Here is a 115343-nt window from a genome sequence, read left to right on the forward strand (position 1 = left end):
CAGCGCACATTAGATTTATCAATCCCCATACCGAAGGCAATGGTGGCGCACATGATCTGCACGTTGTCCTGCAAAAAGCGCTCCTGCACCCGGTCCCGGTCCTTAGCCGACAAACCCGCATGGTAATAGTCAGCGTTATAGCCTTTTTCTTTCAGTTTGGTGGCCAGGGTCTCAGTGGCCTTCCGGCTTAAGCAGTAAATTATACCGGGCTGGAAGGGCCGTTCCTCAATAAAGTCAAGGATGGCTTCCATGCGCTTCTGGCCCGGCTGCACCTGCAGGTAAATATTGGGCCGGTCAAAGGACGAGCTGAATACTTTGGGGTTCTGGAGATACAGCTGGGTAAGAATGTCCCGCTGGGTAAGTTTATCTGCCGTGGCGGTAAGGGCAATGACCGGAACCTCCGGGAACTGCAGTTTCAGATTTTTGAGTTGCAGGTATTCTGGCCGGAAATCATGGCCCCAGGCTGAGATACAGTGCGCTTCATCAATGGCGAACAGGTTTATTTGCAGCCGCTTGAGAAAGGAGAAGAACCCCGCAGAGAGTAATTTCTCCGGGGACACGTAGAGCATTTTCAGCCTTCCGTCAAAACATTGCTGCTCTATCAGTTGCTGTTCTTTGGTGGATTGGGAGCTATTAAGGTACCCGGCATTTACGCCGTTCCCCAGTAGGGCTTCCACCTGGTCTTTCATTAAGGCTATAAGGGGAGATACCACCACGCTTAAGCCGGGCATCACCAGACCGGGCACCTGGTAGCAGATAGATTTTCCGCCCCCGGTAGGCATGAGTACCACCGTATCTTTTTTGGCTAAAACGTTGGCGATGATATCTTCCTGTCCCGGTCTGAACTGATCATATCCAAAATATAGTTTCAGAACCTCCCGCGCTTCCCTTACTTCCATTTCTAAGCTGTTTTTACAAAAATACGCCAAAAACGCATCTTATCCTTCTTCTCCTGTAGGGCTATAAACAAGAATGGCCCGGAAAAAGCTTCCGGGCCTTTCTATTAATTTAAAAGAATAGGTCTACCCTACCACACTGTCAATAATAGAGGTGACAATGGATAGCACCAGACTGAAAAGGATGGCGGTGATTAAGCCAGTGATTTCAAATCCATCCAGTAAAAAGTCGGCTAGGTACAGGATAAGGGCGTTGATCACCAACAGAAACAGACCCAGCGTCAAGAACGTGATGGGAATGGTGAGCATAACCAAAATAGGCCGTACCACAGCATTTAATAAAGCCAGTACCAGGGCCAGAATAATGGCGCTGCCAATGCCATCAATGCTTACCCCAGGAAAGAACTGGGCCAGGAAAAAGGCGACTATGCCCGTGATAATGATTTTAAGGATGAATCCCATAGTTTTTGGTAGTGTAGGTTATAAAGAAGCTTCTAATCTTTTCTGTGATACGGCCATCCAGTTACATAGTTTGTACAGCAACCGGGCCCCTACGTTTCCATTCCATTCACTCTCCCCGGGTGCCACCTCGCACAAATCAAAACCAATGATTTCCCTGCCAGATTTCACCAAGGCTTTGATAAGATAAACGGCTTCTTCAAACTCAAATCCGCCGGGCACGGGCGTACCGGTAGCCGGGCACAGTTTAGGGTCCAGCCCGTCAATGTCAAAGCTGATGTACACTTTCTGAGGCAATTGCGCGATGATCTTCTTACACTGCTTTTTCCAGGAGGTGCCTTCATACATCTTGGTTTTGATCCTGCTATCATAAAAGGTGGTGATTCTGCCGTTGGACTGGTCCACCAATTCGGCCTCGGCCTGGCAAAGGTCCCTAATGCCTACCTGCACCAATTTCTTTACCTGCGGAATTTTCAAGGCGTTGAACATGATGGAGGCGTGCGAATAGGTGAAGCCTTCATAGGCATCACGAAGGTCTGCGTGCGCGTCTACCTGCAGAATGCCGTACTCCTCGTGCTTTTCCGCCAGGGCATGCATGAAGCCCAGTGGGGTGCTGTGGTCACCGCCCAAAACGCCCACCAGCTTGCCTTCCTCTAAATATTTCAGGGTTTCTTTTTTAGACCATTGAAGCAGCTCTTCCCCCTTTTTATTCACCTCTTTTAAAGTAGAAGCAAATTTATCCGTTGGGCCCTGGCTGCCTTGCTCTAACCACCCAATGTATTCCTCGGTTTGGGCACGCAGGCGCTGGCTTTCCTGCGTCCATTCCTCAGAGATAGTGGGCATGTGAATACCCAAATGCCACGCATCAGGCAACTCCGGGTCAAACAAGTCTAATTGCGGGGAGGCATCCCGCACGGCTGCAGGGCCTTCGGCGGTGCCGGCATTATAGGAAACCGTCACTTCCCAGGGAATTGGAAAGATAACAATCTCAGATTCTTTCTCTGTGAAAGGAAGCCCAAACAAACCGCTGCCTAGTTCCCCTACCCCGTTCTGGTCAAATGCGGTAATCTTGGCATGTTTAGAGTCACACATGGTGGGCATGTTCATATTCATAGTCTTAGGCTTTAGGAGAAAGCATTTCTTTTACAAAGTTGGGCAAGGCGAAAGCGGCCACGTGCATGTCTTCATTGTAATACCGCAAGCGCTGCTCCCGTGAGAATGCGGCCGCCGCTTCTTGGTTGTATTTTTTAGGATGCACGTTTCCTTTGGAACTGAAGGAGAAACTCCAGGTTCCGGTAGGGTACGTAGGAATGGCCGCTAGGTAGCAATGCACTTTTTCCTGCCCAAAAATGGATTTATACGTTTCGTAAATCTCTGTGAACACCTTGGCGTTGAAACGCGGCGACTCGCTCTGGGTGATCATCACGCCTTCGGCCGTAAGGCAGCGGTACACCTCTGAATAAAACTCGGCGGTGAAAAGCCCCTCTCCCGGACCAACCGGGTCAGCGGAATCTACAATGATGATGTCAAAGGCTTCGTCTGGGCACTCCTGAATGTATTTGATGCCGTCTTCCACGAGCAGCTTCAGTTTGGGGTGTCCAAAGGCGCTGGCGGTTTCAGGCAGGTGCAGCTTGCTGGCTTCTATGACCAGATCGTCTATCTCTACCAGCACCACTTCCTTAATGCTCTCATGGCGCAATAATTCCCGAACGGTACCGCCGTCTCCTCCACCAATCACCAGGGCCCGCTTCACGTTGCCATGGCTGAACACCGGTACGTGCGTGATCATCTCATGGTACACGTACTCATCTTTCTGGGTGCACATGACCATGCCGTCCAGGGTAAGCATGTTGCCGTAGGCCAAGGTCTCAAACACCTCTACCTTCTGGTAAGGCGACTGCTTTTTGTACAGCTGGTTGCCGGTGTGTTTCAGGGAAAGGGCAATGTTTTCGTCGCGTTCCGTGAACCAGACATCACGGGTGATGGTTGGCAACGGCGTAACCGCCTGGCCGGTGTCGCGGGCCTCCACGGTAAAATCTGTCCGTTTGAGCAGGCTCTGCTGTCCCCGGCGGCACTCCATGGAAGAGCCATGGCTGGCTTTGAAGGCTTCCTGCAGATAGTTGTAAGACACCCAGGGGTTCACCGAATCTCCGCAGGTAAACAAATCCACCGCGGCATAGCCGTATTCTGGCCAGGTGTGAATCGCCAGGTGGCTTTCCTGGATCACCACTACCCCAGAAACGCCATAAGGCGAAAAGTGATGGAAGGTGCTATTGATCACCGTGGCCCCGGCGGTTTCGGCGGCAGCCACCATGCTGTTCTCAATGTGTACCACATCATTCATCAACTCTGGGGAGCAGTTGTAAAACTCCACCAGAATATGCCTTCCTAAAGCGTCCATAGGTAATTGGTTAGTTGTATTATTTGTTTCAGACGCGCAAAACAACAAAAAAGATACTGTAATGAAAAGATTGCCCAGGTTTGCGTTTTAGGGCTGTTTTCAGAAAAACGGGCTTAAAACGGGCTATGCTGCTTTTCTACACGCAAAAGAGCCGCTTCTGGCGGCTCTTTTGCGTGTAGAAAAATGTCTTTTAAGTTTCCCTTACTTGGTCAGGAAATTATAGGACCTGATAATCTCCAGTATCTTAATGAAAGTGTTAGTGTCAAAGAATAGCAGCAAGGGTAGTTCCACCATCTGGTTGTAATTGTTGGTGAATTGGGTAATTACGGTGAACACCAAGGGCTGGAAAAGCGGGTGCTCTGTAAAAATGCCTTTCAGTGATTCTCCAATATCATGTTTGGGCGCAATGGGCGGCGAACCGTAGATGTTGGCTTTCAGGATGTTGGCCAATTGGGTCACAAGGGCTCCGGTAATGATGTTACTTACCTCCAGCAGCAAAGATTCCTGCATTTCTGAGAGGGGCTCATTGCCTTCTACCTTCATACCCAGGCAGACATCTGAAAGTTGCTGCACGTGTTTTTCAGAGAAAAGCATAAGGGTAGAGCCGTTCAACTCCCCTTTGATGTCTGACTGAATGATGGTATGCGAATTCTCATACGCCCGTACAATCTTCAGGAGTTCTTCGGCTTCCATCAATTGCAGGTCTGGCACTTTTAACAGCACACGGTCTTTGGCTATGGCTGCAAACGAGTCTGCCGCGCGGGCTAAACCTATGTTGAGGATTTCCTTGATGATATCCCGCTCTAGTTCATTTACTTGAAGCTCCATGAATCAGGCATTAAAAATTAAATTTCCCATCTGCACTTACCTTCTGGCTATAAAATAACGCGTAATGGCGGCCACATCCAGCACCAGGCAGACTTTGCCCGAGCCCAATAGGGTTACCCCCGCATAAATCTCAATCGTGTTCACCGGCTTGCTTAACGCTTTGATCACTATATCCTGCTGCCGTAACAGCTTGTCTACAATGAGCCCCAGTTTCCGGTTGTTGTAGGTCACTATGATAATGTTCTGCTGGTCACCTTCCAGCTTTGATTTGTTGCCGTTGTATTCACTGATATCTGAGTTGAACAACTCTTTCAGGTACACAACGGTAATGGTCTCCCCATTGATATCTGCTACCAGCAAATCTCCCACTTCATGCAGCTCGGTAGACGGCAGCGCTATCACAGAGTCTGTGTGCATGAGCGGGATGGCGTAGAAATTCTCCTCCACCTGACACAACAAGGCACCCTTTACCGCAATGGAGGTAGGCAGGAACAAGGTGAATGTAGTGCCCTCTCCTTTTTTGGAGTCTACCTTTATCCTGCCGCCAATGGAATCAATGGCATTTTTCACCACGTCTAGTCCCACGCCACGGCCAGAAACTTCGGTCACTTCTTTGGCCAGGGAAAAACCCGGTTCAAAAAGGTACGACAATACTTCGGTATCCCGCAGGTCTTCTACGGCATCTGCCGATAAAAAGCCTTTCTGAACAATGGCTTTTCTTACCTCCTGCTGGTCAATTCCCTTTCCATCGTCGGTTAATTTAAGAATCACCGTGTCCCGGTCGTTCTGCGCCGACAAAATGATGTTTCCCTGCGGAGACTTTTTATTTTTCTTGCGAACGTCTGCCTTCTCAATGCCATGTGAAATGGCGTTCCGCATGAGGTGCAGCAAAGAGTCGGTGATAATCTGGAGGATGTTCCGGTCAATCTGAATGTCCTGCCCCGAAATATCCAAGTTGATTTCCTTCTTCTCAGCTACGGCGATGTCCCGCACAATACGCGGAAATTTGTTGTACAAGGAACCCACGTTTACCAGGCGGGCATCCATGACGCTGTACTGCAACTCCTCGGTAATGCGGTAGAGGTGCGCGCTTACGTTCTTCAGGTCATCATGGTCTAGCTCCTTACTAATGGAGAAGATGCGGTCACGGTCAATGATCAACTCTCCTACCAGGTTCAGCAAATGATCCAGCTTCTTGATCTGAATATAGATCAGGTCTGAAAGCGACAGGTTCTTTGACGTATAATACTTCTGTACTTTAGAAAGCTCAGAGGTATTATCAGCCAGGGAGTTGATGATGATGTCAAGGTTACGTAGCAAGGCCGGGCTGGGCTCCACTTCTTTGGTACCGTCAATGTTGGTGATCATCTCCCCCAACATATCTATCCCGTCAAAAAGAACCGTCACTACCTCGTCACTGAAGACAAGCTCCTTATTCCGGATCATGCCAAAGGCAGTCTCCAGTTTATGGGACACGTCAGCAATGGTCTCGTAGCCTATAGCCTTGGCATTGGCTTTCAGGTTATGCAACAGCCTGAAAATCTCGGCCAATACCTGCTCGTCTTCAGGGCTCTTCTCTAAATCACTGATGTGCCGGCTAAGCGCATCATAATATTCCAGTGCCTCTGCGATGAAGATCTCTTTGTACTCCTGTTCTCTTCCCTTCATCCTATGGCTATCCGTTGGAGCATATGGCTTCTTTTTCGGTCCGCCACAAACCGGTTAATAATGGAATTGATCTGGCCCAGGGCAAATTCCCCGTTTACCACCCCGTTTTCTACGGCGGCCTTGGCCATGCCGTAAATAGAGGAAGTAGCCTCATCTTGCGCTATCACAATACCGCCTTTTCTAATGATCTCTTTGGCGCCAATGCTGCCGTCCTGGCCCATGCCGGTCATGATTACCCCTAATACCTGCTCCCGCGCGCAGTGGGCAGCAGAGGTCATGAGTTCATTCACAGACGGGGAATCCAGGGCTTGCGAAGGTGCCAGTTCAAGAGAAAGCAAGTTAGGCCAAAAGGGGTGATGGGTTACCCGCATATTATTTCCGCCCGGGGCGATGATAATGGTTTGCGGGGCAAGTACCATCCCTTGCGTTCCTTCCTCCACCCGCCATTTGGTTAACTTCTGTAACCGCTGGGCAAGGCGCTTGGTGAACTTTTCAGGCATATGCACCGCCACCAATACCACGGCGGGTTGTTTTAGGTGTAAGTCTTTAATAAGATATTCAATAGCGGTAGAGCCACCGGTAGAAGCCCCTAACACAATTACGCTTAGGGGTACTTCCAGTATTGGGGCCTGAGGGACATCTTGGGAATAGCTAAGTCTTGACAACCTCACCTCCTGACTTTCCTTCTTCGTAACCAATTCATTGGCTTGCCATGAATAAGAACCTACCCACTCCCGTAGCATGGTCATTAAGCCCGCTTTGCAACCTTCTTTAGCATTAAAGGCGTCATTTGCATTTGGGAATACCTGTTTGGCAAATGATTTAAGGGGGCCAGGTTGCGAAAAACGGGAGTTAGCCAATTTTTGCGACACCATTAAAAGCAGCGATGACCCTTCTCCATACAAGGGAGTGAAAGACGGAAGCCTTCCGCTTAAAGTTAAACCAGCATCAGTAACAATAAAATCTGGGCGCGAAGACACCGCCTTGAAGAGGAGTTCTTCTTTTGTTTGGGCAGTATCCACCACCTCCAGAAAGGGCTCCGCGTCAATCATGCCGGAAAGCACCAACCTGGAGCGCACGGAAGTGTTGCCCACTAAAACCCTGATTTTATTTTGCTGCGTTTGCTGCACTTGTAAAGGAAGTCCGGTAATACTAGGTTAGTCTTCTTTGAAAGCCTGTTGCAACGCCTCCAATACTTTGTCCTCAGAGAAAGGCTTAATGATGTACTGCAAGGCGCCGTATTCAGCGGCCTCATTCATGATCACTTCCTGACCAACTGCACTAACAATCACTACTTTAATATCTGGGTTATCCTGCTTAATTCCTTTCAGTACATCCAGACCGGTGTTATCAGGCAGAATTACATCCAGGGTAACCAGGTCCGGAATTTTGTCTTTGGCCATTTGGATAGCGGTTTTGCCGTCTGGGGCTTCACCTACTACATCATAGCCCGCATCTAGCAGCATGTTTTTCAACATAGTGCGCATGTAGAAAGAATCATCTACAATTAGTATTCTTTTTTTATCAGTGATTTCCATAAGGTATGTTTATGCAATGAGCACTATGATTTTAATTCAAGTACTTCTTCTGAAGTAAGGATTTTATAGATGTCCAGCACAATGATCAGGCGGTCTTCATATTTACCGATGCCCTCAATGAAATTCTCATTGATATTGACATCCTGTATAAAAGAAGGCGCCTTGTCTATACTTGACACCGGAAGAGAGAGCGATTGTGGCACTTCCCTTACAATAAAGCCCATGGTATAATCTCTGGCCTCCATGACCAGGGTGTAGGTATGCGCTTTGGCCGGACCTTGGGCGGGCGTTATTCTAAAGCGCTCCTCCAGGTCCATAATGGCTATAATATCTCCCCTGATATTAGAAACACCTTTTATAAAGGAAGGAGTCTTGGGCATGCGGGTGATTTCAGGGGTAATGGTTACCTCTTTCACCTGATCAATGCGCACCCCGTACTCTTCATTGCCTAGTTTAAAAACAATGAGGTGTACTTTAACCTCTATGGCCGTCTCTTTTTTATCACGTATATTCTGTGATTCCATTACTCCTGGCCTCTGTTTTTAGCATTCTTTTTCACGGTCCCCTTTTTGGTCAGGTCCTCCTCTGGGAAATCTTCACCGGTAAAGGCGCGTCTTCTGTTTTGGGGCACCGCCGTTAATTTGCGGGCGTTCCGGTTAGGGAATACCAGGTTACCGTTCACAAGTTTGAAGGCAGAGATACTTACCTGCAGGTCATCAGCAATGTCATTCAGGCGCTGGCTGGAAGAGGTAAGTTCTTGCATGGAAGCCGACAGTTGTTTGGCGGTTCCTGCTACCTGCTGCGTACCAGAGGCCGTTTGCTCTGCAATGGCTACCACTTCTTCTACGTACTTCACAACGTCACCGATAGAGGTTTTCTGTACCTCGGTAGAAACCAAGATGTCCTGGGCACTGCGGAGCGTTTCACCGCTGGAAGTAGCAATGTTCTTGAAGGCACCGGATGCTTCAAAGGTGGCATTCTTTCCTTTCAATACCCGGCCTTCCATGGTCGCGATCGCCGCGGCAGCAGAAGAGGTATCTTTCTTCACGTCGTCTACCAGCGTGGCAATCTCACTCGCTGACTTGCGTGAACCTTCGGCCAGTTTCCGAATCTCTTCGGCTACTACCGCGAACCCGCGTCCTGCCTCACCTGCTCTGGCCGCCTCAATGGCCGCGTTCAGGGCCAGTAAGTTGGTTTGAGCGGCAATGTCTGTGATTACGCCCAGTGACTTGGAGATTTCCTGGCTGCGGGTGCTTAGTACTTCAATGGTTTTGGCAGTAAGCGCGGCAGAAGAAGAAATCTCCTCCATGTTGCGCACCACCTCGGCCACTGTTTTAAGACCCAGCTGGGAAGTTTCCTCACCCATTACCGCGGAACGGTTCACCACATCAGCCTTGTTGGCTGTTTCTTTGGTGGCCTTCATGATCTCTTCAATCAGTTTGAAGGCCTGGTCTGTTTTCAAGGCTTGGTTTTGCGCGCCTTCTGCCATTTGTTGCATGGCTAAAGCTACGTCTACCGTTACCCGGTTCATTTCCAAACCTTTGGCGGCCATCTCTTCAGAAGAGCTACCTACAATGAGGGATGAATCGTTGATCTCACCCAATAGGGCATTCAAGTTGTCAACCGCCAGGTTCAAGGCATTAGACATGGCCAGAATATCCCCAGCGGTATGAATCTCTACCTTCTGGGTTAAATCACCCTCAGAGATAGAACGTACCACTCTGGATACTTCCAGTACCGGCGTTACAATAGACTCTAAGAGATCATTTAAGGTATCTACCAGTTCTTTCCAGCTTCCGCTCACACCATGCACGGTGGCACGCTCAGTGAGTTTGCCTTCTACCCCTGCAACTCTGGCCACCCGGCTAACCTCACCCGCTAAGCGGTTCAAGTCTTCCACCATGCTGTTAATGGTGTCTGCCAGATCTGCCAATTCGCCTTTGGCTTGTAAGGTAAGTTTCTGCGTTAAGTCACCTTTAGATACCGCGGTTACTACTTTCACAATACCCCGTACCTGTGTGGTAAGGTTAGATGCCATCACGTTCACATTGTCTGTGAGGTCTTTCCAAACCCCAGCCACGTTCGGTACCTTGGCTTGTCCGCCTAGTCTACCCTCCGTACCCACTTCCAAGGCCACCCGGGTTACTTCACCGGCGAAGATGTTGAGCGAATCCACCATTTGGTTCAGGTTGTCCTTCAACTCTGCAAGCTCACCGCGAACGTTCACCGTGATCTTTTGGGTCAGGTCACCCTTCGCCACCGCAGTCGCCACGTTGGCAATGTCCCTAACCTGCAGCGTCAAGTTAGACGCCATGGTATTTACATTATCTGTTAAGGCTTTCCAAACTCCGCCCACATTAGGTACAGTAGCTTGTCCACCTAACTTACCTTCGGTACCCACTTCAAGGGCCACCCGGGTTACCTCACCGGCGAAGATGTTAAGCGAGTCCACCATTTGGTTCAGGATGTCCTTCAGTTGAAGAATCTCTCCTTTCACGTTCACGGTCATTTTCTGGCTCAAATCACCTTTCGCTACGGCCGTTGCTACGTTGGCAATATCCCGTACCTGAGAGGTAAGGTTAGAGGCCATGGAATTTACGTTGTCTGTCAACGCTTTCCAGGTACCGGCTACGTTTGGCACGGAAGCCTGGCCACCTAGTTTTCCTTCGGTTCCTACCTCTAACGCCACACGGGTTACCTCGCCGGCGAAGATGTTCAGCGAATCCACCATCTGGTTTAAGATGTTCTTCAGCTCAAGGAGTTCACCTTTTACATCAACCGTGATTTTCTGGGTCAAATCCCCTTTCGCCACCGCGGTCGCTACGTTAGCAATATCCCGCACCTGCAGCGTCAGATTAGACGCCATGGAGTTTACATTATCGGTCAGTTCTTTCCAGGTACCGCGTACTTTTGGTACGGAAGCTTGTCCGCCCAATTTCCCTTCGGTTCCTACTTCCCTGGCCACCCGGGTTACCTCATCTGCAAAGATGTTAAGGGAGTCCACCATCTGGTTCAGGTTATTCTTCAGTTCGGCAAGTTCGCCTTTTACATCTACCGTGATCTTCTGGCTCAGGTCACCTCTCGCCACTGCGGTTGCTACGTTGGCAATATCCCGCACCTGAGAAGTCAGGTTACCAGCCATGTAGTTTACGTTCTCAGTAAGGTCTTTCCAAACCCCACCCACGTTAGGTACATTAGCTTGGCCACCCAAGATACCCTCAGTACCCACTTCACGGGCCACCCGGGTTACCTCACCGGCAAAGATGTTTAGTGAATCCACCATCTGGTTGATGTTCTCTTTTAACTGGAGCATTTCACCCCGAACATCTACTGTGATTTTCTGGCTCAAATCTCCACGGGCAACTGCCGTGGCTACGTTGGCTATATCTCGTACCTGGCTGGTCAAGTTGCCGGCCATGTAGTTTACATTATCTGTTAAGGCTTTCCAGGTACCGGCTACGTTTGGCACAGATGCCTGGCCACCTAGTTTTCCTTCAGTACCTACCTCTAGAGCAACCCGGGTCACCTCACTGGCAAACGAGCTCAGCTGGTCTACCATGGTGTTGATCACGTCCTTGATCTGCAGGATCTCGCCCCGCACGTCCACGGTGATCTTCTGGGTCAGGTCGCCGTTGGCGATCGCGGTCGCCACCTTGGACACGTCGCGCAGCTGTACCGTCAGGTTGCCCGCCATCGCGTTCACGTTGTCGGTCAGGTCCTTCCAGGTGCCGGCCACGCCTTTCACCTCGGCCTGGCCGCCCAGTTTACCCTCGGTTCCCACTTCACGGGCCACTCTGGTCACCTCGCTGGCAAACGAGCTCAGCTGGTCTACCATGGTGTTGATCACGTCCTTGATCTGCAGGATCTCGCCCCGCACGTCCACGGTGATCTTCTGGGTCAGGTCGCCGTTGGCGATCGCGGTCGCCACCTTGGACACGTCGCGCAGCTGTACCGTCAGGTTGCCCGCCATCGCGTTCACGTTGTCGGTCAGGTCCTTCCAGGTGCCGGCCACGCCTTTCACCTCGGCCTGGCCGCCCAGTTTACCCTCGGTTCCTACTTCCAAGGCTACCCTTGTAACCTCACCAGCAAATACGTTCAGGGAGTCCACCATCTGGTTGAGGTTGTCCTTCAACTCAGCAAGCTCACCTTTTACATTTACCGTGATTTTCTGGCTCAGGTCACCCAAGGCCACCGCGGTCGCCACATTGGCAATATCCCGTACCTGAAGTGTCAGGTTAGAAGCCATGTAGTTCACGTTGTCTGTCAGGTCTTTCCAAACGCCACCTACATTAGGTACAGACGCCTGGCCACCCAATTTACCTTCGGTACCAACCTCTCTTGCCACGCGGGTTACCTCGCCGGCGAAGATGTTGAGAGAGTCCACCATCTGGTTCAGGTTTTCCTTTAATTGAAGGAGTTCCCCATTTACATTTACTGTTATTTTCTGGCTCAAGTCACCACGTGCAACCGCAGTCGCTACGTTGGCAATATCACGTACCTGGCTGGTCAAGTTACCGGCCATGTAGTTCACATTGTCTGTCAGGTCTTTCCAAACCCCGCCCACATTCGGCACGGAAGCCTGGCCACCTAGTTTTCCTTCGGTACCTACCTCCAACGCCACGCGGGTTACCTCACCGGCGAAGATGTTGAGGGAGTCCACCATTTGGTTCAAGTTGTCCTTCAGCTGAAGGAGCTCGCCATTCACGTTCACCGTGATCTTCTGGCTAAGGTCTCCTCTCGCTACGGCAGTTGCTACGTTGGCAATGTCCCGCACCTGAAGCGTCAGATTAGACGCCATGGAGTTTACGTTGTCGGTTAGTTCTTTCCAGATACCGGCTACTTTCGGCACGTTGGCCTGGCCTCCTAGTAATCCTTCGGTTCCTACCTCACGTGCTACCCGGGTTACCTCATCCGCGAAGATGTTCAAAGAGTCCACCATCTGGTTGAGGTTGTCCTTCAGCTCGGCTAACTCTCCTTTTACATTAACGGTGATCTTCTGAGTCAAATCGCCTTTTGCTACCGCGGTCGCCACGTTGGCGATGTCACGGAGCTGGGAGGTCAAGTTGGAGGCCATGGTGTTCACGTTGTCAGTGAGGTCTTTCCAAACCCCGCCTACGTTTGGCACTTTCGCTTGACCACCTAGTTTCCCCTCGGTACCCACTTCACGGGCTACCCGGGTTACCTCATCCCCGAAGATGTTCAAAGAGTCCACCATCTGGTTGATGTTCTCCTTCATCTGGAGCATCTCCCCTTTCAGGTCCACGGTTACTTTCTGGTCCAGGTTACCCTGGGCCACCGCCGTGGTTACTTTTGCAATGTCACGCACCTGAGAAGTCAGGTTGGAGGCCATCGCGTTCACGTTATCGGTTAGTTCTTTCCAGATACCTGCCACGTTTGGCACAGAGGCCTGGCCGCCCAATTTCCCTTCGGTACCCACTTCAAGGGCCACCCGGGTTACCTCACCGGCAAAAAGGTTCAGGTTGTCAATAGTACGGTTAATGGTTTCGGCCATGACCTTGAAGTCACCGGAAACGGGAATCTGGAACGTCTCATCCAGGTTACCCCGGGAGATGTTCTTCAGTACCTTGCCTACCTCCAATACCGGAACGGCGATGGAGTCCACCAAACCGTTGATATTGTTGATCATGTCTTTCCAGAAACCGGAGGCGTTCTCTGCTGAGGCACGGGCTTTCAGGTTACCCTCTACCCCGGCTACTTTAGAAATACGCGACACCTCACCACCTACCCCGCCAATCATCTCCACCATGGAGTTGTAGGCTTCGGCTATTTCTGAGAAGATATCATTATTCTGTTTTGTCAAACGCACCGAGACGTCACCCTTCTTAAAGGCGTCTAAGGCGTAAAGCACCCGGTTTAGCTGCTCATTGATATAGTCAGAGCCCTGAATCAGGATGTTTTCCCGGGGGGTATTGCTTTTGCGGGCCTGGTCATTGGCACCAACGACTAAAGTCTTATCCCCGTCAGCCGCTAAACTCTCCATATCTTTTGCTATTGCCCTGGTTTTAGGTCCTGTGGTCTTCACCGCTACCTCTTTCCCATTTTCCATCGCCTCACCCTCAGGAGCCACCTCAACAGATTTCCGGACAGCATCTGCGACAGAAGCAGGTGCGGGCTGTTCCTCTGGCATCACTTCCGTGGCAGGAGTAATGGTGCCTTGTGGTTGTTCAGCAGGCGTTTCAGCCTCTGTTTTCCCAATCAGCTTATCCTTGTTGAGTTTTAAGTTTTTACCTAAAGCCATCTTATTCTTTGATTGAAGAGCGTTATTATGATTGAAGGCCTAAACCCAGCCTAAATTGATTATTTAAGGGGTTTGCAAATCAAACCACCATGCAATTTACAAAAAAATACCCTAAACATTTCAGCTTATATGCTAACCTAATGAGATAAATTCCTTAGCAAGGGCCAGGTAGTCTTTGGCTCCGTGGGAAGAGGCATCATAATCCAGTACACTTTGCCCAAATGAAGGCGCCTCGGCCAGTTTCACATTCAACCTTATGCGCTGCTGGAAGATATATTCTTCCAGGTTCTCCTTTAGATAATCCTCAATCTCGGTGCTCAATTTCCGGCGTTTGTCATACATCACCACCACAATGCCCTTTACCTTAAGGTCTGCGTTAAACGTGGTTTTGATCTGCTGGACCGTATTTAAAATTTGCCCCAAGCCCTGCAGGGTGAGAACCTCCATCTGCAAGGGAATCAGCACCTCCTGTGAGGCCACCAGGGCATTGACCGTTAATAAAGACAAGGAAGGCGGGCAGTCAATTAAGATATAGTCATACGCAGGCAGCTCTTCCAACAGCCGTTGCAGAAACTGCTCCCGTTCGGGTTGGTTCACCAGGGAGATCTCAATGTCTACCAGTTCATTGGAGCCAGGGGCCACAAACAGGCCGTCCCGCTCCTGAATGCAGTCTACCAGTTTCTGGTGCCCGGTAAAGACATCGGCCAGGGTGGTTTCAGGTTCGGTGATACCTAAAGAATAAGAAAGATTGGCTTGGGGATCTAAATCGAGTAACAACACACGTTTGCCCAATTTACGGAGGGCGCTTCCTAAGTTAATAGTGGTGGTGGTTTTACCCGTACCCCCTTTTTGGTTGATCACCGATACGATGGTTGCTGCCATAGGTTACTTAAATGGAGAATTATTTCTGCAAGGTTCCTGCGCTGCTAAACTACACAATTTTTACCCGTGGGTTTAGCTGTTTTGGGCCTGTTTTCAGGAAAATAAGCCAAAACGGCTAGGCTACCCTTCAAAGGCAAGATGGAACCTGCAGGTACCAGAACGTAGCCCAGACCAGGAGAAACCTGGAAACTGGAGCCACATGATGTTTCCCTGGTTAAAAGACAAACGGTCATGGGTTAGCTGTGACGCCAGCGCACTGATGCTGGGGTTGTGGGCAATGACCAGCAGGGTATCCACCTCCTCTTCTGTGTGTTGTATAAGATGCTTGAGGTCTTCTTCGGAGTCTTCATAAATAGAGCGCTCCAGTTGCACCTGCATAGGTTGGCCTATATTACTTAATAAGGAGTGCGCGGTCATTTGCGTTCTGACCGCCGTACTGCAAAGCACCAGCTCTGGAACTAGTTGATGGCTTTTGAGCCAAAGCCCGGCTTCCCCGGCCTGCCGCTCCCCAAACAAGGTAAGCTCCCGGTCATGGTCTGCCTGGCCCGGCAATTTGTCTGCCGTAGAGGCATGCCGCATCAAGAGTAAATTCTTCATTGGCTAATACTACAAAAAAACCTTTTTATTCCCCTAAGGTATATCCATTTATGTCAATTGAGCAACCGTGTTTGCAGACACCGGTTGCATTGTCTCAAAAATTTATTTCATCTTTGAAAAATTTTCGGGCGCAGCCCTCCCACTTTCCAGTATGATAAAAAACTTAGTAATTGTGGAGTCACCGGCCAAGGCCAAGACCATTGAAGGGTACCTGGGCAAGGATTTTATCGTTAAATCCAGCTTCGGGCACGTGCGTGACCTCCCCAAAGACAACAATGCCATAGATATCCAGAATGGGTTCAAACCCACCTACGTGGTGAACGCCGACAAGCGGGAGGTAGTGTCTCAGTTGAAAAAACTGGCCAAGGAAGCGGAAGTGGTATGGCTGGCATCAGATGAGGACCGTGAGGGAGAGGCAATTTCCTGGCACCTGTCTGAGGCCCTAAACCTTAATGAGTCAAAAACGCGCCGAATAGTTTTCCGGGAGATTACCAAGAACGCCATTTTAAATGCCATTGAGCACCCCCGCGCCATAGACGTGAACCTGGTGAACGCCCAACAGGCTCGCCGCGTACTTGATAGGCTGGTAGGGTTTGAGTTGTCTCCGGTGCTCTGGAAAAAAATAAAGACCGGCCTTTCCGCCGGAAGGGTACAGTCTGTGGCGGTACGCCTGGTGGTGGAACGGGAACGGGAGATTGAGCGCCATAAAGCGGTGGCCACCTTTAAAATAGTGGCCCAGTTTGATGCCGGCGGAAAGCGCATGGAAGCCGAACTGAACACCCGCTTCAAAACGCAGGCCGAAGCGGAGGATTTCCTGCAGCGCTGCATTGGTGCCGCTTATGCCATTGAAAGCTTGGAGAAAAAGCCCACTAAACGCAGCCCCGCGCCGCCTTTTACCACCTCTACCCTGCAGCAGGAAGCCAGCCGTAAGCTCTCTTTCTCTGTAGCGCAAACCATGCAGGTGGCTCAGCGGTTGTATGAGGCCGGTAAGATCTCCTACATGCGTACCGACTCGGTGAACCTGTCACAGGAAGCCCAGACCGCCGCCGCCGTAGAGATTGCCCGCATCTTTGGAGAAAACTACGTTAAGACCCGCCAATATAAAACCAAGTCCAAGCAAGCCCAGGAAGCCCACGAATCCATCAGACCCACGGACTTTGCTGCCGTGCAGGCAAGCACTGACCGTAACGAGCAGCGTCTTTATGATTTGATCCGGAAACGCGCCATTGCCTCGCAGATGGCCGATGCCGAGATTGAGAAAACCACTGCCACCATCACTATCTCTGGCCAGCCGGAGAAACTGATCGCCACCGGCGAAGTGATCCGGTTTGAGGGTTTCCTGAAGGTGTACACTGAGTCTACCGACGATGAGGAATTGGCGGATGATGACGTGAAAGGCATGTTGCCTCCGTTACAGGAAGGCCAGGCTCTGAACCTGCAGCGCATGCAGGCCACCGAGCGTTACAGCCGCCCGGCCCCCCGTTACACAGAAGCCAGCCTGGTGAAGAAACTGGAAGAGATGGGCATTGGCCGTCCGTCTACCTTTGCCCCTACCATCTCCACTATCCAGAAACGCGGGTACGTAGAAAAAGACAATAGAGAAGGAAAGGAACGCGCCTATACCGTACTAACCCTGGAGAAAGACCAGATCTCGGCGCAAAAGAAAACCGAGATGGCCGGCGCCGAAAAAGCCAAGCTCTTCCCTACGGATATTGCCATGGTGGTAACCGACTTCCTGGTGTCCCATTTTGAAAGCGTGATTGACTATTCCTTCACCGCCAAAGTAGAGGAAGAGTTTGATGAAATTGCCTCGGGTAAAAAACAGTGGGACAAAATGTTAGAGAACTTCTACGGAAGCTTTCATAAAACCATTGAAGACAGCGCCTCGGTGGAACGGTCTACCGTAAGCGGGGCTCGCGAATTAGGGATTGACCCGGTGACAGGAAAGAAGGTCATCACCAAATTAGGTCGCTTTGGTCCTTATGTACAGTTAGGCGAGGAAGAGGAAGGATCTGAGGTTAAACCAGCATACGCCAGCCTACGGAAAGGGACCTTTATTGAGTCTATTACCCTGGAGCAGGCCTTGGAATTGTTCAAACTGCCCCGCGTGGTGGGTGAGTTTGAAGGCAAGGACATGAAAGCCGCAATTGGTCGGTTCGGCCCTTATATTCAGCACAACAGCAAGTTCTACTCTCTACCCAAGGACTTGGACCCACTGCTGGTAACGGAAGAAGAAGCGGTGGCCTTGATTGAAGCCAAGCGCAAATCCGATGCCGAGAAACTGATCAAGTCTTTCCCTGAAAATGAGGAGGTAACAGTGTTGAACGGACGCTTTGGGCCTTACATTGTGGTAGGCAAGAAGAACGTGAAAATCCCGAAAGGCCAGGAGCCCGCTGAGTTGACCCTGGAGCAATGCCTGGAACTGGCCGCCGCCACCCCAGATAAACCAGCCCGCGGAGGCTTCAAAAAGAAAGCCGCCGCTCCTTCCGCTGACGCGCCGGCAGCCAAAAAGGCCCCGGCCAAAAAAGCGCCCGCTAAAAAGACTGCGGCCAAAAAGGCCACCGGCACCGCTACTAAAAAGGCTACCACCGCCAAAAAGAAAGCAAGCTAGTGGAGTAGCTTTCAGTGGATGCTTAATCGCAATGAACCCCGTTTTGGGCCTGTTTTCTGTAAAACGGGCCCAAAACGGGGTTCATCATTTATAGAGTTACTTTCGTATTTCTATCTTATAGAGTTTAACTTCTTAAGGCTACATACTCATGGCAACCAAAAAACGGAAAGTAGTGGTGTTAACCGGCGCGGGTATTAGTGCTGAAAGCGGCCTGGCTACGTTTAGAGATGCCAATGGCCTTTGGGAAGGGCATGATGTGATGGCGGTTGCCTCTCCGGAAGGTTGGGAAAAGGACCCTGAACTGGTGCTGGAATTCTACAACCAACGCCGCAAAAGCGCGCAGGGCGTAGAGCCCAATGCCGCTCACAAGGCTTTGGTAGACCTGGAAGAGAAGTTTGAGGTAATCATTATTACCCAAAACGTAGATGATCTGCATGAACGGGCCGGCTCCAGTCAGATTCTGCACCTGCACGGCAAGCTCTTTGAAAGCCGAAGCACCAAGGACGAAAATTTGATCTACCCCATGGGGGGCTGGCAACTGAACCTGGGCGACCTCTGTGAGAAAGGCTCTCAGCTGCGCCCTAACATTGTGTGGTTTGGTGAGGCAGTGCCTCTTATTGAAAAGGCCGCAGAAGAAACCATGTCCGCAGATTACCTGCTGGTCATTGGTACGTCGCTGCAGGTTTACCCGGCGGCCGGCCTTCTCTCCTATGCCCCGCATGACACGCCGGTGTACCTGGTGGACCCTAATGTGCCCAGCATTTCGCACCGGCGCAACCTGAAGGTCATCCAGGAAAAAGCTACCATAGGCGTGCCCGCCCTGGTGAAACAACTGCTAGAGGAGTAACCTAGCTGTTTTAGGTTCGTTTTCCGGAAAACAGCCTTAAAACAGGCATTCACTATTCAGGCAATTTCCAACCGAGGGCCTGATTATACCAGAGTTCCTCTCCTTTAATTTCCAGCGGGGACTCTATATTATTATGGTACAGCTGCCCGGTGCCCAAACCTTGCGGCATGGGGTTATTAAATTCCTGGGAAAACTGCGTAATGGCATTCAGGCCTATGTTGGACTCCAGCGCCGAGGTCAGCCACCACTCTATCCCAAGCGACTCCGCCACCTGAATCCATTCCCGGCTCTCAAAGAAGCCGCCTAGCAAGGTGGGCTTTAGAATGATGTAGCGGGGCCGGAGGGTATCCAGCATTTTCCATTTCTCTTCTTTAGAGGCCACTCTTATTAACTCCTCGTCCAGGGCAATAGGAATGGGGGAATTTTGGCAGAGCGTACGCATCTCCTCCCATTGGTTCTGCTTAATAGGCTGTTCAATGGAATGGATGGTGAATTTAGCCAGCTGGTCTAGTTTGGCTTGCGCATCTTTGGGCAAAAATGCCCCGTTGGCGTCCAAACGCAGCTCTAGTTCCGAAGGGTTGGCCACGGCTCTGATCTCTTCCAGAATCCGTAGCTCCTGGTCAAAATCAAGCCCTCCTATTTTCATTTTAAGGCAGTTAAAGCCTTGGGCCAGTTTCTTTTGGATCTGCTCCCGCATAAAGGCTGGGTCGCCCATCCAGATAAGGCCGTTGATTTTGATTCCCTTATCGCCCCGGCTAAAGGCAGAGGGGTACAGTTCCCGTTTGCCGCCGCGCAGCAAATCTATCCAGGCGGTTTCCCAGGCAAATTTAAGCGAGGGCCAGGGCTGCAGGCTGGCCCAGAACTGCTCCCCTATTTCATCCTCGGCGGTAACCTGACGCAGGGCATTGAACCGTTCACAGACGCTGTCAACAGTTGTTTGAAAATCAGGGGAGAAATCAAGGCTCAGGCCGGGCAAGGGTGCAGCTTCTCCCCACCCTTGCACCAAAGGGTTGTCTGTGTGATGTAGCCGCAGGTAATGTGCCTGGTGGGTTTGGATAGCGCCCCTTGAAGTGCGGGCGTCAAACTTGAACTGTAGTTGCCTGGAAAAAGGAGTTAAGACAAAGGGCATAAAAACAAGGATGGCTGCACCATGAAGGTACAACCTTTCAGGAGGAAATTAGTTTAGAAGGTACAAATACGTGTATTCCTATGCCAGAGGCTACCATTACCGGCAAAGCAGATATTTTAACCCGTTTCAGGAGCGTGAGGGCCCAGACAGAGCAAATCTGCGCGACCCTTACCCCCGAAGATACCGTCATGCAACCCATGGTTGACGTGAGTCCGCCTAAGTGGCATCTGGGCCATACCACCTGGTTTTTTGAGACCTTCGTGCTGGTGCCCCACTGGCCCGGGTATAAAGCCTTTCACTCTCAATACGCCTTCCTGTTCAACTCTTACTACAACAGTATGGGCAGCCGCGTGGCCCGTTCAGACAGAGGCACCTTGTCTAGACCTCCGCTGGAAGATATCTATGCCTACCGCCGGCACGTGAACGAGCACATGGAAAAAGCTCTGGGCTCGCCGGAAATCACGGGAAATCCATCCCTGGCACCTATTCTGGAGCTAGGCTTGCAGCATGAGCAGCAACACCAGGAACTGCTGGTCTGTGATATCAAATATATTTTAAGCTGTAACCCCCTGTTGCCCGCCTATCAGGCCAAGCCAGCTCCTGTTTTGAGCACGTTTTCAGGAAAACAGCCTCAAAACGAGTGGTGCCAGGTGCCCGAAGGAATGTACACCATTGGTTACCAAGGCAAGGATTTCTGCTTTGACAACGAATACCAGCCGCACCAAGTGTTTATAGCCGGGTTTTCGGCCCGCCGGAAATTAGTGACCAACCAGGAGTTTCTGGAGTTCATGAAAGCGGGCGGCTACTTAGATTTCAGGTTCTGGCTGGACGAAGGCTGGCAACTGGCCCAGCAGCAAGACTGGCAAGCCCCTTTGTATTGGGTGAACCAGGACGGCGAATGGTGGCATTTCACCCTGCATGGGCTGGAGAAAATAGACCTGAACGCTCCGGTCACCCACATCAGCTTTTATGAGGCCCATGCTTACGCCAACTGGTCGGGTCACCGGCTGCTCACCGAATTTGAGTGGGAGGCCCTGGCCCAATGCTACGCCAACGTCCCTGCCAATGGGAATTTTCTGGAGAGCGGCCAGTACCAACCGGTGCCGGAAAATGCAGAAAACACGGAAATTATTCCGCAACTGCTTGGCAACACCTGGGAATGGACCTACAGCGGGTATTTCCCGTACCCAGGTTTTGTGACCGCGCCCGGGGCCATTGGCGAATACAACGGCAAGTTTATGATCAACCAGATGGTATTGCGCGGCGGTTCCTGCGCCACACCTCAAAGCCACATAAGGACCACTTACCGCAACTTTTTTCACCCAGACAAACGCTGGCAGTTCACGGGTATCCGGCTGGCCAAAAAATAACGAACCCTTCCTCTTTTTTATATGATTCATCACCCTACCACCAGCCAGGTCATTAACCTGCTTCCCGTTAAATTGTCAGATGAGGCCAGCCTTGCCCAGAACGTAGCCCAGGGCCTAAGCCAAATCCCCAAAACTTTGTCCTCCCGGTTTTTCTATGACGCCAAAGGCAGCCAGCTGTTCCAACAGATCATGGCCTTGCCCGAGTACTACCTCACCGAACTGGAATACCAGATCTTCAAGAAACAACGCAAGGAAATCCTGTACGCCTTCGGGACGCAGGCCCCTTTTCAATTGATTGACCTGGGCGCCGGTGATGCCTACAAGACTAAACTGCTGCTGCAGGAACTGGTAGACCAGGAGGCGCACTTCTCCTTTATTCCCCTGGACATTTCCCAGGAACCGCTTCACCAGCTGGTAGAGGAACTGGGGCACCTGTACCCCCACCTTCCCGTCACGGGTCTGGCCGCCGATTATTTCCAGGGTCTGCACTGGCTGAATGAGCATTCCAAAGACCGCAAGTTGGTTTTGTTCCTGGGCTCCAACATCGGTAACTTCAGTCCGGTAGAGGCCGAAGGGTTTCTGCTGAAACTGCGTAGCAGCCTGGCCCCCCAGGACCGCCTTCTCATTGGCATTGACCTACGGAAGGACCCCAGAAAGATAAGGTTAGCCTATGATGATTCCGCTGGCGTAACGGCCGCCTTTAACCTGAACCTGCTGGCCCGCATTAACCATGAGCTACAGGCAGATTTTGACCTGGACCAGTTTGAGCACTTTGCCGAGTACAATCCCATCTCTGGCACCATGCGGAGTTACCTTGTGAGCCGCCAGAACCAGGAAGTGCACGTGAAAGCCCTCAACAGAACCTTCCATTTTGAGGCCTGGGAAGCCATTCACACCGAGAACTCCCACAAATACTCGTTGCGTGAAATCCAGGAGATGGCCAAGCGCTGCCATCTGGCCATAGATGATGTTTTCACAGATGCCAGCCACGGCTTCGCCGATGTTCTGTTACGACCCGTGGGATAAAGGGGGGCGTTTTGGGCCTGATTTAAGAAAAACAGGCCCCAAACAGGATAGCCTTTGCCAATCAATTCGTACCTTAAGGTCAGTTGTGTCTGTCCCTACTAACCTACCTGAACCCATGGACCTGATTCCGTTACATCTGGGCGTTTCGCATTTTAATTCTCCAGTGGTGGCCGTTGACGCCCTGCAGGAGGCCATGAAACAAAACAATACCTTTTATGGCCCCAATGAAGGATTACCGGAACTGCGCAATGCCCTTTCGCAGCGCTACCTGGAAGACGAAGGCGTACCCGTGCCCCCGGAACAAATCCTTATTACCCACGGCGCCAAACACGCCATTCACCTGTACCTGAAAAGCCTCCTGCACCTAGATGATGAGGTAGTGGCCTTGGCGCCTTACTGGTTCGCGTTCCCGGAGTTGATCAGGCAAAGCGGCGGTAAACTCACGACTATTGCGGCCAACCCAGAGCAAGGCTACGCGCTGGACATTGAGGTGCTCCGCAAGAAAATCACCCCAGACACCAAGCTTCTCATCTTAACCAGCCCGGGCAACCCGACAGGGAAAGTGTATTCCTCATTGGAGCAGGAAGAAGTGGCGGCGCTGTTGGAAGAGTACCCCAACCTGCATTTACTTTCAGATGAAATCTACGACGGTTTGGTCTATACCGGCGACAACCCCAGCTTCTTACGCTTTGAGCTCCTGCGAGATAGGATAGCCGTGGTTAACGGTTTCTCTAAGTCCTTTGCCATGTCTGGTTGGCGCATTGGCTATCTGGTGGCCCCTTTTCCAATCCTGCACATCGCCACTGAGCTGCAGCTGAAATGGATCTCAGGGGTGTCGCCGTTCACCCAGATGGGCGCCATAGCGGCTATCCAGCATAGGCACAGCATCTGGGAGAAATTCAGGGCGGAGCTGGACCTAAAGCGGCAGCGGGTGATCAAGGAACTGGAGAAAATGCCCCGCCTGAAATTCTTCAATCCCGAAGCCGGGTATTACGTCACGCTCCAGATTGACGGCTGCCTGGCTCCCCAGGACCCCAAATCACCCTTCAGGCTTGTAGAAGAATGGGCCGCTGCCCTAAAGGACCAGGTAGGCCTGGAAGTGCTGCCCTCTACCAACATGGGAATGCCCGCCGCCGTGAGAATGTCCTTCGCCTTACCAGATGAAGCCCTGGACTACGCCATGCACCGTTTAAAGGCCTTTATCGCTTAAAATCCTGCTTTTTTGTTTCAGGCCTGTTTTCCGAAAAACAGCCCTGAAACGTCACTCACTCACTCACTCACTCACTCACTCACTCACTCACTCACTCACTCACTCACTCACTCACTCACTCACTCACTCCTTAAAAACACGCTTGGCTGGTTTAGGGAAAATAGCCGTAGCTTTGCGGGCTATTCTTTAATCGTACCCTGGTGATTTTCTCTGCGCAGTACCGTCAACATTATAAAAGCACGTTTTGGCTGGCCTATCCGGTGGTTTTAAGCCAATTGGGGCATATTTTGGTAAGCGTTGCAGACAGTGTGATGGCGGGCCGGCTGGGGACCTTGCAGTTGGCCGCCGCTTCTCTGGGAAACAGTATCTTCACGATAATCCTAGTATTTGGCTTAGGCATCTCCTTTAGCATTACGCCTTTAGTTGCCCGCGCCGACGGTCGGAAAAACCATACCCGCATTGCCCTTATCCTGCTCAACGGGCTGTTCCTGAACACGATCATGGGCGTGCTGCTGTTCCTGCTTTTCTATGCCATAGCCCCCTTCATCCAACACCTGAACCAACCCGTGGACGTGGTGAAACTGGCTTTGCCCTACGTAAAGATCCTTTTCCTTTCCATGGTCCCGCTTATGGTGTTTCAGGCGTTTAAGCAGTTCGCCGAAGGCCTTTCGCTCACCAAGCAGTCTATGTTTATCTCCATCTTCGCCAATGTGTTAAATGTGGGCTTAAACTACCTGCTTATCTATGGCAAGTTGGGGTTTCCGGCCCTTGGTTTGAACGGGGCTGCGTGGGCCACCCTTATCTCGCGCATAGTCATGGCGCTCATGATGGCGGCCTTTATCTTTTATTCGTCGCGTTTTGTGCGGTACCGGCATTTCCTGCACCGGCAGAGTTTGTCCTTAACGCACATGGTGAAGTTGTTTAAACTGGGGTTTCCTATTTCCCTGCAAATGCTTTTTGAGATGGGGGCCTTCGGGTTTTCAGCCATCATGATTGGTTGGCTAGGCGCCCGGGAACTGGCGGCGCACCAAATTGCCCTGAACATAGCCTCCGTGACGTACATGATGGCCAGCGGAATATCGGCAGCGGCCACCATACGGGTAGGCCGATTGAGAGGCTTAGGCGACCATCATGGGGTGCATGAGGCGGGATATAGTAGCCTGATCATGGGGGCTTTGTTCATGGCGGCGTCTGCCACCCTTATTATTTTGGCCAAGGACCTGATCCCGCTCTTTTACGTGCAGGACGTAGCCGTGCATAAACTGGCGGCGCAATTGCTCATTATAGCGGCTATCTTTCAGTTATCTGACGGGGTACAGGTGGTGGGCCTGGGTGCGCTACGCGGGCTGGAAGACGTCCGGGTACCCAGCATGATCTCGCTTTTCTCTTATTGGCTAATTGCCCTGCCTACCGGTTACGCCCTGGGTTTTTGGGCCGGGTTGGGCGCCATAGGGATTTGGTTGGGGCTCTTTACCGGGTTAACCATAGCGGCCCTGTTGCTGTTTTTCCGGTTTAAGAAATTCAGCCCGGCATAAATTTCACAAAATTCTTGTGTCAGGAAACTACCAAACAGACTGTAAGCGTTAGGGGAAAAGCTATGTCATTATCTTTCATCCCCCTCTGGATTTGTGCGCTGTTTTTTGCCTCTTTGCCAGATAACAGCCCTGCTCCTAGTACCCGCGCCACTGAGATTCCATGGTCCATGCAAAAACGCCTGTCCTGGAACGACTTCGCGGGCAACCCCTCTGAAGACAACCCGCACCACGCCCTCACCTCCACCAACATGGAAATGAAGGTGAAATGCGAGAACAACCAGCTGAAGTTTAAGGTGGAGGCCGTGTTCAATCCTAAGGAATCCTGGACCCGCAACAAAAGCTCTGAGCTGCTGCTGGCCCATGAGCAACTGCACTTTGACCTCACCGAACTCCATGCCCGCCAACTCAGGAAGCGTCTTTCACAACTAACCAACGGTTGTACCCGGGGCGCCGCTGATATGAACAAATACGCCAGCGAGGCCTTCGACAATTGGCACAAAGAGCAGGACCTATATGATATGGAAAGCCGCCATGGCCTTGACAAAGAGCAGCAATTGGAATGGATGGCCTATGTAGAGACACGGCTGAAAGAACTGGAGAACTTTAAGTAGAAAACACCAACTAAGACTTATCTAGTTTCTAATAATAAGTTACGGACTTACCACCCCTTCCATTTGACACAAAAAAACGGAGTTACATTATGAGCCTACTTTTTCAAAAGTAAGCCCAAAACGCAACTCCGTTTCTGGTTCTTGCCTGTTACAGTTTCTCCAGATCTGTAATGGCTGGCCCGGCAATCACTTTCCCGAATGGGTCAAACCGCGAGCCGTGGCAAGGGCAGTCCCAGGAATTCTCTACGTGGTTCCAGTTCACGATACAGCCCAGGTGGGTGCAGACCGCGGAGCATTCATGGCGCTTGCCTTCCTGGTCACAGTATACCGCTACTTTGCCCGCCCCTTTCTGCATCACTATGCCTGAGCCGGGCGCAACGGCGGTTTCTTCCTTATCTCCCGGTTTTACATAATCTACGTATTGGCCGGCCACGTTCAGGTTTTCCTTCAGGAATTCCTTGGCGGTATCTGCAGAGAGGGTCACGCGGCCCGGGTCATAGAGTTTCTCCCAGGGGTTGGTGCGGCCAAAGATAAGGTCGGTGATGAGCATGCCGGCAATGGTGCCGTGGGTCATGCCATGCCCGGAGTCGCCGGTGGCGATGTACACGTTCTTCTCGTCCATGGGGTTGCGGCCAATAAAGCCCATGTAGTCCACTGGCTCCATTACTTGGCCAGACCATTGGAAGACCACGTCCTGCACCATCGGGAATTTCTTGCGGGTCCATTCCTCCAGACAGGTAAACCGCTCAGATTCGTTGCCTTCGCTCTGTCCGGTTTTATGGTCCTCACCTCCCACCACCAGAATCTCCGTGTCCAGGTTTTCCTCGCCGGCCACTGAGGCCAGGCGAACGTAGTGGTACGGGTCTGAGTCATCCCAATACAAGGCGGTAGGAATACTTTCTTTAGGAATACGCATGCCCACTACATAGGTGCGGTAAGGCGCCTGTTTGGTGTGCATGACCACAAAGTCATTCACGGGCGTATTGGTGCAGACTACCAGATGGTTAGAGGTCACAGAGAAGTTGGCATCAGTTACCACCCGGTTAACAGCTCCGGTCTCAAATTTCTTTACGTGGCTGTTGGTATAGATCTCGCCTCCGTTGTCCAGGATATACCGGCTGAGCACCGCCAGGTATTTGGTGGGGTGGAATTGCGCCTGGTCCGGGAACATCAAACAGGGACGGTCGCTTACGGTAGGCACAGGCACCTGTTTCAGTTTTACTACCTGTTTAATGCCTAAGGAATGGCAGGCTTCCAGTTCTTCGTCCAGCTGGTCTTCAGAGTCTGTGGCGCCCAGGAAAAGGTAGCCCGGCAACCGTTTGAAATCACATTGAATATGTTCGTCTTTGATGATCTGCTCTATTTTATTGAGGGCATCGCGGTGGCTTTCATAGGCCAGCAGCGCCTGGGCTTTCCCGAAGACCTTTATCAGTTTGGAATAGCGGTCATCCAGGGCCCAGGAGATATGCGCGGTGGTACGGCTGGTCTCGCCGCCACAGATCTCGCCGGCATCCAGCACAATTACTTTTTTGCCTTCCTTGGTCAAAAGATAGGCCGTGGTAAGACCGGCAATGCCCGCGCCCACCACGCACACATCTGCCGTCACGTTACTGGTGAGGCTGGAAGTGGCGGGCATGTCAATGCCTGATTGCCAGACGGCTAAAGTTGTTCCTGTATTATTTTTCATATCGTAAGGTTTGATAGATGGTCAGCAGGGGAAGAATAATTTCTGCTTTTAGGGGTACGCGCGCCCGCGCAGGAGGTTTCTGGACCATGACTTTCGGTCTTGCCCCATGTGCGGCAAACCCTTACCTTAGAAACCAAAAAAAGAAATGGAGAACATCATCACCTGGGACCAGTTTACGGCGGTAGATCTAAGGGCAGGTACTATCCTGCAGGCGGAGCCTTTTCCAGAGGCCCGGAAACCCGCCTATAAACTGTGGGTGGACCTGGGGGAACTGGGCATTAAAAAATCAAGCGCACAAATTACCCAACGCTATACGTTAGAAGAATTGATAGGAAAGCAAGTGATCTGCGTGACCAACTTTGGGCCCAAGCAGATTGGACCTTGGCGCTCTGAGGTGCTGGTGACGGGTTTTGAGGACGAAGAAGGAAATATTGTGCTGGCGCAACCCCAGGCCCAAGTGCCCAACGGCAAAAGGCTTATTTAACCTTGGTGGTATCTGAAGGGTTAACCTTGATCTCGGTTGGGGAAACCGTGGTTTCTGTAGGTGCTGCCGTAGAATCCGGAACCGCTTTCTCAGTGAGCTTGGCTTCCCGCAGGCTAAGGCTGTCCAGCACGTTGTCATAGATCTTATCTAGCAGGGCCGGGTGCAACAGGTAATAGTCATAGCTGTGCTTGAAGGCGCTGTCTGACACGTGGTGACGTTTCAGGACCAGTTTATGGGCCTGTTTGTAGGCCACCCGGGAGGTATCAAAGTTTCTGATGGTGCGGCCAATGCTGGCTTCGGTGAGGTGCACGTCTATTAATATGCGCGTCATTTTGTCTGCCGGCACCAGGTCTGCTGGTTTATTTTCTTCTTCATCAGGGGTACAAGCCAGAAATGCCAGGGGCAGAAAAAAGAGGCACAAACGTTTTTTCACGTGGTTGTTCGTAAGTTTCGGTAATTTTAAACGCTGCACAAACCCTAGGAAGGCATGAGAGACTTGGTGAAGAAGCTACGAAAATACGAAATACAGATCAGAAAGGCAATTGACGGCCAGATGCAAGGCGATTTCAAATCTGTTTTCAAAAGCTCTGGCCTGGAGTTTGACGACGTGCGCGCCTACCAATACGGAGATGACGTGCGGTCCATTGACTGGAACGTGAGCGCCAAGGGCCACGGCACCTTTGTGAAAACCTACCGCGAGGAAAAGGAGCAGAATGTGTTTTTGCTGCTGGACGTGAGCGGATCGCAATGCCTGGGCCAACCGGGAGCGCAGAAAATGGATTTAGGCAAAGAGATTGGGGGCATTCTGGCCTTATCGGCGCTCAACCAGGGCAGCCAGTTAGGCATGATCTGTTTCTCAGACGGCAAGGAGCAGTACCTGAAACCGGGAAAGGGCAATGAGCACGCCTATTCGCTTATTAAAACCCTGGCCCGTCTGGAGCCGCAGTCTACCAAAACCAACATTGGCGCTGGCATTAAACTGGCCCTGAACGTGGTCAAGCGCAAAAGCATTATGATCCTGATCTCAGATTTCATAGACCTGAACTACGAGCGGGAACTTATCATGCTGGCCAAGAAGCATGACCTTATTGTGTTGCAACTCATGGACAAGCGCGAAACCGGTTTCCCCAAGCTGGGTATTATTCCCCTGCTAGACAAAGAGTCCGGCAAAACCATGTGGATCAATACCTCTTCCAAGGCATTTAGAGACCAATACCTTCTCCCCTACGCCCAGAACCAGGAAAAGCTGATCAAGATCTGCCGCCAATACCAAGCCGATTTTCTGCCTATTTACGTGGAGCAGGATTACGTGCCGCAACTGATGAACCTGTTCAGGGCCAGAAACAGGAGCATGAAAAGAAGTGCCTAGCAAAGTAATTTAAAGAGTTTCTGTTTTGGACCCGTTTTCTGGAAAATGGGCCCAAAACAGAAAAGGACACCATTTACCATTTCTGCCCTGGCGCAGCAAAAGAGAAAATAAGATAAACTGAATTTGATCAGGCTCATAAAAAAAGGAGGATGGCTTGCCCTGTGGCTTTTCCCGCTGGTCACCTGGGCGCAGCTGCCTTCTATTAAAATGGAAGGGTATTTTCTGCAGGACTCGGTGCAGTTAGGCCAGTCTGTGAAATATATTTTGCTTTCCAGGCAGGCCGTCCAGGCAGAGGTAGTCTTCCCGGACTCCACTTTTTCCTTTGCCCCCTTTGAGCTGGTCCGGAAAGAGTTCTTCCCTACCCGCACCGTGCGGGGCATTAGTACAGACAGCACCGTGTACACTTTGCGCACCTTCCATCTGAAGCCAGTGCAGCACCTGCAGCTGCATGCCCGTCTCTTTTTCCGGGAAGACACCCTGCAGTTGAATACCCTCCCAGACTCAGTGGTCTTGATCCAGAACGTGAAAGTGCCGCCAGATGACTTGCCGCTTATGACCAATACCCAGCTAGAGCACGTGGCGGACAAGTTCAATTATCTGTATTGGGGACTCGGCCTTCTGGCCGGCGCCATCTTTATTGGCGGTATCTGGGGCTTGTTTGGCAACGGCATTCTGCTACGGTATAATCTGTACGTGTTGCGCAAAGACCAGAGCCAGTTCCAATACCGGTTCCAGACGTCCAAAGATCGTTTCAGGCGCATGAAAACCCTGGATCATCTGGAGCGGGCCATTACCCTCTGGAAAAATTACCTCACAAAGCTGGAAGACGAGGAGATCAGCTCCTTTACCACCAAGGAGATCACCACTTATTATGAGGAAGATGAGCGCGTGGGCAACTCGCTTAAGATCTGTGACCGCGCCATCTACGGCAATATCATCTCAGATGATGAGACCGAGGTGGCCGACGCCCTTACCAAGCTGGCTGAGTTTGCGGCGTTGCGTTATGTTTTAATTAGAGACTCCCTGCGCCATGTGGCAAATTCCCGCTGATTTCTCGTGGCTCAACCTGAGCTGGTTCTCGTGGCACACCTGGCAATCTTTTGACTGGGCCAACCAGGGCTTCCTGTACGCGCTCCTTTCAGTGCCCCTGCTTTTTTTGCTGCGCTGGCTTTTACACCTAAGGTTCAGGAAAAAGTTTGATGTGGCCCTGTTTGAAGGCAACGCCACCTGGCACTGGTCCAGCATGCTGCGGTATTTGCCAGACGTGGTGTTCAGTCTTTTCTTCATGCTGGTGCTGGTGGCGCTGGCCCGGCCCCAAAAGACGGATGAAACCGTAGAACTTTCGGCTGAAGGAATTGACATTGTGTTGGTGATGGACGTCTCAGGGTCTATGGAGCTCACCGATTTTCAGCCTAACCGCCTTGAGGCCGCCAAAAAAGTGGCCCTGCAGTTTGTGAACGGCCGGGTGCAGGACCGAATTGGGGTGGTAGTCTTTGCCGCGCAGGCCTATTCCCTGGTACCCCTCACCACTGATTATGAGCTGGTGCGCGAAAGCATCAAAAGCATTTCCCTGAACATGGTGCCCGAAGACGGCACCGCCATAGGCAGCGCCCTGGCCGTCGCCATTAACCGACTACGGGAGTCCACCGCCAAATCTAAAGTGTGCATTCTTATCAGCGATGGCGAGAATACCGCCGGCAGCCTTGACCCGGAACTGGCGGCCCAACTGGCGCATGCGTTCCAACTGAAACTGTACACCATAGGCATAGGGAAAGAAGGGACTATTCAACTCCCGGCAGACTCCATGGGGCATCCAGTGACGGTACAGACCGGCCTGGAGGAAAAGACCCTGCGCGATCTGGCCTCTTTGGCCGAAGGACAGTTTTTCAGGGCCCAGGACGCCGGCGCCTTGTCCCAGATTTTCCAGAGGATAGACAAGCTGGAGAAAAGCGAGGTAAAAGAAACCCGCTACCGTGACACCAAGGATTATTACCAGGTATATTTGCGGTGGGCCATCTTGCTTTTCCTGCTGTGGCTTTTGCTTAAAAACACCTTTTTCACCAACGCGTTAGAAGACTAATGGTATCTATAGAAGAAAGTATCCAGGATTTCAGGCAACGGTTAAGCGGCACCAACTGCCAATTGATAGCCGTCTCTAAAACCCACCCCGTGGAACTGATCCAGGAAGCCTACGTCGCCGGGCAACGCGCATTTGGAGAAAACAAGGCGCAGGAAATAATGTCCAAGCAACCACTGCTCCCCCCTGATGTGGAATGGCACATGATTGGCCACCTGCAAACCAACAAGGTAAAATACATTGCCCCTTTCGTGCACCTCATCCAATCTGTAGACAGCCTGCGATTGCTCCAGGAAATTGACAAGCAGGGCCAAAAGAATAACCGGGTGATTGATTGCCTGCTGCAGTTTTATATTGCCGAAGAAAACACCAAATATGGCCTGGACCTGGAGGAGGCCCGACAACTCCTCCATTCCGAGATTTTCCAGCAACTAAAGAATGTGCGCCTTTGCGGGGTTATGGGCGTGGCTACCAATACCGAGGATGAGGAACACCTGCAAAAAGAATTCCGCCGCCTGAAAGGGTATTTTAATGCCCTGAAGGAAGAGTTTTTCCAGGACGCACCCTACTTCAAGGAAATTTCCATGGGCATGAGCTCAGACTATCAACTGGCCATTGCCGAGGGGAGTACCATGATCCGGGTGGGCAGCGCTATCTTCGGCCACCGGAATTATGCTCAATGAGGTTTAATATCTACATGCTAGCATCTATTTAAGGTTGGTTTTGGTTTAAAAGCCTTTTGTTTTTTTCAGATAGAAGGCTTCTTTAGGCTTCTACACCCATGCCTTTGTGAGACCTATTAATTTGATTTTAGAATTAGATAGCCCGTAGATCATCTTCAGCACCTAAGAATTTCAACTATTCAACCACCAGATTAATCTTCCATTAAATTTATAAAACCATAATATATCTTATCATCATTACATTCTAATTCGTATACTGGATTATAGTTTTCCTCCTCCCGCCCTTCCACGAATGCGCCCGCATTTACATCTTATCCTTTAGTTTTATTACCCTAGCCAACTCTTTGTCTAGCGATGAAAAAACTTCTACTTCTTTTCTATTGCTCTCTTTTGGGTGCCACTTTCCCGTCCTTTTCGCAAAAGCTGGGCCGGTTTACGGATTGCACCAAGGTTCCCGTCCCAAAAACTCAAACCTATAAACAGGCAACAAAAGCCTTGGCTGGTTATAAAGTAGCGGTGTACTATGTAGTTCCGAAGGATGCCTCGTATAGCCAGGCTGAATACGACGCCATCAGGAAAGCCTCCCGGGAAATACAGGCTTGGTACCAGATTAACTCCGGGGGCATGACCTACACCTTCTCAGAGCCAGACACAGTCCTTTTCTACCAGGGGCTGCAGAATACCAGCTATTACCAGGGCCTGGAGGACAACACCGACGCTAATGAAAGTTGGTGGGTTAAACTACTTTCTGAAATGGATGCGAACGGGGTCCCTATCTGGGAACCCGGAATTATAACTACTCTCTGGATAAAGACAGGCCAGACGTATGGGATTGGCTTAGGGGCCCAAGGGTGTGAGGGTGCCTGCGGAGTGGCCATGGCAGGCGTGGAGAATTTCCCTGAATTCAATAATACGGGCATTTGCCCCACCAACCCGGAAGATAACTACGGTTTTATGTACCCTTGCGTGCCCCATGGTACCATGGCACATGAAATGGGTCACGCATTTGGCCTGCCGCACCCAGAAACTGAACCATTCACACAGGAAGTAGCCTACCATAGCCTGATGCAAACCCACTGGAACTACCCCAATTTAGGCCCTCCTACCGTAAAACCATGGGGTTTGCTGACCGTAGAGCGAACCCATCTTTGGGAGAATCCCTTTTTTCAGGAAGGCATTTCCCTCCGGCAGATCTATGACGCCGATGTCGTGAACCTGCCCCCAACTGGAGAACCGCCTGACATTAAGGTCAATTACGCAGTGGCTGGTCAAACCCTTCACCTTAACAATCACACCAAAGGGGCAGGGCTTTATTATTGGACCTTCGGTGATGGAAGTGTGAGCAATGAGGTATCCCCCCGCCATTCCTATGCTATGCCTGGCAGGTATACGGTGGCGCTAAGAGCCTCCGCTGCCAATGGCATGACTTCCTTGTATGAGTTCGCGGTGGAAGTAAAAGATATAGGCAGGCCTTCCTGGAGCCTTTTGAAAATATTCCCTAACCCAAGCCATGACGGACATTTTACAATTTCTTTCCCACCAAACTCTGAACCATTTCAGTTAACCGTTACCAACAGGTTGGGCACAGTACTTTTCACTAAGACCGTGACCGATGCTTCGGTAAACCAGGAACTGGATTTGAGCGCCTATGGGAAAGGGGTTTACTTTCTACGGATTGAAACGCAAGACCGCACCAAAACCAGGGTCTTAGTGGTGTTGTAACCCACTGTTTCGCCTTCCGTTTTTCAGGAATCTATCCACTAGAAAGCCTGGCTTTGGCCGGGCTTTCCTGATTTTGAACTGTAACCGCAAACTACCGCCTTCCATCTGCACGGTTCAGGATTTTGGTTAGTTTTGCACTGTCTGCCTGAGGCAGAGAAAAGAGACGTCTTTACTTACTAAAATTAGAAGATGAGCATAAAAACGATTTTGATCCTAGGCGCCCTCTTCAGTGGCCTGGGCGTGATGATTGGGGCCTTTGGGGCGCACGGTTTGGCCAAGATGCTAACCGAGACTGGTCGCACCGATACCTTTGAAACCGCCGTGAAATACCAGATGTACCATGCCCTGGGCTTATTAATTCTGGGCGTACTTATGGCGCAGTACCCGGTAGCGACTGGTCTCAGCCTTTCCGGCATTTGCTTTTTGGTGGGAATTTTAATTTTCTCTGGATCACTGTATGTGCTTTGCCTAACCGGCGTAAAGTGGATGGGTGCCATCACTCCTATTGGCGGCGTCTTTATGATTGTAGGGTGGCTGAACCTGGTGTGGGTCATAGCCAGGAATCTTCGGTAAGTATTTGAAGTACCCTCACACCAAAAACGCCTTTCCTGCTGTAGCAAGAAAGGCGTTTTTGGTGTGTTTTAAGAAAAACAGGCGTGAAACGCTAGTTGGCCGCTACTATGTTCGTAGCAATAATTACCTGACTAGAGCCCTGAACGGCGTTTGACTCCACGGTGATGACCTTGTTTTGCTGACCCCGTTTGCCGGCGCTGTTAAAGCGGGCCGTAATAGAGGCTGTCTCCCCGGGCATAACCGGGGCCTTGGGAAAACTGGTGGCGGTGCAGCCGCAGGTGGTCTTCACGTTGGCTATGATGAGCGGCAAGGTGCCGTTATTGGTGAATTTAAAGGTATGCTCCACCACATCGCCGGGTTTAATATCCCCGAAATCAAATTTCTGCTCTTCAAACTGCAGCGACGGGCCTACCACGGGGGCTGGAGCCGCAATAGAATCAACTGGGACTGCGGGCGGCAGGGTAGCCGTAGTCTGGGCCAGGGCGGCTGTGCTGCCGAAGGCCAGGAAGAAAAAGCCTAAGATTACTTTTTTCATCTCTTTAAGGGGTAAAGCTGGGTGCAATATAAATTTAAATCCGTTAGTCTTCTACGCGTTCAGGGGCATTCTCCAGCAATTTCTCATTGAAGTTCACCAGAAACAGCTGCTCAGAGGCCCGGGTAGTGGCCGTGTATAACCAACGGGCAAATTCCTGGCTCACTAGGTCATCCTTCAGGAAACCATGGTCCACGAACACCGCCTGCCACTGGCCGCCCTGTGCTTTGTGGCAAGTGAGCGCGTAGGCGAACTTTACCTGCAAGGCGTTCAAGTATTTGTCCTGGCGCATTTCTTGGCTGCGGGCGCGTTTATTGGCTATGTGCTGGTAATCCTGGAGCACCTGCTGGTACAGATCCTTGTTTTTATCAGCTGGCAACGCCGGCGACTCTGAGTACAAGGTGTCCAGCATGATTTTGGTTTCCAGTTCCGGCTCATTGGGGTAATCTACGAACCTGATCTGTACATCCGCGAAGCGCATGTCATACAGTTCCTCATAGCGGATGATCTTGGTAATCTCCACAAAATCGCCGTTGGCCATAAACCCGATGCTGGAGTCTTTGGGAAGCCAGGTGTAGTTATTGCGCACGATCATGAGGTAATCGCCTACCCCAATCTCGTCTTCGGCAAAGAAAATCTGCCGCCTAATATGCTGGTTATAGAGGTTGGCCGTTTTGTTGGACCGACAGATCACCGTGGTGTTATCAACCCCAAACTTGTCATAGGCGTAACGCAGGCCGTCTTCCAGCTTATCGCCGCGCATGTGAAAGATATCCCGGAAGCCCTTAGTCCGGAACGCCAGTTCGGGTTGCTCTTTTACCAGCTCATTACGCAGGCGGGTGGCGTTCATCAGAATACCGGATTCTTCGGCTTGCCGCATGACCTGGCGCATCTCCATCTCATGCACGTGCAGCTTAAAGTAGCGTTGCAGGTAGCTGGCATCCAGTGAGGGGCTCAGGGCCTGGTTGACGGGCGGAAGCTGGGCGGTGTCCCCTATGAGCAGAAGCTTGTTGCTGGGGCTCTCAAACACGTAATTGACCAGATCCTGCAGCAGGCCGTTGTCCCCGAAGGCCTTATCATCTGAGATCATAGAAGCCTCATCTACAATGTAGACCACCCGCTCGTTTTTGTTGGGCTGCCGGGAGAAAGCCAATCCTTCTGAGTACGGGTTAGCCGTCTGTTTATAGATTTTCTTATGGATGGTGGAGGCCGGCTTGGCCGAGTAGGTGGACATCACCTTGGCGGCCCTGCCTGTAGGAGCAAGCAAGACATACTTATAGCCAAACTTATTCAGGATTTTCACCAGCGCGCTCACCACAGTGGTTTTACCGGTTCCGGCGAAACCCTTGAGCATGAACACCTCTTTCAAGCCGGTTTTGCGCAGAATGAATTGGTCAAGTTTCTGAAAAAGCTCAGCCTGGTCGGTGGTAGGTTCAAAAGGAAAATTCTGACGGATTGCTTCAGCAGGGGTCATAACAGGAATCAAGAATGGGTGGCGTCCGGCGCTAAAACCGCCATGGTCGCAGAGGCTTTGGCGATAAGTTTCTTATGGCCCAGCCCATCTATACTAAAGATTTCAGCCTCACAAAAGTTCAACTTCCGGCCTTGTTTTAAGACCCAGCCTTTGGCCAGAATGGCTTCCCCCACACCGGGCCGGAGGTAGGAGATTTTCAGGTCGGCGGTGACCACGTGCTGGTTGGCCGGCACCAGAGTTACCACCGCAAAGCCCATGACAATATCTGCCAGGGTAGCAATAACGCCGCCGTGGGCGAAGCCTTTGTGCTGTTTATGTTTCTCTTCCAGCACCAATTGGCCGGAAACTTGCCCTATTTCAACGGTTTCTAGGTCAAAACCCAGCAAATGCATGTAAAATTGCCGCTGAAGTTTCTCTTTGACCGTATCTTTAAAATTATCATTATACGTTTTGAGCATACTGTAAAAGTACGGCCTCAAAAGGTGGTCTACAACCTATGGAGAACATACATCCCCTTGCAGCCCCTTATTCTTCCAAAGCCAGGATCAGGGTCTGCGGATTACTCATACAAGATGGCAAGCTTCTGCTGGCCCGGCATACCGACCCGTTTGGCGAAGGCGTGTTCTGGATTCCGCCGGGCGGAGGTCTGGAATACGGAGAAAAAGTAAAGGATTGCCTGGTGCGCGAATTTGCCGAGGAAACAGGGCTGCACGTAGAAGTGGGCCGGTTTCTTAACCTGAACGAATTCCTGCGGCCGCCCCTACATGCCCTGGAGTTATTCTTTGAGGTGAAACTCCTGAAAGGCGAACTGGCCCTGGGCACCGATCCGGAACACTCCCACCAAGAACAGTTGCTGGAAGAGGTGAAGTTTATGGGCATCAGAGATATGTACCAGCTCAAGCGCGAAGAACTCCACCCTATTTTGCATGCCCTAGTAGACCTGGACGATCTGTTTATTCCCCGGCTTAACTTCCTGGGGTAAGCCTGGGAATCCTATTTTTGAAGAGTTCTAATTGGGATTAATTAAAAAGCGTTTCGGGCCTATTTTTGGAAAAACAGGCCCGAAACGCTTTTCTATTTCTACAGGACTTGTTACCTTATTTAGGTTTTATTTCAAAAGCTTTTATTAATTAGAAACGACTTTTCGTTTGTTAGTGAGAACACCAACATGGGCGGAAATCTAAAAATTCCTGGTACGATTTCACGGTATTTTGCAGAAACGACCTCTTTAATTCAGAAAGAATTGGATCAGGATGATTGATCCTGTTTTCAATTCATCCCTCCTATCCAAAAACTGTTCACAAAAAAAGCCTCTCCGGTTGGGAGAGGCTTTTTTTGTGAAATCATTATTGCGTTAATTATTATTAGATTTTTCAAGTGCCTTAGCTGCTTTTTTGGCTTGTTTGTCAGCATCTCTTCTATTCCTCTGTGCCTTGGCCTCCATTTTAGAAGCCTGCTTGGCTTGCTTAGCTGCGTATGATGCATCTTTATCTACTCTTTTGGCTTCTTTTGTTCTGGCCATCAACATTTTCTCTTCAGCCTTGGAGGCTTTTCTCAGATCGGTGGCGTCTTTTAAGCGTTTTTCATCATTTTCGGTATTTGCCTTTATAGAATCCTGCACCATCCGACCTGATTATTGCTTTGGTTAGATTGTGCAAAAACTAAGCTTGAAAAAGAGGACAATATTCCGGTAAATACAACTAAAATAAAAATCTTGGAATTCATAATAGTGGTAAAAAGTATTGAGCTTCAAAATAAGGCTCTAAACCGTATACGCTTGGTTAAGAAATACAACTGACTAATCTATATATATTAATTTCTATTTTCGTTTCTTTTTCATAGTGATTTAGTTCTTAGGGAAACACAGTAAAAGGGAATACCCGCTGCGGGTCTGTAAGGTTAACCAGGCAGCGGGTATTCTTGTATATTCTAGCAGTAAAGGGGCGGTTACGCTACCTTCAGGAAAAGCTTCTCAGAGGGCTTGCGCACTTTTTTGGCCTTGGCCAGGAAATCTTTTTCTTCATCGCGGTAGCCTAGCGCCAGGAGAGACACGCTGCGCAGGCCTTTTTCTTTGAGACCCAACAATTCATCCAGGGCCGCCGGCTGGAAGCCTTCCATAGGCGTAGAATCTACTTTTTCCATAGAGGCAGCCACCAGGGCGGTACCCAGGGCAATGTAAGACTGTTTGGCGGCCCACTGGAAATTCTCATCGGCAGTACGGCCTTTGATCATGCCTTTAATGCTATCCCCGAAGCCTTGCAGGGTTTCCTGCTTCACTCCTCTTTCTGAGGCAATGTGCTGGATATAGTCGTCTACCTGCGCATCCGTCAAGGGATCCCAGGCGGCAAAAACCAGTAAATGGGAGGCTTCCACAATCTGGGGCTGGTTAAAGGCCACGGCCTGAATCTGCTTACGCACCTCCTGGTCTTCAATCACGAACACGTTATATGGCTGGAAACCCATGGAAGAGGCCGATAAGCGGATAGACTCTAAAATGGTGTCTAGTTTCTCCTGAGGCACTTTCGCGCCGGTCATCCGCTTGGTGGCATAGCGCCAGTTCAAATCCTGAAGTAAGTTCATCTATTTAAAATCGAATTTATTTGTAAGTACTTTAGTTGTATAAACAAATTTACTTACTTTTGGTTTCAAATAGATACTGGTTTACGTTTATATACCGGTTTCTCACATGAAATGACCTTGATATGGAAGCAGTTATCAATCCCGACGTTGTTACCAAGCCTGCCCGCAACCTTTGCATCACGCACATTCTCCCAATCAGAGATGCACTGGACATTCTAAGCGGCAAGTGGAAAATCCCGATTATTGTGGCCCTATGCGTGCACAAACGGCGCTTTAAAGAACTGCACCGCGATGTGCAGGGTATTACGGCCAAAATGCTTTCCAAGGAACTGAAAGAGCTAGAGGTCAACAAACTGGTAAAGCGCACGGTGCATGACACTTCGCCGGTGACGGTAGAATACTCCATCACGGAATACGGCCATAGCCTCACCCCAGTCATCAATGAACTCCGCGACTGGGGCCTCAAGCACCGCGACAAGATTATCTACCACCCAGAGGAAGCGTAATTTCTGTTTCGGGCCTGTTTTCTGAAAAACAGGCCCGAAACAGAAATTAGCCTATAAGTTTTTTAGCTTGGTCCAGGTCTATCTCCTTTTCCCACTTAGACACGAAGATGGTGGCCACGGCATTGCCGATGAGGTTGGTGAGGGCGCGGGCCTCGCTCATGAAACGGTCTATGCCCAGAATGAGCGCCAGGCCGGCCACCGGTATTCCGCCCACGGCGGGCAAGGTGGCGGCCAGGGTTATGAAACCGCTTCCGGTTACGCCGGCAGCCCCCTTTGAGGTAAGCATCAGCACCAGCAGCAAGGTGATCTGCTGGCCAATATCCAATGGGGTATCGGTGGCCTGGGCCACAAACACGGCCGCCATGGTCAGGTAAATAGAGGTGCCGTCCAGGTTAAAGGAATAGCCGGTAGGCACCACCAGCCCCACCACCGATTTAGAGCAGCCCAAACGCTCCAGCTTCTCAATCAAGTTCGGCAAGGCCGCCTCTGACGACGAGGTTCCCAGCACGATCAACAGTTCCTCCCGTATGTAGCGCAGCAGTTTAAAAATGTTGAAACCCATTACCCGCATCACCAGCCCTAGCACCAGCACAATAAACAAGACGCAGGTGAGGTAGAAAGCGCCCATCAGCTGCCCTAAGGAACCCAAGGACTCCAGTCCGTATTTGCCAATGGTGTAGCCCATAGCCCCCAACGCCCCCAGCGGCGCCACCTTCATGATGATGTGGATGATGGCAAACAAGGCGTTAGAAAGGGACTGAATGAAGGAATACACCGGCTGACCCCGCTCCCCTATCTTAGACAAGCCAAACCCGAACAGCACCGAGAAAAACAGGATCTGCAGCAAATCACCTTTGGCCAGGGCATCAATGATGTTCTCCGGGATCAAGTGCATAAAAAAGGCCAACGCCCCGGTATGCTCAGGTGCTTTACCCGAGGTCAGGGCGGATAAGGCGTTGGTGTCCAGGCTGGCGGCATCTACGTGCATTCCGGCTCCGGGCTTCAGGACGTTCACTACCAACAAACCCAGGAGGAGCGCCACGGTGGTGAGCACCTCAAAGTACAGCAGCGCCTTCACGCCTACCCGCCCGATCTGCTTCATGTCCTGCATGCCGGCAATACCGGTCACAATAGTGCAGAACACCACTGGCCCGATCATCATTTTCACCAGTTTGATAAAGGCATCGCCCAAGGGTTTTAGCTGCACCGCTATTTCCGGGTAAAAATGGCCTAAGGCAATGCCTAATATAATAGCGGTAATTACCTGAAAATAAAGACTTTTGTAGATGGGTTTCTTCCGGATCATGTAGAAGTGGGGTGAAATCAAGCTTCAAGAATAGCCAGATTTACCGGAAGGAGCAAATTTGCCAGTCTCTGAGCCAGTAAGTGTAAAGAGGAAGCTAACAAAAATAAGTTTCTGCTGGGGTTAGGCTTAGAAATTCCTTTTAAATGAAGTTGTAAGCCCTTCCAAAAATAGAGGCTTAGAGGTAATTTCCCTAAGCCTCTATTTTTGGAAGAATACGTTATCCTAACCCTGTTTTAATTTTTTGCCTTTTTGGCCCGTGTTTCCTTTTTTACAGCCATTTCCTTATCATCCAACTCCTGACCGAAATGAGGCATGCCGTCTTTGGTCCACCTTAAGACCCGGGCACGGGTGTGGCGGTTTGGGTCATAAAGGGGTTCGCCTTTTATCTCTTTGTAGTCGCGGGCGTGGTAAATCATGATATCGGTCTTGCCGTCCTCGGCTACAATAAAGCTGTTATGCCCTGGTCCGAAGCGCTTCAATTTTTCATTGGTGGAGAATACCGGTTCGGGTAATTTGTGCCAGGATGAAGCATCCAGCAGGTCGGCTCCCTCTTCTGCCCACAATAAACCCAGGCAATAGTTCGCATCAGTGGCACTAGCCGAGAAGGTCACAAACACCTTGCCGTTCCGAATGATGACAGCTGGGGCCTCATTTACGCGGTGGCCTTTTATTTCCCAGGCATATTCTGGTTGCGAGATCACTACTTGTTTGTCGTCGAGGGTTGTGGGGCTGGTCATTTTGGCGATAAATAAGCCCGTGTTGGTCACCTTTTCTGAGGCCCGGTCTACCCAGATCATGAACCGCTGCCCCTTATGCTCAAAGGTAGTGGCATCCAGAGTGAACTGATTTGGTTTGCTGACTATCTCTCCCTCCTCTTTCCATTCCCCTTGGGTAGGATCTGCAGCCGAATTAGACAAAGCATATTTGCGTATTTTCCATTTGTCTTCTGCGGAGCCGGCGGCAAAATAGATGTACCACTTTCCGTTAATATGGTGTAGTTCAGGAGCCCAGATGTGGTTACCCATTGCGCCTTTCTGGTGCTTGCGCCATACAATAACCGGCTTTGCGTCTTTTATGCCATTGATGGTTTTAGATTTCCTTATTTCCAGGCGGTCGTACTCTGGCACGGTGGCCACAAAATAATAGGCTCCATCTGCTGCCTTCCAGACGTGCGGGTCAGCGCGTTGCAAGGCCAAAGGATTATTGAATTGGTTTTTCTCAAGTTTTTGCGCGTTAAGAGTTATCCCGTTGACCAAAAGAGCCGCGGCTAACAGTAACCTAAAGTGTTTGATGGTAATCATACGGGTGAAATGGGTAGTGGCTGTCTAAACAAAATTGCTTGCCGAATCTCCTATAAATTTAAGCGTATTCTTTACATTTATTGCCATTTATAAGGTACAATCTTCTACAGTTCCTACATAGGAAAGAATGCTTTATCCAAGTCACCTAAGTCCTCCTCCTTTTTACCTATATCTAAAAGCATTCCTCTAGTTTTGCCCTATTTTCATAAAAACAGGCTAAAAACATCTTCCTTCCTATTTCCCGCGTATGCCTCGGAAATAATTCACGAACTTTAGCCGTTCGCACAGTAAATAAGACACCCATGCCTAAGATTCTGATCATAGATGATGAACGTAGCATTCGCTACACGCTTAAAGAAATCCTGGAGTATGAAAGCTATACGGTAGATGAGGCCGAAGACGGGGAGCGCGGAATTGAGCTTTTACAAAAAAGCAAGTATGACGTGGTGCTCTGCGATATAAAAATGCCCAAGATGGATGGCATGGAGGTGCTGGAACGCGCCCAGGTCCTGGCCCCGGACACCCCCTTCATCATGATCTCCGCACACGGTACCATTGACACCGCCGTGGAAGCCACCAAAAAAGGCGCCTATGATTTCCTGGTAAAGCCCCCTGACCTGAACCGTTTGCTGGTTTCTGTGCGCAATGCCCTGGACAAAGCCACACTGGTCACCGAAACCAAGACCCTTAAAAAGAAGATATCCAAGACCTATGAGATGGTGGGCTCCTCCCCTGCCCTGAGCAAGGTGAAATCTGCCATTGCCAAGGTTGCTCCCACTGATGCCCGCGTCTTGATCACCGGCCCTAACGGAGCGGGGAAAGAACTGGTGGCCCGCTCCCTGCACGAACACAGTAGCCGCGCCCAAGGGCCGTTAGTAGAAGTGAACTGCGCTGCTATTCCCAGTGAGCTGATAGAAAGCGAATTGTTCGGGCATGAGAAAGGATCGTTCACCTCGGCGGTAAAGCAGCGCATTGGCAAGTTTGAGCAGGCCAACGGCGGCACCCTTTTCCTGGATGAAATTGGCGACATGAGCCTTTCGGCGCAAGCCAAGGTGTTGCGCGCCCTGCAGGAGCATAAAATTACCCGCGTGGGCGGCGACAAAGACATTACGGTTGATGTGCGCGTGATAGCGGCCACCAACAAAAACCTGCTGGAAGAGATTGAGTCCAAGCACTTTAGGGAGGATTTATACCACCGCCTGAGCGTGATCCTGATCCATGTACCACCTTTGAATGAACGCCGCGAAGATATCCCTGATCTGGTGGAGAAGTTCCTGGATGACGTGGCCCGGGACTATGGCAACAAACCTAAGAAGATCACTCCTGAGGCCCTGACTTATTTGCAAGGCTTGGACTGGCGCGGAAACGTGCGGGAACTGCGTAATGTGGTAGAACGCCTGGTGATCATGAGCGAGGAAACCATCACGGAGGAAGATGCGAAACTTTACGCCAAGTAAAATCTAATCTTTAAAAGGCAGAAACAGGACTTTCATAAGAGAAAGTCCTGTTTCTGTTTTAGGGCTGTTTTGGCTAAAACAGGCTCACAACGCTAGCCTACTAACAAGTTGCACCCTCTGATATCGGCGTTGTCAAAGCGGCCTAGGATTTCAAAGGAACCGTCTTCATACAGTTTGCCCAGATCTTTGGTCTCTATAAAGGCACAGGAATCTACGTTGGCCAAGTCTATTACATTCACCCCACCGGAACCTGCCTTGTCTGTGACATTGAAAGGATCATTTACCTCCCGGATCAACACCCGCAAGGTGCTGGAAGGGTAGAAAATCCCTTTTCCGGGGGAATAGGCCTGAGATAAGAGTTCCGTCATTCCGTATTCAGAGTGAATGGTTTCCACCCCAAACGCCTGGGTTAATAGTCCGTGCAGCTCTTCCCGCACCATTTCGCGGCGACGCCCTTTCATGCCGCCGGTCTCAAAAATGGTTACGCCCCCAAATTCAGGTGCTGCCAGTTCTTCTGCCAGGTCTAGCAGCGCATAGGTAACGCCAAAAAGAAAGGCATTTTTGCCTTCGCTTTTAGCCTGCCGCACGGCGGTGATGAGTTCTGCGTGGTTTCTGAGGTAAAACCCAGGCTGGGTCTGGCCGGTGGCTTTGATAAAATGGTCAATCATTAGGACCAACGAGGATTCACCTTGCTCCAGATAGGACGGCAGCAATGCCAAGACCACACTCCCCGCCAATGGACCATACTCCTTCTCAAATAACTGCTGCGCGTGCGTTTGGTAAAATTGGGCATCGGCTACCAAATGTTGGCTGCGCTGCTGCAATGTGGTTCCGCTGCTTTTAAAGATTACCTCGGGCGTAAACTCATAGGAAACCACGGTATGGGTTTTGAAAAACTCTATGGGCAGGAAAGGAATTTGGGTGACTTTATGAATATCTGAAATTGATTTACCCAGGTGGGAGATATAGCTACTATAAACCGTATTGTGCTGTGCCTGAAACCGGAACAAGGCCAAGTAAGCCGCTTCAAAGTCCTGCGGGGCCAGGCTTGGCAGCTTTTTTTTGAAGTCATTGGTAAATCCCATGTGGCTACGGCTAAATAATATAACAAAGTAAACAGGTACGCGTTAGAATTTGTACCTTAGGTGCAGTTAATTACACCATGAAAAGAAACAGACTTCTTCTAGGATTAGCCTTCCTGGCTGGATCATTGGGCTTGACGGCCTGTTACAACGAGCCTGATTTTGAATCTACCCCTAACCTGATTTTCAGGGGGCTGGAACAGCACACCCTCCGCACCCCTACCAATATAACCTATGATTCCCTCATTCTGGTGGTGCGGTTTCAGGATGGGGACGGGGACCTGGGATTGTCTGAAACGGAGTACCCAGAGGATATAAAAGGGCAATTTGCGCCTAATCAACCCTACTTCCACAACATTTTTGTGAATGTTTATAAAAAGGTAAACGGAAAGTTTCTGCAGCTACAGGTGAACGGCGTGCCCTATACCCTTCCGGGTAGGTTCCCCAGGGTGTCTATTGATGGCCGCCAGGAACCGCTGGAGGGCGACATCAGGTACAGCCTGGACCGTATCTATGAAGACCGCAACAGCCCCATTAAACGGGGTGACACCCTTCGGTTTGATGCCAAGATTGTAGACCGGGCCTTGCACGAAAGCCTCACCGTTACCTCTTCAGAAGTCATTGTGTTTTCCAAGCAGTAAGACCTTCGTCCAGAATCATATAAAAGGAATCGGCCCGTTCAGTTGAACGGGCCGATTCCTTTTATAGCAAGGCTTATCTTAAAAAAGCGAAGGGAAAGCCTCAGGGTTTGATTCCCGCATCATGGCATACACGGTTTCAAACACGTCATCTGCGTTTGGCTTGGAGAAATAGTCTCCGTCGGTAGAGTAAGATGGGCGGTGGTCGTGCGCTGATAAAGTAGCCGGCTTAGAATCCAGGAATCTCCAGGCCTCCTGCTCATCAATCACACGCTGCAACATAAACGCGGTGGCACCTCCAGAAACGTCCTCATCCGTGAAGAGCACCCGGTTGGTTTTCCGCAGAGAATCTGCAATGGAATGATTTAAGTCAAACGGCAAAAGCGTCTGCACATCAATCACTTCTGCAGAGATACCAACTGCTTGCAACTGCTCGGCGGCCTCTAATACTACCCGGCACATAGACCCGTAGGTCACAATGGTGATATCTGTTCCGGTTCTTAATATTTCTGGCTGGCCTAAAGGAACGGTGAACTCCCCAATATTGGCCGGCATACGCTCTTTCAAGCGGTAGCCGTTCAGACACTCCACCACCAGAGCAGGCTCATCAGATTTTAGCAGCAGGTTGTAGAACCCGGCCGCCTGGGTCATGTTACGGGGTACTAAGACATGCATACCTCTCAGGCTGTTCAGGATCATGCCCATAGGAGAGCCTGAATGCCATACGCCTTCCAGGCGGTGCCCGCGGGTACGTACGATCAAGGGGGCCTTCTGGCCGCCTTTGGTGCGGTACTGCAGGCTGGCCACGTCATCACTTAAGATCTGGATGGCATACAACAGATAGTCCAGGTACTGGATCTCTGCAATAGGCCGTAGACCGCGCAAAGAGGCTCCTATCCCCTGGCCGATAATAGTACACTCCCTGATCCCGGTGTCGGTTACCCGTAGCTCTCCGTATTTATCTTGCAAGCCGGCAAAGGCCTGGTTCACATCGCCAATCTTTCCAACGTCTTCGCCAATGGCGAATAACCGGGGCTCACGTGCAAGGGCTGCATCAAAGCAGGCCTGCAATACTTCACGACCGTCCACTACCGGGCTGTCTTCCTGGTAATCTGCCAGCACTTCCTCCGCTACTAAGGCAGATTCATCAGACTGGCTATAGAGGAAGGAGTTGTAGCGCTCAGCGTTTTCGCCTTGCACGGTTTCCAGCCATTTCACCAGGTCGCGTTTGGCCCCGCTCTTCTCGTTGCGGGCAACCCTTAACGCTTTTCTGGCAGCCTTGAGCGCGTCTGACCTTAAAGGGTTGATGGTTTTGGAAAGCTCTTCCTTGATGGTGATGATGGCCGATGCGTTTTGGTCCATGCTCTCAGACAGCTTTTCCAGCAGCACCAGGCATTGGTTATGGTCCTGCTCCATGCCTTCGGTGAAGGATTTCCAGGCGGCGGTACGGGCTTCCTTAACGGCTTCTTTTGCCTCAGCTTCAATTTGGTTCAGCTCGGCGTGCGTGGCGTACTCGTTTTCAATCAACCAGTTGCGCATCTGCTTAATGCAGTCATACTCTTCTTCCCAGGCCAGGCGCTCTTTTGACTTATAGCGCTCATGTGACCCGGAGGTGGAGTGGCCCTGGGGCTGAGTCATTTCTTCCACGTGGACCAGAACCGGTACATGCTGCTCGCGGCAGACTTGAGTAGCTACATTGTACACCTCGCACAGTGCGGCGTAATCCCAGCCTTTTACTTTAAAGATCTCATAGCCCTGTCCTCCGGGCTCATTGCGCTGGAAACCAGCCAGAATCTCAGAGATGCTGCTTTTGGTAGTCTGGTATTTGGCCGGCACCGAAATACCGTAGCCATCATCCCACACAGAAACCAGCATAGGCACCTGTAGCACGCCAGCGGCATTGATGGCCTCAAAGAAAACCCCTTCAGAAGTTGAAGCGTTGCCTATGGTGCCAAAGGCGATCTCGTTTCCGTTGATGGAGAAATCAGTGAAGGGGTGCAGGTCCGGGTTCTCTCTGTAAAGCTTAGAGGCATAGGCCAGGCCCACTAAGCGGGGCATCTGAGCGCCGGTAGGCGATATATCTGCGGTAGAGTTTTTGCTGGTGGTTTGCGGCTTCCATTTTCCTTCCTCATCCAGAAGGCGGGTTCCAAAGTGCCCCGTCATGCTGCGTCCGGCGGTAGAAGGCTCCTGCTCCACGTCTGTATGGGCATACAACTGGGCAAAGAACTGCTGCACGGTTAACTGGCCAATGGCCAGCATGAAGGTCTGGTCACGGTAATAGCCTGAACGGAAGTCTCCGGCCTTGAAAAACCTGGCCATGGCCAACTGTGCCACCTCTTTGCCGTCTCCAAAAATACCGAACTTGGCTTTACCCATGAACACCTCTTTGCGGCCGGCAAGGCTGGCCTGACGACTCTCGCAGGCAATGCGATAGTCCTGCAACATCTCTTCTTTGGTAAGGGAAAGCTGATTAATCCGCTCAACGGTTTGCATGCGTTATCTTATAAGTTCTGAAATGGCTTTTTAAAACCAAAACTAATCAAGTTTTAGCCCATTTTCAAATCTGCTTCTCTCGTATAGCAAGAATGGGTACTTATTCTATAGGCGAGAGAACTAATTTTCCTTAATTTTGTTTTTACCCTTAACGGGCCTTTAAACGACACAAAAACAGAAGACAAACCTTAAAAATTATGAAAAAGATCTATCTATTTCTGGCGCTGGCATTGGTGGTGCTGAGCCAAGGAGCCGTTTCGGCACAAGGAGTGCTGACCTTTGAAAAAGACACCCATGACTTTGGAAACATTGCAGAGGGCCCTGTGGCTTCTTACGAGTTCAAAGTAAAAAACACCGGAAACCAGCCGGTTATCATCTCTCATGTGCAGGCCTCCTGCGGATGTACCACTCCTGAATGGACCAAAGAAGCCATCTTACCCGGTAAAACCGGAATCGTGAAAGCCGGCTATAACAGTGCCGGTCGTCCTGGCGTTTTCACCAAATCGTTAACTGTTACCTCTAACGGTACGCCAGATACCCAAACCCTTTTCATTAAAGGAACCGTGGTAGACAAGGCCGCCACCCCTGCTGCCAGTGCCCAGGAAATTGCCAGCTCTCCAAAAATCCAATTGACCAGCTCTTCCTATGATTTCGGTAAATTGGAAAAAGGCCAGAAAGCCACCGCTAAATTCACCCTTAAAAACACCGGCAAAAGCGATCTTAAGATCACCGGAATCCAGACGGCCTGCAATTGCGTAGCTTACAAGGCCAGCCCTTCTGTGGTTAAGGCAGGACAATCTGCAAAGTTGGAACTTATTTACAGCCCTCAGGTGTTGCAGGATAGAATAGAGCAAGTAACCCTTCTCTCAAATGACATTACCGGCGCTTCTGCCACCCTTACCTTAAAGGCCAAAGTGGTAGAAAGTCTAGCCAAACAAAACACCGTAAAGCTTCAAAAGGCCAGCGTGCCCTTTAAATAGATTTTTCATAGTTTTATTTTGTACTAATGGCAGTAACTAAGTTGCTGCCTTTTTTTATGCCTTTCTGTTTTGGGCCTGTTTTGAGAAAAACGGCTTATAAATGGCAATTCCCAAACAAACGTTAATTTAATCAACCTGTTCATTGCTAAAATACTAGCAGGTTGATGTATATTTGAGCACTTTTTCACCACCTTATAAAAAGTACTACAATGATTATTGGTCTTCCTAAGGAGATAAAAAACAACGAGAACCGCGTAGCCCTTACCCCAGGTGGCGTAGCGGAATTTGTAAAAAACGGTCATACCGTCTATGTGCAGGCAACTGCCGGTGATGGAAGCGGTTTCCCGGATGCGGAATATGTGAGCGCTGGCGCTTCCATCCTACCCACCATTGAGGAAGTGTACGCCATTGCCGAAATGATTGTAAAAGTGAAGGAGCCCATTGAGCAGGAATACTCGCTCATCAAAGAAGGCCAGTTATTGTTTACGTATTTCCACTTTGCCTCTTATGAGCCGCTTACGCACGCCATGATTGAGCGCAAAGCCACCTGCCTTGCCTACGAGACTGTTGAATTGAAAGACCGTTCCCTGCCGTTGCTTATTCCTATGAGCGAAGTGGCCGGTAGAATGGCTCCCCAAGAAGGTGCCAAATATTTAGAGAAGCCTTTGAAAGGCCGTGGTATTCTGTTAGGCGGCGTACCCGGTGTGAAGCCAGCCAACGTGTTGGTTCTGGGAGGCGGTATCGTAGGAACCCAGGCCGCTAAGATTTCTGCGGGCTTAGGCGCCAACGTCACCATTATGGACATCAGCTTGAAGCGTCTGCGCGAGTTGGATGACATCATGCCGGCCAACGTAAACACCCAAGTTTCCAACCATTACAACATCAAGGAAGCTATCAAAACCTCTGATCTGATCATTGGGGCCGTCCTGATCCCGGGCGCGAAAGCTCCTAACCTGATCACCCGTGACATGCTGAAAGACATGCGCCCAGGTACGGTTTTAGTGGACGTGGCCGTTGACCAGGGAGGTTGCATTGAAACCTGCAAGCCTACCACCCATGAGAACCCAACCTTCATCATTGATGACGTAGTTCACTACTGCGTGGCCAACATGCCGGGCGCGGTTCCTTATACCTCTACACTTGCCTTGACTAACGCCACCCTTCCGTATGCCCTGCTTTTGGCCAACAAAGGCTGGAAACAAGCATGCCTGGAGCGTGACGAGCTGAGACTTGGACTGAACGTGGTAAACGGTAAGGTAGTGTATCCTGGCGTTGCCGAAGCCTTCAACCTGCCTTTGACAGACGTAGCCGAAGTTCTGGCGTAAGCAAGATTCTCCTGTCTAAGCAACCGAAAGGCGCTTCCTGTTATGCGGGAAGCGCCTTTTGTATTTATAAAAAGGTAGGGATAATCAGCTGGGCAAGTTTTTGAAGGAGGAGCCTTTTCCTAAAAATCCGTTTTAGGGCTGATTTCCGGAAAAGAGGGCAAAAACGACAGCGGCGTGACCTGGGTGGTGCCAGGCGCCACATGCCAGCAGAAATGGTCGCGGCCGTTGCTCACCATGAGGTAGGGCGCCGCAATGGATTGGTTGTAAACGGCTACCTGTTGTACTGTGGCCTGGGAAATGGGCACATGCGCGGCCTTGCACTCCACTAGCAGTAAGGGGGCTCCCTCAGACGAATAAACCCGTAAATCGGTGCGCTTCTGCAGCTTGTTGAATTTGGTGCCCCGCTCCACGCTCATGAGAGATAAAGGGTAGTATAGATGGGCGTATAACAAATGGATGATGTGCTGTCGTACCCATTCCTCTGGGGTCAGGAGCACATATTTGCGCCGTACCAGGTCCAGAATATAAGTATTCCCTCCAGAATCCTTAAGTTTGTAAGAATAAGCAGGCAAAGAAAGCGGTTCCATACCTCAAATGTACAAAGTTGCCCGCACAGCTTCCGTTTATGGGCCGTTTTTCTTAAATTAGAATGAAACCAAGACTATGAAAACAAAAAAAGAGATTGTAGAGAACTGGCTCCCCCGGTACACGGGCAGGCCATTAAATGAGTTCGGCGAATATATCCTGCTCACCAACTTCATCAATTACGTGGTCATGTTTGCTGACCAGTTTGGCGTGGAGATAAAGGGAACCGATAAGCCCATGCAAACCGCTACCGCGGAGAATATCACCATCATCAACTTCGGGATGGGAAGCGCCATGGCGGCTACCGTGATGGACCTGCTGTCAGCGGTAAAGCCTAAGGCTGCGCTGTTCCTGGGTAAATGCGGCGGACTGAAGAAATCCAAGTTGGGTGACCTGATCCTGCCCATCGCGGCAATCAGGGGTGAAGGTACCTCAGATGATTACCTGCCACCAGAAATCCCGGCCCTTCCCTCCTTCCGCCTGCAGCGCGCCGTTTCCTCCATGATCAAGAAGCACGAGCTGGATTACTGGACCGGGACCGTGTATACCACCAACCGCCGGGTGTGGGAGCATGACGAAGAGTTTAAGGAATACCTGCTGTCCATCAGGGCGCTGGGGGTAGACATGGAAACCGCCACCATCTTTGTGGTTGGGTTCATAAACGAGATTCCGCACGGCGCCCTGTTGTTGGTGTCTGATAACCCCATGACCCCAGACGGCGTGAAAACCGCCGAAAGCGACTTGCGCATCACCGCAGACTATGTTACCAAACACTTGCAGATAGGCATTGACTCTTTGCTGGAACTGCGTGACTCTGGTGAATCTGTGAAACACCTACGCTATGATTAAAAGAGTGGCTCCCCTGGGCGTCTCCGCCCTTCTGTGCCTTTCCCTGTTCAGCGCCTGCCAGCAAGGCCAAAAGGCCGATTTGTTGGTGTACAACGCCACGGTCTACACGGTAAACGAAGGGTTTGATAAAGCCCAGGCGTTTGCCGTGAAAGAAGGCAAGATTCTGGAAGTAGGCTCCTCAGAGGCCCTACGCAAGAAATACCAGGCCGCTGAAGAGGTTGACGCCCATGGCAAGCCGGTGTACCCCGGCCTGATTGACGCGCATGCCCACTTCTATGGGTATGCAGGCAACCAACGGGAGGCAGACCTAACCGGCACCACTTCCTTTGCCGAGGTAGTGCAGCGGTTACAGGCGCATCAGAAAAACAACCCGCAGGCTGCCTGGCTCACCGGCCGCGGCTGGGACCAGAACGATTGGCAGGTAAAGCAATTCCCCACCAAGGACACGCTAGACCAATTGTTCCCAAACCTTCCGGTTATTATTGAGCGGGTAGACGGCCACGCCTCCCTGGCGAACCAAAAAGCCCTGGATCTGGGAGGGGTAACCCCACAAACCACCATTACCGGGGGCAAAGTGGAAGTTAAAAACGGGAAACTGACGGGTATTCTGGTAGACAAAGCTGCCGACCAGGTAGTAGCTAAAATCCCGGCGCCTTCCGCCGCCGAGCTAACCCGGGCCTTGAAAAAAGCTGAGCAGAACATATTTGAGGTAGGCCTTACCACGGTAGTGGACGCGGGCCTATCCAAATACGCCGTTAACCTGATAGATTCCCTGCAAAAGAAAGGCGAGCTGAACCTGCGGGTTTACGCCATGCTTACTCCCAGCCAGGAAAACAAGGACCATTACTTTAAGACAGGCCCGTACACCACAAATAAGCTGAACGTGCGCTCCTTTAAAGTATACGGTGACGGCGCCCTTGGCTCAAGAGGAGCCTGCCTGATTCACCCCTATTCTGACCGACCCACTGAAAGCGGTTTTCTGTTAGAGACGGTGCAGGAATACAAGGACCTGGCAGCCCAGATGTACGAGCACAACTTCCAGATGAACACCCATGCTATTGGAGACTCTGCCAACCGGTTGATCCTGCAGATTTACGGAGACAACCTGAAGGGCAAGAACGACCGCCGCTGGCGCGTGGAGCATGCCCAGGTGGTAAACCCAACGGATGTGCCACTGTTCGGAAAATTCAGTATCCTGCCCTCGGTGCAGCCTACCCACGCCACCTCAGATATGTACTGGGCCGGTGAACGCCTGGGCATGGACCGGGTAAAACATGCCTATGCTTTCAAGGCCTTGTTGCAGCAAAACAACATGATTCCGTTAGGGTCAGATTTCCCGGTGGAGCACATCAACCCGTTGTATGGGTTTCACTCAGCGGTTGCCAGACAAGATGCTAAGAACTACCCGATTGGGGGCTTCCAGATGGAGAATGCCTTGAGCCGCGAAGAAGCCTTAAAAGGAACCACTATTTGGGCCGCCTACGCCAACTTTGAGGAGAAGGTTAAAGGCAGTATTGAGCCCGGCAAAATGGCCGACTTCGTTATTCTGGACCAGGATATCATGACCATTAAGCCGGAAGCCATTAGAAATGTGAAAGTGCTTTCCACTTATTTAGGCGGGAAAAAGATGTACAGCCGCAATTAGCGTTTTACGCCTGTTTTCGGTAAAACGGCCCCAAAACAGAAAAGGCTCCCGGCGCATTGCCGGGAGCCTTTTCTGTTTAATAAAGTTCGTTGGTTTAAGCGGCTTGGGCTACCATGGGCGACAGCTTGCGCGTTCTAATGGAAAACAATAGCGCTAAACCTATCACAAAGAACACCAGCAACGTTAAGATACTGTTGCGCATAGAGCCAAAGATCTGCTCCGTGATCCCGAAAGAAAGCGTACCCAGCGCCAGTCCTACCTTGTCACAGATGTCATAGAAGCTAAAGAAAGAGGCATGGTCGGTGGTTTCAGGGAGAAGTTTGCTGTAAGTAGACCGAGACAAGGCCTGCACCCCACCCATAACCGCACCTACCACTACCGCCAGTAAGTAATACTGATTCCCGGTGGTCACGAAATAGGCCCCAATGGTAATGCCTACCCAAACCAAGACCGCCCACATCAGCGCCATGGTGTTGCCTACCCTTCCCGAGAACCAGGCAAAGAAATAGGCCCCGGCAATGGCCACGGCTTGAATGATCAACAACACCGTAATAAGGGCATTGTCTGGCAACATCAGCTCTTTTGACCCGAACAAGGAGGCTACGTACATTACTGTCTGCACCCCCATGTTATAGAAGAAGAAAGCCATCAGGAATCGCTTCAGCAGAGGCAATTCCTTCAGCATCCTGAACACCTTGCCCAGTTCTTTAAAGCCGTTCAATAAATAACTGCCTTCTGGCTTCTTGTGGTAGGGGTTGCTGGGCAGATAAGCGAAGGAATACTGGGAGAACCCAAACCACCACAGACCGGTCATCAGAAAGGAGATCCTGGCCGGTAGCGAGGAATCCTCAATCCCAAACCAATCTGCCTTTAGCACCAGCACCAGGGAAACAATCAGCAGAATCATACTGCCAATATACCCCAGTGAAAATCCTCGGGCACTTAGCTTGTCAAAATTCTCCTCGGTGGCTATTTCTGGCAGATAGGCATTGTAAAACACAATACTACCGCTGTAGCCAATGGCTGCAATCATAAACAGCAACACAGACAGCGAGAAAGTTTGCTCCGTGAAAAAAAAAAGCCCCATACAGGCCAGGGAGCCCATATAGCAGAAAAAGCGCATAAAGGCCTTCTTGTTCCCCCCGTAATCGGCGATAGCCGTAAGGATAGGGCTCAAGAACGCAATGGTGAGGAAGGCGCCCGTTAAGGCGTAACTGTACAACACCGAGGCAGAGATGTCATACCCGAAGAAACTGACCATGTCCGTATTCTCCTTTCGGGTGAGCGCTACGTAATAGATAGGAAATATAGCGGTGGTAATGACCAGGGAATAAACAGAGTTTGCCCAGTCATAGAAACACCAGGCACGCATTACCTTCGGGTTGTTTTTTGGATCAGATGGAATCATAGGAGGGTACCATTGTAAAGAATGGTGCATTTTAGCTTCTAGTTAAGCAAAAGAACGCACATATAAGTGATTGGTTCTCATTTTAAGTTGGAAACTTAGGATGACGTTGCGGTTCTTTTATCTTTGCATAACACTTAATCAGACTTTTATGGGTACAATTTTACATACCCAGGACCAGGAGCTTCAACTCCTGCTCAAAACAGATGAGGCGCGGTTCATGGAAACCCTGTTCAGGCAGTACTACACCCTACTCTGCCGGACTGCTGTGCGTTTTACCAAAGACCCTGACGCAGCCGAGGACCTGGTACAGGAAGTGTTCTGTAAAATCTGGCAGAACAGAGAGACCCTGGAAATCACCTCCTCTTTTAAAGCCTATTTGGTGCGTTCTGTCACCAACCAAGCACTCAACTACCTGGAGAAACAAAAAAGATTAGTACTATCTGAAGACACCTCGGCGTTTGAAGTTTCTTATTCTGTGAACACCACCATGCAGTTGATGGAGGGCAAGGAGATGGAAACCCGTATTCAGACCGCTTTGGGTACGCTGCCCCCGCAATGCCGGGTGATTTTTGAAATGAGTAGGTTTGAGGAGCTAACCTACAAAGAGATAGCAGATTCCCTGGACCTTTCCCCTAAAACGGTGGAAAACCAAATGGGAAAAGCCCTCAGGATTCTGCGCGAACTGCTTCTCTCCTTATTATTAGGTTTCTCAGTTTCAATGGGTTTAGCAGAGGTCATTAAAACAAATATCTTAATTTAACTATTTCTTTAAGTAGACATAGGGGTTACTCCTTCTTTAACTGTCTAATAGACAACATGGCATACTTATTACAAGACACCCAAGAGAACCCAGAATGGGTTTTAATGGCTAAAGCCCTACGGGGAGAGCTGTCAGGGGAAGAGCAACAGGAGTTTTCTGCCTGGTTGAACGAAGACGAGGCCCATACGCAGCAATGGGTAAAAGCCCTTGCCGTTTGGGAAGAGGTAGGCACCGAGCAGAGTGATTCCTTTACCCCAAACCTGGAGAACGCCTGGTCCTCTTTCTGTGGTAAAGCAGACTTTAAAGCGACAGCGCCTGTGGCTAATGCGACTACAGTCCCTGCAGAAACCGTGGTGCGCCCGATGTTTGCCTGGAACACCTTATATAAATATGCCGCCGCCCTGGTGTTGGCCGCCGGTTTGGCCTGGGTAGCCTATCTGCAATTGAACACTTCCCCTCAATGGCTTCAAGTAGCCACTGTATCTGGGGAAAGAAAGATGTTTTATCTGCCAGACAGCAGCCAGGTAACCTTAAACGCCAACTCCACGCTGCGGTACCAGGCCGCCTTTATGGGCGCTGAGCGGAAGGTAGAATTATCCGGGGAAGGTTTTTTTGAGGTAAAAAGAAACCCCAGCCAACCATTTGTGGTGGTGAGCGGCACCGCTCAAACCAAGGTGTTAGGCACCTCTTTTAACGTGCGTGCCCTGGTTAGTGAGCAGGAAATAAAAGTAGCCGTTGTTACCGGTAAAGTTGGTTTCTCTTCCTTGAAAACTCAAAAGCAAGTGGTCCTTACACCCGGGTTCACAGGCGTGCTTACCAAGGAGGGCCAGATTGCCAAAACAGAAACCACTTCGGCCTCGGCTCCTACCTGGAGAGCATTGGCCTTTAAAGGCAATACCCTGGCAAATGTAGCCTCCCAGTTGGAAGAGTATTTTAATGTGACCATTCAAATCCCTAACCAGAAATTGCGGCAATGCACCTTTACCGGCACCTTTGACCAACCTGACCTGCAGGAAATCTTACAGGTGGTGGCGGCTACCTCAGACTCAAAACTAGTAAAGACAGGAAACAAATCATTTACCTTTGAAGGCTCAGGCTGCCAATAACAGGGTTGGCCGCCATTGAGCCTTTCCACTTTTACCATGTATTTAAAATCCTTCCCCGTTTTCCTCCTGGTCCTTAGTTTGGCCGGAGTTTTTACTTCCTGTGACATTTTAGGCAATGGCCCTTGCCTGGAAGGGAAAGGCACCACCAAAACGGAAACCCGCGATGTTCCGGTCTTTAAAGGCGTGGACATGCGTCTGCCCGGCAACATACTTATCTCCCCCGGCCCTACCCAGGGAGTTTCTATTAAAGGTTTTTCCAACCTGTTGCCGGAAATTATCACAGAGGTAAATGGCACTACCCTGGTCATCAGGTCGCAGTCCTGCCTGGAGTATACCAACAGTGAAACCACTATTGAGATAAAATTGCCAGACCTGGAGAATGTAGAACTGAAGAGCTCAGCAGATGTAACCGTCCAGGCAGTTCCATCTTCTAAAAAACTCAGGTTAAGTATTTCTGGGTCAGGTTGTTTGAGGTATTCGGGTAACATTGCCCGTCTGAGCTTGTTGCATTCCGGTTCCGGAGATATCTTTTTGGATGGCACCGCCAACAGCCTGGAAAGCACCGTTAGCGGAGCAGGCAGAGTGAAAGGGTATTTCATGAAAGCAGATACTGGTAAAATCATGCTCACCAGTTCAGGCTACCAGCAGGTGTGGGCCAATAATTACCTGGATGCCACCACTACCGGCACAGGCAACATTTACTACCGTGGCCACCCCACCACCCTCATCACCTATTCCACCAGCTCCGGAAAGGTGGTGAATGATAACTAAACCTCATTTCCCATTATAAACAAGAAAGGCAGCTATAAGGCTGCCTTTCTTGTTTTACTTTATTTAGCATTTAAATTTCCTGAACCACTTATCTCCTAATCTCTTATTAAGAGCCATCCTATTAAATGAGGCGAGCTTAATTTAGATTTGCATTTTGGGCCTGTTTTCTCAAAAACAGGCCCAAAACAGGTTTATAGATACAAAAAAACCAGCCAAGGCTTCCAGGACAACTTGAATCTTATAGGATCTGCCAAAAGGAAGTCTAAGCCGAGAAATTAACTCCATCCCGTTTTAGGTCCATTTTTCAAAAAACAGGCTTAAAACGAATCCATATAAATTGTCCTCCGGTTACGGTTTTACTTTTTTCTTCAGGATTGCTTTATTCATGTTTGGCTTCTCCCATATTAATTTCCTGTTCAATTTTTTTACTATTCCTGAAATTCTGAACTTAGCGAAGTCATATTTTGCCACCTAGCGGCATTAAAAACTCATGTCTGGGGCTTTGCCAAAGTTCACTTCTACCCTGCTGTTCGTTTGCCTCATGTTCTTCTTTACCAGAAGTGCACAGGCTCAGACGTTTCAGAAGGGAACGGTAGTGAGCTTTCACTACCAAAACCAAACCCTGGAACAGGCATTAAAGGATCTTGAAACAAGGTACTCGCTTAATTTCTCTTTTAGCAACACCCAGGTTATCCTTTCCACTCCCCTTACCTGCCAAGCCTCTGGCCTGCCTTTAAAAAAGGCGCTGCAGTTGCTATGTGAATGTGCAGGCCTCACGTACCAGATCATTGGCGACCAGGTAGTTTTAAAATCAAGGCCCGGCACCCAAAAAACCTTATCCCTATCTGCCTACACGCAAACCTTGCGGGGGAAAATAGTGGATGCGGGGCTGAATAAACCCTTGATTGGGGCTACTGTCATTCTCACCTCCACAGAGCCGGAAAGAGCCATTAGCACCGGAGTAGACGGTTCCTTTGTATTTGAAAAAGTGCCTATTGGCAGGCATAAAATCAGGGCCACCTATTTAGGTTACCTGGATAATGAGACGGCCAATATTCTGGTAGTTTCTGGTAAGGAAACCGTGGTAACCATTATGCTGGAAGGGAGCACCATTGAAGAGGCCGAAGTGCTGGTGGTGGCCGAACGCGACAAAGATCTGCCCCAAAACCTATTGATTTCCTCCAGCGTGCATACCCTCCGGACCGATGAGATCAATAGGTTTGCCGGCTCCCGGCAAGACCCCAGCCGTATGGCCGCCAACTACGCTGGGGTTTCCAGCGCCTCAGACCAGAGAAACGATTTGATCGTGCGAGGCAACTCTCCCTTGGGGGTTCTCTGGAGGCTGGAAGGCGTGGAAATTCCTAACCCCAACCATTTCACCTTCACCCCTAATACCGGAGGCGCGTTTAGTCTACTCAACAATAACCTTCTGGCAAATTCAGATTTCCTGACCGGGGCCTTCCCCGCGGAATACGGCAACCGCATTGGGGCCGTCATGGATGTACGGTTACGGGAGGGGAACAGCAAAAAGATTGAGAACACCTTACAACTTGGCCTGAATGGCTTGGAAATGGTTACTGAAGGACCCCTGGTGAAAAAATGGGGCGGCTCTTTCTTGGGCAGCATACGGCTATTTACCTTCAGACCCCTTGAGAAGCTGGGCGTGGACATTGGGTATGAAGGGTTGCCTCGCTTCCAGGATGGCGCCTTTAAATTGGTTCTCCCTACGCCAAAGGCCGGAAAATTTGCGGCCTGGGGAATTGCAGGAAGCAGCAACGTGACCATCTATGACATAGACAAGGACACTACCACTTGGGGGAAGGTAAGGTACCGGCTGGAACCTACCTTGAATAACCAGATGTACGCCTTTGGACTGCACCACACCTATTCACTGTTCCCCAAAACCGTTACAGAGGTAATAGTGTCCACCTCCGGAAGTCAGGTAGAGGCTACCAGCAATGCCACCTTCCGCAACCTGCAGAAACGGCTTTTCTATTACCTCCGCAATTACGAGCAACAGCTTATCACCAAATTCAACCTCACCCATAAACCCAACCACAAACTCCTTTTCAAAAGCGGGCTTACCTGGCAGAAGATGTATTACAATAACCAGGAGATCATGTACCAGGACCTGAGGGACGTGTATGAGATTCCTTTGGATGCCCAGGGATCGGCCTCCTTATGGCAAGGGTACATTTTAGGGAAATACAATCTTTCGCCGCGCTTTGATCTGCAGGCAGGCCTTTATTCACAGAGGTTCTCCATTGGGAAAAGGCTTTCTGTGGAGCCCCGCCTTTCACTGGATTTTTTTATCACAGATGCCCACCGTCTTTTCCTTTCCGGCGGTATGCAGAGCCAGACGCAACCGCTGGTATACTATGAATACCGGTTCTTCTCTCAGGAGACCGCTGAGTTCAACCAACCCTACAACAAACTGGATTTTACCCGAAGCAAACAGGTGGTGCTTGGCTATAACTATAAAATCAACCCAGACCTACGCTTTAAAGCGGAAACCTATTTCCAATACCACCATAAAGTACCGGTAAGTAAAAGAGAGGGCGAAGAGGCATTTTCCATGCTGAACCTGGGCACTGACTACACATTTGTTACCGTTGACAGTGTGGTTAGCAAAGGAACGGGCCGCAACTACGGCCTGGAACTGACTCTGGAGCGTTTCCCTAAAAACGGATTCTACGCCTTAGGAAACCTTACCCTGCTGCAGTCACGGTATGCCGGCGGAGACGGAAAGATAAGGCCAACCACCTTCAGCGTTGGGTTTATCTCCAATTTATTAGTGGGGAAGGAAATTGATCTGGATCTTGAAAAACGCCACCATCTTTCCTTGGATCTGCGGGTAAATTACACAGGAGGAAGAAGGATAATTCCGATAGATGAGGAGAGAACTATCAATGAACCAACTGATAAGATTTATTTTGATGTCAAGAACGCCTACTTACCCCAATTAAAGAATTATTTCAGGGCAGACATTCGCTTTTCTTACCAGCTAAATACCCTTAAAACCACCCATTGGATTTATGCTGCCGCAGATAATTTCTTAAACAGCAGAAATGAATTATACTACGGATGGGATTTAGAAGAAAATAAAGCTAAAAAGTATTACCAGTTAGGTATTTATCCCTATCTAGGGTATAGAATTCAGTTTTAATTTAAATGACTATACCTAAAACAAATCATCTTTATTAGCCTCAGATATTACCCTTTCAAAAGTAGTTTTTCCCCATAATGTTTTTTACCTGCCAATTATTTTCTAACCGGTTTAGCTACCTGCAACCGTTGCAAAACCAATTCCCAAAGGTGTTCATACGGAATTATTTCTATCTCTGCGTAGGCATCTCCAGGAGGCGTGGTACGCTGTAATTTCTGATAGAGGTACAACCCTTTTTTGTGCGTTACCACGGGGTCAAAGTCAGACCTTACCATCACCGTCAGCAACTTAAAGAAGGCCCGGCTGCGTTCACTGAATGTGTCTTTAAAGTGGTTTTGGGCATATTTTTTCAGGGATTCTACCCGGTACTCCAGCGCCTCATGATCTGCGATGTCTAGGTAATACATTACCTGAAGAATAAGAATGGCTACGTTAAAGCCTTCTTTGTCTTTGCTATATGTAGGGGCATTCTGCACCAATGCCTGCCACTTAAACGGTTGGTCTTGCTGCGGGGCCACGTAATGAAGATATGCCTCAAAAAGAGACCACCTCTCCTGGGCCAGCCGGTTAATCTTTTTTATAAATGGGTTATTTTGAACTTGTTGCAACAAGCCATGGCCCAAAAGGTATTTTCTGGCATGAATGGCCAGGAGGGTATAATTCTCCATGAAGGCAAACCAGTTATTGCTAGCCGGGTTAAAGGAAGATAAATAGGTATTGGCTAATTCTAACCCTTCCTCCAGCTTTTTAGATCTCAAATGGGCATAAACCTGGATAAACTGGTTAAACCGTTCATCAAACCGCCTTGAAATAATCGGGTTATCCTGAATTAATTGACTTGATTGATTGGTAATTAATACAATCTCACTAAAATTACCAGTAAGTTCATGAAGCCAGATAGATAATCGGTAGTAATTATTAAATGTTTCAAAAGTTTGAGCCTGACACCATATTTGCTCCATCTTTCCAAGCACTTCATCAATTTGAAGTAAATAGTTTTTTCTGGCAGCTACTGAATGGCTTAATTCTATATTGGCTATCATAAAAAGCATTTCAGATTCCTGATCTGCTTCTAATTTTCCGGTCACATTCTTTAATTGCTGTAATACTTTATAAAATAAACTCCGCTCATTTATGTTTACATAGGACTGTAAAATAGACCTTAAACATAACGAAGAGATATAATTAAAGTCATACTCTATAGATTTGGATAAAATCTTTTTTAGGATTGGCAGGGCCAGGTCATTTGCCCCTGAATCTATGAACACCCTGGCTTGGTAGAACTTTGCAAGGCAATTCTGCTCCACTGAATGCGGAGACACTTTCCCGTTATTATTTTCATCTAAGAAAAAAAGCTGGTTCATTAGCTTCTTCCTTAAACGTGATTTGATCATTTTCAAACCGCTTACATCTTCCCCTTTTGTGTAAAGAATAGAATAGGCTGTTTGGTCATCAACTACATTCCCAGAAACTATTTCTTGGTATAATCGTTTCTCCTTTGACTTATTTGTAAAAATTTGCGAAGCTTTTCCAGTTCTTTTTTCAATAATTTGAATTAGCTTTTTTAATTCATCCATTTTCTTTCAGAGTAATATTTTTTCATAAATTGGCCGTCTAAAATTTAATCAGAATGCTAAGGAAATAATAAATCTTAATGACATACCCAAGCATGTTACTTATTATTAAAATTTGATTAAATTTTACTCATTAAACATACACTATCATTAAAATATTACCAATTAAAATTTAATTATTTATATTTTTTATAAATATAGTTATAGTTACGTATTCAGCAATTCTTTCCTTTATCACGCCCTTATGGGCCTTTATATTTGCAGTATACTTTAATTCAACTAAGCCATGCTAGATTTACTTCTTTCTCTGCTACTGCAACTTGCCCTTTTAAATGGTGGAACTGTAGAACAAAAGGATAAAAAAGAATCCACTACCACTACTACTTTTTCTACTACTTCAACTGGAACAACTAGTACTACTACTTCTACTACTGACGGAAGCACAAGTACTGACACTGGGACAGGTACAAGCGGTGGTGAAACCGGCTATGGTGGATCTGGAACCTGGGATACAAGAGACTAGAAAAATTTAGAAGTATAAGAAGAGAATTAAAAATTCTCCTTTCAATATTTTTTGGCTAAGGCTAATTGAGGCAAGTTTCGTAATATTGAGCAAGGCGTTCGCCTGAACTTTATGCTCCTTATGAAAAACTACTGCGCAAAGAGCCTTAGCTTTTTTTTTATCTGGCTTCTTTCCTGCTCTTCCCCTACCAAGGAAGCCAGCATTAGGGTAAGGTTCTCTCAGGACCCAGAATCCTTACACCCTTTAAGTTATGGGAATGCACCTGCGCTTCAGGTGTTAAACCTGATCTACCAAAGCCTTTTGACCATTGACCTAAGGGATAAATCCATCCAACCGCTGCTAGCTGGAGGGCTCCCTACCGTCCGTCGGGACGATTCCCTTTCTTATTTTACCTTCAAGCTTCGTCCCCAGGCCAAATGGGACAATGGAACGGCGGTCACCGCCTCAGATGTAGCTTTCTCTCTAAAACTACTACATAGCCCATTGCTGGACAATGAACGGTGGCGGGCTCAATTCAATTTTATTAAAGATATCATCATTCAGCCCGGTGACTCTGCCTCTTTTACGTTGGTTTGCCGTGGCTATACTCCAGAAATGCGGCTTATGACCGGTGATTTCTTTGTGTTGCCTGCGCATAGATTTGACCCTAAAGGTTTGCTGTCCAACATACCCTTTCATACCATCCGGCAAAAGTTTGATTCCTTGGCCTCTACGTCAACTTTTAAAACATATGCTGCCTTTTTAAACCAACCACAGTTTGCCAGGGATACTGCCTGGGTGAGAGGAAGCGGTCCTTACAAACTAAAATCCTGGAGAAACGGCCAGACGGTTGTCTTGGATAAAAAGCAAGGCTGGTGGGGGGACCAGGTAGCTAAAGAGGCTGAGATTTTACGGGCTACTCCAGGCAAAATTGTTTTCCAGATCATTCCAGATAACGCGGCCGCAATCATGGCCTTAAAAGCAGGCCAATTAGATCTGCTGGATGACATGCCCCTTGTTGCCTTCCAGGAAATGAAAAAGAATGAAAAGTATCAGAACAAATTCACCTTTTCATCCCCTTCTTCCTTTGATCTGGTCTTTCTAGGGATGAACGGTGACAAACCTTACCTTCAAGACAAACACACGCGCCAGGCTATTTCCCATATATTCAACGTGCCGCAAATTATAAACTCCCTTCAGGGGGGCTACGCTACTCCTTCGGTTGGGTTGGTTCATCCTGAAGAGAAACAGTATTATAATAAAGGACTATCTCCCGTTACCTATGACTTGAAAAAAGCCTCTCAGTTATTAGGGCAAGCTGGGTGGGTGAAAACATCAGAAGGGTGGCACAAGACCATAGCTAATCAAAGGCAGAAATTGGAGTTAGAAGTCATCCATAGAGCCGGCAATTCTGATTTTGAGCACCTGGCTATTCTTTTAAAGCAAAATGCACAGGCTATTGGCGTTCCGGTGACCATACAGGCGCTAGAGAGTAGCCAAATACGGGAAAGGTTAGACACCAAACAGTTTGATCTGTTTTTCAGAACCCTTTCCGGAAATCCTTTTTCCTATAACCTTATCCCTCTTTTACATACCTCTAATAAAGTGGAAGGAGGTTCTAATGTAACTGGTTTTGGGACGCCTGAAACGGACCAATTGCTGGAAAATATTGCCAGCGAGGAAGGCACAGAGCAAAAAGCGGTGCTTCTCAAAAAACTCCAGCAGGAGATGCAGGAACAGAGCAATTGGGTTTTCCTTTACTTTCTGCAGAACAAAATAGCCGTTTCTAAAAGGATTGACGCCGCGGTGGTTTCCTCTTTAAAACCGGGCTATGACCTGACCAAATTTACCTTTAAGAAGTAAGACGGCATGGCCCCCATTCGCCCCCTCAGGCAGCTGTTACAGTTGGTGGCTACGCTCTGGCTTATGGCCTCTATGGTGTTTATCTTGAGCAGGCTGCTGCCCTCTACCTATAAACCCAGAGGGATGCAGGATGCTGATGTAGCTACCTATGGCTTACCTGATGCCGCCACCCAATCCAGCATCACGGCTGATTACCAAAAAAGGACAGGACTCCACCTGCCTCTTTTTTACGTGGGCATGGTGTTACAAGGAAGGCAACAAGCAACCCACATAAAGGCTCTGCCAGCAGACCGCCCCTGGGTTGAGCAAGCCGTACTTTGGAAAGGAGTAAATGCAGCTATAGCCTTCTATACCGCCTGGCAAGCGTGGCTTCCTTCTGTCCCTGAAAAAAACAGACAAGAGGTTTTTAAGGAATTACAAACTTGGGTAAACAGCGAAAGGCTTGAGAACAGGGAAAACCAGGAGCAGAAGGTACTGAATCTACTGTCCTCGTCTCCTTGCCCGCAAGGTTATACTATTACCAATGCCTGGAAAAACCTCCAGGCAGCAGAAGCTCCCTTACACTATTATTTACCCCAATTAAATTGGAACGGGGCAGAAAATGCCTACTATCTTTGGCTTAAAAAACTGTTGAAAGGAGATTTGGGGGCTTCAAATCAGGATTACGAACCTGTTATAAATAAAATTGGTGATGCCGCTCTCATCTCTTTTGCCATTGCCATTTTAGGGCTGGTAGTGGGGCTTATTACCACTTACTTTGCGGGGCTTTATTTCACCCTGCACCCGCACAGTACCTTTACTAAGACTTCGCATCTGATTTTATATTTCCTGGACAGTATTCCAGGCTTTTTGATTGCGTTGGGCTTGTATGGCTTGGCTCTCTACCTGGCAGGCTATTCTTCGGGGAATATATTTGGGGAAAACCAAGGAGATGAATCTCTTTTACAGCTCTGGACCCAACCTTCCATTCTACTTGGTGGGCTTTGTATTGTCTTACTCATCCTTCCCCATATTACGTTACAGTTTCATCGCAGCCTGAAGGATCAGATGAACAAGCTTTACCTCAAAACCGCCCTGGCCAAAGGTTTAACCTACAAAAAGGCAATTCAAGTTCATGCCCTTCCCAACGCAATGGTAGCCTCTTTTACCATCTTGAGTGAGGTGATCATTGGCTTAATGGCTGGGGTACTCATTATAGAGACTACTTTCTCTTTGCCAGGCCTGGGGAGCCTGTTAACCAAATCCATCCTTTCCGCTGACTTCCCGGTATTGATTGGCCTGACGCTATTCTTTCTCTTATTTAGGGTGGTGGTTATTTGGGTAATGGACAATCTATTAGCCCTCATTGACCCCCGAATGAACATCTCCCAGAACGCATGATGGCGGCCAGGGCACTACTACAACCATTTTCAGCCGATAAAGTCAACTGGGCTGTGCTCTGGTTAGCGCTGTTCACTTTAGCGGCTGGTGGTGCCCACCTCTACCTTTCATGGGGCGGGCAATTGCTGGCAAACCCAGATCAGGCCTACGCTGGCCCTTTCCAAAATTCCCTGTTTCTTCTGGGCACAGACCAATTAGGCAGAGATGTTCTCTCCTATCTTTTGCTGAGTTGCCGCACTGCCTGGTTGTTGGTTTTTCCTCCTCTCATAGGGGCCACGCTCCTTGGGGTCACTACCGGAACTGCCGCTGCCCTGGTGGGCAATGATAAATTTAAACTTAGAGTATCGGATTTGATTTCCTTTGGTCTCACCTTGTTACTAGGGTTATTATTTTATCCTATGTTTCAATGGGGAACAGAGAAAACCCTTGGCAATGGAGCCTTCTCAGTTCTTGCATATCTCTGCACTTTTTTGGTCATTGGCTTCGTTCTTCTTTCCCAACTTCTTAAAAACCTACTTGGCGGGGCCAAGACTTTTGCTCTTCCGGTAGATGCGGCTTTGCAAAAAATCATAGAGGTGTGGTCTACCTTCCCTAAGCTGCTTCTGTTGTTGCTCTTGACTACCTTTACCCCTTTCTCCATCCTTACCCTTATGGGTTGGATTTGCGCCACCTACTGGGTACTTCCCGCCCGGGTGGCTAGGGCCTCTGTCCTACAGCTAAAGCAGGAAGCCTTTTTTGAGGCAACCACTTCCTTAGGTCTCCCCTTTCAAAGGGTATTGGTAAACCACCTTTGGCCCTCCCTAAAAGGGCCGGTTATTACCAACTTCTGCTTTGCCGCCTCGGGGTTAATGGGCATTGGGTCTACCTTGGCGTATTTAGGGATAGGCTTGCCTGCCGATGTGCCTTCCTGGGGTAAAATGTTAGCCTCCGCCCGGCTTTCCTTAGAGGCATGGTGGTTATTTGCCTTTCCTGCACTGTTACTTCTGATTACTATTTTCAGTTTACAGGCAATGGGTAACAAATATTCCTCCTCCAAAACAGCCAACTCTGTTACGAATCACCAATAATAACCCATTTTATTGTTATCGTTTTTCATCCTAAAAAGCCAAAAGAACTATATTTTTATTTCTATATCATTTTTAGAATATCATATCCCACTTCTGTCCAAGTTATCTTATCAATAATTGTTTCCTGTTTTCTATTGACTTTACCCCCTATTATTGTATCATATAATAAAGTATATGATGATGAAAGTATCTGGTAAGGGTTTAATTTCTGCAGCGGTTCGGCAGCAATTCCCCCAAATAAGCTTTTCTTCAGTTTTAAAAAAGCCAGGAGGGCAAACCTCTCTTTTAGCTTTTGTACAACAAGAAAAAGTGAATACTTCTTCCTCAGGAAACAAGATTGAATTTAAGACGCCTTTGGCTGACGGCTTCATTCTAGATGGATACTATCTAGGCACCTTTGAGTTTGATTCTCTAACTGGTCACCCAGGAATTAGATACTAGTTTTTTTGTGTTGTCTTCCGTAGCCCCCCATGCGGAAGTTAGTTTTTTTGTTGTTTGTCTGTTTGCCTGCCGGCTTGTCACCGGCAGGCTTTTTTTTGCCCTGCCCGTCCCTTTATTTCGGCAGTCACCAATTCCGGGTAAAATTTAACAGGGTTCTCTAAGATTAAGCATCCTTCTCTCTAAAGCTATTTTGTGCCTGTTTCCCGAAAAACAGGCACAAAACGCACCGGCCTTTTCAGGAGACTTTCTGATATTGAGTTAGTTCAGTTACAATAAAAGACAGTGCCAAAGTTAGTGGGATATAACAACTGCAGACTTTTTAGAAAGCGTTGTTGAATGAACCCACCTAATCTTTATAAAACCAGGCAAATATTAATCCATCCGCTCTCTAAGAACGTTTGTGGTAGCTTAGGACCGCCCACCCATTCAGCAGCACCGCAAAACCAAACATAATCGCCAACTGCTGCCTGATCTCATATAGCCCTGCCCCCTTCAGTACCACCAGCCTTATGACGTCTATAAAGTAGGCGACCGGGTTAATGCGGGTAATGTAACGGGCCCAGGTTGGCATACTGTCTATGGGCGTGTACAGGCCGCTGAGCAGGATGAAGATCATCATCATAAAAAAGGAAACCAACATGGCCTGTTGCTGGGTGTCTGAGTAGGTGGAAGTAAGAAGCCCTAACCCTAGCACTGCCAGCAGAAAAACGGCGGCAAACACATAGATGGTCAGAAAGCTGCCCAGCGGAATGATGCCATAGCCTATCCGGGCAATACCAAACCCAAGGGTTAGCACCAGCAGGCCCATCGCCCAGAAAGGAATCAGTTTGCCCAGAATAAAGTGGTGTTTCTTGATGGGGGTCACGTTGATCTGCTCCATGGTGCCAACCTCCTTTTCGCGCACAATATTAAGTGACGTCAGAAAAGACCCAACCAACGTCACCAGAATCACCAGAATGCCGGGTACCATAAAGACCTTGTAGTTCATGCGCGGGTTAAACCAGTTGGTAGGCACTATGTCAATAGTGGTTTCGGGGCTTAGGCGGGGCAACTGAATCCATTGGGTTCTTACTTCCCGGTTATAGTCTTGGATGATGGAACGAAGATAGGCTCCCCCCAGGTTGGCCTTAACCCCATTTATGGAGTTGATAGCCAGAAACAGCGTGGCCTGGTCTTCATGCACCAGACTTTTCTCAAACCGCGCCGGAATTTCCAGAATCAGGTCAGCCCGGTCTTCCTCTACTTCCTGCAGGGCATCTGCATAGGAGTCTGAAAAGGAATTCAGTTTAAAGTATCCGGAGGAAGTAACTTTCTGCACCAGTTGCCGGGAGTATTCAGAATGGTCATGGTCTACTACGCTCAGGAGAATGTTTTTCATCTCATAGTCTGCGGCGTTGGGCAGCAGCACCAGTTGCAGCATGGGCATTACCAAGATCATCCGGAGGATGGATTTATCACGGGTAATCTGCCTGAATTCCTTTTGCAGTAAAAACAGCAGCGTTCTCATACCAACCTGATCTTAAACTTACGGATACTCATAAACAGCAGGAAAACCAGCATGCCCACCAGAACCAGCGTCTCTTTCCAGACCGCTTCCAGCCCCACGCCTTTTATCATCACTGACCTTACAATAATGTAGTACCATTTAGCCGGAATGATATTGGAAATTAGTTGCAGCAGCCGGGGCATGTTCTCAATTGGAAACATGAACCCACTCAACATGATGGTGGGCATAAACATACCGGTTAGGGAAATGAACATGGCCGTCTGCTGAGACTCGGTTACAGACGAGATCAACAGGCCCAGCACCAAGGAAGTCACCGTAAAAAGAATGCTTTCCAGCACTAATAAAGGAAGGCTTCCGTTAATGGGCACCTCCAGCACAAACACGCTCAACAGCAAGATGCTGGCAATATTCACCAGCGAAAGGAAGAAATACGGCACCGCCTTGGCAATCACAATTTTCAGGGGCTGCACCGGTGAAACCAAAAGCACCTCCATGGTACCCATTTCCTTTTCCCGCACAATGGTAATGGCCGTCATCATAGTGCAAACCAGCATTAACACCAAGGCCATAACCCCAGGCACAAAACTGTAGGCCCCCTTCATCTGCGGATTGTAAAGCATTCGCATTTCGGTGTTTATTTTATAGGGCAGCTGGCGGCCATCGGTGATCCGGTCCTGGTAATCCAGGATAATAGCCGAGGCATAATTGGTAAGGGTGTTAGCTACGTTAGGGTCAGAGGCATCGGCAATAACCTGCACCTGCGCCTTGTTGAGGTGCTTGAGGTCTGCCTCAAAGTTTTGGGGCAGGATGACCGCCATCTTTATGTTGCCTTTCTTGAATTCCTCCTCTACCTCCTGGTAAGAATACAGGTGTTTTTGAATCTCAAAATACCGGCTGGCCTCCAGCTCCGCGATAAGGGAGGCAGAAGCCGCATCGTTTGACCTATCTAGTACCGCTATCCTGGAATTCTTGACTTCATTGGTCAGCGCAAACCCGAAGATGATGATCTGCACCACGGGCATGCCCAGCAAAATAAGCATGGTCCTGTGGTCCCGGAAAATGTGGTAGAATTCCTTTTTGATGAATGACCAAAACTGTTTCATGGGCTAAGATTGACCGCTTGGGCGATTTATTGTGATGAACGGAGGAAGTTTTATGCGCGGGGCCTTCTTCCATAATAGTAACCGAGCATTTCTGTTTTGGGCCTGTTTTCTAAAAAACAGGCCCAAAACAGAAATCTTTACTCTGCCCGGGTAGCCTTGCGGGCCAGTTTTATAAAAACGTCCCTCAAACTGTTGTTTCAGGTTCTGGGGAGTGTCTAGGGCGTCTATGCGGCCGTCTACCATAATGGAAACGCGGTTGCAGTATTCGGCCTCATCCATGTAGTGGGTGGTGACAAAAACAGTGATGCCGGAGGCGGCGGCCTCATAAATAAGTTGCCAGAACTCGCGCCGGGTGACCGGGTCCACGCCGCCGGTAGGTTCATCCAGAAACACGATCTCCGGCTCATGGAAAATGGCCACCGAGAAAGCCAGCTTCTGTTTCCAGCCCAACGGCAGAGACCTGACCAGCTTGTCCCCTTCGTCCTGCAGGTGCAGACGCTGCAACAGGCGTTGCGTGTTGTCTTTAATAAACTGGTTGCTCTTACCGTAAATGCCCGCAAAAAACCGGATGTTCTCCCGCACCGTGAGGTCTCCGTAAAGCGAAAACTTCTGACTCATGTAGCCAATGCTGCGTTTGATCTGCTCGGTCTGCCGGTACACATCATATCCAGCCACGGTTGCCTGGCCGCTGGTGGGATGGGACAAGCCGCAGAGCATCCGGATGGCCGTGGTCTTGCCTGCGCCGTTGGCCCCCAGAAACCCAAAGATCTCACCCTTCTCCACCTCAAAGGATATACCGTCTACGGCGGTAAAATCCCCAAAGCGCTTGGTTAGTCCCTGCACGGTGATGGCCTTGTCTGTTCCGGTCATGACGCTGATTTCATTAAGTCAATAAAGCAGTCTTCAATGTTGGGCGTGACAGGCTGCACCTGGAGGTTAGAATAGCCCTTCTTCTGCAGGTAAACCTCTACTTCTTGCGCGTTGCTGGTGGGCACCAGCACCACGTGATGGTCCTCACCAAACGCATAACTATCCTGCTGACCAGGAAAAGCCTGCAGGTCTTTAAGCAATTGGAACATATTGTCTGCCCTTACTGCCACCAGTTGCTTTCCAAAACTTGAGATGATGGCGGCTGGGGTGTCAATGGACATGATCTCGCCGTTCTGAATGAGGGCCACGCGGTCACAGAGGCTGGCTTCATCCATATAAGGGGTAGAAACCAGAATGGTGATTCCTTCGGCTTTTAATTTCCGCAGCATCTCCCAGAACTCCTTGCGGGAAACGGCATCCACGCCGGTGGTGGGCTCGTCCAGAAAAAGGACGGTAGGCCGATGGATGAGCGCGCAGCAAAGGGCCAGCTTCTGTTTCATGCCCCCGGACAGTTTACCGGCGCGCCTATCTTTAAAGGGCTCTATCTGCACGTATATGTCTTTGATCAGGTCATAGTTTTCCTGGATGGTGGTATGGAAGATGGCGGCAAAGAACTCCAGGTTTTCAGCCACGGTCAGATCCTGGTACAGCGAGAACCTGCCCGGCATATAGCCCACCCGTTGCCGGATGGCCTTGTAGTCCTGTACCACATCAAAGCCATCTACCGTAGCCTGGCCTCCCTCTGGTAAGAGCAGGGTGGTTAGAATCCGGAACAGGGAAGTCTTGCCGGCCCCGTCTGGCCCTATGATCCCGAAGATCTCTCCCTGGGCTACTTCAAAAGACACGCCTTTCAAAGCCTGAATCTTTTCCTTTTTGGCGCCATAGGTTTTCACCAGTTTCAGGGCTATCACGGCGGCGCTCATTTCTCTTTTTGCCCCTCCGGCAACTTTACTTCGCCATACATGCCAATCTTCAGGTACCCATCATTCTTTACCCGTATTTTCATGGCGTATACCAAGTTAGCCCGTTCATCTTTGGTCTGGATGGTTTTAGGCGTAAACTCGGCTTTGTCAGAAATCCAGGTAATAGTGCCCGGCAATTCTTTATACCCCTCTTCCTGGTCTACCAGTACCGTGACTTGTTGCCCCAGACGCACCTGCGGCAGTTGACTTCCGGTCAGGTAAGCCCTCAGGTTAATGGTAGAGAGATCGGCTATCTTGTAAAGGGCTTTCCCGGGGGCGGTCACCTCCCCCTGTTCTGCGTATTTGGCCAGCACCGTGCCAGTAATGGGGTTGGTCACGTGAGCATCGGCTAACTGATCCTCCAGCTGGGCCACGCGTTTTTGCAGGGGCTTGTTTTCGCTCAGAATGCCGCGGTTCTGGGTAGTGGTAAGGGTACGCTGCACGTTTATCTGTTGCTGGGTTACCTTCATCTGCTCTTTGAGCACGTCTATCTGCGCGTTGATGTCATCCAGCTGCTTGCCAGTGGCGGCATCGGCGGCAAGCAAATTACGGGTGCGCCGTTGTTCCTGCTCCAGGGTGGCCAGTTGTGACCGCTGCACCCCCAGTTGGTTTTGCAGCAACCTGATCTGGGGTTGTACATCCAGGGTCTTCTCCTGCAAGGCGTCTATGCTGGCCTCTACCTGCTCTTTCTGCAAGGCTAGGTTGCGGGCCTCTATGGTTCCTACCACCTGACCGGCGCCAAGCTTCTGCCCTTCTTCTACCGCAAAGGAGTCTATGCGCCCGGCCAGTTCCGCTGAAACGATCACTTCATCTGCTTCAAAGGTTCCGGTGGCATCAGACTCTAATCCCTTGTTGTTACACCCAAACAGAAATAGCGCGGTAACCAGGGTATATAAATAGAAAAGTTTTGTCATGGCTGCAGAGGGTTAGGGCTAATAGCCGAGGGTGGTTTTATAGTTAATTTGGGCCTGGAGCAACTGGAGTTGGTGCAGAATAAGGGTTTGCCTGGCCTGGTCCTCGGCGTAGACCTCTCGCAAGTAGTCATTGGGGGTAATCACACTGTTGGACAGTTGGGCACTGGCAGCGGCTTTCACCTTTTCCCGCAAGCCCACAATTTCCTGATCCGTGACCACAAGCTGTTGCAATTTGTCAATCTCGGCTCGTTGCTGGGTAAGCTGGGCATTGGTATTCAGGAGGAAATTCTCCAGTTGTATTTGGGTCAGTTGCTGGTTCACCCCAATGAGTTTGCGGTCGTTCCGGGCCGTATACAAATTGCCCAGTGACCAGTTTAGCCGGAAGCCGCCCATGTACCAGAAGTCTGCCTGGTTCTGCAGGAAGTTTAACCCCGGGCGCCCATAGCCGGTTTGCCCAAAGAGGCTGGCCTTGGGCAGGTTTCGGGCCAGGAGTAACTTCTGCTGCTGCTCCAGCAATGACTGCTGAAAAGAATACACTTTCAACTCAGGGCGCTGGATCTGCTGATAGGCCATCACCTCTGTGGGAACAGGTAAGGGCAATACCACGCTTTCCGGCAGGGCCTGCCCTACAAACAACCCCAGGGTCTGTAACGTGGCCTGCCTGGCCGAGCGCAACTCTGCGCGCCGTTGGTTGTTTTTTAAAAGCTCCGCCTGCAACAGGTAAAGATTTGATTTGAAACTCACTTCATTCTTCACTTGAGCCTCTACCCTCCTGATTCCGGCTTCCAGATCCAGCTGCACCAGATCCACCTGTTTCAATTGGGCGTCCAGCAGCAACGTGCCCAGGTAAAGCTGGTTAATGCGGTCCTGTAACCGAAGCAGTTCTACCTCCACTTTCTGGGTCTCCACCGCCGTCTGCAGCTGCGCTGCTTTCTTTTGCTGCCTGATCAGGCCCCCGTCAAACACCAGTTGGCTTACCTCTGCAAAGACTTTATATTGTTCTTTAGGTAAAGGAATAATTTCCACACCAGGCAGGGAAATAGGTAGTTGCGTGACCGCTGATTGGTAAGTGGCTTGCCCATTAAGGCCCACCTGCGGCAGATAGCCTTTGCTAAGGTTCTCCAGCGTGAATTGTTCAGTTTGAAGCAAAAGATCCCGCTGCCGCGAAATAGGATAATGTTGCCGGGCCTGCTCCTGCGCCTCTTCCAGGGTGAGCACCGGGACCTGCCGGGCCTGTAAAGAACCAGAAAGAAGAAGGGCCAGCAGAAACAAGGTGTTGGCTTTGCCCCAAGCCCAAGAAATAGATGGTCGCATAGGCTATAATCTAAGGGAGTGAATCACGAAAGCCGGAACTTCCCGCTTGCGGGCTTCCATCATGGCCAGAAACTGGTCCTGGCCCAGGCCGGTCATGTGTTGCATCAAAGGCCGGCCCAGAAACGGGAAAACGCACAGCGACATCATGTTCAAGTAGAGTTCAAAAGGGTGAATGGGCCTGATGCTTCCCAAGGCCACTTCCTGCTGTACCTGCTCCGCAAATCTGGCCATGTTCAGGCGCTGGTCCCCCAAATGCCTTTCTAAAAAGGTGCCCTGCTGTTTGTTGGTTTCTTCAATAATAAAAAGGGGCAGGAAAGGGTTGTGGAGCATACGCTCAATGTACTCCTGGCAACAAGCCTCTATCTTGGCAAACAAAGACAAGTCAGAGGTGAGAATCTGGTTGATGCGGGGCAATAACTGGCCAGACACCTGCTTGAAAATCTCATCAAACAACTTTTCCTTGCTCCTGAAATAGTAATGCAGGAGTGCTTTGTTGATCCCGGCCTCATCCGCGATGTCCTGCATGCGGGAACCCGCCATTCCCCTGGCCATGAAAACCTTGGTGGCCGCAGCCAAAATCCTATCTTCGGTGGTTTTTTCCATTTCTTAACCAATATGTTTAACCATTTGGTTAACGCAAAAGTAGGCGTGCTTAGATTAGCATACAAAAGAGACTGGTTTTTTTATTAGAACCTTGATAACCAGAGACTATATCTTTCTAAACGTGCCAAGTGATTTTAAGGAAAGACCGAAATAGTTAATTTTCAGGCGGCAAACAACCCGAAAGGCTAAGAAAACCTAAACCCTGCTTTTTGACAAAACAACTCCTATATTAGAGGTAGCAATATCCTTTACAATATGGGGAACATCATTATGGCCACCTGCCCTTGCGGGCTGGAATCTAAAGAGATCTTTCAGGGGATTGGGTTTAATTACTATGAAAATCACCAAAGGATGGAACCCGCATATTGCGACCACTGTGGCGTTGTGGTAGGACGAGACATAAGCAAAAGCATCTCTAAATGTCCAAAATGCCGCAGGAAAATGCGGTTCTACTTTGAAGACTTAGAAAAGGAAAGCGGAAACGAGGAAAACTTTCCTGATTCAGAATATTTAGAGAGCAAGGAGTTCTGGCACTGCCCAAGGTGCAAACAAGAAACCTTAAAATTTGAAGGGATGGGCTGCTGGGATTGAGCCTGGGGCATTACCTTATTTTTATGCCAGCTGGTGCCACTACCTTGTTCAGGAGGCCCAGCAACTCAGAAAAATTCTCAGGATATTCATTTGAGCCGTAGATATTTAGGTTGATTCCTTTGCCCTTCGCCTTTAACTCCCATTGCGTGCCGTCGCAGACAGAATTATCAGCGTACCTTTTCTTCCAGTTGCAGGTTTGCAGGAACTTGACCAGGTTTTCCCAATCCTTATTCCCCTCAAGGTTTATGAGTTTATCATGCTCAGAAGGAAACCCCTGGTATTCTGAGCAGCGCAAAACATTGCCTTCCAGTTTCAACTGGTTGGAATCACTGAAATACCCCCCTAGAAAGAATTCAAAAGATTGAAGATGGCCCATGAATCAAGATAAGGTAAATTATGTACTGATTCAATCCAGAAAGCGCTAAAAACTAAAAGCCCTGACTTATTTAAAATAAGTCAGGGCTTTACTTGTGCGGAGAGGGAGGGATTCGAACCCTCGATACCGTTACCAGTATACACACTTTCCAGGCGTGCTCGTTCGACCACTCTGACACCTCTCCGGGTCCTTAAATGGGAATGCAAAGTAAGGCAGAAGCATTTGCTTTTGCAAGTTACTTACCGCTTTTCCAGTAAGTTTCTATTGGTTAATTCTCCCCTGAGGTCATTTTGCAATGCTTCGGCAATTTCTTCTTTGGAAAGGTTCTGGGCCAGCACAAACATCAATTTGGTCACGGCCGCTTCGGTGCTCAGGTCTGAGCCGCCAATAACTCCCATGTCTTTCAGGTATTTACTGGTTTCATACTGCCCCTGGTTTACCTCCCCTTCTTCACATTGTGATACGTTTAAGATGGTAAGGCCCCTTTTTACGGCGTCACGCAACAGCTTCAGAAACCACGGGTACGTAGGTGCGTTACCAGCCCCAAAGGTCTCCAGCACCAGCCCTTTCAAGCCCTTGGCATTGAGAATAGCCTTGACCACCGCCTCGTTTATGCCCGGGAACAGCTTCAGGACCGCCACCTGGCTTTCCAATTCCCCATAGACCCGCAGGGGGCCAGCAGGTGGATCAAGGATAACGGTTTGGTTGTATTCAATGTCTATGCCCGCCTTCGCCAATGGGGCATATTTACCGGAGTGAAAGGCATTGAAGTGGCGGCTCTCCACTTTAGTGGAGCGGTTGCCCCGCAGCAAAAGGGTGTTGAAGAAGATGCAAACCTCAGGGACCAGGGGTTTGCCCATGCGGTGGGCCGAGGCAATCTCCAGGGCGGTGATCAGGTTACGGCGGGCATCGGTCCGCATGCGGCCAATGGGCACCTGCGCACCGGTGAAAATAACGGGCTTGCCCAGGTTCTCCAGCAGAAAGCTTAAGGCAGAAGCGCTGTAGGCCATGGTATCAGTACCGTGCAAGATCACGAACCCGTCATACTCCTGGTAATTCACCTGAATCACCTGCGCCAGTTTCACCCAGTGCTCAACGCCAATGTTAGAGGAGTCAATGGGCGGGTCCAAGCTCAAAACAGTCAGCATTACCTTAAACTGCCGCATCTCCGGCACCCGGTGAATAACCTCACTGAAATCAAAGGGCACCAGGTGTTCATCCTGTTTGTCAGAGACCATGCCTATGGTACCGCCTGTGTAAATAAGCAAAATGGAAGCCTCAGGGTCACGGGGGGCCGCCGTATTGATATTTACCTTTAAAAACTTCATAATATCAGGAAAAGAGGCGCTTGGCGTTGACCGTTGTGGCCGCGGCAACCTCGTCTAAGGTAATACTTTTGATGTCCGCTATGCGCTGCGCCACATACGGGAGGTAAGAAGGCTCGTTCCGCTTCCCGCGTTTGGGCACCGGCGCAAGATACGGACTGTCGGTTTCCAATACCAGATGTTTTAAATCAATTGCCTGTAAAACCGGCTCCAGGCCTCCGTTCTTAAAGGTGCTTACCCCGCCTATGCCTAACAGAAAGTTCACGTCCAAGGCCGCCTGGGCGTCTTCTACGGTTCCTGAAAAACAGTGGAAGATACCTCTCAGCGTACCATCCTGCTGTTCTTTGATTATCTGGAGCGTATCTGAAAAGGCGTCTCTGGTATGCAATACAATGGGAATCTGGTATTTCTTAGCCCAACCGCATTGAATCCTGAGCGCTTCCTGCTGCTCCTTCACAAAGGTTTTGTCCCAGTAATAATCCAGGCCGGCCTCCCCTATTCCCTTAAAGGAGCGCTGCTCAAACTGGCTTTCTAACTGGGTAAGCACTTGCCTGAAATCTTGGAAAACGTGGCACGGGTGAAGGCCTAACAACGAGTGGCACCAGGGGTGGTCTTTCTCCAACTGGAGCATGGTGTCCAGCGAAGCAAGGTCAATGTTCGGCATGTAAATTTCAGCTACCCCCGCCGCCTGGGCACGCTGAAGCATCTCCTCCCGGTCCTGGGCGAAATCTGGGGAGAAGACGTGCGCGTGAGAATCTATATAGGTCATAGGTAATGGTAAACTCAAGCGTTCTGTTTTAGGGCCGTTTTTGGTAAAACAGGCCTAAAACGCAAAGATACGGTTTTAGGAAACGACAGCGCTTTACTTTTTCCAGTAGGGCTGCTTCTGCCCTTTCCTCTTGCCTAATACTGGCGGCCCTTCCACTTTATCTTTATAGGCAAAAACAGAAGCACCAGTAATACCACAGAATTAAACAGCACATACCCTTCCAGCAAAACCAAGTCTATCCAATTGGTCTTACGGCCGGCATGCCGGAGGCAAAGATGCACGAAAACGCTCTGGCAAAGAACCTTTAGCAGATAAACCGTAGTCCCGAAGGCCAAAGGAGCTTTCAGGAAAAACGGAATCCAGACCGGGTAAAAGGCGGTATGGATGGCTAGCAACACCCACATGTACCAGGGCAAATGAAAGGAGCCGCGCATCCAGCGCCGGCGTTGCTGGTACAAGGTTTTCAGATCTGGGGCGGGTGCTGAGACAGCTAAGGTTTCAGGGCAGTACACATTGGCGCTTTTATAGCCTTTGGCCAGAACCTGCCGGAACAGCTGCACATCTTCAGTGATAGAAAATGGAATTCCGGCGTAGCCTCCCACCGCCTCATAGGCATGGCGGGTCACCAGCATGTTATTGCCCATGGAGGAAACGGGCAGTTTGCGGTCAGCGACTACCTGCATCAATCCCAGCGCATACAGCCAGTCCAATGATTGGAGCCGGTCAAACAACCGGGTTCCTTTGGTGGTGGTAATGCCGGTGACAATACCGGTTTCAGCCTTTAAGTTTTTAAGTAGCGTTTCTATCCAAAGAACCGGGACCTCAATATCGGCGTCCGTGAAAAAGAAAAGATCTGTGGTGGCTTTCTGGGAGAGTTGCGCCAGTACATTGGGTTTGCCTTTAGTACCGCGCAGATCATAGGTGATGGGCAGGCATGAAACGTAGGGATGATGCTGCGCAAATTCCTCTACTAGGGCCTGGGTTTGGTCCGTGGACCGGTCATTGCCTACCAACACCTCCACCTTCTCTTTAGGGTACTGCAACCGGTCAATGGCTTGCAGGCATGTAAGGATATGCTTCTCCTCGTTTCGGGCGGCAATGAGGATACTGATTCTGGGGAAGTGCTGCAAGGGTGGCACCACCGGCTCTTTTCTCTGCCACCACAGTACCAGCAAGAGCAGGAAAAGGGTGAAATACAGAACAAAAAAACCAAGGGTGAATAACATGCCTTACAGGGTTTGGAAACTGTATCCCAGCGAAGAGAAATGCTCCAGCAACCTGGGTAAAACGTACCTTAGGTTGCGCTCCGCCTTCAGGCTATCATGCAGCACCACCACGCCACCAGGTTGAATAGAAGCAATAGTTTTGCGCAGACATTCTTCTGGGGAAAGCGTCTGGTCAAAATCATAGGCCAGACTGCTCCACATTACTACCTGATACTCTGGTTGCAGCGTACGCAGATGCCGCAGCGTGAGTTGGCCATGGGGCGGCCGGAAAAGTTTTGTTTGGGTAGCAGGCCTTTCAAGTGTTTCTAACACCTCTTGGCATTTGGTCACTTGCGCAAAGTACGCGACTGGGGAAAGTTGCCAGGCTTTTACGTGCTGGTGGGTGTGGTTGGCCAGCATATGGCCTTGCTTCATGACTTGCGTAGCAATTTCTTTATGGCGCTCCAGATTCTCCCCTACGCAGAAAAAGGTGGCCTTGGCCTGGTAAGCCGCTAACTGGTCCAACACAAAAGGCGTAACCTCCGGAATGGGGCCATCATCAAAGGTCAGGTAAAGGGTTTTCTCCTTTGCAGGTCTTCGCCACCAAACCTTTGGAAAAAGCCAGGGCATAAAGAAGGGAGTCTTAAAGAATCTAACCACTTTTTACAGGTATGCCTGGGTGAAAACGGAATCTGAAGGAATGCCTTATTGGAAGAATTTGCCTGGTTCCCTAACTATTTGAACCGGCAGGAAAGCAAGGTAATATCATCACTGAAGGTCTCATCACTGTTATAGGCGTTGATCTCCTTCAAGAGCTGCGTATGGATGTTGCGCGAGCTGACGTATCGACAGTTTTGCAGCACCCGGATGGTATTCTCCAGCCCAAACTCGTCTTCATCATGGTTGAATACCTCCGTAAGGCCGTCTGTGTAGCAAAATACAAAAGACTGCGGCGGAACCAGCACCTTGGTTACCGACAGAAACGGGAGCTCATCAAAAATTCCCAGCATGGTACACCCTTCTTCCAGCAACTTGTAGGTGTTGTTGTCATACAAAAGAATAGAGGCATTGTGGCCCGCATTCACGTAACTCAGCTCCCGGGTCACGCGGTTGTAGATACCCAGAAAACAGGTGATGAATTTCTCCGCGATCGCGTTGCGATAGATCAGATCATTCAGCTCACTGACAATAGTATTCAGGTTGGTGGTCTGCCGCAGGATAGTCCGGATACCCGCCTGAAAGTTAGACATGAGCAGGGAGGCCGGAACGCCTTTGCCAGATACGTCTGCCACGCAGAAAAGGAACTGGTCCTCGTCTATGGGAATGAAATCATAGTAATCGCCGCCAATGGAGGAGTGCGGAATGTAGGTGGCGTGAATGGCCACGTCTTTGTTATTGGGCAGTGACTTGGGAAAGAGCATGTTCTGTACCTCGCGGGCAATTTCAATCTCTTTCCGCATGGCCTCCTGGGTAAGGCGGTGGCGCTCTAAACGGCGGTTTTCCATGGCCACCAGAATGATGTTACTCAGGGTCTGCACGAAGCTTAAGGCACCCAGGGTGGTGTAGTAGGCATGCACGTTGCCAATCATGACAAAGGCCAGAATGCGGTTGTTGTGCATAATGGGTATGACCGTCTCAAAGTCATGCCAGCGCTTGTCAATGTTTAACTTGGCCAGTGAGGTGATTTCCCTTAGTTCGGTGACGGCCTCCGGCAATTCTATTTCCCTGAAGTTGTGTTCCGTACCAAATAATACCTTGCACTCCCATTTCTCATCAATGAGAAAAAGGGACAGGCGCCTGATGTTCAGCTGCGCTAGCAGGGTAAAATGGTAAATTTTGTAGAGGGCTTCTTCCGGGAGGTTGTTGTTGATGGCCTTGGTAATCTCCAACAGGGCAGCCAATTCCAACTTCTTCAGGTTCAACTCCTGCTCTACTGTAGGAAACTTCAATTCAGACATTTGCTTTTGAGACTTTTAGGATTCATTCACAACCCAAGAGTGGTATTTCACCAGATTAAACTTGTAAATTTTAATTCCGGCAGATACAGGACAAAGAAACTAAAAAAATACCGCTGCACATTCCATTTCATAGAAAACCTTTTTTCCTACTATTTAAAGCCAGGCAAACCTAATGTAGGTGTAAGGCTGGTTTTGGTTTGTTTTCGGGAAAACGGGCCCAAAACGGAATTTGCTATCCGTTGCCTTTCAGAAATAAAACGGTGAATGAAAGCAAATTATATGTAACTGAAAGGCCTACCGGGAGTTATGCGCCAACAATCCTTCTTTGGTGGCCAGGAAAAAATAGTGGTGCCCCTCCTGCTCAAAATGCACCGTGTCAAAAGGCACCACGGTATCCTGGTCGGGGAAAAGGCACTTGATGTAGTTATTCCCAATCAGGTCCCTGAGTGCCTCGCGCAGGGCGAGTTCAGGCAGCCCAATTCTGGACTGCAATTCCTCAAAAGAGGTGACGAAATAAAGCTCGTCCAGAATATCAAACTCCTGATCTGTCATGCGGTTTTCAGTTGGCGGCCTTTCCAGGCGTAACTCCCTTTCAGGCCTAACAAGGCGGTTAAAAGGATATACGGCCCGTACACAATTTGTAATAACACCAGGTGCCAAAGTAAGGTCTTTTTACCAAAAAAGCCTAAAACTGGATAAAGTAGCACGGTATCTGCCCCTAACTTTAACACAATTGCCGATGCTGCTGCCCACCAAGGCCAAAGTCCTGCAAAAGCGGTCATCCCCACCCCAAGCACAGCTAAATTGGCCCCTAACACCAGCAGCGCAAGCAGGCGTGAAGAAAACGTTTCATAGTGCTTCCACTTGCTGGCCCACCTGATGCGTTGCTGAAGGAACTGCATCACTGTGGCTGCTGGGGGCGTACGCACAATGGCCTCCTTTGCTTTGGCAAAAGCTACCCTTCCCGGAAACCGTTGGTGGATCTTGTGGAGCAGGAACTCATCATCGCCGGAGGGGATCTGTGCATTGCCTTCAAAACCATTGACGGCGTAAAAGGCCTCCTTTTCATACGCCAGGTTAGCACCGTTGCACATAGTAGGTTTCTGCAAACCAATGGACGCCGCCCCCACCCCAATCAAGGCTGAAAACTCCAGGGCCTGCACCTTTTGCCAAAGGGAATGGGTGGGTGCGTACTGCACCGGACCACTAATGATTTTAGGGGATTGTGTGTGTCTCACCTGGTTTAGGGCTGACAACCAGTGCTGAGAAACGCGGCAATCTCCGTCGGTGCACACGATCCATTCGCCTTGGGCGGCCTGGATGCCTACTTCCACGGCGGCCTTCTTTTGCCTTTTTCCTGGGAAAGTGGCTAACGACAGAAAGGTAATTGAAAGAGAGGAATGGGCCTGGAATTGCTGGACTAGGTAAGCGGTTTGGTCTTCGGAGTGGTCATCTACCACCAACACCTCAAAGGAATGAGCGGGGTATTGCTGATTTTCCAGGTCCTGAAGCAAGATTAAAATATTCTGCGCCTCATTGCGAACCGGAATGATCACGGAAAAGAAGGCCGGCGTTGCGGCTTCTTCTATGGATACCGTAGGCAATTGGGTCCAGGCCCACCAACACCGGAGGACCACCGCAGCGTACAGCCCGATCACCAGAAACGCCAGCAGAACAGACATCACCTGGTACGGGAAAGTTTAAGCGGTAAAACAAAAACCAGTCCCAGCAGGCTGGGCAAGGCAATGTTCAAGGCCCACAAAGAAAGGCTGGCGCCCAGCACCAATAGCGGGTCCTGCCCCATCATCCCAAAAAAGTGCATGGCAGAAAGCTCGCGCATGCCAATATCGGCCAGGGCATTAATGGAGGGCACCGCCGATTTTAACAGGAAGGTACCAGCCACGCCCCAGGCATATTCCTGCACCGAGAGCCGCACCCCAAAGGCCCACAACAGCAACCCAAACTGGGCCATGAAAACCAGATACCGTACCCCGGAAATCCAGAGCACTTTCCTGAGCTCAGGCCCTGAATACTGGCCTACCACCGCAAAGTAGTGCACCCAGCGCCGCAGCACCGGGATCTTCTCCAGGAAATTAATGGCCCCCTGAAAGCTAAACAGCAAGGCCAGCGCCCACCCGTTCAAAAACAGCAGACCCAAGGCCACAGACACCCCTACCGGTGAAGCCAGGGGCACGTAGAATTTAAACACGAAATAGGCGATGGCCCCAGACCCCGCCAACACGGTGGCATATAGCTGGCAAAGGCGGCCCAGCAGGATGGCACCAATGGCGTCGGTACGGTTGTCTTTGTGGAGGGTTAAAATGCGACCGGCGTAGTCCCCTACCCGATTAGGGGTCACAAACCCCAGGGTGAGGCCCACCAGCACCGCCCGGTAGGCTTCCAGGAAAGAGATCTTTTCTATTTTCTGGGAAAGGTATTGCCATTTGGCGGCCTCTACCCCCCAGTTTACCGGCAACAGCGCCGCGGCAACCAAAATGGCTCCCCAACTGCTGTGCCATACCTGTTGCAAGGTATCTCCGGAAAAAGCGCTATTGGTCCTGGCCTCTGAAATGGCGTGAAACAGGTAATACAGGGTTAAAGCAAAGACCGACAGCTTCCCAAGCCAGCCCAAAAACCGACGGGATACCAGCAGATTGCCAGATTGTTTGTATTTTTGCACCTCATGATTCATTCTACCCCAGTTCTTCCCAATAATAAGTTAATCTTAGGCATTGACCCCGGCACCAACGTCATGGGCTACGGCCTCATTGAGGTGAACGGATCTAAGATTACCGTGCTCCAATACGGCGTGCTGCAACTGAAAAGCTATGCCAACCACGCCATTAAACTAAAAAAGATCTTTGACGCCACCCTTCGGCTCATCACTGAATACCTTCCGGATGAACTAGCCATTGAGGCACCTTTCTACGGCACCAACGTGCAGTCCATGCTCAAGTTGGGCCGCGCGCAGGGCGTAGCCATTGCCGCCGCCCTGTCCCGTGACATCCCGTATGTGGAATATGCCCCAAAGAAAGTAAAACAATCTGTGACCGGCAACGGGAACGCCTCTAAAGAGCAGGTAGCCTCCATGCTGCTCCAGATCCTGAAAATCAAAGAAGCCCCCAAATTCCTGGATGCCACAGATGCTCTGGCCGTGGCCCTATGCCACCACTACCAGCAGGGTAACAACCAGAAAGCCGGCGGTAAATCCTGGAAAGCCTTCCTCACAGAGAATCCAGACCGGATGTCCAAGTAGTTGCTAGTGATTAGTTTTTAGTGGTAAGTTTTTTATAAAGTAGTTCGGTCCGTTTTGGGCCTGTTTTCAGGAAAACAGGCCCAAAACGGACCGAACTACTTTTACTGGTGTTAATAAACCCTCCATGTTTTGTGGGCTAGCAACTAAAAACTAATCACCAACAACTAAAAGGCCTGTCTGATCTTCTCCGCTATCTCCTCCATTTCAGAAGCCTCTAGCTTTAGTTTAGGGTGACTGAAATTCATGTCAGACATTTGGTTCATGGGCACCAGGTGAATGTGGGCGTGTGGCACTTCCAGGCCAATGACAGCCACTCCTATTCGCACGCAGGGTACGACTTTCTTAACCGCCACAGCCACTTTCTGGGCAAACTTATGCAAATCACCCAGGGTGTCTGGGTCCAGGTCAAATATGTAATCTACCGGCTCTTTAGGAATAACCAGCGTATGGCCTTTCACCATGGGGAACACATCTAAAAAAGCAAGGAAACGATCATCTTCCAGCACTTTGTAGGCTGGAATCTCGCCGCTGATTATTTTTGAGAAGATGGTGGCCATGGCAGAGCGGATTAACGGCTGATGTCAAGGATTTCAAAACGGAGTTTACCGGCCGGAACCGTGATCTCCGCTATCTCCCCTACTGATTTCCCCAGCAAGCCTTTGCCGATGGGTGATTTCACGGAGATTTTGCCCGCGCCCAGGTTGGCCTCTTCCTCGGCTACCAGGGTATACACCATTTCCATGTTGTTGTTCAGGTTCTTCAGCTTGACCTTTGAGAGAATAAGGGCCTTGGAAAGGTCCATGTTGGTCTCATCTATCAGGCGGGCATTGCCCAGCACTTCCTCCAGTTTAGATATCTTCAGTTCCAAGTGGCCTTGGGCATCCTTGGCCGCATCATATTCCGCGTTCTCGCTTAGATCGCCTTTGTCACGGGCCTCAGCCAGTTGGTGGGCAACCGCAGAGCGACCTTTGGTTTTAAGTTCATGTAACTCTTCCTTCAGTTTCTGTAATCCCTCCGGAGTGTAATAAGATACTGTTGCCATATCTGTAATGGGTTAGTACAATGTTTAAAAAAAAGAAGAACGGCCTTCCGCTTGGAGACCGTTCTTATGCTAAGGTACTATATTTTTCTGAACTATAAGCAAATCAGGCAATATTTTGAGTGCCGTTTGCTACCCTTTTAGCCGGTTGCCAAAAGTTGGCGGTTGCTGTTTCCTTTTGGTCTATTTTACGCCTGTTTTCTGAAAAACAAGTAAGAAATACCCTTCTTTTTTCAGCGGGGGTATGTACTTTTGATGGTACTTGTCACTCTTGTGTATGTCATCATCAACAGAGCCCCTTATTAGATTAGCTGCCATTGACATTGGGTCCAACGCCGTACGTTGCCAGATTTCCAATGTGTTCAAATTTGAGGACCATATTCTCTTTAAGCGGGTAGAATACATACGCTACCCTATGCGCCTGGGCGAAGACGTTTTTGCCTCAGGGGTTATCTCCAAGGCCAAAACCGAGAAGTTCATAAAGCTACTGCACGCCCTGCACCTGCTCATGGAGGTACATGAAGTGCATGACTACATGATCTGCGCCACCTCTGCCATGCGCTCGGCCACCAACGCCCATGAGATTCTGCATGAGGTACAGAAGAAATTGGGCCTGCACATACAGGTAATTGACGGCACCACCGAGGCAGATCTTATAAACCTGGTCATACGGCAGCAGCTAGACGACAAAAATTACCTACACATAGACGTGGGCGGCGGTAGCACCGAGTTCAACATCTATGTGAACCGCATGAAAGTGGCTTCCCAGTCCTTTGAGCAGGGTTCCATCCGGCACATGCAGGGCGAAGATTCCATGGAGATCTGGCACGCCATGCAGGCCTGGGTCACCGAAAATGCCAAACTGCACCACGTCTCCCGGGCCATTGGTACCGGAGGCAATATCAACAAGATCTATGACATGGCCCGCAAGGCCGGGGGCAAGCCTATCTTCCGGAAACAGATTGAGGAAGTAGTGGAACATATCTCCAGCCTCACCATGGAAGAACGCGTAAAGGTGCTCCTGCTCAACGCCGACCGCGCCGATGTGATCGTGCCTGCCGCCGAGATCTACCTTTCGGCCATGAAGTGGGCACACCTGGAAAGCATGCTGGTGCCCCAGGTGGGATTGAAAGACGGAATTCTGCAGTCCTTGTATGAACGCCACCAGGGAGCCACCCATCATCACTTCAAGCTTGACTTTTAACAATTCTCCCTTTGTGAGTCAAATTTTTCCTTAAAGCAGAATCCCCTTCCTTCTCTTGTTCAAAGAGAAAGAAGGGGATTCTGCTTTAAGGCCGTTTTCTGGAAAACAGGCTTAAAACGGTTTCAACTGATTGCTAAGTATTCCAGTATTTAATTTTTTTCTAAAACAGACAGGCGTCTTCGGTCATCTCAGAAGTGAGGTGGTAGAACTCGCGGTGCATGTTGAAAGGGGCTTCGCCCTCGGTGGGTTGGCGCTTGATGTAGGAGCCGTCCTCGCGCATAATGTAGCAGTTCTGGTTGTCCATGAGGTTGTAGCGCAGGATGTGGATGGCCTGGCGTTTCAGGTCCTCGTGCACAATGTAGAAAAGGGCCTCAATGCGGCGCTCAAAGCTGCGCACCATAATATCGGCGGAGCCGCCCAGTACCAGCGGATCGCCGTTGTTATGGAAATAGAAAATGCGGGCGTGCTCCAGGTACTCGCCCACAATAGAACTCACCTGAATGTTCTCGCTCAGCCCTTCGCGCCCCGGGCGAAGGCAGCAGATACCCCGCACAATCAACTTGATCTTCACCCCCGCCTGTGAGGCCGTGTAAAACTCGTCCATCACTTCCTTGTCTTCCAGGGAGTTGATCTTGATGACAATACCGGCGGGTAGGCCCATTTCGGCGTTATGCGTTTCCTGCCTGATAAGTTTGATCAGCTGCTGCCGCATGTCTTTGGGCGCCGTGATCAGGTACTCATAGCTCTCAGGGTACGAATGGCCGGTGATTACGTTAAAGAACTCAGACACGTCATGGGCATAGACATCATCTGTAGTCAAAAGGCTGATGTCTGTGTACATGCGGCTGGTCTGCTCATTGTAGTTTCCGGAGCCGATGTGCACGTAACGCGTTACCTTTTCGCCCTCCTTCCGGATGATCATCATCATCTTGGTGTGGGTCTTGTACTTACTGATGCCGTAGATCACAAAGCAGCCGGCTTTCTCAAGCCGCTCCCCTTCTTTGATGTTGCGTTCCTCGTCAAAGCGGGCCTTCACCTCAAAAAGCGCCGACACGTGCTTTCCGTTCTCAGCCGCCTTTAAAAGGGCAGCAGTGATTCTGGAATTATCTGCTAAGCGGTAAATGGTCTGTTTGATCCCTAGCACATACGGGTCCTCGGCGGCCTTCTCCAGCAGCGTCACTACCGGGTCCATGCTGTTATAGGGGTGGTGCAGAAGCACGTCATGCTCTTTGAGGTACTCAAAGATATTGTCAATGGCCCCGGCCGGCAGGCTGGGCGAGGGCACCGGCGTCATGGGCCGCTGCACCTTGTTGGCAAAATGCGGGTGCTTGATAATCTGCCACAGGCCTTTCAGGTCCAGGAGGCGGTCAATGGAGAAAACGTTGCTGTTATCAATGACCCAACGCTCTTTGAGCACTTTCATCATGTAAGACGAGGGCGCGCGTTCCACCTCCATGCGCACTACCCTGCCCTTTTTGCGGGTTTTCAGCTTCTGCTTTACCTCCTGCACAAAGTCCTGGTCCATATCATCACTTTCCTCCAGCGTGAAATCGCCGTTACGCGTGATCCTGAAAAGGTTCACAGAGTCTATCTCCACGTTACGGAACAGCTTGGGCATATTCCACCGGATGATGTCCTCAATGGGCACGAAAATGATCTTGTTCTTGCGTGATATCTCAAAAAAGCGGGTAAGGTTCCCCGGTATCTGCACAAAAGTGATGCGGCTCTGCTGCTTGGTCTCTTCTGTGGTGCGGGTGACCACACCAAAGATGAGCAGCTGGTTCATCATGAGCGGGAAGCCGTGGTAACTGTCATACACCATAGGCGTAAGCAGCGGGTACACGGTGTTCCGGAAATAGAAATCGGCTTTAGCCTGCTCGTTCTCCGTGAGGTCCTCTACCCTGCAGATGTTGAAACCCTGGTTTTCAAATTCACGGCGCAAATCATCATAGGCCTGGCACTGGTCGGCCACAAAGCGGTGGGCCAGGTCCATGAGCTTCTTGCGGAACGGTTGTTCCCGAAGCCCCGAATAATCAATGCGCTCTTTGCCGTAATCTATGTAATTGTACAAGCTACCAACCCTGATCATGAAGAACTCATCAAGGTTAGAGGCGGTAATGGCCAGGAATTTCAGGCGCTCAAAAATAGGAGTCTCTGGGTTGCGGGCCAGGTCCAGCACCCGGTAATTGAACCTAAGCCAGCTCAGGTCTCTACTGATATAATTACTTTTCCGGATTTGCTCCGATGCTTTGATTGCACTCATAGTTTGAAATTGGTCCCTGGTACCATGAAGATAGAAAAAGGGCTTGCCTTCTAATGGGCCAGAAAGAACCGGCCCAGAAACAGATCAAAATCCCGTACAGTCTGCCGTGTGCTTTGGTAGCAAACAAAAGCAGACTTACCCTTCTTTTGCTAAGATAGCAGCTTTTTGGTCTGCCTTACAAAAGAAAAAGAAAAGCCTGCTGATAGGCAGGCTTTTCTAATATTATATACGGTAATTACCCAAAAAAAGAACCTCTTCAGGTAAAATAAAGCCATTGAGCGTTCAGCTTCTTTAAAAGAACAAACCCCAAAGGCGCAGTGGTTACACGTCTACTTTTGCGTATTTGGCGTTGCGTTCGATAAAGTCACGGCGCGGGGCTACTTCATCACCCATGAGCATAGAGAACAGGTGATCTGCCTCTGCCGCAGACTCTACCGATACCAGCTTTAAGCTGCGGGTATCTGGGCGCATGGTGGTTTCCCAAAGCTGCTCTGGGTTCATCTCTCCCAGACCTTTATAGCGTTGCACGCCTACGCTTTCCTCTTTCCCTTTGCCTAGTTCGGCAATGGCTTCCAGGCGGTCTTGCTCGGTCCAGCAGTAGCGCTCTTCCTTGCCTTTTTTCACCAGGTAAAGCGGTGGCAAGGCAATGTACACGTAGCCAGAGTCAATGAGGTCACGCATGTACCGGAAGAAGAACGTTAAGATCAGGGTCCTGATGTGGGAACCGTCCACGTCCGCATCGGTCATGATGATCACCTTGTGGTAGCGCAGTTTGGCCATGTTCAGGGCCTTGTCATCTTCCGGGGTTCCGAAGCTCACGCCCAGGGCGGTGATCATGTTCTTGATCTCCTCGTTCTCATAGATCCGGTGCTCCTGTGCTTTCTCTACGTTTAGGATCTTACCTCTAAGCGGGAGAATGGCCTGGAACTTACGGTCACGGCCCTGCTTGGCAGAACCACCCGCCGAGTCACCCTCTACCAGGTAGAGTTCACAGTTCACGGGGTCAGAGTCAGAGCAGTCGGCCAGTTTACCGGGTAAACCAGAGCCGCCCATTACGTTTTTACGCTGCACCATCTCACGGGCTTTGCGGGCCGCCAAACGGGCCTGCGCCGCAAGAATCACTTTCTGGATGATGATACGGGCCTCCTTGGGGTTTTCTTCCAGGAACTGGTTCAGAATCTCCCCTACCACAGTATCCACGGCGCCCATCACGTCTGAGTTACCCAATTTGGTTTTGGTCTGGCCCTCAAACTGCGGCTCCTGCACTTTCACAGAAATTACCGCCGTTAAGCCTTCCCTGAAGTCATCGCCCTGAATCTCTACCTTGGCTTTTTCCAGCATACCAGATTTCTCGGCGTAGCTTTTCAAAGTACGGGTCAAGGCACGTCTGAAACCGGCCACGTGGGTACCGCCTTCATGGGTATTGATGTTGTTTACGTAAGAGAAAATATTCTCTGTGTAAGAGGTGTTGTAGTTCAAGGCGATCTCTACCGGAATGCCGCCTTTTTCGCTCTCCACGTAAATGGGGGAAGGAATCAGGTTCACCCGGGTTTCTTCCAGGTAGGCCACAAACTCGCGCAGACCTCCTTCTGAGTAGAAGGAATCAGACAGGTACTCCCCTGGCGACACTTCTTCCCGCAGGTCAGTAAGGTTGATTCTAATGCCTTTGTTCAGGAAGCACAGCTCGCGCAAGCGGCTGGCCACGGTCTCATACTTGTATTCCGTTACCGTAAAGATGCTGGCGTCTGGCTGGAAATGAACGGTGGTTCCGGTTTTATCCGTAGGCCCCAGTTCGCGCACCGGGTAGGCCGGCACCCCAATGTTGTAATGCTGCTCATACTCTTTTCCGTTGCGGTGAACGGTCACGTGCAGGTCTGTAGAGAGTGCGTTCACGCAGGAAACCCCTACGCCGTGCAAGCCACCAGATACCTTGTATGAGTCTTTGTCAAACTTACCACCGGCGTGCAGTACGGTCATAACTACCTCCAGGGCAGAACGACCTTCCTTCTGGTGAAAGTCAACCGGAATACCCCGGCCGTTATCTGACACCGAAACGGAGTTGTCTGTATGTATAGTGACATTGATTTCGTCACAGTGCCCGGCAAGGGCCTCATCTATGGAGTTGTCTACTACTTCCCAAACTAGGTGGTGCAAACCTTTGATCCCGATGTCACCGATGTACATAGCTGGCCGTTTCCGTACCGCCTCCAAGCCCTCAAGGACCTGAATACTGTCAGCGGAATAGGCGTTCATGTCTTTTTCTTCTTGGTCACTCATTGATTTATTCGGATGTTTTTTCACCTACAAAAATAGCGAATTTTATCGGTTTTTGCCAGCTTTTGGTGTGCAAATATAGTCTTTGGTTAATTATTTATAAGGTAGCCGAAGCATGCGTTCAAAATCTCATAATTACCCCCTCTTCTTCTTCCGGTACCCCTTGTAGCCTTTCTGTTTTAGGCCTGTTTTCGGGAAAACAGGCCTAAAACAGAAAGGCTATTCTACCAAAGAAATTTGGGGCGGACACAATACCGGTTTTTACCTACAATTAGTTGAAAAGCCTTTTCCCGGACTGGTATGTTAAAATTATGGCACCAATAGGCGCAGGGCCGTGGTTAAACGGCAAACGAGGGCTAAAATTTGGCAAAACGGGGGTTTCTTCTTAAGTTTCGGTCTCTATTGAAATCAACGGCACAAGGAGTAAGGATCTTGTGTCATTCCGCACCAATCTCTACAAACTCTCATGAAGGACGTAATTTTAGGCATTGACATCGGTGGAACCAACACCAAATTCGGGTTTCTGGACCGGGATGGCATCATCTTGACCCAAGGCGAGCTACCTACCACCGAAGGCGAAACCGTACATGATTTCCTGCGCATTTTCTACCAGGAAGTACAAACCAAATTCAAAAAGATTGAAGACGAGGCCAACCTGATTGGCGTAGGCGTGGGTGCTCCCAACGGGAACTTCTACACCGGCACCATTGAGCACGCCCCTAACCTCAAGTGGCATGGCACCGTGCCGCTGGTGGAGTTACTGCAAGGCTACTTTAAGGTCCCTGTTTTCCTGACCAATGATGCCAACGCGGCGGCTATTGGAGAGATGATCTACGGAGGCGCCAAAAACATGATGAACTTTGTGGTGGTGACCCTGGGTACCGGCCTTGGTAGCGGCATTGTGGTGAACGGAGAGTTAGTTTATGGCCATGATGGCAACGCCGGTGAACTAGGCCACACCCTGGTGAACGTGAAAGGAAGCGGCCGCGTATGCGGTTGCGGACGCCGAGGCTGCCTAGAAACCTACGTTTCTGCCACCGGTATCAAACGCACCGTGTACAAGTTCCTGGCCGACTATACCGATTACAGTGAACTGCGCGGCGTGAGCTTTAATGACCTTACTGCTGAGATGATCACCCAGGCTGCCAAACGCGGCGACAAGATCGCCATAGATTGCTTTGAGTACACTGGCAAGGTATTGGGTATGAAACTGACCGACACGGTGGCCCACCTGAGCCCTGAGGCCATCTTCCTTTTTGGAGGCCTGGTACGTGCCGAGGAATTCCTGTTTGACCCGGTTCGTTACCACATGGAGAAGAACCTGTTGAGCGTATTCAAAAACAAAGTAAAGATATTGCCATCTGGCCTGGGCCTTAACAACACCGCCGTCATGGGTGCCGCTGCCCTGGCCTGGAAGGAGTTGGAGCGCATGCCGGTAGCCTAACCTGTTACTCGCTAATTATTTCAAAAGCCCGAAGGTTAGCCTTCGGGCTTTTTTATTGGGTACAATATATGTTTTGGAAGTTTTGCAAAGGAATCACTCCTTAATTATTTTTAATTGCATTTTTATCCACTCAACAGCTAAATATCCAGATAAAACCGCTTAATAAATATCAGTATTATTCAGATTTCCACTTTATTATTATAGATCAATTTACTATCAATTCAAAGTTTTCACTAAGAGCAAAATTAGCATTTAACAATATAACTGATTGGTTTACAATATTTAAAACCATATATATAAATACTTTACAATTTATTAATATGCTCTAAAAGTTGGGTTATTAATTAACTACCATTTGAATAGAGGCTACGTATAATTTTGAATCTAACATAAATTAATATGCTAGAAATACTCTACCATTAACAATTGCATAGCAGAAGACAATTGTTGCAAAGCCCCCAATTCGGTTATTATGGCAAGGTAAATCTTCAATCTTTCTGTTATGTTGAGATTTATACTATTAATGGCTTTAGGGGTCTTCCTTACCTTTTCTTCTTCGGCCCAAACCACCCTTTTCACCTTTGGCTCCACCTGGCGTTACCTAGATAACGGTTCTAACCAGGGCACGGCCTGGCGGGGACATCCCTTTGACGATTCCGGCTGGAAATCCGGGCCCGGCAAGTTCGGATTCGGTATAGACGACGCCAGCACAGTTATCCAGAGCAACGCCCCTTCCTCTTTAGACAAATATGTGACTACCTATTTCAGGAAAACCATCTCCCTTTCCAACGCTGCTGCTCTGGGCACCATTACCGCCAACGTAAAGTACGACGATGGCCTGGTGATGTACGTGAACGGTACAGAGGTACTGCGCAACAACATGCCTGAGGGCCCCATTGATTATAACACGCTGGCCTCTGTAACCGCTTTAAAGAATGGCTATGGGGTAGAGACTTTCACCTTTAGCGGCTCGGCCTTTGTGGAGGGTGACAACCTTATTGCGGTGGAGGTCCACCAGAAGCACCTTAGAACCTCAGATATGGCATTTGACCTGGAATTTTTAACTACCGGAGAAACTCTGCAGGAAGACATAACCGCCCCAGTTGTGTCTAACATTACAAGGCAGAACCCGGTCACTGACTCTACCAGCGCTTCTTCCTTAACCTTCAGGGTAATTTTTTCAGAAGAAGTTACTGGCGTAAGTACCCCAAACTTTTTATTAACTACCTCAGGTACTGCAACAGGCTCTATAGGAAAAGTTACTACGGTAAATTCCGCTACCTATGACGTGACAATCACCAATGCCGCTGGTGAGGGGACCATACAACTTACCCTGCTTGCTGCCGGAGCCAACATACAAGACCTGGCCAGCAACCTACTTACCTTAGATTATTCCCTAGGGCAAAGCTATACGCATGTTTTAGCCCCAGTGGAAACAACTCCCCTATTGCCCATCACTTTTAAATCTGCCTGGAAATACCTTGACAATGGCTCTGACCAGGGTATTGCATGGCGCGATTTATCCTATGATGATACCAATTGGCAAATAGGTAATGGGGAATTAGGATATGGTGACGGCGACGAGGCTACGGTGGTGAGTTACGGAAGCAGTTCAAGCAACAAGCACATTACCACCTATTTCAGGAAATCCATTTTTATACCAGATGCATCCCTCATTACTTCCATTTCAGGAAACCTAAAAAGGGATGATGGAGCCATCATATATGTTAATGGTGTTGAGGTTTTCCGGTCCAAAATGCCCAGTGGCCCTATTTCCTACAATACCCTAGCTGCAGAAAGCGGGAACTCAGCCGTACCCTTTAAAATTAATGCCTCTGCCTTCACCACCGGAATCAATATTATTGCCGTGGAGGTCCACCAACTAGGGGCCAGTAATTCAGACCTCTCCTTTGACCTGGAACTAAAAGCCGATATAGACACTCTGAACTATGAAATCCAAAGTAAAGACCTAATCCGGGGGGCGTATCTTCAAGTGGGAAGCCAAACTGCGGTAACGGTAAGATGGCGCACCAACACAGCGTCAGATTCAAAAGTGGAGGTTGGTACAGTTCTGGGCACTTATCCATTGTCATTTACTAATGATACTTTAACCCAAGAGCACGAAGTAAGGATCACGGGATTATCTCCCAACACGAATTACGTTTACCGAATAGGCAGTTCTACTGAGGTGCTCCAAAGCGGAAGCGGCAATTTCTTTAAAACCGCCCCACCAGAAAACAGCACAGAGAAAGTAAGGGTCGCGGTTTTCGGCGACTGCGGCAAAGACAAATACGGGAACCGCACCGGCTCCCTTAACTCTTACCTGAACTATACGGGCAGCAAACCGGCGGAACTGATGCTGCTCCTAGGAGACAACGCCTACGATGACGGCTCTGACGCCGATTACCAACGGGAGTTCTTCACCCCATACGGTAGCACCGTCCTCAAAAACCACATCCTTTTCCCGGCCCCCGGCAACCACGAATATCACCTCATTCCGTTAACCGCTAGAAATAAGGGAGGGTATTACACCAGTTTTTCTTTGCCTACCGCAGGAGAAAGCGGTGGGGTTCCCTCGGGCAGCAAGGCCTTCTATTCCTATGACTGGGGCAATATCCACTTCGTCAGCCTAGACTCCTATGGGGTGGAGGCAGACGACAATACTATGCTCACCGATACTCTGGGGGTTCAGGTACAGTGGCTAAAAAGGGACCTGGAAGCCAACAGCAAAAAATGGACTATAGTGTATTTTCACCACCCTCCCTTTACTATGGGAAGCCACAATGCTGACACCAATGGAGAACTGAAAAGGATACGGCAAAATTTCATAAGGATTCTGGAGCGGTACGGGGTGGACCTGGTGCTTTCCGGCCACAGTCATACCTATGAGAGGTCCTATCTGCTAAACAATTTCTACGGAACTGAAGCCTCATTTGAACTGGCCACCCATACTAAAAGCAGTTCAAGTGCCAAGTATGATGAAAGCCCCAATTCCTGTCCGTACATGACAGTTTCCGGCACTAAAAACCATGGTACCGTTTATGTGGTGGCAGGGTCTGCAGGAACAACAGGCAATGTTCAAGAGGAATATCCTCATGATGCTTTGCCCTTTGCAGTGAATGATGGAGGGATGCTTTATTTGGAGATTGAAGATAATCGGTTAGATGCCAAGATGCTGCGCAAGGATGGGACCGTATTTGATAATTTCACTATCATGCAAGACGTCAACAAGACCGCTACTCCTATTGTTTCCCCAGGGGGTGCCGTACAATTAACGGCTTCCTGGGTGGGTAACTATCAATGGTCTACCGGTGACACTACCCGCAGCATCACGGTGAACCCAGAAATCCCCACTTCTTATGAAGTCATGGATAATAAGAGTTGTCTACGGGATGTGTTCACGGTGAATGTAGCCATGGCAGCTGATTCTTCTCTGCAAATGAAAAGCCCAGACCCGCAACTTTTGGCGTATCCATCCCCCATACAAAGGGGAACTCCCTTGACAGTTACAACTTCTTTGCCAGAAGGAATAGCCATTCAGGTCACTGATCTTACCGGGCGCACCCTTTTCCAAACCCGCGTTTCAGGGACTACCTCTATCAATACCACCGACTTACCTTCGGGTCTTTATATTATCAGGTCAGTGGGCGCCAAGGCTAACAAACAGGTGAAATTTGTGATAACCGACTAACCAGTATGGACTTTAAAACTCCCGCTTCCCTAAAAGCAGAACATGAAGAACTCCATCATCTGTTAATACAGGCTACGCAGTTGCCAGGTAAAACGGGTGAAGCGGCAAAGGCGGTGGCCGAACTTATGCACCCTCATTTTGTGAAAGAAGAGGAATTGGCGCTTCCGCCGCTTGGCTTATTATCTATGCTGGCCTCTGGCAACTTCTCCAGGGAAATGGAACAGGTGATACCGCTAACGGATAAACTTAAAAACTCCCTGCCGGAAATGCTGGAAGAGCACCGGCAGATTGTGGCCGCGTTAGAGGTCTTGGGGAGAAATGCCCAGGCAGAAGACCATCCGGAGGTAGCCATTTTTGCTCAAAAGTTAAAGCTACATGCCCAAACCGAAGAAGAAGTCATGTACCCTGCCGCCATTTTGGTTGGCGAATTCGTAAAGATGAAAGCAGGCAGGACGACGCCTGAAAGTTAAACCATATAAATTGAATAAGGACTTTTTTGCCGCATACTACTTAGTTGTTAATTAAACTTTTGCAACGGCAGGCTTTCTCCTCTTGCTGGAAAAGTTTCTTTTGCAGCAGAAACGCCTAAAAAGGAGACCCTTATGCTGGCAAACAAATGGAAAAGGCGTTTGATTTTTTAGGGTTTCTAATTTGCGGCGCCATTATTCTTTGGGCAGGAAAAAGACTCTCCATTTATGGTAACCTGCTAGCGGATAAAACCGGTATTGGGAAAGCGTTTATTGGGTTGTTTCTGATGTCAGCAGTGACGTCCCTGCCCGAACTCATGGTAGGGATCAGCTCCTCAGCGGTAGTTCAGTCGGCAGATTTAGCGGTAGGCGACATTCTGGGCAGCTGCTCTTTCAACCTGTTCCTGCTCTCTATCATGCAGTTGTTTTCGCCGGGCAAAAAGTCCATCTTGAGCGATGTTTCCCAGAGCCAGGCCATGGCCGCCTCTTTGGGAGTTATCCTCCTGGCCTTGGTGGGTTTGGGTATTTTTCTGGATAGAGACATCTTCATTCTGCCTTTTGTAGGACTCAACAGCATCTTGTTTGCCGTCATCTATTTCCTGTCACTGCGGCTCATTTACCAGTACCAGAAACTACACCCGCCTTTGGCTGCCTTGGTAGAATCAGCGGCCATTGACCTAACCCTTAGGCAAATTATTTTACGGTACTCAGTCTTTGCGGCCATCACCATTGCTGCCGCCTTGTTTCTCCCCCATTTTGCGGAAGGCATTGCAGTCCAAACGGGTTTAGGGCAATCGTTTGTGGGTACTTTGTTTCTAGCCATCGCTACCTCATTACCAGAAATAGCCGTTTCCATTGCCGCGGTCCGCCTGAATACTACAGATTTAGCAGTGGGGAATATATTGGGCAGCAACATCTTCAATATTTTTATCCTGTTCCTGGATGATCTTTTTTACACCAAGGGCCATTTATTAAAAGACGCCTCAGACTTTAACCTTGTCTCTGTTTTCGCTTCCATTATCATGTCTTGTATTGTGATCATAGGCATCACTTACAAAAACGAAAACAAGAGGTTCTTCCTGGGCTGGGACACCCTGGTGCTTTTTATAGTGTACCTCTTCAACATAGTTCTCCTTTATTTTTTAACCTCCACCTGAAAGGCTTTTTACTGGCAACTTAACTGTCAGTGAAAAGCTTTTAAACCTTGGTCTACAATTCTCGCGCAAATTCCGTTTTGGGGCTGTTTTTCGGAAAACAGCCCCAAAACGGAATTTCATCCTTAGTCAGGAATCACCTCGAAAGCTTGGATAACTTACCTACTCAGCGAAAAGCCATTGCACTACCCCGGGGAATTCACGTTGCCAGAAGGCTTCTTTATGCTCTCCATCTGCATGGACCTGGTAGTTGAGTTTCTTTGATTTTAGACCCTGCTTTTGCAGAAGGTCGCGCATTCGGGCCATATCTGGCACCATCTGCTCTCCTTCTTTGGCGCCGGCTACCAGGTAAATTTTGGCGTCTTTGGCGGGCTTGGTTTTGGCGGCATAGTCAAAAAACTGAGGTGACACCCAGAAAGCCGGGGAGAAAACACCCGCTTTGCCAAATACCTGGGGGTATTTCATGGCGGCGTATAAGGAGATGAGGCCGCCCATAGAGCTACCGGCTACTCCCGTATGGGATTTTCCAGACAAGGTGCGGTAATGGGTGTCAATGTAAGGTTTCAGGGTTTGGGCCAGGAAGTCAACGTAGGCATCGCCTTTACCGCCGCCGTATTTGGCGTTGCGCCAGGGGGTGTACTCGTTCATGCGCTCTTCGCTTCCATTGTCAACCCCAACCACTATTACCTCCAGGTTCTTGTTTTTGGCCAGGGAATCCATGGTTTCATCAACGCCCCACTCGCCGCTGAACCCGTAATAGGCATCAAATAAATTCTGCCCATCATGCATGTACAGCACCGGATATTTCTTCTGGGAGGTCCCGTAGCCTGGCGGCAGGTACACCCAAACCCGGCGGTTCTTCTGCAGTTGCGGCATATAGAACACATTGCTGATCACCTGCACCGAAGGCGTAGCGGTATGCGCCTTATCGGCCCGGGTGAAATTGTCTTCCCAGCTCTCTATTTCCAAACGCACGGTGTCTGCCTTTCCGGTGGCTTTGTAGGCGCGGTTGGTGCGGGCCGCACCGCTGGCCAGGGCCTCTCCTTTGGCCCAGCTTCCGCGGGTGATTTTATACTCCAGAACCCCTTCCCCGGCGGGTATAGTCAGGTGCCACTGATCCTGGGCTCCTTTTTTAAAGCTCAGGTTTTTGTCGGCGGGGTTCCAGTTGTTCAGGTTACCGGTCAGGAAGAGGGTATCGGTGGCGGGTGTGTTGGCAGGGACCTTTGCTAACTCAAAAGTGACCTGAGCCTCAGTACTTAATGCGGCGGTTAAAAGGATAAAAAAAGAAAGGCCCTTCTTTTTTAGATGCTTTTTCATAATTTGGCATTTTAGAAACAGGGAAATCGATTTCTTAATTAAATAAGTGTAGATTTACCTCTATGATTTTACAATATTAACAATTGTTTTGACTTTCCTATAAAGACCTGCCTTAAAGCAGAAAGAACTTGCCCTGCTGAACCACTAAACTTGGTTCTGATTGAGCAAAATGGCCGGTCAAAACCGAAAGTAAGCAAGCCTTTTAGTGCTACATAGAGTTAAATCAACAAATAAATCAGGGGAAAGATGAACTCCTCAAACGATTTCCTTGCCTAAAAAAACATTAGAATAGCTTCTCTTCAGGAAGGTTAAAATACCCAAAGAGCGGCTAGTTATAATAGATGCAGAAATTGAAAAGCTCTGTGGCCTATCAAACCAGACAAATGAAAAAGATGAAACAGACACCGTACCCTACCGCTTTTTCCAGTAGATTATTTCTCTTTCTCACACTATGGCTGCTGGCCTTTTCTACCCAGGCCCAGAAAAACAAAGCAGCCATTACACGCATTGACCCTACCTTTTGGTGGGTGGGCATGAAAGACCAGAACCTCCAGTTGCTGGTGTATGGTCCGCAAGCCGGTACTTACTCTTATTCCATTAACCACCCGGGGGTAACGCTGGTGAAAGCCCATAAAGCCGAAAACCCCAACTATGCCTTTCTAGATCTCACCATTGCCCCCAACACCAAGCCGGGCAGCTTTACCATTACAGGTAAGAACGGTAACCAGAAACTCACCCGCAAATATGAACTGAAGGCCCGCACCCAGGAGCCCAAAGGCCAGGGTATCACTTCGGCTGATTTGGTGTACCTGGTACTCCCCGACCGCTTCTCTAATGGTGATCCCAAAAACGACAAGTTCAAGGACATGGCCGATACCCAGGCCAACCGCAACAATCCTTACCTGCGCCACGGCGGAGATATCCAGGGAATCCAGAACCACCTCAATTACTTTGAGGAATTAGGCGTGACGGCCCTATGGCTCAATCCCATTATTGAAAACAACCAACCCCTCACTGATGAGGGCGGTCAGATGCGCAGTGCCTACCACGGCTACGCCTTCACCGACCATTACCAGGTAGACAAGCGCTTCGGGGGCAATGATGCCTACAAGAAACTGGTTCAGGCAGCCCACGCCAAAGGCATGAAAGTGGTGCAGGATGCCGTTTACAACCACGTGGGCATTAACCACTGGTTTATCAAAGACATGCCCTCTAAAGACTGGGTGCACCAGTTCCCCACCTATACCAACACCTCGCATAAGTTTCAGCCTATCATTGACCCGCACGGCTCCAAAGCAGATTGGTCCATCATGATGAACGGCTGGTTTGTGCCCCACATGCCTGACCTAAACCACGACAACAAATTCGTGGAAAATTACCTCATCCAACATGCCCTCTGGACCGTGGAGAATTTTGGCGTGGATGCCTGGCGCATAGACACCTATATGTACAATGAGGATCAGTTCATGAACCGCTGCAACCAGGCCTTGATGAACGAATACCCTAACATCCACATCTTCGGTGAGTCTTGGGTTAATAACGTAATTGCCCAGTCCCGCTTTACCCGCAACAAAATTGACTTCCCGTTCAAGAGCAACCAACCCGGCACCCTTGATTTTGTGCTTTGGACCGCCATGAATGATGCCCTGAACCAGAAGTTCGGGTGGGATGAAGGTGTAAGCAAAGTGCACCAGGTATTGGCCCAGGATGCGGTGTATGAAGAACCCATGAAATTGGTGACCTTTATGGACAACCATGACATGAACCGCTATTTCTCCGTTGTAGGTGAAGACTTCAACAAATACAAGATGGGCCTGACCTGGATGCTCACCACCCGCGGTATTCCTTCCATTTACTACGGCACTGAGATTCTGATGAAGAACTTCAAAGACCCGTCAGACGCCGAGGTCCGCAAGGATTTCCCCGGCGGATTTACCGGCGATAAGGAAAACAAGTTCACCGCCGCTGGCCGCAATGCCCGCGAGAACGAAGCCTTCAACTTTGTAAAGACCCTGGCCAACTACCGCAAGGACACCCCCGCCCTGCACTCCGGTAAACTCATGCAGTTTGTGCCGCAGGAAGGCACGTACGTGTACTTTAGGTATGATGACCAAAAAACCATCATGGTCGCCACCAACACCAATGACAAGGAAGTAGACCTGAAGACCGAACGGTTTGCCGAGCGCATACAAGGCTTTACAAAAGCCATGAACGTGCTAAACAGCCAAACTATTGGCAACCTGAACAGCCTTAAAATACCGGCTAAAACGGCCGTTGTTTTGGAGTTGGAGAAGTAACCTGTTTTTAACTTGATTTTCCTGAAACACCGGAAAAATGATTTACCCATGAGTACCATCAAAGCCTGCCTTTTTGATTTAGACGGAGTTCTGGTAGATACCGCCATCTACCACTTTAAAGCCTGGCGCCAGTTGGCCCAGAGCCTTGGCATAGACTTCACGGAGCATGACAATGAGCGCCTCAAAGGCGTGAGCCGCGTGCGTTCCCTGGAGATCATCCTAGAGATTGGCGGCCAGACCCTACCCCAGGAACAGATGCTGGCGCTTTGCGAGCAGAAAAACACCGAGTACCTGGTAGATGTCTCTAAAATGACCCCAGAGGAAATTTTGCCTGGCGTAGAAGATTTCCTGAAGGCCCTCAAAGCGGAAGGCATCAAAATCGCTCTGGGCTCAGCAAGCAAAAACGCCCAACTCATTCTGGAGCGCACCAACCTGCTTCCCTACTTTGACGCCATCATTGACGGCCGCCACGTGGTCAACGGCAAGCCCCACCCAGAAGTGTTCCTGAAAGGTGCCGAGGCCCTGGGCGTAAAACCCGAGGAATGTGTAGTATTTGAAGACGCCGTAGCCGGCGTGGAATCAGCTAAAAATGCCGGTATGCTTTGCGTAGGCGTGGGCCAGCCTGAGGTACTGACCCAGACAGACATTGTGGTGAAAGACATGACCGAGATGACGGTGGAGCGCCTGCACGCATTACAACAGAAAGCGTAAAAGAAAGGGCACGTTTGAGCTTAACTTACCTTTTTGACCGCGCTCATCCGGATTTGCAATCCGGATGTTATGAAAAGGGGATTTGTAATCCCCTCCCGAGCATTGCTGAAAAATGCTTCACCGCAGGACCAGCAGGCAGATTGCAAATCGGCTTTTCCCCAAGTCGGGATTGCAAATCCCGACAAGCCATTAAGGTAGAGCAAAGGAAAAAGCAGCTGAAGAGAAGTGGAGTGGTTTAAGAAATGCCAACCAAAAAGCAAAACCGTTTTAAGCCTGATTTTCTAAAAACAGGCCCAAAACACAAATAGGAAACGATTCAAAAAAAGCAGTCTAGATACTTGTGTCTTGATACTTGATACTAACCAATATGAAGCAATACCTGACCGTTGACGAGTGGTCCATTATAGAAGAAGGATTCCACGCTGAATATAACCAAATCACGGAGAGCGTTTTCAGTTTGGGCAATGGCCGGATGGGCCAGCGCGCCAATTTTGAGGAAACCTTCACCGGCGAAACCCTGCAGGGCAATTATGTGGCCGGCGTCTATTACCCAGACAAAACCCGCGTGGGTTGGTGGAAGAACGGCTACCCCGAGTATTTTGCCAAGGTATTGAATGCTGCCAACTGGATAGGCATAGACGTGCAGCTTGACGGTGAAACCCTGGATCTGCACCTGTGCCAGGTAACAGACTTCAGAAGAGAACTGAACATGCGTGAAGGTTGGCTGGACCGCCGCTTCACCGCTACCCTGCCCTCGGGCAAGCAAATGCGCGTAGAATCCAGACGCTTTACCAGCATTGTGGACTATGAGGTAGGCGCCATCCGGTACAGCCTCACGCCCCTGAACTTCAGCGGCACGCTCACGTTTACCCCCTTCGTAGACGCAGACATCAAGAACGCCGATTCCAACTATGACGAAAAGTTCTGGAACGAGATTCTGCAGGAAGCCCAGCCCACCGAAGGTTACGTGGTGGCAGAAACCAAGAAGACCTTCTTCCATGTCTGCACAGGCCAGCGGTTTGTGGTGACGCAAAACGGCCAGGAAGTAAACGTACAAGCCACACCGGTGGAGCGCACCAAATACATCGCCTCTACCTTTGATATTGCCGTGCAGGAAGGCCAGGAGACTGTGCTTTATAAGTACGCCGCCAACCTTTCCTCTGAAAACCATCCCAAAGAAAACCTGCTGGCCAACACCAAAAAGGTGATTAATGCCGCTACCGCCAAAGGCTTTGAGCAGCTGTTGCAGGAGCAGGCCGCCGCCTGGGCGGCCAAGTGGGAAGAAAGCGATATCGTGATTGAAGGCGACGCTACCGCCCAGCAAGGCATCCGGTTCAACATCTTCCAACTGAACCAGACCTACACCGGTGAGGATGAGCGATTGAACATCGGTCCGAAAGGCTTTACCGGCGAGAAATACGGCGGAACAACCTATTGGGACACTGAAGCTTACTGCCTCCCCTTTTACCTGGCCACCGCCGACCCGCAGATTGCCCGCAACCTGCTTATTTACCGCTACAAGCACCTGCAGAAAGCCATTGAGAACGCAGAGAAGCTGGGCTTTACCGGCGGGGCTGCTTTGTACCCCATGGTAACCATGAACGGCGAGGAGTGCCACAATGAGTGGGAAATCACCTTCGAGGAAATCCACCGGAACGGCGCTATTGCCCACGCTATCCATGACTACATCCGGTACACCGGAGACGATTCTTATTTAGGGGAATATGGCATTGAGGTATTGGTGGGAATTTCCCGGTTCTGGGCTCAGCGCGTGAACTGGTCACAGGCCAAAAATAAGTACGTGATGCTGGGCGTGACCGGCCCTAACGAGTACGAGAACAACGTCAACAACAACTGGTACACCAGCACCATTGCCACCTGGACCCTGGAGTACACGCTCAAGGCCTTGCAGCACGTGCAGCAAACCAACCCAGGCCGCTATCAGGAACTGGTAAGCAAGCTGAACCTGAACGAAGAAAAGGAAATGGGTCAATGGCAGCACGTGATTGACAACATGTTCTACGCCGAAGACCACGAACTCGGCATCTTCCTGCAACAGGATGGCTTCCTGGATAAAGAACAGACGCTGGTGAAAGATTTGCCCGCCGAGGACCGTCCGTTGAACCAGAAATGGTCCTGGGATAGAATTCTGCGCTCTGTGTTCATCAAGCAGGCCGATGTGCTCCAGGGAATTTACCTTTTTGAGGATCGCTATGACCTGGACACCATCCGGCGGAACTATGACTTCTACGAGCCACGCACGGTGCATGAATCCTCGCTCTCGCCATGTGTGCACTCCATTCTGGCCGCCAAGTTAGGTGATGAGGAACGTGCCTATGAATTCTACCTGCGTACCGCCCGCCTGGACCTGGATGACTATAATAATGACACCGAGGATGGTTGCCACATCACCAGTATGGCGGGCACCTGGATGAGTGTAGTACAAGGCTTTGGCGGCATGCGCGTGCGGAATAACCAACTGTTTTTCAATCCGTTCATCCCGGCTGGCTGGAGTTCTTATTCCTTTAAAATCAGGTTCAGGGGCCACTTGTTAACCATTAAAGTGACCCGCGAGCAGGTGCAGATTGAGAACCACGCAGACAAGGCGATTACCTTGAATGTGTTTGACCAACCGCAGACCATTGAGGCCAACGCCAAAGCCGCTCTTGCCCACCAGAATGCCTAGAAATGAAGTCCCTTAGGTTACCTTTTAACCGGAGGGACGTTTCTGTTTTGGGCCTGCTTTTTGTAAAACAGGCCCAAAACAGAAATTACCATATATGTTCCTTTAGACGCAAGCAAAATGAATCTACGCCATCGTCCGCTGCTTTCTTTTGTGTTGTTGGCTGCTATGGCGGGCTGTACCTCCACTGCTCCTTCCAGCACCAGTGCACCAGAAACCAAACCAACGGCACCTGCTATGACCGAAGCTGCCCCAAACCAAGACCCCAACACCACCCCTGAGGAGGTGAAGGACAATAAACTGGTGATTTACCAGATGATGACCCGCCTGTTCGGGAACAAGAAAGCCGTGAACAAAACCTACGGCACCTTGGCAGAGAACGGGGTGGGCAAGTTCAATGACATTACAGACAAGGCCCTGCAGGAAATCAAGAAATTGGGCGCTACCCACGTCTGGTACACAGGCGTGATAGAGCACGCCACCATGACGGATTACACCAGGTTTGGTATTCCCCTGGATGACGCCGATGTGGTGAAAGGCCGCGCCGGCTCTCCGTACGCCATCAAGGATTACTATGACGTGAACCCAGACCTGGCCGTGGACGTGCGCAAGCGGATGGCGGAGTTTGAGGCGCTGGTGCAACGCACGCACAAGAATAACCTGAAGGTCCTGATAGATTTCGTGCCCAACCATGTGGCCCGATTTTACCAGTCAGATGCCAAACCGTCCGGCACGCAAGACTTTGGTGCCCAAGATGATACCTCTGTTGGCTTCAAGCCCAGCAACAATTACTATTACCTTCCGGGCCAGGCACTGCAGGTACCTAATACTTACAACCCGCTGAGCGGGGCGCACCGCGGTCCGCAGGAAGACAGCAAGTTTAAGGAAAACCCGGCCAAGGCCACCGGTAATGACGTGTTCAGCGCCACGCCCAGCGAGAACGACTGGTTTGAGACCGTGAAACTGAACTACGGCGTAAACTATCAGAACAACCGCACCAAGCACTTCTCGCCCACTCCGGACACCTGGAACAAGATGCGCGACATTCTGCTCTACTGGGCGGGTAAAGGCGTAGACGGCTTCCGCTGCGATATGGCCGAGATGGTGCCCGTGGAGTTCTGGGCCTGGGTGATTCCGCAGGTAAAGGCCAAATACCCCAACATCACCTTCATAGCCGAGATCTATAACCCTAAGGAATACCGCAACTACATTGTAAATGGCCGCTTTGATTACCTCTATGATAAGGTAGGCTTGTATGACGGCCTGCGCCGCCTGATGGAAAACAAGGGGCAGGGCAACACCGCTGAGATTACCCGCGTCTGGCGCGAAGAAAGCAACGGCCTGTCTAACCACATGCTCCGTTTCCTGGAAAACCATGACGAGCAGCGCCTGGCCTCCAATGAGTTTGCCGGCACCCCGTGGGCCGCATTACCGGCCATGACCGTGAGCGCCACCCTGGGCACCGGACCCGTGATGATCTATTTTGGGCAGGAAGTAGGCGAACCCGGCAGAGGCCATGAAGGTTTCCAGGGCGAAGACGGCCGCACTACCATCTTTGACTACTGGGGCGTACTCACCCACCAAGCCTGGATGAACGGCGGCAAGTTTGATGGCGGAAAACTAACCGAGGAGCAGCAGCGCCTGCGCGAGTTCTATACCAAACTACTCAACCTGAGCACCAGCCGAGAGGCCATCAGGGAAGGCAAATTCTACGCCCTCACCGCCCAGGAAGGCACGGCGCCGGCTGGGGTGTATGCCTACCTCCGTCACACGGCTAAGGAGCGGATATTGGTGTTGGTTAATTTCAACCGGCAGGCGGCTGATTACGGTATTTCTATTCCTGCTTCCGCTTTCAGCGCAATGGGCATAGACGGAAAAGGCACGTTTATTTTGCAGGATCTGCTGTTTGACACGCCTCCCCTGTTCTTCCAACCGGAGGTGAAAACCAGCATTACCCTGGCGCCCATGAGCGCGCATGTGTTTCTGTTACAGCAGAAGTAAGCGGTAATAATAGTGCTTCTTTTGTCATCATGAAAGGACCTTGGGGGCGAACAGCAATAGCGCGTATTTAATGCCATTACTGTTCGCTACCAAGATCCTTTCAGAATAACACGAAAAAATAGAAACGCGGTAGTCTAGAGAAATTAGATTTCTGATTTACCCCCGTTTTACCGAAATTAAAGCAAAAACAGAGTTCCCAAACTAAACCAAACAAACCTCTTACCACCTGCCCATGGCACAAACAATATCGGCGCAAGCCAAACCTCGTCTGAGCTTCTGGCAAATCTGGAACATGAGTTTCGGGTTTCTGGGAATTCAATTTGGATTCGCGTTACAGAACGCCAATGTAAGCCGCATCTTTGAGACATTGGGCGGTACCGAAATTGCCTTGTACTGGCTAGCGGCCCCGGTGACCGGACTGTTGGTTCAACCTATCATTGGCTACCTGAGCGACCGCACCTGGAGCCCCCGGTTTGGGCGCCGGAAGCCTTTCTTTATGATTGGCGCTATCCTGGCCTCTATCTCCCTGTTCTTGATGCCCAATTCGTCGGTGCTCTGGATGGCGGTGGGCATGCTCTGGATCCTGGACTCTTCCATTAACATTTCCATGGAGCCGTTCCGTGCCCTGGTTGGTGATTTGCTGCCTTCTGAGCAACGCACCAGCGGCTTCGCGGCCCAGACCTTCTTTATTGGAATTGGCGCGGTGGTGGCGTCGCTCCTGCCCTGGATCTTCAATAACTGGGTAGGCTTGCCTAATACCGCACCGGCCGGTGAGATTCCACCTTCAGTGAAGTGGGCCTTTTACAGCGGGGGCATCGTTTTCTTTTTGGCGGTGCTCTGGACCGTGCTTAAAACCAAGGAATATCCCCCCGAAGACCTGGAGGAGTTTGAGCGGGAAAAACGCGAGACTACGTTCTGGGAAGGCGTAAAGGAAACGTTTCTGGGCATTTTTAAAATGCCGAAGACCATGTTGCAACTGGCCTTTGTGCAGTTCTTCACCTGGTTTGCGCTGTTTGCCATGTGGATCTTCACTACGCCGGCTCTCACCAGCCACGTGTACGGCACCACAGATACTACCTCCAAGCTTTACAATGAGGGCGCCGACTGGGTGGGTGTCTGCTTTGCGGTTTATAACGGGGTCTCGGCGGTGTTTGCGCTGATGCTGCCGTCGCTGGCCAAAAGAACCAGCCGCCGCATGACCCACCTGATTTGCCTTACCATTGGTGGCCTAGGCCTGATTTCCATTTACTTTATCTCTGACCCTAAATTGCTGCTGGTGTCTATGGTAGGCGTGGGTATTGCCTGGGCTAGTATCCTGTCTATGCCATACGCTATTCTGGCCGGCTCCTTACCGGCCAAACGGATGGGTTATTACATGGGGGTGTTCAACTTTTTCATTGTGATACCGCAAATTGTGGCCGGCACCATGCTGGATTTTATTAACAAAAACATCTTTGACGGACAGTCTATCTATGTGCTGGTATTGGGCGGTTGCTCCATGATTCTGGCGGGATTTATGACGCTGTTTGTGAAAGACGTAGATGAGAAAGTAGCCTAAGTAATCTCAGGTTTTTAAAACAGAAGAGCCCGAAACGTTACGTTCCGGGCTCTTCTGTTTTAGGGCTATTTTCAGGAAAACGGGCTTAAAACGCCTTCCTTGTTTACTTGCCCATTTCTTGTAGGAATTGTTCAGGCAATAAAGGAGGTGCGGTTATTTAACCAGATACGGCGCAATGATTTTCTGCCAGATGGCGTATCCTTCGGGTTGCATATGCAGGCGGTCTTTCACGTATAGTTCCTCGCGCATGTTGCCTTGCTTATCCAGCATGGCGTCATAGACATCAATAAAATCTGTGTTCTTCTGCTTTTTAAGAAAGCGCTTGATGTCCTGATTGGCTTCCTTCACCTTACCTTGAATATTGGCGCGGCTGGGGCTGGGCTTGATGCTCACAAAACTGATTCTGGTGTCAGGTAGATTGGTTCTGATCATGCCATACAACGTCTTGAACCGGCGCACCGTTTCCCCGGCCGTAATACTGTCAGCAGAGGCCAGATCATTTTCACCACAGTAAATAATAACCTGTTTGGGCTGGTAGGGCAGAATGACATCATACGCGTACCTGATCACATCTACCAAGGTAGATCCACCAAAGCCTCTGTTCACCACTGGATACCCTGGAAAGCTTTCTTTAATGTTATTCCACCTGGTAAAGGAAGAACTCCCTACAAACACAATTGGGTTGGAAGGTAGCGCCTCAATGGCATCCTGCTTTTTAAAGGAGACGATATCTGCCCAGAACGGAGGAGAAGTCTGTGCCCAGCCCTCATGTAAGCCTACCACTAATAACAAGAGGAGGAAGAGAAATTTTTTCATGGTTCAAAGAAAATGAATTGTTTCCCCAAAAGTAGTGAGTAACAGAAATTAAAAATGATTCAATACTTCACTAGCACCGTTTGCCTCTTAAATCATGTTTACAAGTGCATTCCGGAGAAGAAATTATTGCAAAAATTCCCAAGGTGAAGGAAAGGCTTCTTTGAATGTAATTTTCTGTTTCGGGGCTGTTTTCCTAAAAACAGCCCCGAAACAGGATACCGGTTAGGTGATTATTTCTCTAACACTAGGCTGCTATAGGCGGGCAGCGTAACGGTGCCTTTGCTGGCTTTGGCGCCTTTGGTTTTGAAATAGGTTTTGCTGTAGCCGGTGGCTGTTTCCGGTAAGGTAAGGGTCACTGTCTCCTTGGAAAGATTGTGCAACACCAGCAATGACTGGTTTTCATGGGTGCGAACGAAGGCACTTATGGAAGGCTGGTCAATGGTAATCGGCTCCACACTCCCGTAAGTAAGGGCCTTGCTTTGGTTTCTAAGCCTGATGAAGCTTTTATAATGGTTAAGGATGGAGTTCTTTTCTTTTACCTGGGTCGTTACCGGGGCTACGGCTTGTTCGGTGCTGTACTGGGGTTTGCGCCAGGTAGTGCGGCTCTTGTCTTTAGCTTGGTTGTCCCAGAGAAACGGCTCCCTGATGAGCTCATCGGGCTTTTTGCCCATCATGCCAATCTCTTCGCCATAATACAAGTAGGGTGAACCGGGCAAGGTCATTAGCAGCGCGGCGGCCATTTTGGCTTTGTTCACGTCTGCGTTCACCACGCTCATGATGCGGTTCTGGTCATGGTTGGTCAAAAAGGTGGCGTCAATGAACTGCGGGTTGATCCCCTGGTAAAAGGCGATGATCTTTTTATGGTTAGCCACCAGGTCTCCCGCCTTTTCTTCGTTAACGGCCTTGGAAATAGCATAGCCCATGTCAAAGTTAAAGAGCGCGGGCAGGCCTTTCAGGTAAGGGCCCACCACATTGGCTTCGGCCCAGACCTCCCCTACCAAGTATGCATCTTTGTTGGCCTTCAGCATTTCACTCCGGAAATACTCCCACCACCGGTGGTTGTCATAGGGGCGTTCGTCCGGGAAAATATGGCGGGCTGCATCTAACCGGAAGCCGTCTACGCCCATTTCGGTTAACCAAAAGCGGCCAATCTTGAAGATCTCATCACGCAACTTGGGGCTGTCAAAATTCAGGTCAGGCATGCCGTCATAGAAATAACCGTAATAGAGATAGTCGCTGCCCTCTACCTTGTGCCAATGCGTGGTATTACCAGAGTCTGCACCGGTGGGCCGACCTTCGCGCTGAGATTGTGGATCGCTCTTATGGGTCCAGACGTAGTACTCGCGGTAAGGGCTGTTAGGATTTTTGAGGGCCTCCTGGAACCAGGGATGTTTATTGGAGGAATGGTTGATTACCAGGTCCATGACCACTTTTATGTTGCGCTTGTGCGCTTCCTGCAGGAAAGTTTTAAAATCTGCCAGCGTGCCGTAATCCGGGTGAATGCCATAATAGTCGGTTACGTCATATTTGTGGTAAGATGGAGACGGATTGATGGGCATGAGCCACACCGCCTCCACGCCCAGGTCTTTCAGATAATCCAGCTTGCCCGTCATGCCTTTTATGTCCCCTATTCCGTCTCCATTAGAATCGGCGAAGGACTGGACAAAGATTTCATAGGTGATGCCGCGGGGCCATTGGCTTACGTTCTTTTGGCTCTGGGCTGAAGCTCCAGAAACCAGCGTAACCATACTTACCATAAAAGCGAATAGCTGGCGCATAACTTGTTTTTTCATAGGAAAAAAGGTTTAGGTTAGATTCTGCTTTCCTTCCGGTATTTTGGAACGAAGGCCCTCTTCTACCAGAAGGAAAGCAGATAAAAAATGAGTGGTAACTTAATGGGCTATTACCAAACGTTGCATGGAACTAGTTGCTCCGGTCTGAATCTTTACAAAATAAATTCCGCTGGGCAAACCGGCAATATTCAACTGGTACTTCTGGCCTTTAAAAGTTGTGGCGAAGTGAGATTTTCCGGCGGCATCAAAAACCGTTAACGCCTTTACCAGTCCTACCGGCTGGGTAGTTTCCACCTGCACCAAACCAGAGGCCGGGTTGGGGTACACTTTAAAAATTTTCTCATCATACATTTGGCTTACCGCGGTGAGGTTTGAGGGAGTCAGTTTCCAAACCCAGGTCTGGTCTGCGGCAAGGGAGGCATTCCCAATAGACCAGGTCGTAAAGCTCCCCTTTTCATTTAGCATGACCGTTCCTACTGCTTGCCCAGACATAAGATCCGTAATGGCATAGGTGCCGGCCTGTAGGGTAGAAATGGGTAAAGATACGGTAGGCGCTATGAGGGCATCAGCCCCGAAGTTGGTGACCACCACCACTGCTTCCTGCGCGTGCACACGGGCGTACGCTAATACAGAAGCATTCCCGACTGACATTTCCTGATAATACCCCTTGCGCAAGGCAGGCTGGGCATTCCTTACCCAAATTAATTTCTTGTAGTGGTTCAATAAAGAGCCCTGGTCGGCCGCCATGGATTGCACATTAAGTTGCGTGACATTGGCATTTAGGGCTCGCCATGGTGTACCGGTGGTGAACCCGCCGTTGCTGGCCGGGGTCCATTGCATGGGCTTCCGTTTATCTTCATCTACTCCCGTGCCAGACATGCCTACTTCCTCGCCATAATACAGGAAAGGAATACCTGGCATGGTAAGGTACAGCGCTGCGGCTTGTTTCATTTGGCCCATATTGCCCCCTAACTCATCCATCACCCGGTTATGGTCATGGTTGGTGAGAAAGGTGGCGTACTGCAATTTTGGGTACAGACGGTTCACGGTATTCAATTGGGTTTTTAAAGCCGCCGGGTTATTCCCTTTCACAGAGTTAATGATGGCTGTGGCCAGGTCAAATTCAAAGCAGACATCTAACCGTTTATTCTGCACATACGGCACCACCTGAGGCGTGGCAGACCAGGCTTCGCCCACGGTAAAGGCGTTTGGTTTGGCGGCCTTGGCTACCTGGTTGTACTCCTGCAATAGCTGGAAAGTCTCCGGGGTATTTTCAAGAGTAGTTCCGTCCTCATCCAGGTATTTCACGGCATCTATCCGGTAACCGTCTACGCCTTTGTTCAGCCAGAAGCGGGTAACGTCCCACATGGTACTTTTCAGTTGGGCATTGCTCCAGTTAAGGTCTGGCATGCCGCTGTAGAAAATGCCGTAGTAATACTTACCGTTTTTCTGGTGCCAGACCCCTTGCCCCCAGGGACCCAGAAAACCAGGATTGGTATCTGACCAAACATACCAGTTCCGGTAGGTATTGGTGGTGCTGGCGCTGGCCTGCGTGAACCATGGGTGCTGGTCTGACGAGTGGTTCATGACAAAGTCAATGATCACTTTTATTCCCCGGGCATGCGCGGCCGTTAGAAACTCTTCAAACTCGGCCATGGTGCCGTAATCAGGTTCCGTGGCGTAGTAGTTGGTTACGTCATAGCCATGGTAACTGGGTGATTCCATCATAGGCATAAGCCAAATGCCGGTAATGCCTAAATCTGTAGTGGTATTGGGGTCGCCATCATTGAGGTAATCCAGTTTTTGAATCAATCCTTTAAAATCTCCCTTGCCATCGCCGTTGCTGTCATAGAAACTCCGGACAAAGATCTCATAAAACACCGCGTCATTCCACCAATAGGTACTGTAGTCAATAGAAGGCACTGTAACGCCCTCGGTGCCGCAGGCCCCAAATTTGTTCACCGGAGCGGTATTGACGGCCGCCGTCGCAGACACGGTGCGGTTGAAGTTACCGCTACCGTCATTCAGACCACAGGCATCTGGTACTACTTCTGCCCCGGTCCAGGTAGTGCCATTGATAAATTTATATTGAAACAAACCCCCGGCGGGTAAAGAGAGGTTGACCGTATAAATGCCATCCCCATCCGGGTCAGCCATTGGTACCGAGGCTGGGCTCCAGTCGGTTCCATACCCGGCCAAGGCCTGAAAATTGCCGGTTACGTATACTCCGCCGGCCGCCACCGTTTGCTGGCGCATGTCTACAGAGAAAAGCAATTGGGTATTACACGAGGAAAAGCTTACCACCGGAAGGCGCAGATTAGAAGCTCCTACCGCTACTTCGCGGTTTACATTGCTGGCCCCGTCTGCCTGGCCACAAGCCGCCGGCACCTGCTCTGGCTGCGCGGCCCAGTTGTTTCCGTTGATGAACTTGTATTGGTAGACGCCTGCCGGAACCGTTAAGGTCACTTCATAAATGCGGTCATTATCTGCATCTGTCAGAAGCGTAGAAGCCGGGTTCCAGTCACTTCCAAAGCCTGCCTCAGATTGAAACGTTCCTGCCACATGCACGCCATTGGAAGACACCGTCTGCTGGCTCATGTCTACCCGAAGAGTGAGCTGTACCTGTTGGGCAAAAGAGTTGGCCATGGTAACCAGCCACAGGATTGAAAATGCGTAAAGGAATTTCATAATAGACTACACGTAAGCGAGGGAAAAATTAAAGAGGAGGTAAATACCCGTAATCAGAAATTGATAACAAGACTTTTGGCTGGAGGGGAAAAAGCCTATTTGCTTAAAATGCATATTTTTCTTAAAACACCCTAAAAACAAAGCGAATGCACAACCACACCTTACGTTAAGTCTCTTCACTAATGCTTTAGGTTGGCAGCCCACTTTCGCTTTAAGGCTGGTATTAAAAAAGGAGGTTACCTCATGAAAAGTTCATAAGATAACCTCCTGTAATCTGTTCGTTCAAGTTCACCTATTTATTCAAGTTAAATAGGATCTATGATGAACCGGGTAGTAAACTTAGAGTTTGGTTACCGTATAGGTGTTGGTAGCCAAGCTGAAGGTGATTCTGTAGTTACCTGCAGAGCTAATGGCAATATTATCACCGCCTTGTACCAGGTTTCCACCGCTTCCACCATAGTTAGTACCCCAATCATCATTCAAGCGGAACTTGATTTCACCAGCCACCAGATTAGTGTTCAGGCTCCAGGTTTGAGTACCGTTATTGTAGGTCAAATCGGTATCAGAATTCCATCCACCGGCAGTGGCACTACCTATTACACCCCAGCTGTATTTAGCCATGGCAAGGGTATTGGCATTCAGGTCAAGGGTTAGACGGTACATACCAGCACTTGGAGCAGCAATGTCACCACCAGAAGTACTTACATTTCCTCCACCGGCATCACCATAAGCGGTATTCCAGTTTTTAGCAGGTGTGATCTTGAACATCAGGTTACCTGGCGTGAAATTAATTATCCCTGTATAGATACCATTGCTGGTTGGGGAAATTAAGCTGTCAGCAGTAGCCGGGTTCCAGCCTTGGTAAGCACCAGGTACATACACATAAGAAATCAATGCATATGGATTCACCGTCATGCTCACTACGTTGGAATAAACCGGAGCAAAAGCGGTAGAACCTGTGATTTCAGACTTAACGCGAGTCTCAATTGTAGAATTTGCACCAGTTGGCAAACTCATAGACAAAAGAAGGGCGTTAAAATCTAAAACAGAATAGCTTCTGGAAGTTATACCACCTGGTATTACCACTTCTTTGGCGTTGGCAAAGTTGGTACCCGCTTTAGCAAACTGAATGGTATTGGTCAAGGCAGCATCAAATCCGAAATTTGCCTCAGTCCAGGTGAATTTAACCGCTTCTTTATCCTGGTTCGCTTTACTTAACATCAGGTTATTAGAAGAAGACGTAAAGGCAGCACCTGTACCATTTGTGTTGGCTACAATTCTATCTTCATCTTTCTCACAAGAAGAAAATAAGAATAACACCAAACCTAGCAGGCTGAAATGTTTTATTAAAGTTGTTTTCATATTTCTCTACTTTAAATTTTTAGATATCCATTAATAACCTGGGTTCTGCGTCAGGTTTCTGTTGGCAATGATATCAGTGGCGGGGATTGGGAACAAGTTATAGGTATCACTCACGCCTCTACCAGCTTTCACACCACCTTTCCAGGGCCATAAATAAGAAGCAGAAGTAAATCTACCGTAACGGATCAAGTCTGTACGGCGGAAACCTTCCCAGTAAAGCTCACGTCCTCTTTCATCCAGAATAAAATCAGTTGAAATACTGGTCACATTCCCTGAGGTATTTCCATAGGCTCTGGTTCTTAATGCATTGATGTACCCTAAAGCAGTAGCTGTGCTTCCGCCGGTACCGCCACGCAATACAGCTTCAGCATATACCAGGTACATTTCACCTAATCTGAACAAGGGGAAGTCGGTAGAAGTCCAGGTTCCGTTAGCAGATGGTGCTGTTGCGCCGGTAGAAGTTACGTTTCTGAATTTGGTAACCTTTGGGCCTTCTGCAAAAGAAGTAGGGTCATCCATTTCATACTTGTTTCCAAAGAACATGGCACGCTTATCTGTGTTGCCGCTATTGTCTG

Annotated in this window: 96 protein-coding genes and 1 tRNA gene (2 of these 97 running past the window's edge); 43 read left to right on the forward strand and 54 right to left on the reverse strand. The window is 49.8% G+C overall.

The annotated features are described in order from the left end of the window. The 12 genes from recQ to TH63_RS08470 all read right to left on the reverse strand — a co-directional run. Positions 1-899: the start of a DNA helicase RecQ gene (gene recQ / locus TH63_RS08415; protein ID WP_048920562.1), read on the reverse strand. 1243 nt of this gene lie to the left of the window's left edge; 899 of the gene's 2142 nt are visible here — the first part of the coding sequence; the start codon lies at positions 897-899; the stop codon falls past the left edge of the window. A gap of 123 nt (positions 900-1022) precedes the next feature. Further along, the gene (locus TH63_RS08420; protein ID WP_048920563.1) at positions 1023-1358 is read right to left on the reverse strand and encodes a phage holin family protein; all 336 of its coding nucleotides are present in this window, start codon (positions 1356-1358) and stop codon (positions 1023-1025) included. A gap of 18 nt (positions 1359-1376) precedes the next feature. Further along, positions 1377-2468 carry an agmatinase family protein gene (locus tag TH63_RS08425; RefSeq protein WP_082161598.1) on the reverse strand — a complete coding sequence of 364 codons (1092 nt, stop codon included), beginning with the start codon at positions 2466-2468 and terminating at the stop codon, positions 1377-1379. A 4-nt stretch (positions 2469-2472) separates the two neighbouring features. Next, a complete protein-coding gene (gene speE, locus TH63_RS08430; protein ID WP_048920564.1) occupies positions 2473-3756 on the reverse strand; it encodes a polyamine aminopropyltransferase in 1284 nt (427 codons plus the stop codon). A gap of 201 nt (positions 3757-3957) precedes the next feature. Further along, positions 3958-4584, reverse strand: a complete 627-nt coding sequence (locus TH63_RS08435) for a chemotaxis protein CheC (protein ID WP_048920565.1) — start codon at positions 4582-4584, stop codon at positions 3958-3960. A 36-nt stretch (positions 4585-4620) separates the two neighbouring features. Beyond that, the gene (locus TH63_RS08440) at positions 4621-6252 is read right to left on the reverse strand and encodes a chemotaxis protein CheA (protein WP_048920566.1); all 1632 of its coding nucleotides are present in this window, start codon (positions 6250-6252) and stop codon (positions 4621-4623) included. After that, positions 6249-7382: a chemotaxis protein CheB gene (locus tag TH63_RS08445; RefSeq protein ID WP_048920567.1), complete on the reverse strand. Its 1134-nt coding sequence runs from the start codon at positions 7380-7382 to the stop codon at positions 6249-6251. Before TH63_RS08445 ends, TH63_RS08440 begins: the two co-directional genes overlap by 4 nt. A 27-nt stretch (positions 7383-7409) precedes the next feature. Further along, positions 7410-7790 (reverse strand): response regulator, encoded by a 381-nt coding sequence (locus tag TH63_RS08450; protein ID WP_048920568.1) that lies wholly within the window; start codon positions 7788-7790, stop codon positions 7410-7412. A gap of 23 nt (positions 7791-7813) precedes the next feature. After that, complete coding sequence (locus tag TH63_RS08455; protein ID WP_048920569.1) at positions 7814-8314, reverse strand: chemotaxis protein CheW; 501 nt, start codon at positions 8312-8314, stop codon at positions 7814-7816. After that, positions 8314-14049, reverse strand: a complete 5736-nt coding sequence (locus TH63_RS08460) for a HAMP domain-containing protein (RefSeq protein ID WP_053093763.1) — start codon at positions 14047-14049, stop codon at positions 8314-8316. Before TH63_RS08460 ends, TH63_RS08455 begins: the two co-directional genes overlap by 1 nt. A gap of 132 nt (positions 14050-14181) precedes the next feature. Continuing rightward, positions 14182-14931, reverse strand: coding sequence for a ParA family protein (locus TH63_RS08465; RefSeq protein ID WP_048920570.1), 750 nt, complete (start codon positions 14929-14931; stop codon positions 14182-14184). Positions 14932-15051: 120 nt separating this feature from the next. Then, entirely contained in the window at positions 15052-15528 is a 477-nt protein-coding gene (locus TH63_RS08470) for a SixA phosphatase family protein (protein ID WP_048920571.1), read from the reverse strand. A gap of 151 nt (positions 15529-15679) precedes the next feature. Between TH63_RS08470 and topA the strand changes: the two genes are divergently transcribed. Beyond that, complete coding sequence (gene topA / locus TH63_RS08475; protein WP_048922687.1) at positions 15680-18139, forward strand: type I DNA topoisomerase; 2460 nt, start codon at positions 15680-15682, stop codon at positions 18137-18139. Positions 18140-18287: 148 nt separating this feature from the next. Next, complete coding sequence (locus TH63_RS08480; RefSeq protein ID WP_048920572.1) at positions 18288-18986, forward strand: SIR2 family NAD-dependent protein deacylase; 699 nt, start codon at positions 18288-18290, stop codon at positions 18984-18986. 52 nt (positions 18987-19038) lie between these two features. Here TH63_RS08480 and menC read toward each other — a convergent pair whose 3' ends face one another. Next, complete coding sequence (gene menC, locus TH63_RS08485) at positions 19039-20115, reverse strand: o-succinylbenzoate synthase (RefSeq protein ID WP_048920573.1); 1077 nt, start codon at positions 20113-20115, stop codon at positions 19039-19041. A gap of 80 nt (positions 20116-20195) precedes the next feature. Here menC and egtB point away from each other — a divergent pair, with 80 nt between their 5' ends. From egtB to TH63_RS08510, 5 genes are all read left to right on the forward strand, one after another. Next, positions 20196-21485: an ergothioneine biosynthesis protein EgtB gene (gene egtB, locus TH63_RS08490; RefSeq protein WP_048920574.1), complete on the forward strand. Its 1290-nt coding sequence runs from the start codon at positions 20196-20198 to the stop codon at positions 21483-21485. 21 nt (positions 21486-21506) lie between these two features. Beyond that, complete coding sequence (egtD, locus tag TH63_RS08495; protein WP_048920575.1) at positions 21507-22511, forward strand: L-histidine N(alpha)-methyltransferase; 1005 nt, start codon at positions 21507-21509, stop codon at positions 22509-22511. 115 nt (positions 22512-22626) lie between these two features. Further along, positions 22627-23721, forward strand: a complete 1095-nt coding sequence (locus TH63_RS08500) for a pyridoxal phosphate-dependent aminotransferase (protein WP_048920576.1) — start codon at positions 22627-22629, stop codon at positions 23719-23721. A 200-nt stretch (positions 23722-23921) separates the two neighbouring features. Beyond that, on the forward strand, positions 23922-25256 hold the full coding sequence (locus tag TH63_RS08505) for an MATE family efflux transporter (protein ID WP_316931959.1): 1335 nt from the start codon (positions 23922-23924) through the stop codon (positions 25254-25256). Positions 25257-25318: 62 nt separating this feature from the next. Next, a complete protein-coding gene (locus TH63_RS08510; protein ID WP_082161600.1) occupies positions 25319-25867 on the forward strand; it encodes a DUF922 domain-containing protein in 549 nt (182 codons plus the stop codon). 148 nt (positions 25868-26015) lie between these two features. On the opposite strand, the gene TH63_RS08515 is transcribed toward TH63_RS08510, so the two are convergent. Next, on the reverse strand, positions 26016-27554 hold the full coding sequence (locus TH63_RS08515; RefSeq protein ID WP_048920577.1) for an FAD-dependent oxidoreductase: 1539 nt from the start codon (positions 27552-27554) through the stop codon (positions 26016-26018). A 145-nt stretch (positions 27555-27699) separates the two neighbouring features. Between TH63_RS08515 and TH63_RS08520 the strand changes: the two genes are divergently transcribed. After that, complete coding sequence (locus TH63_RS08520) at positions 27700-28038, forward strand: tRNA-binding protein (protein WP_048920578.1); 339 nt, start codon at positions 27700-27702, stop codon at positions 28036-28038. Here TH63_RS08520 and TH63_RS08525 read toward each other — a convergent pair. Then, a complete protein-coding gene (locus TH63_RS08525) occupies positions 28031-28471 on the reverse strand; it encodes a DUF4296 domain-containing protein (RefSeq protein ID WP_156180489.1) in 441 nt (146 codons plus the stop codon). The two genes, TH63_RS08520 and TH63_RS08525, sit on opposite strands and share 8 nt — an antisense overlap. Positions 28472-28525: 54 nt before the next feature. Here TH63_RS08525 and TH63_RS08530 point away from each other — a divergent pair, with 54 nt between their 5' ends. The 6 genes from TH63_RS08530 (at position 28526) to TH63_RS08555 (ending at position 34462) form a co-directional block, all read left to right on the forward strand. Further along, positions 28526-29407, forward strand: a complete 882-nt coding sequence (locus TH63_RS08530; RefSeq protein ID WP_048920580.1) for a DUF58 domain-containing protein — start codon at positions 28526-28528, stop codon at positions 29405-29407. Between the two features lie 123 nt (positions 29408-29530). Continuing rightward, a complete protein-coding gene (locus TH63_RS08535) occupies positions 29531-30457 on the forward strand; it encodes a hypothetical protein (protein ID WP_048920581.1) in 927 nt (308 codons plus the stop codon). Continuing rightward, a complete protein-coding gene (locus TH63_RS08540; RefSeq protein ID WP_048920582.1) occupies positions 30438-31487 on the forward strand; it encodes a VWA domain-containing protein in 1050 nt (349 codons plus the stop codon). Before TH63_RS08535 ends, TH63_RS08540 begins: the two co-directional genes overlap by 20 nt. Next, the gene (locus TH63_RS08545; RefSeq protein ID WP_048920583.1) at positions 31487-32167 is read left to right on the forward strand and encodes a YggS family pyridoxal phosphate-dependent enzyme; all 681 of its coding nucleotides are present in this window, start codon (positions 31487-31489) and stop codon (positions 32165-32167) included. The genes TH63_RS08540 and TH63_RS08545 overlap by 1 nt, the downstream gene beginning before the upstream one ends. Before the next feature lie 495 nt (positions 32168-32662). Continuing rightward, the gene (locus tag TH63_RS08550) at positions 32663-33889 is read left to right on the forward strand and encodes a T9SS type A sorting domain-containing protein (protein WP_231583569.1); all 1227 of its coding nucleotides are present in this window, start codon (positions 32663-32665) and stop codon (positions 33887-33889) included. Between the two features lie 189 nt (positions 33890-34078). Further along, positions 34079-34462: a DUF423 domain-containing protein gene (locus TH63_RS08555; RefSeq protein ID WP_156180491.1), complete on the forward strand. Its 384-nt coding sequence runs from the start codon at positions 34079-34081 to the stop codon at positions 34460-34462. Positions 34463-34553: 91 nt separating this feature from the next. Here the strand turns inward: TH63_RS08555 and TH63_RS08560 are convergent, their stop codons facing one another. From TH63_RS08560 to TH63_RS08570, 3 genes are read right to left on the reverse strand one after another with little or no spacing between them, the layout of a single operon-like run. Further along, on the reverse strand, positions 34554-34997 hold the full coding sequence (locus TH63_RS08560) for a DUF1573 domain-containing protein (protein ID WP_053093765.1): 444 nt from the start codon (positions 34995-34997) through the stop codon (positions 34554-34556). A gap of 43 nt (positions 34998-35040) precedes the next feature. Then, positions 35041-36468, reverse strand: coding sequence for an ATP-dependent DNA helicase (locus TH63_RS08565; RefSeq protein ID WP_048920585.1), 1428 nt, complete (start codon positions 36466-36468; stop codon positions 35041-35043). A gap of 8 nt (positions 36469-36476) precedes the next feature. Next, complete coding sequence (locus tag TH63_RS08570) at positions 36477-36926, reverse strand: PaaI family thioesterase (protein ID WP_048920586.1); 450 nt, start codon at positions 36924-36926, stop codon at positions 36477-36479. A gap of 38 nt (positions 36927-36964) precedes the next feature. On the opposite strand from TH63_RS08570, the gene TH63_RS08575 reads away from it, so the two are divergent. After that, on the forward strand, positions 36965-37450 hold the full coding sequence (locus TH63_RS08575) for an NUDIX domain-containing protein (protein ID WP_048920587.1): 486 nt from the start codon (positions 36965-36967) through the stop codon (positions 37448-37450). A 372-nt stretch (positions 37451-37822) separates the two neighbouring features. Here the strand turns inward: TH63_RS08575 and TH63_RS08580 are convergent, their stop codons facing one another. Together TH63_RS08580 and TH63_RS08585 are read right to left on the reverse strand one after the other, a co-directional pair. After that, positions 37823-38092 (reverse strand): hypothetical protein, encoded by a 270-nt coding sequence (locus tag TH63_RS08580; RefSeq protein WP_048920588.1) that lies wholly within the window; start codon positions 38090-38092, stop codon positions 37823-37825. A 323-nt stretch (positions 38093-38415) separates the two neighbouring features. Continuing rightward, positions 38416-39048: an NAD(P)H-dependent oxidoreductase gene (locus TH63_RS08585; RefSeq protein WP_048920589.1), complete on the reverse strand. Its 633-nt coding sequence runs from the start codon at positions 39046-39048 to the stop codon at positions 38416-38418. Between the two features lie 122 nt (positions 39049-39170). Between TH63_RS08585 and TH63_RS08590 the strand changes: the two genes are divergently transcribed. Continuing rightward, complete coding sequence (locus TH63_RS08590) at positions 39171-39554, forward strand: winged helix-turn-helix transcriptional regulator (RefSeq protein ID WP_082161601.1); 384 nt, start codon at positions 39171-39173, stop codon at positions 39552-39554. A 46-nt stretch (positions 39555-39600) separates the two neighbouring features. Here the strand turns inward: TH63_RS08590 and TH63_RS08595 are convergent, their stop codons facing one another. Both TH63_RS08595 and TH63_RS08600 read right to left on the reverse strand, forming a co-directional pair. Then, positions 39601-40860, reverse strand: coding sequence for a dicarboxylate/amino acid:cation symporter (locus TH63_RS08595; RefSeq protein ID WP_082161602.1), 1260 nt, complete (start codon positions 40858-40860; stop codon positions 39601-39603). A gap of 233 nt (positions 40861-41093) precedes the next feature. After that, the gene (locus tag TH63_RS08600; RefSeq protein ID WP_048920590.1) at positions 41094-42161 is read right to left on the reverse strand and encodes a glycoside hydrolase family 43 protein; all 1068 of its coding nucleotides are present in this window, start codon (positions 42159-42161) and stop codon (positions 41094-41096) included. 302 nt (positions 42162-42463) lie between these two features. Here TH63_RS08600 and TH63_RS08605 point away from each other — a divergent pair, with 302 nt between their 5' ends. Next, complete coding sequence (locus TH63_RS08605) at positions 42464-43618, forward strand: sigma-54-dependent transcriptional regulator (RefSeq protein ID WP_048920591.1); 1155 nt, start codon at positions 42464-42466, stop codon at positions 43616-43618. A 92-nt stretch (positions 43619-43710) separates the two neighbouring features. Here TH63_RS08605 and TH63_RS08610 read toward each other — a convergent pair whose 3' ends face one another. Then, the gene (locus tag TH63_RS08610; RefSeq protein WP_048920592.1) at positions 43711-44703 is read right to left on the reverse strand and encodes an acyl-CoA synthetase family protein; all 993 of its coding nucleotides are present in this window, start codon (positions 44701-44703) and stop codon (positions 43711-43713) included. A gap of 77 nt (positions 44704-44780) precedes the next feature. On the opposite strand from TH63_RS08610, the gene TH63_RS08615 reads away from it, so the two are divergent. Next, positions 44781-45341 (forward strand): hypothetical protein, encoded by a 561-nt coding sequence (locus TH63_RS08615; RefSeq protein WP_156180493.1) that lies wholly within the window; start codon positions 44781-44783, stop codon positions 45339-45341. Between the two features lie 78 nt (positions 45342-45419). Here the strand turns inward: TH63_RS08615 and TH63_RS08620 are convergent, their stop codons facing one another. Further along, on the reverse strand, positions 45420-47831 hold the full coding sequence (locus TH63_RS08620) for an alpha-ketoacid dehydrogenase subunit alpha/beta (RefSeq protein WP_048920594.1): 2412 nt from the start codon (positions 47829-47831) through the stop codon (positions 45420-45422). A 197-nt stretch (positions 47832-48028) separates the two neighbouring features. On the opposite strand from TH63_RS08620, the gene TH63_RS08625 reads away from it, so the two are divergent. Together TH63_RS08625 and ald are read left to right on the forward strand one after the other, a co-directional pair. Next, entirely contained in the window at positions 48029-48811 is a 783-nt protein-coding gene (locus TH63_RS08625) for a DUF1573 domain-containing protein (RefSeq protein WP_048920595.1), read from the forward strand. A gap of 209 nt (positions 48812-49020) precedes the next feature. Continuing rightward, the gene (gene ald / locus TH63_RS08630) at positions 49021-50136 is read left to right on the forward strand and encodes an alanine dehydrogenase (protein WP_048920596.1); all 1116 of its coding nucleotides are present in this window, start codon (positions 49021-49023) and stop codon (positions 50134-50136) included. A gap of 119 nt (positions 50137-50255) precedes the next feature. Here ald and TH63_RS08635 read toward each other — a convergent pair whose 3' ends face one another. Next, positions 50256-50723: a type I restriction enzyme HsdR N-terminal domain-containing protein gene (locus tag TH63_RS08635; RefSeq protein WP_048920597.1), complete on the reverse strand. Its 468-nt coding sequence runs from the start codon at positions 50721-50723 to the stop codon at positions 50256-50258. Between the two features lie 76 nt (positions 50724-50799). Here TH63_RS08635 and TH63_RS08640 point away from each other — a divergent pair, with 76 nt between their 5' ends. Both TH63_RS08640 and TH63_RS08645 read left to right on the forward strand, forming a co-directional pair. Further along, a complete protein-coding gene (locus TH63_RS08640; protein WP_048920598.1) occupies positions 50800-51570 on the forward strand; it encodes an AMP nucleosidase in 771 nt (256 codons plus the stop codon). After that, a complete protein-coding gene (locus TH63_RS08645; RefSeq protein ID WP_048920599.1) occupies positions 51563-53215 on the forward strand; it encodes an amidohydrolase in 1653 nt (550 codons plus the stop codon). Before TH63_RS08640 ends, TH63_RS08645 begins: the two co-directional genes overlap by 8 nt. A gap of 94 nt (positions 53216-53309) precedes the next feature. Here the strand turns inward: TH63_RS08645 and TH63_RS08650 are convergent, their stop codons facing one another. Beyond that, entirely contained in the window at positions 53310-54623 is a 1314-nt protein-coding gene (locus TH63_RS08650; RefSeq protein ID WP_048920600.1) for an MFS transporter, read from the reverse strand. 148 nt (positions 54624-54771) lie between these two features. Here TH63_RS08650 and TH63_RS08655 point away from each other — a divergent pair, with 148 nt between their 5' ends. The 4 genes from TH63_RS08655 to TH63_RS08670 all read left to right on the forward strand — a co-directional run bounded on the left by TH63_RS08655 (position 54772) and on the right by TH63_RS08670 (position 60426). Further along, a complete protein-coding gene (locus TH63_RS08655; RefSeq protein ID WP_053093766.1) occupies positions 54772-55383 on the forward strand; it encodes an RNA polymerase sigma-70 factor in 612 nt (203 codons plus the stop codon). A 56-nt stretch (positions 55384-55439) separates the two neighbouring features. Continuing rightward, on the forward strand, positions 55440-56489 hold the full coding sequence (locus TH63_RS08660) for a FecR family protein (RefSeq protein WP_048920601.1): 1050 nt from the start codon (positions 55440-55442) through the stop codon (positions 56487-56489). 36 nt (positions 56490-56525) lie between these two features. Further along, entirely contained in the window at positions 56526-57260 is a 735-nt protein-coding gene (locus TH63_RS08665) for a head GIN domain-containing protein (protein ID WP_048920602.1), read from the forward strand. Between the two features lie 490 nt (positions 57261-57750). After that, positions 57751-60426 (forward strand): TonB-dependent receptor, encoded by a 2676-nt coding sequence (locus TH63_RS08670; protein ID WP_082161604.1) that lies wholly within the window; start codon positions 57751-57753, stop codon positions 60424-60426. Between the two features lie 95 nt (positions 60427-60521). Here TH63_RS08670 and TH63_RS08675 read toward each other — a convergent pair whose 3' ends face one another. Further along, a complete protein-coding gene (locus TH63_RS08675; RefSeq protein ID WP_048920604.1) occupies positions 60522-62003 on the reverse strand; it encodes a hypothetical protein in 1482 nt (493 codons plus the stop codon). Between the two features lie 283 nt (positions 62004-62286). On the opposite strand from TH63_RS08675, the gene TH63_RS20300 reads away from it, so the two are divergent. The 5 genes from TH63_RS20300 to TH63_RS08695 all read left to right on the forward strand — a co-directional run bounded on the left by TH63_RS20300 (position 62287) and on the right by TH63_RS08695 (position 67253). Next, the gene (locus TH63_RS20300) at positions 62287-62523 is read left to right on the forward strand and encodes a hypothetical protein (RefSeq protein WP_156180495.1); all 237 of its coding nucleotides are present in this window, start codon (positions 62287-62289) and stop codon (positions 62521-62523) included. 273 nt (positions 62524-62796) lie between these two features. Continuing rightward, entirely contained in the window at positions 62797-64365 is a 1569-nt protein-coding gene (locus tag TH63_RS08680; protein ID WP_197088659.1) for an ABC transporter substrate-binding protein, read from the forward strand. A 123-nt stretch (positions 64366-64488) separates the two neighbouring features. Further along, positions 64489-65745 carry an ABC transporter permease gene (locus tag TH63_RS08685; protein WP_197088660.1) on the forward strand — a complete coding sequence of 419 codons (1257 nt, stop codon included), beginning with the start codon at positions 64489-64491 and terminating at the stop codon, positions 65743-65745. 398 nt (positions 65746-66143) lie between these two features. Further along, positions 66144-66812, forward strand: a complete 669-nt coding sequence (locus TH63_RS20915; RefSeq protein WP_394331427.1) for an ABC transporter permease subunit — start codon at positions 66144-66146, stop codon at positions 66810-66812. A 174-nt stretch (positions 66813-66986) separates the two neighbouring features. Next, on the forward strand, positions 66987-67253 hold the full coding sequence (locus tag TH63_RS08695; protein ID WP_048920608.1) for a hypothetical protein: 267 nt from the start codon (positions 66987-66989) through the stop codon (positions 67251-67253). A gap of 388 nt (positions 67254-67641) precedes the next feature. Here the strand turns inward: TH63_RS08695 and TH63_RS08700 are convergent, their stop codons facing one another. Genes TH63_RS08700 through TH63_RS08730 form a run of 7 tightly spaced genes read right to left on the reverse strand, consistent with a single transcriptional unit; the run spans position 67642 to position 74526 of the window. Beyond that, positions 67642-68760 carry an ABC transporter permease gene (locus TH63_RS08700; protein ID WP_048920609.1) on the reverse strand — a complete coding sequence of 373 codons (1119 nt, stop codon included), beginning with the start codon at positions 68758-68760 and terminating at the stop codon, positions 67642-67644. After that, on the reverse strand, positions 68757-69863 hold the full coding sequence (locus TH63_RS08705) for an ABC transporter permease (protein WP_048920610.1): 1107 nt from the start codon (positions 69861-69863) through the stop codon (positions 68757-68759). The genes TH63_RS08700 and TH63_RS08705 overlap by 4 nt, the downstream gene beginning before the upstream one ends. 3 nt (positions 69864-69866) lie before the next feature. After that, entirely contained in the window at positions 69867-70733 is an 867-nt protein-coding gene (locus tag TH63_RS08710) for an ABC transporter ATP-binding protein (protein ID WP_197088662.1), read from the reverse strand. Further along, positions 70730-71656: an ABC transporter ATP-binding protein gene (locus TH63_RS08715; protein ID WP_048920611.1), complete on the reverse strand. Its 927-nt coding sequence runs from the start codon at positions 71654-71656 to the stop codon at positions 70730-70732. The genes TH63_RS08710 and TH63_RS08715 overlap by 4 nt, the downstream gene beginning before the upstream one ends. Continuing rightward, entirely contained in the window at positions 71653-72609 is a 957-nt protein-coding gene (locus TH63_RS08720) for an HlyD family secretion protein (protein ID WP_048920612.1), read from the reverse strand. The genes TH63_RS08715 and TH63_RS08720 overlap by 4 nt, the downstream gene beginning before the upstream one ends. 18 nt (positions 72610-72627) lie before the next feature. Then, positions 72628-73923: a TolC family protein gene (locus TH63_RS08725; RefSeq protein ID WP_048920613.1), complete on the reverse strand. Its 1296-nt coding sequence runs from the start codon at positions 73921-73923 to the stop codon at positions 72628-72630. Between the two features lie 3 nt (positions 73924-73926). Continuing rightward, the gene (locus TH63_RS08730) at positions 73927-74526 is read right to left on the reverse strand and encodes a TetR/AcrR family transcriptional regulator (protein WP_048920614.1); all 600 of its coding nucleotides are present in this window, start codon (positions 74524-74526) and stop codon (positions 73927-73929) included. A gap of 255 nt (positions 74527-74781) precedes the next feature. On the opposite strand from TH63_RS08730, the gene TH63_RS20520 reads away from it, so the two are divergent. Continuing rightward, the gene (locus TH63_RS20520; RefSeq protein ID WP_048920615.1) at positions 74782-75117 is read left to right on the forward strand and encodes a hypothetical protein; all 336 of its coding nucleotides are present in this window, start codon (positions 74782-74784) and stop codon (positions 75115-75117) included. Positions 75118-75127: 10 nt separating this feature from the next. Here TH63_RS20520 and TH63_RS08740 read toward each other — a convergent pair whose 3' ends face one another. The 10 genes from TH63_RS08740 to TH63_RS08785 form a co-directional block, all read right to left on the reverse strand. Further along, complete coding sequence (locus TH63_RS08740) at positions 75128-75493, reverse strand: hypothetical protein (protein WP_048920616.1); 366 nt, start codon at positions 75491-75493, stop codon at positions 75128-75130. A 97-nt stretch (positions 75494-75590) separates the two neighbouring features. Continuing rightward, a tRNA-Ser gene (locus tag TH63_RS08745) sits at positions 75591-75677 on the reverse strand. Positions 75678-75732: 55 nt separating this feature from the next. Continuing rightward, positions 75733-76821: an asparaginase gene (locus tag TH63_RS08750; protein ID WP_048920617.1), complete on the reverse strand. Its 1089-nt coding sequence runs from the start codon at positions 76819-76821 to the stop codon at positions 75733-75735. A 4-nt stretch (positions 76822-76825) separates the two neighbouring features. Further along, positions 76826-77587 carry a TatD family hydrolase gene (locus tag TH63_RS08755; protein WP_048920618.1) on the reverse strand — a complete coding sequence of 254 codons (762 nt, stop codon included), beginning with the start codon at positions 77585-77587 and terminating at the stop codon, positions 76826-76828. Between the two features lie 134 nt (positions 77588-77721). Further along, positions 77722-78813: a glycosyltransferase gene (locus TH63_RS08760; protein ID WP_048920619.1), complete on the reverse strand. Its 1092-nt coding sequence runs from the start codon at positions 78811-78813 to the stop codon at positions 77722-77724. A 3-nt stretch (positions 78814-78816) separates the two neighbouring features. Next, positions 78817-79422, reverse strand: a complete 606-nt coding sequence (locus TH63_RS08765) for a polysaccharide deacetylase family protein (RefSeq protein WP_076606447.1) — start codon at positions 79420-79422, stop codon at positions 78817-78819. A gap of 104 nt (positions 79423-79526) precedes the next feature. Beyond that, entirely contained in the window at positions 79527-80750 is a 1224-nt protein-coding gene (locus TH63_RS08770; protein WP_048920621.1) for a PP2C family protein-serine/threonine phosphatase, read from the reverse strand. A 294-nt stretch (positions 80751-81044) separates the two neighbouring features. After that, positions 81045-81302 carry a hypothetical protein gene (locus tag TH63_RS08775; protein WP_048920622.1) on the reverse strand — a complete coding sequence of 86 codons (258 nt, stop codon included), beginning with the start codon at positions 81300-81302 and terminating at the stop codon, positions 81045-81047. After that, the gene (locus TH63_RS08780; protein WP_048920623.1) at positions 81299-82432 is read right to left on the reverse strand and encodes a glycosyltransferase family 2 protein; all 1134 of its coding nucleotides are present in this window, start codon (positions 82430-82432) and stop codon (positions 81299-81301) included. Before TH63_RS08780 ends, TH63_RS08775 begins: the two co-directional genes overlap by 4 nt. Further along, entirely contained in the window at positions 82432-83430 is a 999-nt protein-coding gene (locus TH63_RS08785; RefSeq protein WP_197088663.1) for a lysylphosphatidylglycerol synthase domain-containing protein, read from the reverse strand. Before TH63_RS08785 ends, TH63_RS08780 begins: the two co-directional genes overlap by 1 nt. Before the next feature lie 3 nt (positions 83431-83433). On the opposite strand from TH63_RS08785, the gene ruvC reads away from it, so the two are divergent. Beyond that, a complete protein-coding gene (gene ruvC, locus TH63_RS08790; RefSeq protein WP_048920625.1) occupies positions 83434-84006 on the forward strand; it encodes a crossover junction endodeoxyribonuclease RuvC in 573 nt (190 codons plus the stop codon). A gap of 164 nt (positions 84007-84170) precedes the next feature. Here the strand turns inward: ruvC and TH63_RS08795 are convergent, their stop codons facing one another. After that, entirely contained in the window at positions 84171-84563 is a 393-nt protein-coding gene (locus TH63_RS08795; RefSeq protein ID WP_048920626.1) for an HIT family protein, read from the reverse strand. 11 nt (positions 84564-84574) lie between these two features. After that, positions 84575-85048, reverse strand: a complete 474-nt coding sequence (gene greA / locus TH63_RS08800) for a transcription elongation factor GreA (protein WP_048920627.1) — start codon at positions 85046-85048, stop codon at positions 84575-84577. 274 nt (positions 85049-85322) lie between these two features. Here greA and TH63_RS08805 point away from each other — a divergent pair, with 274 nt between their 5' ends. Further along, positions 85323-86249, forward strand: coding sequence for a Ppx/GppA phosphatase family protein (locus tag TH63_RS08805; RefSeq protein WP_449415950.1), 927 nt, complete (start codon positions 85323-85325; stop codon positions 86247-86249). A 160-nt stretch (positions 86250-86409) separates the two neighbouring features. Here the strand turns inward: TH63_RS08805 and ppk1 are convergent, their stop codons facing one another. Together ppk1 and gyrB are read right to left on the reverse strand one after the other, a co-directional pair. After that, positions 86410-88512, reverse strand: a complete 2103-nt coding sequence (gene ppk1 / locus TH63_RS08810; protein ID WP_048920628.1) for a polyphosphate kinase 1 — start codon at positions 88510-88512, stop codon at positions 86410-86412. 321 nt (positions 88513-88833) lie between these two features. After that, positions 88834-90789: a DNA topoisomerase (ATP-hydrolyzing) subunit B gene (gene gyrB / locus TH63_RS08815; RefSeq protein ID WP_048920629.1), complete on the reverse strand. Its 1956-nt coding sequence runs from the start codon at positions 90787-90789 to the stop codon at positions 88834-88836. A gap of 463 nt (positions 90790-91252) precedes the next feature. Between gyrB and TH63_RS08820 the strand changes: the two genes are divergently transcribed. From TH63_RS08820 to TH63_RS08835, 4 genes are all read left to right on the forward strand, one after another. After that, entirely contained in the window at positions 91253-92230 is a 978-nt protein-coding gene (locus TH63_RS08820) for an ROK family protein (protein WP_048920630.1), read from the forward strand. Positions 92231-92732: 502 nt separating this feature from the next. Then, on the forward strand, positions 92733-95921 hold the full coding sequence (locus TH63_RS20305; RefSeq protein WP_156180497.1) for a metallophosphoesterase: 3189 nt from the start codon (positions 92733-92735) through the stop codon (positions 95919-95921). 5 nt (positions 95922-95926) lie between these two features. After that, entirely contained in the window at positions 95927-96391 is a 465-nt protein-coding gene (locus TH63_RS08830) for a hemerythrin domain-containing protein (protein ID WP_048920632.1), read from the forward strand. 146 nt (positions 96392-96537) lie between these two features. Next, entirely contained in the window at positions 96538-97545 is a 1008-nt protein-coding gene (locus TH63_RS08835) for a sodium:calcium antiporter (RefSeq protein WP_048920633.1), read from the forward strand. A gap of 159 nt (positions 97546-97704) precedes the next feature. Here the strand turns inward: TH63_RS08835 and TH63_RS08840 are convergent, their stop codons facing one another. Then, complete coding sequence (locus TH63_RS08840) at positions 97705-98859, reverse strand: alpha/beta hydrolase (RefSeq protein ID WP_053093767.1); 1155 nt, start codon at positions 98857-98859, stop codon at positions 97705-97707. A 383-nt stretch (positions 98860-99242) separates the two neighbouring features. Here TH63_RS08840 and TH63_RS08845 point away from each other — a divergent pair, with 383 nt between their 5' ends. The 5 genes from TH63_RS08845 (at position 99243) to TH63_RS08865 (ending at position 108109) form a co-directional block, all read left to right on the forward strand. After that, a complete protein-coding gene (locus TH63_RS08845; RefSeq protein WP_231583570.1) occupies positions 99243-101156 on the forward strand; it encodes a glycoside hydrolase family 13 protein in 1914 nt (637 codons plus the stop codon). 48 nt (positions 101157-101204) lie between these two features. After that, positions 101205-101867: a beta-phosphoglucomutase gene (pgmB, locus tag TH63_RS08850; RefSeq protein ID WP_048922698.1), complete on the forward strand. Its 663-nt coding sequence runs from the start codon at positions 101205-101207 to the stop codon at positions 101865-101867. A 367-nt stretch (positions 101868-102234) separates the two neighbouring features. After that, entirely contained in the window at positions 102235-104553 is a 2319-nt protein-coding gene (locus TH63_RS08855) for a glycoside hydrolase family 65 protein (protein WP_048920634.1), read from the forward strand. Between the two features lie 234 nt (positions 104554-104787). Continuing rightward, positions 104788-106551, forward strand: coding sequence for an alpha-amylase family glycosyl hydrolase (locus TH63_RS08860; protein WP_048922699.1), 1764 nt, complete (start codon positions 104788-104790; stop codon positions 106549-106551). Between the two features lie 232 nt (positions 106552-106783). Continuing rightward, complete coding sequence (locus TH63_RS08865) at positions 106784-108109, forward strand: MFS transporter (protein ID WP_048920635.1); 1326 nt, start codon at positions 106784-106786, stop codon at positions 108107-108109. A 153-nt stretch (positions 108110-108262) separates the two neighbouring features. Here TH63_RS08865 and TH63_RS08870 read toward each other — a convergent pair whose 3' ends face one another. The 5 genes from TH63_RS08870 to TH63_RS08890 all read right to left on the reverse strand — a co-directional run. Next, a complete protein-coding gene (locus tag TH63_RS08870; RefSeq protein ID WP_048920636.1) occupies positions 108263-108925 on the reverse strand; it encodes a GDSL-type esterase/lipase family protein in 663 nt (220 codons plus the stop codon). 230 nt (positions 108926-109155) lie between these two features. Beyond that, on the reverse strand, positions 109156-110718 hold the full coding sequence (locus TH63_RS08875; RefSeq protein WP_048920637.1) for an alpha-amylase family glycosyl hydrolase: 1563 nt from the start codon (positions 110716-110718) through the stop codon (positions 109156-109158). A 99-nt stretch (positions 110719-110817) separates the two neighbouring features. Further along, complete coding sequence (locus tag TH63_RS08880; RefSeq protein ID WP_048920638.1) at positions 110818-113406, reverse strand: alpha-amylase family glycosyl hydrolase; 2589 nt, start codon at positions 113404-113406, stop codon at positions 110818-110820. A 339-nt stretch (positions 113407-113745) separates the two neighbouring features. After that, positions 113746-114768, reverse strand: coding sequence for a SusE domain-containing protein (locus tag TH63_RS08885; RefSeq protein ID WP_048920639.1), 1023 nt, complete (start codon positions 114766-114768; stop codon positions 113746-113748). Positions 114769-114798: 30 nt separating this feature from the next. Further along, a protein-coding gene (locus TH63_RS08890; RefSeq protein ID WP_048920640.1) for a RagB/SusD family nutrient uptake outer membrane protein crosses the window boundary here: on the reverse strand, positions 114799-115343 show its final stretch. Its footprint extends 1039 nt past the window's final position; the window shows 545 of its 1584 coding nt (coding positions 1040-1584); its start codon lies off the right edge, out of view; the stop codon is at positions 114799-114801.

The sequence above is a fragment of the Rufibacter radiotolerans genome (assembly GCF_001078055.1).
GTDB classification, from domain to species: Bacteria; Bacteroidota; Bacteroidia; order Cytophagales; family Hymenobacteraceae; genus Nibribacter; species Nibribacter radiotolerans.

Excerpts from the sequence above, each read along its gene's own strand:
- TH63_RS08420 (WP_048920563.1), bottom strand. The coding sequence starts at position 1,358 with ATGGGATTCATCCTTAAAATCATTATCACGGGCATAGTCGCCTTTTTC.
- TH63_RS08425 (WP_082161598.1), bottom strand. The coding sequence starts at position 2,468 with ATGAATATGAACATGCCCACCATGTGTGACTCTAAACATGCCAAGATT.
- speE (WP_048920564.1), bottom strand. The coding sequence starts at position 3,756 with ATGGACGCTTTAGGAAGGCATATTCTGGTGGAGTTTTACAACTGCTCC.
- TH63_RS08435 (WP_048920565.1), bottom strand. The coding sequence starts at position 4,584 with ATGGAGCTTCAAGTAAATGAACTAGAGCGGGATATCATCAAGGAAATC.
- TH63_RS08440 (WP_048920566.1), bottom strand. The coding sequence starts at position 6,252 with ATGAAGGGAAGAGAACAGGAGTACAAAGAGATCTTCATCGCAGAGGCA.
- TH63_RS08450 (WP_048920568.1), bottom strand. The coding sequence starts at position 7,790 with ATGGAAATCACTGATAAAAAAAGAATACTAATTGTAGATGATTCTTTC.
- TH63_RS08455 (WP_048920569.1), bottom strand. The coding sequence starts at position 8,314 with ATGGAATCACAGAATATACGTGATAAAAAAGAGACGGCCATAGAGGTT.
- TH63_RS08460 (WP_053093763.1), bottom strand. The coding sequence starts at position 14,049 with ATGGCTTTAGGTAAAAACTTAAAACTCAACAAGGATAAGCTGATTGGG.
- TH63_RS08465 (WP_048920570.1), bottom strand. The coding sequence starts at position 14,931 with ATGGCAGCAACCATCGTATCGGTGATCAACCAAAAAGGGGGTACGGGT.
- TH63_RS08470 (WP_048920571.1), bottom strand. The coding sequence starts at position 15,528 with ATGAAGAATTTACTCTTGATGCGGCATGCCTCTACGGCAGACAAATTG.
- topA (WP_048922687.1), top strand. The coding sequence starts at position 15,680 with ATGATAAAAAACTTAGTAATTGTGGAGTCACCGGCCAAGGCCAAGACC.
- TH63_RS08480 (WP_048920572.1), top strand. The coding sequence starts at position 18,288 with ATGGCAACCAAAAAACGGAAAGTAGTGGTGTTAACCGGCGCGGGTATT.
- menC (WP_048920573.1), bottom strand. The coding sequence starts at position 20,115 with ATGCCCTTTGTCTTAACTCCTTTTTCCAGGCAACTACAGTTCAAGTTT.
- egtB (WP_048920574.1), top strand. The coding sequence starts at position 20,196 with ATGCCAGAGGCTACCATTACCGGCAAAGCAGATATTTTAACCCGTTTC.
- egtD (WP_048920575.1), top strand. The coding sequence starts at position 21,507 with ATGATTCATCACCCTACCACCAGCCAGGTCATTAACCTGCTTCCCGTT.
- TH63_RS08500 (WP_048920576.1), top strand. The coding sequence starts at position 22,627 with ATGGACCTGATTCCGTTACATCTGGGCGTTTCGCATTTTAATTCTCCA.
- TH63_RS08510 (WP_082161600.1), top strand. The coding sequence starts at position 25,319 with ATGTCATTATCTTTCATCCCCCTCTGGATTTGTGCGCTGTTTTTTGCC.
- TH63_RS08515 (WP_048920577.1), bottom strand. The coding sequence starts at position 27,554 with ATGAAAAATAATACAGGAACAACTTTAGCCGTCTGGCAATCAGGCATT.
- TH63_RS08520 (WP_048920578.1), top strand. The coding sequence starts at position 27,700 with ATGGAGAACATCATCACCTGGGACCAGTTTACGGCGGTAGATCTAAGG.
- TH63_RS08530 (WP_048920580.1), top strand. The coding sequence starts at position 28,526 with ATGAGAGACTTGGTGAAGAAGCTACGAAAATACGAAATACAGATCAGA.
- TH63_RS08540 (WP_048920582.1), top strand. The coding sequence starts at position 30,438 with ATGTGGCAAATTCCCGCTGATTTCTCGTGGCTCAACCTGAGCTGGTTC.
- TH63_RS08545 (WP_048920583.1), top strand. The coding sequence starts at position 31,487 with ATGGTATCTATAGAAGAAAGTATCCAGGATTTCAGGCAACGGTTAAGC.
- TH63_RS08555 (WP_156180491.1), top strand. The coding sequence starts at position 34,079 with ATGAGCATAAAAACGATTTTGATCCTAGGCGCCCTCTTCAGTGGCCTG.
- TH63_RS08560 (WP_053093765.1), bottom strand. The coding sequence starts at position 34,997 with ATGAAAAAAGTAATCTTAGGCTTTTTCTTCCTGGCCTTCGGCAGCACA.
- TH63_RS08565 (WP_048920585.1), bottom strand. The coding sequence starts at position 36,468 with ATGACCCCTGCTGAAGCAATCCGTCAGAATTTTCCTTTTGAACCTACC.
- TH63_RS08570 (WP_048920586.1), bottom strand. The coding sequence starts at position 36,926 with ATGCTCAAAACGTATAATGATAATTTTAAAGATACGGTCAAAGAGAAA.
- TH63_RS08575 (WP_048920587.1), top strand. The coding sequence starts at position 36,965 with ATGGAGAACATACATCCCCTTGCAGCCCCTTATTCTTCCAAAGCCAGG.
- TH63_RS08580 (WP_048920588.1), bottom strand. The coding sequence starts at position 38,092 with ATGGTGCAGGATTCTATAAAGGCAAATACCGAAAATGATGAAAAACGC.
- TH63_RS08585 (WP_048920589.1), bottom strand. The coding sequence starts at position 39,048 with ATGAACTTACTTCAGGATTTGAACTGGCGCTATGCCACCAAGCGGATG.
- TH63_RS08590 (WP_082161601.1), top strand. The coding sequence starts at position 39,171 with ATGGAAGCAGTTATCAATCCCGACGTTGTTACCAAGCCTGCCCGCAAC.
- TH63_RS08595 (WP_082161602.1), bottom strand. The coding sequence starts at position 40,860 with ATGATCCGGAAGAAACCCATCTACAAAAGTCTTTATTTTCAGGTAATT.
- TH63_RS08600 (WP_048920590.1), bottom strand. The coding sequence starts at position 42,161 with ATGATTACCATCAAACACTTTAGGTTACTGTTAGCCGCGGCTCTTTTG.
- TH63_RS08605 (WP_048920591.1), top strand. The coding sequence starts at position 42,464 with ATGCCTAAGATTCTGATCATAGATGATGAACGTAGCATTCGCTACACG.
- TH63_RS08610 (WP_048920592.1), bottom strand. The coding sequence starts at position 44,703 with ATGGGATTTACCAATGACTTCAAAAAAAAGCTGCCAAGCCTGGCCCCG.
- TH63_RS08615 (WP_156180493.1), top strand. The coding sequence starts at position 44,781 with ATGAAAAGAAACAGACTTCTTCTAGGATTAGCCTTCCTGGCTGGATCA.
- TH63_RS08620 (WP_048920594.1), bottom strand. The coding sequence starts at position 47,831 with ATGCAAACCGTTGAGCGGATTAATCAGCTTTCCCTTACCAAAGAAGAG.
- TH63_RS08625 (WP_048920595.1), top strand. The coding sequence starts at position 48,029 with ATGAAAAAGATCTATCTATTTCTGGCGCTGGCATTGGTGGTGCTGAGC.
- ald (WP_048920596.1), top strand. The coding sequence starts at position 49,021 with ATGATTATTGGTCTTCCTAAGGAGATAAAAAACAACGAGAACCGCGTA.
- TH63_RS08635 (WP_048920597.1), bottom strand. The coding sequence starts at position 50,723 with ATGGAACCGCTTTCTTTGCCTGCTTATTCTTACAAACTTAAGGATTCT.
- TH63_RS08640 (WP_048920598.1), top strand. The coding sequence starts at position 50,800 with ATGAAAACAAAAAAAGAGATTGTAGAGAACTGGCTCCCCCGGTACACG.
- TH63_RS08645 (WP_048920599.1), top strand. The coding sequence starts at position 51,563 with ATGATTAAAAGAGTGGCTCCCCTGGGCGTCTCCGCCCTTCTGTGCCTT.
- TH63_RS08650 (WP_048920600.1), bottom strand. The coding sequence starts at position 54,623 with ATGATTCCATCTGATCCAAAAAACAACCCGAAGGTAATGCGTGCCTGG.
- TH63_RS08655 (WP_053093766.1), top strand. The coding sequence starts at position 54,772 with ATGGGTACAATTTTACATACCCAGGACCAGGAGCTTCAACTCCTGCTC.
- TH63_RS08660 (WP_048920601.1), top strand. The coding sequence starts at position 55,440 with ATGGCATACTTATTACAAGACACCCAAGAGAACCCAGAATGGGTTTTA.
- TH63_RS08665 (WP_048920602.1), top strand. The coding sequence starts at position 56,526 with ATGTATTTAAAATCCTTCCCCGTTTTCCTCCTGGTCCTTAGTTTGGCC.
- TH63_RS08670 (WP_082161604.1), top strand. The coding sequence starts at position 57,751 with ATGTCTGGGGCTTTGCCAAAGTTCACTTCTACCCTGCTGTTCGTTTGC.
- TH63_RS08675 (WP_048920604.1), bottom strand. The coding sequence starts at position 62,003 with ATGGATGAATTAAAAAAGCTAATTCAAATTATTGAAAAAAGAACTGGA.
- TH63_RS20300 (WP_156180495.1), top strand. The coding sequence starts at position 62,287 with ATGCTAGATTTACTTCTTTCTCTGCTACTGCAACTTGCCCTTTTAAAT.
- TH63_RS08685 (WP_197088660.1), top strand. The coding sequence starts at position 64,489 with ATGCAGGATGCTGATGTAGCTACCTATGGCTTACCTGATGCCGCCACC.
- TH63_RS20915 (WP_394331427.1), top strand. The coding sequence starts at position 66,144 with ATGTTTCAATGGGGAACAGAGAAAACCCTTGGCAATGGAGCCTTCTCA.
- TH63_RS08695 (WP_048920608.1), top strand. The coding sequence starts at position 66,987 with ATGATGATGAAAGTATCTGGTAAGGGTTTAATTTCTGCAGCGGTTCGG.
- TH63_RS08700 (WP_048920609.1), bottom strand. The coding sequence starts at position 68,760 with ATGAGAACGCTGCTGTTTTTACTGCAAAAGGAATTCAGGCAGATTACC.
- TH63_RS08705 (WP_048920610.1), bottom strand. The coding sequence starts at position 69,863 with ATGAAACAGTTTTGGTCATTCATCAAAAAGGAATTCTACCACATTTTC.
- TH63_RS08710 (WP_197088662.1), bottom strand. The coding sequence starts at position 70,733 with ATGACCGGAACAGACAAGGCCATCACCGTGCAGGGACTAACCAAGCGC.
- TH63_RS08715 (WP_048920611.1), bottom strand. The coding sequence starts at position 71,656 with ATGAGCGCCGCCGTGATAGCCCTGAAACTGGTGAAAACCTATGGCGCC.
- TH63_RS08720 (WP_048920612.1), bottom strand. The coding sequence starts at position 72,609 with ATGACAAAACTTTTCTATTTATATACCCTGGTTACCGCGCTATTTCTG.
- TH63_RS08725 (WP_048920613.1), bottom strand. The coding sequence starts at position 73,923 with ATGCGACCATCTATTTCTTGGGCTTGGGGCAAAGCCAACACCTTGTTT.
- TH63_RS08730 (WP_048920614.1), bottom strand. The coding sequence starts at position 74,526 with ATGGAAAAAACCACCGAAGATAGGATTTTGGCTGCGGCCACCAAGGTT.
- TH63_RS20520 (WP_048920615.1), top strand. The coding sequence starts at position 74,782 with ATGGGGAACATCATTATGGCCACCTGCCCTTGCGGGCTGGAATCTAAA.
- TH63_RS08740 (WP_048920616.1), bottom strand. The coding sequence starts at position 75,493 with ATGGGCCATCTTCAATCTTTTGAATTCTTTCTAGGGGGGTATTTCAGT.
- TH63_RS08750 (WP_048920617.1), bottom strand. The coding sequence starts at position 76,821 with ATGAAGTTTTTAAAGGTAAATATCAATACGGCGGCCCCCCGTGACCCT.
- TH63_RS08755 (WP_048920618.1), bottom strand. The coding sequence starts at position 77,587 with ATGACCTATATAGATTCTCACGCGCACGTCTTCTCCCCAGATTTCGCC.
- TH63_RS08760 (WP_048920619.1), bottom strand. The coding sequence starts at position 78,813 with ATGTTATTCACCCTTGGTTTTTTTGTTCTGTATTTCACCCTTTTCCTG.
- TH63_RS08765 (WP_076606447.1), bottom strand. The coding sequence starts at position 79,422 with ATGCCCTGGCTTTTTCCAAAGGTTTGGTGGCGAAGACCTGCAAAGGAG.
- TH63_RS08770 (WP_048920621.1), bottom strand. The coding sequence starts at position 80,750 with ATGTCTGAATTGAAGTTTCCTACAGTAGAGCAGGAGTTGAACCTGAAG.
- TH63_RS08775 (WP_048920622.1), bottom strand. The coding sequence starts at position 81,302 with ATGACAGATCAGGAGTTTGATATTCTGGACGAGCTTTATTTCGTCACC.
- TH63_RS08780 (WP_048920623.1), bottom strand. The coding sequence starts at position 82,432 with ATGTCTGTTCTGCTGGCGTTTCTGGTGATCGGGCTGTACGCTGCGGTG.
- ruvC (WP_048920625.1), top strand. The coding sequence starts at position 83,434 with ATGATTCATTCTACCCCAGTTCTTCCCAATAATAAGTTAATCTTAGGC.
- TH63_RS08795 (WP_048920626.1), bottom strand. The coding sequence starts at position 84,563 with ATGGCCACCATCTTCTCAAAAATAATCAGCGGCGAGATTCCAGCCTAC.
- greA (WP_048920627.1), bottom strand. The coding sequence starts at position 85,048 with ATGGCAACAGTATCTTATTACACTCCGGAGGGATTACAGAAACTGAAG.
- TH63_RS08805 (WP_449415950.1), top strand. The coding sequence starts at position 85,323 with ATGTCATCATCAACAGAGCCCCTTATTAGATTAGCTGCCATTGACATT.
- ppk1 (WP_048920628.1), bottom strand. The coding sequence starts at position 88,512 with ATGAGTGCAATCAAAGCATCGGAGCAAATCCGGAAAAGTAATTATATC.
- gyrB (WP_048920629.1), bottom strand. The coding sequence starts at position 90,789 with ATGAGTGACCAAGAAGAAAAAGACATGAACGCCTATTCCGCTGACAGT.
- TH63_RS08820 (WP_048920630.1), top strand. The coding sequence starts at position 91,253 with ATGAAGGACGTAATTTTAGGCATTGACATCGGTGGAACCAACACCAAA.
- TH63_RS20305 (WP_156180497.1), top strand. The coding sequence starts at position 92,733 with ATGTTGAGATTTATACTATTAATGGCTTTAGGGGTCTTCCTTACCTTT.
- TH63_RS08830 (WP_048920632.1), top strand. The coding sequence starts at position 95,927 with ATGGACTTTAAAACTCCCGCTTCCCTAAAAGCAGAACATGAAGAACTC.
- TH63_RS08835 (WP_048920633.1), top strand. The coding sequence starts at position 96,538 with ATGGAAAAGGCGTTTGATTTTTTAGGGTTTCTAATTTGCGGCGCCATT.
- TH63_RS08840 (WP_053093767.1), bottom strand. The coding sequence starts at position 98,859 with ATGAAAAAGCATCTAAAAAAGAAGGGCCTTTCTTTTTTTATCCTTTTA.
- TH63_RS08845 (WP_231583570.1), top strand. The coding sequence starts at position 99,243 with ATGAAAAAGATGAAACAGACACCGTACCCTACCGCTTTTTCCAGTAGA.
- pgmB (WP_048922698.1), top strand. The coding sequence starts at position 101,205 with ATGAGTACCATCAAAGCCTGCCTTTTTGATTTAGACGGAGTTCTGGTA.
- TH63_RS08855 (WP_048920634.1), top strand. The coding sequence starts at position 102,235 with ATGAAGCAATACCTGACCGTTGACGAGTGGTCCATTATAGAAGAAGGA.
- TH63_RS08860 (WP_048922699.1), top strand. The coding sequence starts at position 104,788 with ATGACCGAAGCTGCCCCAAACCAAGACCCCAACACCACCCCTGAGGAG.
- TH63_RS08865 (WP_048920635.1), top strand. The coding sequence starts at position 106,784 with ATGGCACAAACAATATCGGCGCAAGCCAAACCTCGTCTGAGCTTCTGG.
- TH63_RS08870 (WP_048920636.1), bottom strand. The coding sequence starts at position 108,925 with ATGAAAAAATTTCTCTTCCTCCTCTTGTTATTAGTGGTAGGCTTACAT.
- TH63_RS08875 (WP_048920637.1), bottom strand. The coding sequence starts at position 110,718 with ATGAAAAAACAAGTTATGCGCCAGCTATTCGCTTTTATGGTAAGTATG.
- TH63_RS08880 (WP_048920638.1), bottom strand. The coding sequence starts at position 113,406 with ATGAAATTCCTTTACGCATTTTCAATCCTGTGGCTGGTTACCATGGCC.
- TH63_RS08885 (WP_048920639.1), bottom strand. The coding sequence starts at position 114,768 with ATGAAAACAACTTTAATAAAACATTTCAGCCTGCTAGGTTTGGTGTTA.